At 67.8% G+C, this 113,871-nt stretch carries 110 protein-coding genes and 1 tRNA gene (1 of these 111 only partly in view); 68 read left to right on the forward strand and 43 right to left on the reverse strand.

All coding sequences use genetic code 11. The annotated features are described in order from the left end of the window. The 6 genes from OXS27_RS15955 to OXS27_RS15980 all read right to left on the reverse strand — a co-directional run. Positions 1–547, reverse strand: a 547-nt coding sequence (locus tag OXS27_RS15955; RefSeq protein WP_267357376.1) for a glutathione S-transferase N-terminal domain-containing protein, incomplete at its 3' end; no start/stop codon positions are given. Between the two features lie 17 nt (positions 548–564). After that, a complete protein-coding gene (actP, locus tag OXS27_RS15960) occupies positions 565–2,088 on the reverse strand; it encodes a cation/acetate symporter ActP (RefSeq protein WP_243919338.1) in 1,524 nt (507 codons plus the stop codon). A 15-nt stretch (positions 2,089–2,103) separates the two neighbouring features. Beyond that, positions 2,104–2,370, reverse strand: coding sequence for a DUF485 domain-containing protein (locus OXS27_RS15965; protein WP_267357380.1), 267 nt, complete (start codon positions 2,368–2,370; stop codon positions 2,104–2,106). A gap of 283 nt (positions 2,371–2,653) precedes the next feature. Continuing rightward, positions 2,654–3,562, reverse strand: a complete 909-nt coding sequence (locus tag OXS27_RS15970; RefSeq protein WP_267357382.1) for an amino acid ABC transporter substrate-binding protein — start codon at positions 3,560–3,562, stop codon at positions 2,654–2,656. A 212-nt stretch (positions 3,563–3,774) separates the two neighbouring features. Next, positions 3,775–5,352, reverse strand: a complete 1,578-nt coding sequence (locus tag OXS27_RS15975; RefSeq protein ID WP_267357384.1) for an ABC transporter substrate-binding protein — start codon at positions 5,350–5,352, stop codon at positions 3,775–3,777. Positions 5,353–5,447: 95 nt separating this feature from the next. Then, positions 5,448–8,096, reverse strand: a complete 2,649-nt coding sequence (locus tag OXS27_RS15980; RefSeq protein WP_267357386.1) for a glucosidase — start codon at positions 8,094–8,096, stop codon at positions 5,448–5,450. A gap of 591 nt (positions 8,097–8,687) precedes the next feature. Here OXS27_RS15980 and OXS27_RS15985 point away from each other — a divergent pair. The 3 genes from OXS27_RS15985 (at position 8,688) to OXS27_RS15995 (ending at position 11,905) form a co-directional block, all read left to right on the forward strand. Then, positions 8,688–10,310 carry a Na+/H+ antiporter gene (locus tag OXS27_RS15985; protein WP_267357388.1) on the forward strand — a complete coding sequence of 541 codons (1,623 nt, stop codon included), beginning with the start codon at positions 8,688–8,690 and terminating at the stop codon, positions 10,308–10,310. Between the two features lie 109 nt (positions 10,311–10,419). After that, positions 10,420–10,980 (forward strand): HAD domain-containing protein, encoded by a 561-nt coding sequence (locus OXS27_RS15990; protein WP_267357390.1) that lies wholly within the window; start codon positions 10,420–10,422, stop codon positions 10,978–10,980. A 187-nt stretch (positions 10,981–11,167) separates the two neighbouring features. Beyond that, positions 11,168–11,905: a hypothetical protein gene (locus tag OXS27_RS15995; protein ID WP_267357392.1), complete on the forward strand. Its 738-nt coding sequence runs from the start codon at positions 11,168–11,170 to the stop codon at positions 11,903–11,905. A gap of 273 nt (positions 11,906–12,178) precedes the next feature. Here OXS27_RS15995 and OXS27_RS16000 read toward each other — a convergent pair. After that, positions 12,179–12,255: transfer RNA gene (locus OXS27_RS16000), tRNA-Met, on the reverse strand. Positions 12,256–12,498: 243 nt separating this feature from the next. On the opposite strand from OXS27_RS16000, the gene OXS27_RS16005 reads away from it, so the two are divergent. The 8 genes from OXS27_RS16005 (at position 12,499) to guaA (ending at position 19,326) form a co-directional block, all read left to right on the forward strand. After that, the gene (locus OXS27_RS16005; RefSeq protein ID WP_267357394.1) at positions 12,499–12,933 is read left to right on the forward strand and encodes a CHRD domain-containing protein; all 435 of its coding nucleotides are present in this window, start codon (positions 12,499–12,501) and stop codon (positions 12,931–12,933) included. Between the two features lie 88 nt (positions 12,934–13,021). Then, positions 13,022–13,360: a hypothetical protein gene (locus OXS27_RS16010; protein WP_243926679.1), complete on the forward strand. Its 339-nt coding sequence runs from the start codon at positions 13,022–13,024 to the stop codon at positions 13,358–13,360. A gap of 125 nt (positions 13,361–13,485) precedes the next feature. Beyond that, positions 13,486–14,391: an aldo/keto reductase gene (locus OXS27_RS16015; protein WP_267357396.1), complete on the forward strand. Its 906-nt coding sequence runs from the start codon at positions 13,486–13,488 to the stop codon at positions 14,389–14,391. After that, positions 14,381–15,124 carry an NADPH-dependent F420 reductase gene (locus OXS27_RS16020; RefSeq protein ID WP_267357398.1) on the forward strand — a complete coding sequence of 248 codons (744 nt, stop codon included), beginning with the start codon at positions 14,381–14,383 and terminating at the stop codon, positions 15,122–15,124. The genes OXS27_RS16015 and OXS27_RS16020 overlap by 11 nt, the downstream gene beginning before the upstream one ends. Positions 15,125–15,166: 42 nt before the next feature. Continuing rightward, positions 15,167–16,534 carry an MFS transporter gene (locus OXS27_RS16025; RefSeq protein WP_267357400.1) on the forward strand — a complete coding sequence of 456 codons (1,368 nt, stop codon included), beginning with the start codon at positions 15,167–15,169 and terminating at the stop codon, positions 16,532–16,534. 326 nt (positions 16,535–16,860) lie between these two features. Further along, positions 16,861–17,256: a hypothetical protein gene (locus OXS27_RS16030; protein ID WP_243926673.1), complete on the forward strand. Its 396-nt coding sequence runs from the start codon at positions 16,861–16,863 to the stop codon at positions 17,254–17,256. Continuing rightward, the gene (locus OXS27_RS16035) at positions 17,253–17,672 is read left to right on the forward strand and encodes a hypothetical protein (RefSeq protein ID WP_243926671.1); all 420 of its coding nucleotides are present in this window, start codon (positions 17,253–17,255) and stop codon (positions 17,670–17,672) included. The genes OXS27_RS16030 and OXS27_RS16035 overlap by 4 nt, the downstream gene beginning before the upstream one ends. 97 nt (positions 17,673–17,769) lie before the next feature. Then, complete coding sequence (guaA, locus tag OXS27_RS16040) at positions 17,770–19,326, forward strand: glutamine-hydrolyzing GMP synthase (protein WP_267357404.1); 1,557 nt, start codon at positions 17,770–17,772, stop codon at positions 19,324–19,326. Between the two features lie 4 nt (positions 19,327–19,330). Here guaA and OXS27_RS16045 read toward each other — a convergent pair whose 3' ends face one another. Next, positions 19,331–20,023 carry an SGNH/GDSL hydrolase family protein gene (locus tag OXS27_RS16045; RefSeq protein ID WP_267357406.1) on the reverse strand — a complete coding sequence of 231 codons (693 nt, stop codon included), beginning with the start codon at positions 20,021–20,023 and terminating at the stop codon, positions 19,331–19,333. Next, positions 20,020–20,517 (reverse strand): tRNA (N6-threonylcarbamoyladenosine(37)-N6)-methyltransferase TrmO, encoded by a 498-nt coding sequence (gene tsaA / locus OXS27_RS16050; RefSeq protein ID WP_267357408.1) that lies wholly within the window; start codon positions 20,515–20,517, stop codon positions 20,020–20,022. The genes OXS27_RS16045 and tsaA overlap by 4 nt, the downstream gene beginning before the upstream one ends. 176 nt (positions 20,518–20,693) lie before the next feature. Here tsaA and OXS27_RS16055 point away from each other — a divergent pair, with 176 nt between their 5' ends. The 25 genes from OXS27_RS16055 to dprA all read left to right on the forward strand — a co-directional run bounded on the left by OXS27_RS16055 (position 20,694) and on the right by dprA (position 44,705). After that, positions 20,694–22,187: an AMP nucleosidase gene (locus OXS27_RS16055; RefSeq protein WP_267357410.1), complete on the forward strand. Its 1,494-nt coding sequence runs from the start codon at positions 20,694–20,696 to the stop codon at positions 22,185–22,187. Positions 22,188–22,344: 157 nt separating this feature from the next. Then, complete coding sequence (locus OXS27_RS16060) at positions 22,345–22,755, forward strand: hypothetical protein (RefSeq protein ID WP_267357411.1); 411 nt, start codon at positions 22,345–22,347, stop codon at positions 22,753–22,755. Positions 22,756–23,102: 347 nt separating this feature from the next. Continuing rightward, positions 23,103–24,404 (forward strand): SLC13 family permease, encoded by a 1,302-nt coding sequence (locus OXS27_RS16065; protein WP_243926657.1) that lies wholly within the window; start codon positions 23,103–23,105, stop codon positions 24,402–24,404. A 129-nt stretch (positions 24,405–24,533) separates the two neighbouring features. Then, complete coding sequence (sdhC, locus tag OXS27_RS16070; protein ID WP_243926656.1) at positions 24,534–24,935, forward strand: succinate dehydrogenase, cytochrome b556 subunit; 402 nt, start codon at positions 24,534–24,536, stop codon at positions 24,933–24,935. A 10-nt stretch (positions 24,936–24,945) separates the two neighbouring features. Then, positions 24,946–25,365 (forward strand): succinate dehydrogenase, hydrophobic membrane anchor protein, encoded by a 420-nt coding sequence (gene sdhD / locus OXS27_RS16075; RefSeq protein WP_243926654.1) that lies wholly within the window; start codon positions 24,946–24,948, stop codon positions 25,363–25,365. A gap of 32 nt (positions 25,366–25,397) precedes the next feature. Continuing rightward, entirely contained in the window at positions 25,398–27,215 is a 1,818-nt protein-coding gene (sdhA, locus tag OXS27_RS16080) for a succinate dehydrogenase flavoprotein subunit (RefSeq protein ID WP_243926652.1), read from the forward strand. A 91-nt stretch (positions 27,216–27,306) separates the two neighbouring features. Further along, entirely contained in the window at positions 27,307–27,549 is a 243-nt protein-coding gene (locus OXS27_RS16085; RefSeq protein ID WP_243926650.1) for a DUF433 domain-containing protein, read from the forward strand. Further along, on the forward strand, positions 27,546–27,920 hold the full coding sequence (locus OXS27_RS16090; RefSeq protein ID WP_267357417.1) for a DUF5615 family PIN-like protein: 375 nt from the start codon (positions 27,546–27,548) through the stop codon (positions 27,918–27,920). The genes OXS27_RS16085 and OXS27_RS16090 overlap by 4 nt, the downstream gene beginning before the upstream one ends. Positions 27,921–27,944: 24 nt before the next feature. Beyond that, entirely contained in the window at positions 27,945–28,769 is an 825-nt protein-coding gene (locus tag OXS27_RS16095) for a succinate dehydrogenase iron-sulfur subunit (RefSeq protein WP_267357419.1), read from the forward strand. A gap of 255 nt (positions 28,770–29,024) precedes the next feature. Further along, a complete protein-coding gene (locus OXS27_RS16100) occupies positions 29,025–29,609 on the forward strand; it encodes an AprI/Inh family metalloprotease inhibitor (protein WP_243926644.1) in 585 nt (194 codons plus the stop codon). Positions 29,610–29,696: 87 nt separating this feature from the next. After that, entirely contained in the window at positions 29,697–31,610 is a 1,914-nt protein-coding gene (locus OXS27_RS16105; RefSeq protein WP_267357421.1) for an ABC transporter ATP-binding protein, read from the forward strand. Between the two features lie 78 nt (positions 31,611–31,688). Next, positions 31,689–32,990, forward strand: coding sequence for an MATE family efflux transporter (locus OXS27_RS16110; protein ID WP_267357423.1), 1,302 nt, complete (start codon positions 31,689–31,691; stop codon positions 32,988–32,990). Between the two features lie 543 nt (positions 32,991–33,533). Next, complete coding sequence (petA, locus tag OXS27_RS16115) at positions 33,534–34,127, forward strand: ubiquinol-cytochrome c reductase iron-sulfur subunit (protein ID WP_267357425.1); 594 nt, start codon at positions 33,534–33,536, stop codon at positions 34,125–34,127. A gap of 13 nt (positions 34,128–34,140) precedes the next feature. Continuing rightward, positions 34,141–35,427 carry a cytochrome b N-terminal domain-containing protein gene (locus OXS27_RS16120; protein WP_243926638.1) on the forward strand — a complete coding sequence of 429 codons (1,287 nt, stop codon included), beginning with the start codon at positions 34,141–34,143 and terminating at the stop codon, positions 35,425–35,427. A 24-nt stretch (positions 35,428–35,451) separates the two neighbouring features. Next, positions 35,452–36,357, forward strand: a complete 906-nt coding sequence (locus tag OXS27_RS16125; RefSeq protein WP_243926636.1) for a cytochrome c1 — start codon at positions 35,452–35,454, stop codon at positions 36,355–36,357. A gap of 300 nt (positions 36,358–36,657) precedes the next feature. Continuing rightward, positions 36,658–37,533, forward strand: a complete 876-nt coding sequence (locus OXS27_RS16130; RefSeq protein ID WP_267357427.1) for an S-methyl-5'-thioadenosine phosphorylase — start codon at positions 36,658–36,660, stop codon at positions 37,531–37,533. Between the two features lie 84 nt (positions 37,534–37,617). After that, the gene (hisB, locus tag OXS27_RS16135) at positions 37,618–38,205 is read left to right on the forward strand and encodes an imidazoleglycerol-phosphate dehydratase HisB (RefSeq protein ID WP_091713594.1); all 588 of its coding nucleotides are present in this window, start codon (positions 37,618–37,620) and stop codon (positions 38,203–38,205) included. A 69-nt stretch (positions 38,206–38,274) separates the two neighbouring features. Further along, positions 38,275–38,760 (forward strand): DUF2628 domain-containing protein, encoded by a 486-nt coding sequence (locus tag OXS27_RS16140; RefSeq protein WP_267357430.1) that lies wholly within the window; start codon positions 38,275–38,277, stop codon positions 38,758–38,760. 19 nt (positions 38,761–38,779) lie between these two features. Continuing rightward, positions 38,780–39,439, forward strand: coding sequence for an imidazole glycerol phosphate synthase subunit HisH (gene hisH / locus OXS27_RS16145; protein ID WP_267357432.1), 660 nt, complete (start codon positions 38,780–38,782; stop codon positions 39,437–39,439). Between the two features lie 37 nt (positions 39,440–39,476). After that, positions 39,477–40,220 (forward strand): 1-(5-phosphoribosyl)-5-[(5-phosphoribosylamino)methylideneamino]imidazole-4-carboxamide isomerase, encoded by a 744-nt coding sequence (gene hisA, locus OXS27_RS16150; RefSeq protein WP_243926628.1) that lies wholly within the window; start codon positions 39,477–39,479, stop codon positions 40,218–40,220. A gap of 40 nt (positions 40,221–40,260) precedes the next feature. Then, positions 40,261–40,740, forward strand: a complete 480-nt coding sequence (locus OXS27_RS16155; protein ID WP_267357434.1) for a DUF29 domain-containing protein — start codon at positions 40,261–40,263, stop codon at positions 40,738–40,740. Positions 40,741–40,750: 10 nt separating this feature from the next. Beyond that, positions 40,751–41,554 carry an imidazole glycerol phosphate synthase subunit HisF gene (gene hisF, locus OXS27_RS16160; RefSeq protein ID WP_267357436.1) on the forward strand — a complete coding sequence of 268 codons (804 nt, stop codon included), beginning with the start codon at positions 40,751–40,753 and terminating at the stop codon, positions 41,552–41,554. Continuing rightward, positions 41,551–42,855 (forward strand): dihydroorotase, encoded by a 1,305-nt coding sequence (locus OXS27_RS16165; RefSeq protein ID WP_243926622.1) that lies wholly within the window; start codon positions 41,551–41,553, stop codon positions 42,853–42,855. The genes hisF and OXS27_RS16165 overlap by 4 nt, the downstream gene beginning before the upstream one ends. Further along, on the forward strand, positions 42,855–43,457 hold the full coding sequence (gene plsY / locus OXS27_RS16170; protein WP_267357438.1) for a glycerol-3-phosphate 1-O-acyltransferase PlsY: 603 nt from the start codon (positions 42,855–42,857) through the stop codon (positions 43,455–43,457). Before OXS27_RS16165 ends, plsY begins: the two co-directional genes overlap by 1 nt. A 36-nt stretch (positions 43,458–43,493) precedes the next feature. Then, positions 43,494–44,705 (forward strand): DNA-processing protein DprA, encoded by a 1,212-nt coding sequence (gene dprA / locus OXS27_RS16175; protein ID WP_267357440.1) that lies wholly within the window; start codon positions 43,494–43,496, stop codon positions 44,703–44,705. Here the strand turns inward: dprA and ruvX are convergent. Both ruvX and OXS27_RS16185 read right to left on the reverse strand, forming a co-directional pair. After that, entirely contained in the window at positions 44,695–45,207 is a 513-nt protein-coding gene (gene ruvX / locus OXS27_RS16180; protein ID WP_267357442.1) for a Holliday junction resolvase RuvX, read from the reverse strand. The genes dprA and ruvX overlap by 11 nt on opposite strands. Further along, positions 45,204–45,794, reverse strand: a complete 591-nt coding sequence (locus tag OXS27_RS16185; RefSeq protein WP_346732986.1) for an SMI1/KNR4 family protein — start codon at positions 45,792–45,794, stop codon at positions 45,204–45,206. The genes ruvX and OXS27_RS16185 overlap by 4 nt, the downstream gene beginning before the upstream one ends. Positions 45,795–45,876: 82 nt before the next feature. Between OXS27_RS16185 and OXS27_RS16190 the strand changes: the two genes are divergently transcribed. The 5 genes from OXS27_RS16190 (at position 45,877) to gatB (ending at position 50,045) form a co-directional block, all read left to right on the forward strand. After that, complete coding sequence (locus OXS27_RS16190) at positions 45,877–46,086, forward strand: hypothetical protein (RefSeq protein ID WP_267357444.1); 210 nt, start codon at positions 45,877–45,879, stop codon at positions 46,084–46,086. Positions 46,087–46,224: 138 nt separating this feature from the next. Then, entirely contained in the window at positions 46,225–46,512 is a 288-nt protein-coding gene (gene gatC, locus OXS27_RS16195; protein ID WP_243926610.1) for an Asp-tRNA(Asn)/Glu-tRNA(Gln) amidotransferase subunit GatC, read from the forward strand. Positions 46,513–46,584: 72 nt separating this feature from the next. Next, positions 46,585–48,063: an Asp-tRNA(Asn)/Glu-tRNA(Gln) amidotransferase subunit GatA gene (gene gatA / locus OXS27_RS16200; RefSeq protein ID WP_267357446.1), complete on the forward strand. Its 1,479-nt coding sequence runs from the start codon at positions 46,585–46,587 to the stop codon at positions 48,061–48,063. Beyond that, positions 48,060–48,359 carry a hypothetical protein gene (locus tag OXS27_RS16205; RefSeq protein ID WP_243926875.1) on the forward strand — a complete coding sequence of 100 codons (300 nt, stop codon included), beginning with the start codon at positions 48,060–48,062 and terminating at the stop codon, positions 48,357–48,359. The genes gatA and OXS27_RS16205 overlap by 4 nt, the downstream gene beginning before the upstream one ends. Positions 48,360–48,572: 213 nt before the next feature. After that, positions 48,573–50,045: an Asp-tRNA(Asn)/Glu-tRNA(Gln) amidotransferase subunit GatB gene (gatB, locus tag OXS27_RS16210; protein WP_243926606.1), complete on the forward strand. Its 1,473-nt coding sequence runs from the start codon at positions 48,573–48,575 to the stop codon at positions 50,043–50,045. 1,056 nt (positions 50,046–51,101) lie between these two features. Here the strand turns inward: gatB and OXS27_RS16215 are convergent. The 4 genes from OXS27_RS16215 to OXS27_RS16230 form a co-directional block, all read right to left on the reverse strand. Further along, positions 51,102–52,148, reverse strand: coding sequence for an HlyD family secretion protein (locus tag OXS27_RS16215; RefSeq protein WP_243926604.1), 1,047 nt, complete (start codon positions 52,146–52,148; stop codon positions 51,102–51,104). Next, a complete protein-coding gene (locus OXS27_RS16220; protein WP_267357449.1) occupies positions 52,148–52,342 on the reverse strand; it encodes a DUF1656 domain-containing protein in 195 nt (64 codons plus the stop codon). Before OXS27_RS16220 ends, OXS27_RS16215 begins: the two co-directional genes overlap by 1 nt. Positions 52,343–52,354: 12 nt before the next feature. Continuing rightward, positions 52,355–54,406, reverse strand: coding sequence for an FUSC family protein (locus OXS27_RS16225; protein ID WP_267357451.1), 2,052 nt, complete (start codon positions 54,404–54,406; stop codon positions 52,355–52,357). A gap of 189 nt (positions 54,407–54,595) precedes the next feature. Beyond that, positions 54,596–54,895 (reverse strand): hypothetical protein, encoded by a 300-nt coding sequence (locus OXS27_RS16230; RefSeq protein WP_267357453.1) that lies wholly within the window; start codon positions 54,893–54,895, stop codon positions 54,596–54,598. Between the two features lie 248 nt (positions 54,896–55,143). Here OXS27_RS16230 and OXS27_RS16235 point away from each other — a divergent pair, with 248 nt between their 5' ends. Then, entirely contained in the window at positions 55,144–55,779 is a 636-nt protein-coding gene (locus tag OXS27_RS16235) for a glutathione S-transferase N-terminal domain-containing protein (RefSeq protein WP_243926596.1), read from the forward strand. 16 nt (positions 55,780–55,795) lie between these two features. Here OXS27_RS16235 and OXS27_RS16240 read toward each other — a convergent pair whose 3' ends face one another. Further along, a complete protein-coding gene (locus OXS27_RS16240) occupies positions 55,796–56,260 on the reverse strand; it encodes a DUF2147 domain-containing protein (protein ID WP_267357455.1) in 465 nt (154 codons plus the stop codon). Positions 56,261–56,527: 267 nt separating this feature from the next. On the opposite strand from OXS27_RS16240, the gene ndk reads away from it, so the two are divergent. Continuing rightward, entirely contained in the window at positions 56,528–56,950 is a 423-nt protein-coding gene (ndk, locus tag OXS27_RS16245) for a nucleoside-diphosphate kinase (RefSeq protein WP_267357457.1), read from the forward strand. A 167-nt stretch (positions 56,951–57,117) separates the two neighbouring features. Further along, positions 57,118–57,483 (forward strand): hypothetical protein, encoded by a 366-nt coding sequence (locus OXS27_RS16250; protein WP_243926590.1) that lies wholly within the window; start codon positions 57,118–57,120, stop codon positions 57,481–57,483. Positions 57,484–57,543: 60 nt separating this feature from the next. Here OXS27_RS16250 and purN read toward each other — a convergent pair whose 3' ends face one another. Together purN and purM are read right to left on the reverse strand one after the other, a co-directional pair. After that, positions 57,544–58,194, reverse strand: coding sequence for a phosphoribosylglycinamide formyltransferase (gene purN, locus OXS27_RS16255; RefSeq protein WP_267357460.1), 651 nt, complete (start codon positions 58,192–58,194; stop codon positions 57,544–57,546). Further along, the gene (gene purM, locus OXS27_RS16260; protein WP_267357462.1) at positions 58,194–59,273 is read right to left on the reverse strand and encodes a phosphoribosylformylglycinamidine cyclo-ligase; all 1,080 of its coding nucleotides are present in this window, start codon (positions 59,271–59,273) and stop codon (positions 58,194–58,196) included. Before purM ends, purN begins: the two co-directional genes overlap by 1 nt. A 142-nt stretch (positions 59,274–59,415) precedes the next feature. Between purM and OXS27_RS16265 the strand changes: the two genes are divergently transcribed. The 4 genes from OXS27_RS16265 (at position 59,416) to OXS27_RS16280 (ending at position 67,922) form a co-directional block, all read left to right on the forward strand. Beyond that, positions 59,416–60,126, forward strand: coding sequence for a hypothetical protein (locus OXS27_RS16265; RefSeq protein WP_243926584.1), 711 nt, complete (start codon positions 59,416–59,418; stop codon positions 60,124–60,126). Positions 60,127–60,230: 104 nt separating this feature from the next. Further along, a complete protein-coding gene (locus OXS27_RS16270; RefSeq protein WP_267357464.1) occupies positions 60,231–62,807 on the forward strand; it encodes an RNA degradosome polyphosphate kinase in 2,577 nt (858 codons plus the stop codon). Positions 62,808–63,142: 335 nt separating this feature from the next. After that, entirely contained in the window at positions 63,143–64,633 is a 1,491-nt protein-coding gene (gene ppx / locus OXS27_RS16275) for an exopolyphosphatase (RefSeq protein ID WP_267357466.1), read from the forward strand. 808 nt (positions 64,634–65,441) lie between these two features. Next, positions 65,442–67,922: a methyl-accepting chemotaxis protein gene (locus OXS27_RS16280; protein WP_267357468.1), complete on the forward strand. Its 2,481-nt coding sequence runs from the start codon at positions 65,442–65,444 to the stop codon at positions 67,920–67,922. Positions 67,923–67,932: 10 nt separating this feature from the next. On the opposite strand, the gene OXS27_RS16285 is transcribed toward OXS27_RS16280, so the two are convergent. Both OXS27_RS16285 and OXS27_RS16290 read right to left on the reverse strand, forming a co-directional pair. After that, on the reverse strand, positions 67,933–69,378 hold the full coding sequence (locus OXS27_RS16285) for an acetamidase/formamidase family protein (protein WP_267357470.1): 1,446 nt from the start codon (positions 69,376–69,378) through the stop codon (positions 67,933–67,935). Positions 69,379–69,460: 82 nt separating this feature from the next. Beyond that, positions 69,461–71,788 carry an NADP-dependent malic enzyme gene (locus OXS27_RS16290; protein WP_276592331.1) on the reverse strand — a complete coding sequence of 776 codons (2,328 nt, stop codon included), beginning with the start codon at positions 71,786–71,788 and terminating at the stop codon, positions 69,461–69,463. A 78-nt stretch (positions 71,789–71,866) separates the two neighbouring features. Between OXS27_RS16290 and OXS27_RS16295 the strand changes: the two genes are divergently transcribed. Further along, on the forward strand, positions 71,867–72,496 hold the full coding sequence (locus tag OXS27_RS16295; RefSeq protein WP_276592337.1) for a CatB-related O-acetyltransferase: 630 nt from the start codon (positions 71,867–71,869) through the stop codon (positions 72,494–72,496). A gap of 44 nt (positions 72,497–72,540) precedes the next feature. Continuing rightward, positions 72,541–72,795, forward strand: coding sequence for a DUF3297 family protein (locus tag OXS27_RS16300; protein WP_243926575.1), 255 nt, complete (start codon positions 72,541–72,543; stop codon positions 72,793–72,795). Positions 72,796–72,808: 13 nt separating this feature from the next. On the opposite strand, the gene OXS27_RS16305 is transcribed toward OXS27_RS16300, so the two are convergent. Beyond that, positions 72,809–73,171, reverse strand: coding sequence for a hypothetical protein (locus tag OXS27_RS16305; RefSeq protein ID WP_267357473.1), 363 nt, complete (start codon positions 73,169–73,171; stop codon positions 72,809–72,811). A gap of 1,064 nt (positions 73,172–74,235) precedes the next feature. On the opposite strand from OXS27_RS16305, the gene OXS27_RS16310 reads away from it, so the two are divergent. Beyond that, positions 74,236–74,532: a hypothetical protein gene (locus OXS27_RS16310; RefSeq protein WP_267357475.1), complete on the forward strand. Its 297-nt coding sequence runs from the start codon at positions 74,236–74,238 to the stop codon at positions 74,530–74,532. A gap of 390 nt (positions 74,533–74,922) precedes the next feature. Here the strand turns inward: OXS27_RS16310 and OXS27_RS16315 are convergent, their stop codons facing one another. From OXS27_RS16315 to aspS, 3 genes are read right to left on the reverse strand one after another with little or no spacing between them, the layout of a single operon-like run. Then, complete coding sequence (locus tag OXS27_RS16315; protein WP_267357477.1) at positions 74,923–75,999, reverse strand: acyltransferase; 1,077 nt, start codon at positions 75,997–75,999, stop codon at positions 74,923–74,925. Beyond that, positions 75,996–76,868: a glycosyltransferase family 2 protein gene (locus tag OXS27_RS16320; protein ID WP_267357479.1), complete on the reverse strand. Its 873-nt coding sequence runs from the start codon at positions 76,866–76,868 to the stop codon at positions 75,996–75,998. Before OXS27_RS16320 ends, OXS27_RS16315 begins: the two co-directional genes overlap by 4 nt. A 12-nt stretch (positions 76,869–76,880) precedes the next feature. Continuing rightward, positions 76,881–78,737, reverse strand: coding sequence for an aspartate--tRNA ligase (gene aspS, locus OXS27_RS16325; RefSeq protein WP_267357481.1), 1,857 nt, complete (start codon positions 78,735–78,737; stop codon positions 76,881–76,883). A 144-nt stretch (positions 78,738–78,881) separates the two neighbouring features. Between aspS and OXS27_RS16330 the strand changes: the two genes are divergently transcribed. The 6 genes from OXS27_RS16330 (at position 78,882) to xoxJ (ending at position 85,038) form a co-directional block, all read left to right on the forward strand. Then, entirely contained in the window at positions 78,882–79,301 is a 420-nt protein-coding gene (locus tag OXS27_RS16330) for a hypothetical protein (protein WP_243926870.1), read from the forward strand. Positions 79,302–79,376: 75 nt separating this feature from the next. Further along, positions 79,377–80,549, forward strand: a complete 1,173-nt coding sequence (gene rnd / locus OXS27_RS16335) for a ribonuclease D (RefSeq protein ID WP_243926564.1) — start codon at positions 79,377–79,379, stop codon at positions 80,547–80,549. A 110-nt stretch (positions 80,550–80,659) separates the two neighbouring features. After that, positions 80,660–80,947, forward strand: coding sequence for a hypothetical protein (locus OXS27_RS16340; protein ID WP_243926562.1), 288 nt, complete (start codon positions 80,660–80,662; stop codon positions 80,945–80,947). Between the two features lie 696 nt (positions 80,948–81,643). Next, positions 81,644–83,449, forward strand: coding sequence for a lanthanide-dependent methanol dehydrogenase XoxF1 (gene xoxF1, locus OXS27_RS16345; protein WP_243926561.1), 1,806 nt, complete (start codon positions 81,644–81,646; stop codon positions 83,447–83,449). A 132-nt stretch (positions 83,450–83,581) separates the two neighbouring features. After that, the gene (locus OXS27_RS16350; RefSeq protein ID WP_243926559.1) at positions 83,582–84,196 is read left to right on the forward strand and encodes a c-type cytochrome, methanol metabolism-related; all 615 of its coding nucleotides are present in this window, start codon (positions 83,582–83,584) and stop codon (positions 84,194–84,196) included. Next, positions 84,196–85,038, forward strand: a complete 843-nt coding sequence (gene xoxJ, locus OXS27_RS16355) for a rare earth element methanol dehydrogenase accessory protein XoxJ (protein ID WP_267357485.1) — start codon at positions 84,196–84,198, stop codon at positions 85,036–85,038. Before OXS27_RS16350 ends, xoxJ begins: the two co-directional genes overlap by 1 nt. A gap of 6 nt (positions 85,039–85,044) precedes the next feature. Here the strand turns inward: xoxJ and folK are convergent, their stop codons facing one another. From folK to OXS27_RS16435, 16 genes are all read right to left on the reverse strand, one after another. Further along, the gene (gene folK / locus OXS27_RS16360) at positions 85,045–85,515 is read right to left on the reverse strand and encodes a 2-amino-4-hydroxy-6-hydroxymethyldihydropteridine diphosphokinase (protein ID WP_267357488.1); all 471 of its coding nucleotides are present in this window, start codon (positions 85,513–85,515) and stop codon (positions 85,045–85,047) included. Beyond that, entirely contained in the window at positions 85,512–85,889 is a 378-nt protein-coding gene (folB, locus tag OXS27_RS16365) for a dihydroneopterin aldolase (protein ID WP_267357490.1), read from the reverse strand. Before folB ends, folK begins: the two co-directional genes overlap by 4 nt. 2 nt (positions 85,890–85,891) lie before the next feature. After that, positions 85,892–86,728 (reverse strand): dihydropteroate synthase, encoded by an 837-nt coding sequence (gene folP, locus OXS27_RS16370; RefSeq protein WP_267357620.1) that lies wholly within the window; start codon positions 86,726–86,728, stop codon positions 85,892–85,894. 81 nt (positions 86,729–86,809) lie between these two features. Continuing rightward, on the reverse strand, positions 86,810–87,172 hold the full coding sequence (locus tag OXS27_RS16375; RefSeq protein ID WP_243926552.1) for a hypothetical protein: 363 nt from the start codon (positions 87,170–87,172) through the stop codon (positions 86,810–86,812). Continuing rightward, positions 87,153–87,809: a hypothetical protein gene (locus tag OXS27_RS16380; RefSeq protein ID WP_267357622.1), complete on the reverse strand. Its 657-nt coding sequence runs from the start codon at positions 87,807–87,809 to the stop codon at positions 87,153–87,155. The genes OXS27_RS16375 and OXS27_RS16380 overlap by 20 nt, the downstream gene beginning before the upstream one ends. Positions 87,810–87,859: 50 nt before the next feature. Next, positions 87,860–89,005 carry a pyrroloquinoline quinone biosynthesis protein PqqE gene (gene pqqE / locus OXS27_RS16385; RefSeq protein ID WP_243926548.1) on the reverse strand — a complete coding sequence of 382 codons (1,146 nt, stop codon included), beginning with the start codon at positions 89,003–89,005 and terminating at the stop codon, positions 87,860–87,862. After that, positions 89,002–90,087: a pyrroloquinoline-quinone synthase PqqC gene (gene pqqC / locus OXS27_RS16390; RefSeq protein ID WP_267357493.1), complete on the reverse strand. Its 1,086-nt coding sequence runs from the start codon at positions 90,085–90,087 to the stop codon at positions 89,002–89,004. The genes pqqE and pqqC overlap by 4 nt, the downstream gene beginning before the upstream one ends. A 312-nt stretch (positions 90,088–90,399) precedes the next feature. Further along, the gene (gene pqqB / locus OXS27_RS16395) at positions 90,400–91,299 is read right to left on the reverse strand and encodes a pyrroloquinoline quinone biosynthesis protein PqqB (protein ID WP_267357495.1); all 900 of its coding nucleotides are present in this window, start codon (positions 91,297–91,299) and stop codon (positions 90,400–90,402) included. A gap of 33 nt (positions 91,300–91,332) precedes the next feature. Next, complete coding sequence (gene pqqA / locus OXS27_RS16400) at positions 91,333–91,422, reverse strand: pyrroloquinoline quinone precursor peptide PqqA (protein WP_012317526.1); 90 nt, start codon at positions 91,420–91,422, stop codon at positions 91,333–91,335. Positions 91,423–91,646: 224 nt separating this feature from the next. Beyond that, positions 91,647–92,351, reverse strand: a complete 705-nt coding sequence (locus OXS27_RS16405; protein WP_243926542.1) for a response regulator transcription factor — start codon at positions 92,349–92,351, stop codon at positions 91,647–91,649. Continuing rightward, positions 92,348–93,982, reverse strand: a complete 1,635-nt coding sequence (locus OXS27_RS16410) for an ATP-binding protein (RefSeq protein WP_267357519.1) — start codon at positions 93,980–93,982, stop codon at positions 92,348–92,350. The genes OXS27_RS16405 and OXS27_RS16410 overlap by 4 nt, the downstream gene beginning before the upstream one ends. 60 nt (positions 93,983–94,042) lie before the next feature. Continuing rightward, on the reverse strand, positions 94,043–94,249 hold the full coding sequence (locus tag OXS27_RS16415) for a hypothetical protein (protein WP_267357521.1): 207 nt from the start codon (positions 94,247–94,249) through the stop codon (positions 94,043–94,045). 84 nt (positions 94,250–94,333) lie between these two features. Beyond that, positions 94,334–95,128 (reverse strand): formylmethanofuran dehydrogenase subunit C, encoded by a 795-nt coding sequence (locus OXS27_RS16420; RefSeq protein WP_243926536.1) that lies wholly within the window; start codon positions 95,126–95,128, stop codon positions 94,334–94,336. 3 nt (positions 95,129–95,131) lie between these two features. Then, complete coding sequence (gene fhcD / locus OXS27_RS16425) at positions 95,132–96,079, reverse strand: formylmethanofuran--tetrahydromethanopterin N-formyltransferase (protein ID WP_267357523.1); 948 nt, start codon at positions 96,077–96,079, stop codon at positions 95,132–95,134. A gap of 27 nt (positions 96,080–96,106) precedes the next feature. Beyond that, positions 96,107–97,753: a formylmethanofuran dehydrogenase subunit A gene (locus tag OXS27_RS16430; RefSeq protein WP_267357525.1), complete on the reverse strand. Its 1,647-nt coding sequence runs from the start codon at positions 97,751–97,753 to the stop codon at positions 96,107–96,109. Further along, positions 97,747–98,817: a formyltransferase gene (locus OXS27_RS16435; RefSeq protein WP_267357527.1), complete on the reverse strand. Its 1,071-nt coding sequence runs from the start codon at positions 98,815–98,817 to the stop codon at positions 97,747–97,749. Before OXS27_RS16435 ends, OXS27_RS16430 begins: the two co-directional genes overlap by 7 nt. A 494-nt stretch (positions 98,818–99,311) precedes the next feature. Here OXS27_RS16435 and OXS27_RS16440 point away from each other — a divergent pair, with 494 nt between their 5' ends. The 7 genes from OXS27_RS16440 to fae all read left to right on the forward strand — a co-directional run bounded on the left by OXS27_RS16440 (position 99,312) and on the right by fae (position 106,111). Continuing rightward, positions 99,312–100,289, forward strand: coding sequence for a beta-ribofuranosylaminobenzene 5'-phosphate synthase family protein (locus OXS27_RS16440; RefSeq protein ID WP_267357529.1), 978 nt, complete (start codon positions 99,312–99,314; stop codon positions 100,287–100,289). Between the two features lie 86 nt (positions 100,290–100,375). Continuing rightward, complete coding sequence (locus OXS27_RS16445) at positions 100,376–101,269, forward strand: NAD(P)-dependent methylenetetrahydromethanopterin dehydrogenase (protein WP_243926526.1); 894 nt, start codon at positions 100,376–100,378, stop codon at positions 101,267–101,269. 35 nt (positions 101,270–101,304) lie between these two features. After that, positions 101,305–102,435 carry an ATP-grasp domain-containing protein gene (locus OXS27_RS16450; RefSeq protein ID WP_267357531.1) on the forward strand — a complete coding sequence of 377 codons (1,131 nt, stop codon included), beginning with the start codon at positions 101,305–101,307 and terminating at the stop codon, positions 102,433–102,435. A gap of 18 nt (positions 102,436–102,453) precedes the next feature. Further along, a complete protein-coding gene (mch, locus tag OXS27_RS16455; protein WP_267357533.1) occupies positions 102,454–103,428 on the forward strand; it encodes a methenyltetrahydromethanopterin cyclohydrolase in 975 nt (324 codons plus the stop codon). 191 nt (positions 103,429–103,619) lie between these two features. Then, a complete protein-coding gene (locus OXS27_RS16460; protein ID WP_267357535.1) occupies positions 103,620–104,528 on the forward strand; it encodes a RimK family alpha-L-glutamate ligase in 909 nt (302 codons plus the stop codon). Continuing rightward, positions 104,525–105,361, forward strand: a complete 837-nt coding sequence (locus tag OXS27_RS16465; protein WP_267357536.1) for a triphosphoribosyl-dephospho-CoA synthase — start codon at positions 104,525–104,527, stop codon at positions 105,359–105,361. The genes OXS27_RS16460 and OXS27_RS16465 overlap by 4 nt, the downstream gene beginning before the upstream one ends. Before the next feature lie 237 nt (positions 105,362–105,598). Beyond that, on the forward strand, positions 105,599–106,111 hold the full coding sequence (gene fae / locus OXS27_RS16470) for a 5,6,7,8-tetrahydromethanopterin hydro-lyase (protein WP_091713492.1): 513 nt from the start codon (positions 105,599–105,601) through the stop codon (positions 106,109–106,111). Between the two features lie 1,112 nt (positions 106,112–107,223). Here the strand turns inward: fae and OXS27_RS16475 are convergent. From OXS27_RS16475 to groES, 3 genes are all read right to left on the reverse strand, one after another. Further along, positions 107,224–107,646 carry a S1C family serine protease gene (locus OXS27_RS16475; RefSeq protein WP_267357538.1) on the reverse strand — a complete coding sequence of 141 codons (423 nt, stop codon included), beginning with the start codon at positions 107,644–107,646 and terminating at the stop codon, positions 107,224–107,226. A 503-nt stretch (positions 107,647–108,149) separates the two neighbouring features. Continuing rightward, positions 108,150–109,793, reverse strand: a complete 1,644-nt coding sequence (groL, locus tag OXS27_RS16480) for a chaperonin GroEL (RefSeq protein ID WP_267357540.1) — start codon at positions 109,791–109,793, stop codon at positions 108,150–108,152. A 71-nt stretch (positions 109,794–109,864) separates the two neighbouring features. Next, on the reverse strand, positions 109,865–110,155 hold the full coding sequence (groES, locus tag OXS27_RS16485; protein ID WP_007567860.1) for a co-chaperone GroES: 291 nt from the start codon (positions 110,153–110,155) through the stop codon (positions 109,865–109,867). 198 nt (positions 110,156–110,353) lie between these two features. Between groES and OXS27_RS16490 the strand changes: the two genes are divergently transcribed. From OXS27_RS16490 to fabF, 4 genes are all read left to right on the forward strand, one after another. After that, the gene (locus OXS27_RS16490; RefSeq protein ID WP_243917212.1) at positions 110,354–111,340 is read left to right on the forward strand and encodes a CorA family divalent cation transporter; all 987 of its coding nucleotides are present in this window, start codon (positions 110,354–110,356) and stop codon (positions 111,338–111,340) included. Positions 111,341–111,544: 204 nt separating this feature from the next. Next, on the forward strand, positions 111,545–113,005 hold the full coding sequence (locus OXS27_RS16495) for a methyl-accepting chemotaxis protein (protein WP_267357546.1): 1,461 nt from the start codon (positions 111,545–111,547) through the stop codon (positions 113,003–113,005). Between the two features lie 246 nt (positions 113,006–113,251). Next, positions 113,252–113,677 carry a MarR family transcriptional regulator gene (locus tag OXS27_RS16500; protein WP_243917208.1) on the forward strand — a complete coding sequence of 142 codons (426 nt, stop codon included), beginning with the start codon at positions 113,252–113,254 and terminating at the stop codon, positions 113,675–113,677. A gap of 75 nt (positions 113,678–113,752) precedes the next feature. Further along, a protein-coding gene (gene fabF / locus OXS27_RS16505) for a beta-ketoacyl-ACP synthase II (RefSeq protein ID WP_267357549.1) crosses the window boundary here: on the forward strand, positions 113,753–113,871 show its 5' portion. It continues 1,150 nt past the right edge of the window; 119 of the gene's 1,269 nt are visible here — the first part of the coding sequence; the start codon lies at positions 113,753–113,755; its stop codon lies beyond the right edge, outside the window.

Raw genomic sequence — 113,871 nt, forward strand, 5'->3', positions numbered from 1 at the left:
CTAGGTTCGGATAGAGATCCCGCCAGGGCAATTCGGCGAAGCGCACCGACAGATAGCCGACCGCCGTGCCGGCCGCGATGTCGCCGAGGCCGAAGCGGTCACCCACCGCCCATTCGCGATCGCCGACAAGGCGCGCGATCTCGGCCAGGCCGCCCTCGATCTTGCGGCGTTGGCGCGCCAACCAGGAGGCACTCGCGTGCTCGCCGCGTTGGCGCTCGAAGAAGGTGAGCACCAAGGCATCGCAGATACCGTCGCACAGAACCTCGAGCTTGCGCGCCGCGAGCGACCCGAGGACATCGTCGGGCAGCATCGGCGTCCCGGGGTGCATGAGTTCGAGGTATTGCAGGATGTAGCTCGACTCGTAGACGCTGCCGCCATCGGGCAGCAGCAACACGGGCAGCTTCTCCAGCGGATTGTGGAGCGGCAGACTTGTCGTGGAATCCCACGGCACCTCGGTCAGCAGTTCGAAGGGCAGTCCCTTTTCGGCGAGAGCGATGCGTACCTTGCGGGCGTAGGGACTCGGGGTCGCGCTGATCAGCTTGAACATCGTCGAGTCCCTAAAAACTATTCGGCCGGCACAGTTTCGAAACGCGCGCGATCGGTGGCGCCCTGACGGCTGCGGTCGAGGCGCGAGACGAGCCAGCAGGTTGCGAAGGCCAGCGGCAAGGTCACGAGGGCCGGTGGATCGAGCGGAAAGAGCGGGGCGGCGTGCCCCAGGACCTTCACCCAAACCGCCGGTCCGAGCACCGTGAGGACCAGCGCACTCACCAAGCCGGCTGTCCCGCCAGCGACGGCGCCGAGCGTGGTCAGGCCGCGCCAGTACAGCGCGAGAATCAGAACCGGGAAGGTCGACGAGCAGGCGACCGCGAAGGCGAGGCTGACCATGTAGGCGACGTTCTGGCCCTTGAAGGCGATGCCCAGGCCGATCGCCACGAGGCCCAGGACCAAAGTTGCGATGCGCGAGACCTGTACCTCCCGGCGCTCGTCGACGCGCCCACGCCGGAACACGCTGGCGTACAGATCGTGGCTGACCGCGCTGGCTCCGGCGAGCGTCAGCCCGGCCACGACCGCCAGGATGGTGGCGAAGGCCACAGCCGAGACGAAGCCCATCATGGCGTCCCCTCCTACGGCGTGGCTGAGGTGAATCGCCGCCATGTTGCCGCCGCCCCGCAGCATCCCGGCCGCATCGACATAGGCCGGATTGCCGGCGGTCAGCGCCACGGCACCGAAGCCGAGCAGAAAGATCAGGGCGAAGAAGGCGTTCATGAAGGTTGCCGCCCAGAACACCGAAAGGCGCGCGGCGCGGGCATCCGGCACGGTGAAGAAGCGCATGAGGATGTGCGGCAGACCCGCCGTGCCCAGCATCAGTGCGAGACCCAGGGAGAAGGCCGAAAGCGGATCCTTGGCCGGAAACTGCGGCGCGAGGATCGCCGCGCCTTTCGGATGAACGGCGGCAGCCCGCGCCAAAAGGGCATTGAGGTCGAAGCCGAAGCGGGCGAGCAGCAGGCCGGCGATGGTAAAGCCGGCGATCAGAAGCAGCACTGCCTTGACGATCTGCACCCAGGTCGTCGCCACCATGCCGCCAAACATGACATAGCAGACCATCAGCACGCCGACGACGAACTCGGCGTAGAGATAATCGAGGCCGAACAGCAGCTGGATCAGCTGACCGGCGCCGACCATCTGGGCGATGAGGTAGAACGCCACCACAACGAGGGAGGCGCAGGCCGCGAACACACGGATCGGACGCTCGGCGAGGCGGGTGCAGACCACGTCGGTGAAGGTGAAGCGTCCAAGCCGCCGCAGCTTCTCAGCCAGCAGGAACACCACGATCGGCATGCCGGTGGTGTAGCCCACCGCGTAGATCAGGCCGTCGAAGCCGTTGGCGACGACGAGGCCTGTCAGACCCAGGAAGGCGCCGGCCGACATGAAGTCGCCCGCGATGGCAAGGCCGTTCTGAAAACCGGTGATGCGTCCGCCCGCGGCGTAAAAATCCTGCGCCGAGTGGGTGCGCCGCGCGGCCCACCACGTGATCCAAAGGGTGAGCGCCACGAAGACAAGGAAGAGGCCGATCGCCACGAGGTTCATTCCGCGCGTCCCGATTCAGGAGCGGGCGCGGAAGACCCGCGCCTCGGCACGGTTCGCGACTACGACGTAGAGGCCGGTGAGGACGACCCCGAGGCCGATCACGCCAAGTCCCAGGACGAAGGCGGCGTTGACGCTGCCACCCGGGACGAGAGGCGCGGCGCTCCAGGCCGGCGCGAAGGCGCAGAGCCCGATGAAGCCGAAGAACGCAACGGCGAGCAGACCCATTAGGAAGAGCCCGAGACCGAGCGGCTCGGTAGCGGAGGCAGAGGATTCAGGGCTCACAGCAGGTCTCGGTTCATTCATCGCCCCGAGTGGTTCGCACGGCCCATGCCAGTCCTGATTCTCGAGCTCTGCGGTTCGACGCACGCCTGATCCGGAGGGACGGCTCATCAAAACGGCCAAGCTGCCGCCATCGGACCGGCAAGGGCGGGGATAACGCGACCTACGCCGCAGTCGCCCCGCATCGATGGTCGGCACCGGTGACCACAGGTGATCGGTTGGATGGCCGCTTGACGGTGGCCCCAGCGGCTTGCTCGGATGGCAGCGCTTTGTTTCGTCAGGCTTTTCAGTACATCGCCGGGTCCGGGCTATCGCTCGGATGCATCATGGTCTTAATCATGGACGCGTTTATCGGGAAGTTGAGATTGATCCCGCGCGGCGGGATCGGCTTGGTGAACCACTTGTCGTAGAGCGCCTTGCCCTCCGGGCTGACGTACAGCTTGGCGGTGGCGACATCCGCTACCTTCTTGAACGCCGGATCGTCCTTGCGCACCATGATCCCGTAGGGCTCCGGACGGGAGAGAGCGTCCGACGAGATCCGATAGGCGTCCGGCTCCTTCGAAGATGCAATCAGCGAGGCGAGTAGGACGTCGTCCATGACGTAGGCAGCCGCGCGACCGTTCTCGACCATCAACCACGCCTCGCCGTGGTCCTTGGCCTGCAGAACCGTCATCCCGAGGCTTCTGGCGGTGTTGATCTCAAGGGTCTGTACGATGTTCGTCGAGCCCGGGATCGACACGACAGTCTTGCCTTTCAGATCGTCGATCTTGTCGATCTGCGCCGAATTCTTCGAGGCGAACCGCGTCGCGGTGAGGAAGTGGGTGTTCGTGAACCAGACTTGCTTCTGCCGGTCCACGTTATTCGTGGTCGAGCCGCACTCGAGGTCGATCGTGCCGTTGGCCATCAGCGGGATCCGCGTGGAGGCAGTCACGGGAACCAGCTTGACCGCCAGTTTCGGAAGCTTGAGTTCGGCTTTGACCGCGTCCGTGATCGCGTAACAGATGTCCATCGCGAACCCGATCGGCTTCTGATCACCGTCGAGATAAGAAAAGGGGATCGACGCATCCCGATAGCCGATGGCGATCTCACCGCTCTCCTTCACCTTCTTCAGCGTACCGGTGAATTCTTCGGCCACGGCGGCGTTTGGACCGAGGAGCAGGATCGTCGACAGGATCAGCCAGGACTTGCGCAACATGACGGTCCTCCAGCGGCACAGGGAGCCACGCTTCCGGGCGGTTCGGGAGCGGACATCGTGTCCGCGCCGATGCGGCCCGGCAACGGGTGCGCAACCCACGGCAATTTCCGCGCCGGTCCCGACATTGAGCTTCGGAAGACAAATCCCGCCGATGACGAACCAGCTCAGGCTCGCTCTACGGATATGCTTGTTCCGCCGCGGTGATGTCCGAATCAAATCCGCCGGATATTGGTGAAGAGCGGCAGACCAACCTGCATCCCGTCGAGGTCGGCCCGGTAGGCCGTCGGCTGGAGGTAGGAACCCAGCGGCAGGAACGGGACGTCCTCGAAAGCCTGGATCTGCATCTTCCGCGCGATGTCGAGCCGCTGGGCTTGGTCTGCCGTGTCGATCCAGGCTTGACGCTGCTGCTCAAGCTGCGCGTCGGTCGGCCAGCCGTTCCAGCCCTTCAGCCCGGTACCGCGCAGCAGCAGGTGGCCCGCCGGGTTCAGCATGTCGTAGCCGCCCCAGAACGAGCCAAACACGTTCCAGCCGCCCGCGTCGATCGGCTGCTGGCGCGTGGCGCGCTGCACCACGGTGCCCCAATCGGTGGCGACCTCGTCGACGTTCAGGCCGAGCTGTCGCATCATCGCGACGCCGACGCTGCAGATCGCGTTGATACGCGGGACGTCCGTCGCCGACAGGAACACGACGCGTTCGCCCTTGTAGCCGGCTGCGGCGATGTCGCGCTTGAGTTGGGCGATATCGTGCGTCCCGTTCAGGGCCTCCATGCCGGCATCGTTGGCCATGGGCAGGCCGGCGGGTCCGAAAACCCCGACCCGGGTATCCACGGCGGCGTTGTCACCGGCGACAGCCTGCATGAACTCGGCCTGATTGACGGCGCGGAGCACGGCGCGGCGGATCGCCGGGTTGTCGAAGGGCGGATAGAGGAAATTGAAGCGCAGGACGCCGATCAGCCCCTTATCCTCCACGACCTGCAACTTGATCGCCCTGTTCGTGCGCAGGCTCGGCACGAGATCCATCAGCGGTTGCTCGACCCAATCGACCTCGCCAGCCTGCAAGGCGGCGATCTGCGTGCCCGGGTCCGGATTGGTCAGCCACTCGACGCGGTCGAAATGGGCGATGCGGGGGCCGGCGCAAAAACTCGGCGGTCCGTCGGTCCGGGGTACATAGCCCTCGAAGCGGCGGTACACATTGCGCGCGCCCGACACGCGCTCGTCGGCGACGAAGCGAAAAGGGCCCGAGCCGACCATCTCGGTCAGCCGGGTGGTGGGCGGTGTCGCGGCCAGCCGCTCCGGCATGATGGCCGCCATAAGGTTCGTTGGCTTGGCGAGGGCGTTCGGCAGGAGCGGGAACGCGCGCTTAAGGCGAAACTCGACCACCGTGTCGGAGGGCGCCGAGAGTTCGTCGGTGGCCGCCATCAGTGCCTGGCCGAAGGGATCGGTGCTCGCCCATCGCTTGAGGCTGGCGACGACATCCCGTCCGAGAACGGGGGTGCGATCGTGGAACCTCAACCCGTCGCGGAGGGTCAGGCGCACGCGCCGGCCACCGTCCTCGACGCTCTCGCCCCCGACCATCTGCGGCCGGGGCACACCGGCGGCGTCAAGAGCATAGAGGGTGTCGAACACCATCATTACGTGGTTGCGGGTGACGAAAGCGCTGACCAACGGATCGAGCAAGGCGAGGTCGGCGTAGGGGACGAACTTGAGCGTCGTGGCGGCCTGCGCACGCACGAGGCTTGGTGCGGCGATAAGGGAGGCAGTCACGCCAGCAAGTACATCGCGTCGCCTCATCGAGCGTCTCCAACCGCTTGGATGGCGTCCATCGTGCAGGTGGCATGCCAGAGGGCGCGACGGCGAACTCGGCGATCGCCGGATCAACACCGTGCCTATGGATGCACCTTGGCCCGATTGTGCAGAAGGTTGAGGATCAAAGCCGTCCAGCCTGTCTGATGAGAGGCGCCGAGTCCGCGACCGGTGTCGCCGTCGAAGAATTCGTGGAACAGGAGCGCCTCCTCAGCCCCTGGGGCCGTCGGGATCGGCGCGCGGTCGCCGCGGTACGGCCGGCCGCCGGACTCGTCCTTGCTGAAGAGGGCAATCAGCCGATCCTGGAGCGCGTCAGCGATCGCAGCCAGTGTACGCGTCTCACCCGAGCCGGTCGGAAATTCCACGCGGAAGTCGTCACCGTAATAGGTGTGGAAGCGGCGCAAGGCCTCGATGATCAGGTAGTTCATCGGCATCCACACGGGCCCGCGCCAGTTGGAGTTGCCCCCGAACATGTTCGATGTGGAGTCGGCCGGATCGTAGCGAACCGTGAAAGAGGCGCCGAACTCGTTCAGGGAATAGGGCTGGTCGCGATGCGCCTTTGACAGCGAGCGGATGCCGAACGGCGAGAGGAACTCCGCCTCGTCGAGCATCCGCCGCAGCAACGCCTTCATTCGATGACCGCGCAGCAGCGACAATAACTTGCGGTCTTTGACCCCGCCCTCGTCCCATCGCGAGACGAGGCGGGCGAGATGCGGGCGGTTCTCCAGCAGCCAGTTCAAACGTCGCGCGAAATCCGGCAGGCGCTGAAGCACGGAGGGCTCGATCACCTCGACGGCGAAGAGTGGCACCAGCCCGACCATGGAGCGGACCCGCAGCGGGAGCAGCCCCGCGCCGGGGATATCGACCTCGTCATAGTAGAATTCGTCGTCTTCGTCCCAGAGCCCGAACCCCTCGCCGCCCATGTCGGTCATGGCTTCGGCGATGAGGAGGAAGTGCTCGAAGAACTTCGAGGCGGTGCTCTCGTACACGTCGTTGTGGAGCGCGAGTTCGAGGGCGATCCGCATCATGTTGAGGGCATACAGCGCCATCCAGGCGGTGCCGTCGGCCTGATGCACCATGCCGAAGCCCGGCGGCGGCCGAGACCGGTCGAACACGCCGACATTGTCGAGGCCGAGGAAGCCGCCCTGGAAGACGTTGCGGCCACCCGCATCCTTGCGGTTCACCCACCATGTGAAATTGATCAGCAGCTTGTGAAAGACGCCTTCGAGGAAGGCGAGATCACCGCGGCCGCCGCGGCGGCTGCGGTCGATCTCGAACACCCGATAGGTCGCCCAGGCATGGACCGGCGGGTTGGTGTCGGAGAACTCCCATTCATAGGCCGGGAGCTGGCCGTTGGGGTGCATGTACCATTCGCGCGTCAGCAGCAGGAGCTGCTTCTTGGCGAAGTCCGGATCGAGCAACGCCAGCGGCAGGCAGTGGAAGGCGAGATCCCACGCCGCGAACCACGGATATTCCCACTTGTCCGGCATGGAGAGCACGTCGGAGGCCGCGAAGTGCCGCCAGTGGATGTTACGTCCGCCGTCGCGCTCCCGGGGCGGCACCGGCTGCAGCGGATCGCCCTTGAGCCAGACCTGCACGTCGTAGGCGTAGAGCTGTTTCGACCAGATCAGCCCCGCGGCGGCCTGCCGGAAGATCGCGCGGGCATCCGGATCAGCGATCCCATCCTGAAGGTCGGCGTAGAAGGCATCGGCCTCGGCGACGCGCAGGTCGCGCACGCCACTGTCGAGATCGAGCGGGCGCGTCCGCGTCCCCGCCGAGAGCCGCAGGCGGATTCGCGTCGTTTCGCCCGGCTCCAGGCGGCTCGCGTAGTGGAGGCCGAGCTTGGTGCCGGTGTCGTGCCGGATCGCGGAGGCGTCGCCGTCAACGATCGCCGCGTGGAGACCGTCCTTAAACGGGCCTTCGGCGTCCGGCTGCCCGGCGTGGCACTGCAGGTTCGTCTCGTTCTCGCAGAACAGCACCTCCGGTTGCCCCTCGAAGGCCAGCCGATAGCGGCCGAGGCGGGGATGCTCGCAGGCGATGCCGCCCTCGGGATGGCACTCAATCCGCGGGCGCGGGCCATTCTCACGCCACGACCATGTGTTGCGGAACCAGAGCTGCGGCACGAGGTGGAGATCGGCGGCCTCCGAGCCGCGGTTCGTCGCGGAAACGACGACGTGGATGTCGTCGACATCCGCCTTGGCGTATTCGACCGTTACGTCGAAGAAGCGATTGGTCTCGAAGATCCCCGTGTCATCGATCTCGAATTCCGGGACCTCGCGGCTGCGTTGCAAGCCTTCGCGCGCGAGATCGTCGTACGGATAGGCCGCCTGCGGATAGCGGTAGAGGAACTTGAGGTAGGCGTGGCTCGGGACAGCGTCGAGGTAGTGGTAGTGCTCCTTGACGTCCTCGCCGTGATTGCCCTGTTCGTTGGTCAGGCCGAAGAGGCGCTCCTTCAGGATACGATCGCGGCCGTTCCAGAGGCCCAGGGCGAAGCAGAGCAGGCCGCGTTCGTCGCAGATACCGGCAAGCCCATCCTCGCCCCATCGATAGGCGCGCGAGCGCGCATCCTCGTGGGTCAGCGAGCGCCACGCATTGCCGTCGCGGCTGTAATCCTCGCGCACGGTGCCCCATTGCCGCTCGCTGAGATACGGCCCCCAGAGCGACCAGGGCCGCTCGCCGCGCGCCTGCTCGGCGATCCGGCGGCGCTCCGCCCAATCGATCGCGTCGCTCACGCCCGCCCCTTTCGCGGGTAAGCCGCAGAGGCAGGACGATGAACAGGGCTTGGCCGAACGACGATGTGATGCAGTTGATCGTAGATCATGGACGTCCAAGCCGACAGCGATCCGGTGACGCCGCAATGCATCATCGAAGCCAAGCGTCGCGGATGGGATACCGGGAGCGAGATGTGCGGTGCGGCCCGGATGGTGTGCATCTCGGACGGCGTCCATCGACGTGCGGCCGGCCGGGGCAGCCGGCAGGTCGTCGCGGCCCGGACGATCGCCTTGCTGGACGCCGCCGTCGCGACCCTGCAGCCGATGTGCGATCAGCCGCGTCCCGCTCGAGCCGCTCCGGCTCAGCCGTGTCGCGGGTGGTGCCGTCGCCTCGGGTAAGGACCGATGGGATGCGTCACCGCTCCTGAGAACCGATACAGGTTGCCGAGTGTCGCAGCATCTTTGGTGGCTTGCGGGCAGCGCGCCCCGGCGATGGACACCCTGCGCCGGGCCTCGGCGGCTGGCATAGATCGGCCCCAATGGCGCATCGCGGCGTGCGGCGCGGTGCCGGTGGGACCCGCTTCGTTGATACGGCCCAAGCGAAAGAGAGAGATGGAAAGCGTAACCGTCGTTCTGGCCTTGCTGCTGTCCGTTCTGGTGAGTGGTGCCCTCGGTCGCCTGCTGCCTCTGCCGCTCCCCTTGATTCAGATCGTCATCGGCGTCGCGCTCGCCCTCGGACCGTTGCCCAGCACGTCGCTGGATCCGGAGATCTTCTTCCTCGTCTTCCTGCCACCGCTCCTGTTCCTCGACGGATGGCGCATCCCGAAACGCGACCTGTTCCGTGACGGCAAGGCCGTGCTGGCGCTCGCGCTCGGTCTCGTCGTCCTGACGGTGCTCGGCATCGGAACACTGATCCACGGCATGATCCCCGGTATCCCGCTGGCCGTGGCGTTCGCCCTGGCCGCGGTCCTGTCGCCGACCGATCCGATCGCCGTCTCTTCGGTCGCGGCGCAGGCACCCGTACCGCGGCGGCTGATGCACATCCTCGAGGGCGAGGCGCTCCTGAACGACGCCACCGGCCTCGTCTGCCTGCGCTTCGCCATCGCCGCCGCGCTCACCGGGACCTTCTCACTCCCCGAGGCCGCGACAACCTTCGTCTGGCTGGCTCTCGGAGGCGTCGGCATCGGTGCCTTGACGACCTTCGTGCTGATGGGGGCCCAGGACCTCCTGCGGCGGCGCACGGGCGAGGATCCGGGCCTGCAGATCCTGTTCAGCCTGCTCACGCCGTTCGGTGCCTATCTCGCGGCCGAGCACGTGCATGCCTCCGGCATCCTGGCCGCCGTCGCCGCGGGCATCGCCATGACGTATGTCGAGATCCAGGGACGCAGCCTGGGCACCACCCGCGTCCGCCGGACCGCCGTATGGGACACCGTCGCGCTCGCGGCCAACGGCGCCATCTTCGTCCTGCTGGGCGAGCAGTTGCCGGAGGTGTTCGGCCATGCCGTGAAGCAGGCCGACGTGCAGGGGGCGGGCCGGCTGGTCGCCTGGATTCTGACCATCACCGCGGGCCTTATGACGATCCGGTTCGTCTGGGTCTGGATCTCTCTCCAGTTCATGCTCGCGAAGGCGCGCCGGCGTGGCGACAAGCGCGAAGGACCGACCTGGCGCCTCGTGGCCGCCACCACCTTGGCCGGCGTGAAGGGGGCCATCACCCTGGCGGGCATCCTGACGCTGCCGCTGACCCTCAAGGATGGCACCCCGTTCCCCGCCCGGGACCTCGCGATCCTGCTGGCGATGGGCGTGATTCTGACCTCCCTCGTCCTGGCGAGCACGGTTCTGCCGCCGCTGCTCCGCGGGCTTCGTCTCCCGCCCGAGCCCAGCCACGATGCCGAGGAGGATGCGGCCCGCGCCGCTGCGCGCGACGATGCGGTGAAGGCCATCGAGGCGCTGCAGCATCGCCTCGTGGAAGAGCAGGAGGATGCATCGATCGCCGTCGAGGCCGGCGCCAGAGCCATGGACCGGTACGAGGGTGTCGAAGCGCCGACCTCGGAGCGGCGGAAGGATCTCAGCCGCGCCCGGCAGCTAGCGAACACCGAGAAGCGTTTGCGCCTCGCCGGCATCGAGGCCGAGCGCCAGGCGCTCTACCGCCTGCGACGCTCGCAAGTCATCGATGACCTGCTCCTGCGTCGCCTCGTCCGAGAGATCGATCTGATCGAAGCGCGGCTCGTGATCTAGGTCCCGATCGACAGAATCCGGACGCACCCCCGAAGCTGGACGATCCGGGGAGCGCGTTGTAGGCGCTCACAACGGCAGCCGATTGGCTGCGCGGAACGGGAACAGCCCCTTGAGTGAGCAAAGCGGGGTTGGACCACTGACGATCTATCTCGATATCGACGGTGTCGTGACGACGGTCGGCTATCAGCGGCAAGCCGGCAAGGACAGGCTCGATCCGGCACAGGTGGCCCGCGTCGCCGCCCTTGTGCGGGATTTCGACGCCAAGGTGGTCGTCTCGTCGACCTGGCGTGTCGACGATTGCCGTCCCACCCTGGTCGAAGCCGGCCTGCCCGAGCGCTGCTTTCACCCCGACTGGCGGACCGCCATCCTGCCGACGAGCCGCGACCCGGAGACGGGGGGCATGCGGCCAGCCGAGCAAGCCGGGCGCGGCGACGAGATCGCCGAGCACGCGACCCGAAATCGGATAATGCACTACCTCGTCCTCGACGACGTCGAGGTCGGAGCGGCGCATGCGGAATGGCACGTTCGCCCGGAGGCCGAGATCGGCCTGTGCGAAACGGACGTAATCCTGGCCCGGAGGCTGCTGACCGCGATGGTCGAGGCGCAGCGCGGGACCGATAATACTTGTGCCGGCTCTTCGGCTGCGGATTTACGATCCGGTAGGGATTGAACTTTCCGAGCACACCGGTCATTCCATGACAGTGGAGTGACACGCGCGTCACGCTACTCCCGACATCGACAGGGTCACCTGGACCCGCGCCGGACCCGCCCGTCCGGCTCCTCCTCGACGCCGCCTCTGTGCGGCAGCCGGGGACGCGTCGCGTCGGATCGTTGAGCGGCAGGAAGGAGTGGCTGCGATGTTCGGGTTCAAGACTCAGGAAACGACGTCCAGTCCCTCGCTGTCGGCGCTGGGCATCATCGAACGTTCCGCTGCGCAGGCCCATGCCACACTGATCGCCATGGGGTGGTCCGAGATCGGTTTTGGGTATCACGGCTCGGTTCATGCACATCCGGATCATCCGGACGTTGTCGTGCGCTTCGCACGCAAGGCCGACGGGTTCGGTGATTACGCCGCGCTGCTCCGCAGGGGGTTTGCGGGCTCGAACGGACCGCATGCACCGCGCGTCCATGACATGCATATCAGCCGCTGCGGTGCGTTGATGACGGTGGGCAAGCGCCTGAGCGAGCCAGCTCGGGATGTCTGGTGGCTGGCCTACGCCCATGCCGTCATCGCGGACCACCCGGGCAGCGCGATGGATGACGGGGTTCGCGACCGGTTCAAGGTCGAATGGCCGGCGCACGAACCCAGGATCGATCATGCCAGCCATGACGGTATCCGAGAGCGGTTCAGGGCCACTTGGCCGGGATACGAGGCCTATGTCGCGGCCCTCCGGAGTGTGTCACCGCAGGGGCTCGATCCGAACATCGGCAATGTCCTGATGTGCCTCGACGGCAACCCCGTGGTGAACGATCCGCTGTGCGATGACGGACATGGTCTGTGGCGCTCGCCACTCGCCCGCGTGATGGGGCGTATCGTCGAAGGCCTGCGTCGCTGGGTGGGCGATGCTCTGGGTCGCGCACCCATCCCCGCCTGATCGTAGGGCCGGGCGCGTTGAGCGAAGTCCCGGACCTAGAGAACGGTACAGTTGCGTTGCAGCAGGTCGAAGGCAGTTGCGGGCGATGCGCCCTCGCGCTGCCGACGCGCACAAACCCGCGATGTACTGACCGCGACACACGCGTCAGAGGCTGCATGCCCACCTGCGCCGAACCAATATGATTGGATAGATCGACCGATCCTGATCCAGCAACCCAATGGCTTTTCAGCTCACCGGTCGCATCACGTATTCGGTCTAAGCTGTTGAAACTGATGGTAGCGAGGGACGGATTTGAACCGCCGACACAAGGATTATGATTCCTCTGCTCTAACCAACTGAGCTACCCCGCCACGCGCCGAAACCGCGCTGCGCACGGTCGACGTGGGCGGTATAGGGAGGGCCGGCGCATGGTGTCAACGGTCTCACGCGGGCAAATCGCGCGAGCGCGCGGGGCGATGGTTCGCGCTGCGGACATGAGACCAAACGAAACCACCGTCCCGCCCCGCAAGCGGTCGGGCACTGTGCCGGCCGACGCGTCGCGCTAGGATGTAAATCGGGCTCGCTGAGACCCGACTCAACACTTGGAGCGTTCGATGACGCGTCACGCCTGCCGATATCTCGCTGTTGTGCTGGCCTTGGCTGCGGCGCCTGCCGCCCAGGCGGCCGGGGAGGGAGCCACCTACCGGGCGACCCTGGACGCAGCCGGCGAGGTGCCGCCCACCCAGTCGAAGGGGACTGGCGAGCTCACCGCCACGTTCGATCCGGCCACCAAACGCCTGAGCTGGAACGGGAGCTACAGCAACCTCACCGGTCCTGTGACGGCAGCCCATTTCCACGGGCCAGCCAAGCCAGGGGAAAATGCCGGGGTCCAGGTGCCCGCGACGGTCGCGGCCAGCCCGTTCACCGGCGAGGCGACCCTGGACGATGCCAAGGCTGCGGATCTCGAAGCCGGCCGCGTCTATTTCAACATCCACACGGCGGCGAATCCGAAGGGTGAGATCCGCGGACAGGTTCTGCGCGCACGCTGATGGCACGGGCACGCTGACGGCCCGGAAGCGCCATCTCGACGCGTGGCGGCAGTGCCGGTAGGCCGATATCTCCCTGCCGGAGGTGTTGATGAAGCAGACCGAAGCCATCATCGCTTGGACGCCCGCCCGTTGGTCCGAGCTCAAGCCTGAGACGGCCGGGCAGGTTGTCGTCCTGCCCGCGCCCGACGAGGCCGGGGTGGCGAAGCGCTACGTCATGCGCGCGGGCGCCAGTTCGTCCGCGCTGGCCGGACTCTCGGAAGAGGCGCGCATCGCCCGGCTGTTCATTGATTTCCAGACGCTCGTCGTACGCGACGGCATCGATCCGCAGGTCGCCCACCGCGCCTTCCTGGCGATCGACGAATACCGGTTCCGCATCGCGCCCGATACCGAGGGCGCCGAATTCGAGGACCCGCCCGAGGAGGATTAGTCGGGCGCATACCCAGCGCTGGCCGACCTCGGACATCCGATCGCGCAAGCGTGAGAATAAGGAATACAAAATCTCACGCAGTGCCCTATCTCGAAGGGGCGTCCCGACCTCTCCGGATATCGGCCATGCCCCTCTCCCGCCGCGCCGTCATCGCCGCCGCGGCCCTCGCGCCGCTCGCCCGCCGCGCGGCCTTCGCGGCCGAGCCACTGATCCGCCGGCCCATCCCGTCGAGCGGCGAGATGCTGCCGGCGATCGGCATCGGCACCTCCCGCCGGTATGAGGTGGAGCCAACCGCCGACAGGATCGCGCCCCTCAAGGAGGCGGTCCAGGCCTTCGTGTCCCTTGGCGGGACCGTGATCGACACCGCACCGAGCTATGGCACCGCGGAGGACGTGCTCGGCGCGATCCTGGCAGAGACCGGCCTGCGCCAGAAGGTCTTCCTCGCCAGCAAGGTCGACACGACCGGCCGAGACGAGACCCTCAAGGAGTTCGAGCGGTCGTTGAAGCGGTTGAAGGTCGAGACGCTGGACCTCGTCGCGGTCCACAATCTGATCGACGTGACCGAGAATCTTGCTGTGCTGCGCGACCTGAAGGCCGCGGAGCGGATCCGCTACGTCGGCATCACGGTCTGGCGCGACAACCAGCTCGACGCCCTCGAAGCCGTGATGAAACGCGAGGCGCTCGATTTCATCCAGGTAAACTACGCCATCGACAACCGCGCCGCCGCCGAGCGGGTGATCCCGCTGGCGGCCGAGCGCGGCATGGCGGTGATGACCAACGTGCCCTTCGGCCGCGACCGCCTGTTCAAGGCGGTCCAGGGCAGGGAGCTACCGCCCGTGGCGACGGATCTCGGCTGCACGAGCTGGCCGCAGGTCTTCCTCAAATACGTGCTCGGCAACCCGGCCGTGACTTGTCCGATCCCCGGCATGGCGAAGGCCGCCTATGTCGAGGACAACCTCGCCGCCGCCCGCGGGAAACTCCCCGATGCGGCCCAGCGCAAGCAGATGGAGACCTTCATCGATGCGGTCTGATCGTTTCACCCGCCGTACGGCGCTTGCCCTGGCGGCCGGACTATCCCTGGCGGCCGCGGTTCCCGCCCTCGCGCAGGACGGGACCAAGAAAATCCGGATCGGCGTGATCGGGGCCGGCAACATTGGCGGCACGATCGGAAGCCTCTGGGTCAAGGATGGCCATGAAGTGATGTTCGCCTCACGCCATCCCGAAACGCTCGCTCCCCTGGTGTCGGAGCTGGGTCCGATGGCGAAGGCCGGCACCCCGGAGGAGGCGATCAAGTTCGGCGAGGCCGTGTTCATCGCCGTGCCGTACAAGGCCTACCCGGATCTCGCGAAGGAGATCGGTCCTGCGCTCAACGGCAAGATCGTGCTCGACGCCGGCAATGCCACGCAGAAGCGGGACGGCGCACTGTACGACGAGGTCCAGGCCGGCGGCATCGGGGCGACGTCGGCCAAGTATTTTCCCGGCGCGAAGCTGGTGCGCGCGTTCAATGCGGCCAACTACAAGGTCTTCGCCAAGGAGGGCGCCGATGGCGGCAAGGGCCGCGCCGGCGGCCGCATGGCGATCCCGATCGCAGGGGACGATCAGCAAGCCCTGAAGGTCGCGGCAAGTCTCGTTCGCGATGCCGGCTTCGACCCGGTCGTGGTCGGCCCGCTCAAGGATGCCGACAAGTTCGCGATGGGATCGCCCGGCTTCGGTCACGACGTCACCGCACCGGAACTGCGTGAGAAGCTCGGGCTCACTCAGTGAACCGATGCGGGTATGCAGCCATCGTCCCGGCGGGGCGCGCTCATGCCTGATCCGGTTCTCCACCGCGGTCCGCTGGCGCGGTTGATCGACGTGAAGCCCGGCGAAGGCCGGGCGCTCGCCTGGGCGTGGGCCTATATCTTCTCGATCCTGGCCGCCTACTACGTGCTGCGCCCGATCCGCGACCAGATGGGCGTGGCGGGCGGCATCGAGAATCTACCCTGGCTGTTCACCGCGACCCTGGTGGGCATGCTCTGCCTGAACCTGCCCTTCGCCTATCTGGTGAAGCGGATGCCGCGGGCGCGGTTCGTGCCGATCACCTACCGGTTCTTCGCGGCCAATATCCTCGCCTTCGCGCTGGTCCTGTACCTCGCCCCGCCGGACTGGAATATCTGGATCGGCCGCGTCTTCTTCGTCTGGCTGTCGATCTTCAATCTCTTCGTCGTCTCGATCTTCTGGGCGACGATCGTCGACGTCTTCTCGAACGAGCAGGGCCGGCGCCTGTTCGGCTTCATCGCGGCCGGCGCGACACTCGGCGCCATCGCGGGCTCGGCCACCACGGCGATCCTCGCCAAGAACGTCTCGACCTGGGGCCTGATGCTCTGCGCCGTGGTGCTGCTCGAAGTCGCCGTGTTCTGCATGCGCGGCTTGGCGGCCCTGTCGAGCCAGCTCCACGAGGTGCCGGGCAGCAGCACGATTCAGAAGGGCGACCACGATCGAACGATCGGCGGCAGCGTGCTGGCGGGCGTGACCCGGACCTTCGCGTCCCCCTACCTTCTCAACATCTCGCTGTTCCTGCTGCTGTTCTCGGTGACCTCGACCTTCCTGTATTTCGAGCAGGCCGGCATCGCGAAGCGCAGCTTCCCGGATCGCGGCGCGCAGACGGCTTTCTTCGCGAGCGTCGATCTCGCGGTGAACGTCCTGACGCTCGGCGTGCAGCTCTTCCTCACCGGCCGGATCGTGAACCGGCTCGGCGTTGCGCTGACGCTCGCCATCCTGCCGGCCTTCAGTATCCTCGGCTTCGCAGCGCTGGCGATCTGGCCGACGATCGGCGTCATCGTCGCTTTTCAGGTGCTTCGGCGGGCGGGAAACTACGCCATCGCCCGGCCAATCCGGGAAGTGCTGTTCACGGTCGTTCCGCGAGAGGATCGCTATAAGGCCAAGAGCTTCATCGACACGGTGGTCTATCGCCTCGGCGATCAGATCGGCGCGTGGTCCTTCACGGGCATCCAGGGGCTGGGACTCGGCAGCACCGGGATCGCCGGGGCGGCGATCCCGCTCTCCGCCGCGTGGCTCCTGAACAGCCTCTGGCTTGGGCACGCGCAGGATCGGCGCCGGACCGCCCGTGAGACGGAGAGCGGCGAGACGGTCGAGCCTTCGGCGCCAATGGCGCGTGCGGCTCCGTCCGCATGAGCAGCTTCGCGAAAGCGGCCGCCGGTTTTGCGATCAAACCCTGCGATCAATCAAGGACTTAGCAGGGGGTCCGCAACCTACCGGTGCTGCATCCAGTCCCAGGCCAGGTAGGCCGGGACGGGGAGCATGATGGCGAAGAAAATCCAGTCGAACATCTGAGGCATCGGGCAGTCCTTCGTTTGGTCCGCCCCTGGTTCTACCGGCGCCGGCGACCGAAGTTCCGGCTGCGGCAGACCCGTTGGGGCCATCTCGGAGCCGCGGCTTCGTTAAGCGCTGGTTTACCTTACGGGGCGACGTATCACGCTGGGTTCGGCCGGGAGGGACGCATGGCCAGTCTTGCTGCGCCGGCACCGACGCGGTCGTACGGGCTGGGTCGTCACATCCTGGTCGTGCTCGGACTGCTCATGCTGGCGCCGGCCCCCGCGATCGCGCAGGAGCCGCTCTTCCTCCGCATCCGTCCCATCGCGGACGCCGAGGCCGCACGCGCGGCCCGGGAGGCCTTGTGGCTGCGCCGGCAGGCGCATGCCCGAGCGGTGATCGAATCGGTTTGCACGGGATGCCTCGCCGCCTGGAAGCCCACGGGCGAGCCGGCCCCCGTCGCGCCGGCCGCGCCACCCGTGGGGGCGGTGGCGAACCTCACTGTCCGAATAGGGGTTGAAACCGACCCCGGCCCCGTTGCATCCGACGACCCCGATCCACCGATCCCCGAGAGGCAACCATGACGCAATCGCACCCGACAAGCGGCGCCGAGCCCGAAGTCGATTGTCCCGTGAGCCTCGAAGTCCTGGGCTCCGTGTACCGTGCCGACGATTTCGACCTGCCGCTGATCCTCGAGCAGATCGAGCCCCTGAAGCGCGCCCAGCTCGCCACCTACCTTTACGGCAAGAGCCACATGCACAAGCTCGGCTTGAAGGTGGCCCGCTCCTGCGACCGGGACGACCTGATTCGCGTCGCCGGCGAGATCGGCTCGGTCATTCACGGCCAGGCGCATCTGAAGCCGTCCAAGCCGGCACCGGTCGCTGCACCCGAGCTCCGCGCCAAGACCATGCCGGGCCAGAAGAAGGTCAGCCTTGCGGGCGCGCCGGCGAAGCCTGCAATCAGCCTGGGCGGCTCGGCCAAGGTCCGCAACTTCGACTGAAAGCGCGACAGGGCTGGCGCGTGCCTTGCGCGGCGATCCCCAGCCCGCATGGGGGGTGCGCGTTGCGCGCGCCCCGGGCTTCGGATAATCGCCCGCGATGAACACCGACCACGACAAGATCCTGATCGTCGATTTCGGCTCCCAGGTGACGCAGCTCATCGCCCGCCGGGTGCGGGAGGAGGGCGTGTATTGCGAGATCGTGCCCTTCACGAAGGCCGAGGCCGCGTTCCGCGAGCAGAAGCCGAAGGGCGTGATCCTCTCCGGCGGCCCCGAATCGGTGACCGTCGAGGCTTCGCCCCGGGCGCCGCAGTCGGTGTTCGATTCGGGCGTGCCGGTCTTCGGCATCTGCTACGGCCAGCAGACGATGGCGGCCCAGCTCGGTGGCGCGGTCGAGGGTGGGCATCACGCGGAGTTCGGCCGGGCCGAGGTCGAGATCCTGGCGGATTGCCCCCTGTTCAAGGGCGTCTGGCACAAGGGCGAGACCTACCCGGTCTGGATGAGCCATGGCGACCGGGTCACCAAGCTGCCGGACGGCTTCACCACCGTGGCGATTTCCAAGAACGCCCCGTTCGCGGCGGTGGCGGACGCGGCGCGCAACTACTACGCGGTGCAGTTCCACCCGGAGGTGGCGCACACGCCCCACGGCGCCCTGCTGATCCGCAACTTCGTGCGCGACATTGCGGGCTGCTCGGGCGACTGGACCATGGGCGCCTACCGCGAGGAGGCGATCGCCAAGATCCGCGAACAGGTCGGCACCGAAAAGGTGATCTGCGGCCTCTCGGGCGGCGTCGATTCCGCCGTCGCGGCGGTGCTGATTCACGAGGCGATCGGCGATCAGCTCACCTGCGTGTTCGTCGATCACGGACTGCTGCGCCTGGGCGAGGCCGAGCAGGTCGTGGCTTTGTTCCGCGACCACTACAACATCCCGTTGGTCCACGTTGAGGCGTCGGGGATGTTCCTCTCGGCGCTCGAAGGCGTCTCCGATCCGGAGGTGAAGCGGAAGACCATCGGTCGGCTGTTCATCGACGTGTTCGAAGCCGAATCGAAGAAGATCGGCGGCGCGAAGTTCCTGGCGCAGGGTACGCTCTATCCGGACGTGATCGAGAGCGTGTCGTTCACCGGCGGCCCCTCGGTGACGATCAAGAGCCACCACAATGTCGGCGGCCTGCCCGAGCGCATGGACATGAAGCTCGTCGAGCCGTTGCGCGAGCTGTTCAAGGACGAGGTCCGGGTGCTCGGCAAGGAACTCGGCCTGCCCGAAGCCTTCGTCGGTCGCCATCCGTTCCCCGGCCCGGGTCTGGCGATCCGCTGCCCCGGCACGATCACCGGCGAGAAGCTGGAGGCCCTGCGCAAGGCCGATGCGATCTACCTCGACGAGATCCGGCAGGCCGGGCTCTACGACACGATCTGGCAAGCCTTCGCGGTGATCCTGCCGGTGAAGACCGTGGGCGTGATGGGCGACGGCCGCACCTACGATCATGTCTGCGCGCTGCGGGCCGTCACGTCGGTAGACGGCATGACGGCCGATTTCTACCCCTTCGATATGGCGTTCCTCGGCCGGGTCGCGACCCGCATCATCAACGAGGTGAAGGGCATCAACCGGGTGACCTACGACATCACCTCGAAGCCCCCCGGCACCATCGAGTGGGAATAGGCGTTCACGGTCCGCACAGGACCGGTTCAAGCGCCTTCAGCGCGGGCCGGTAAGCGGCGAGGTGAAGACCGTCGCGCATGGCGCCGGGCTTGGCGAAGCCTGTCTCGCCATCGCGCAGATCCGCGAACGGATCTGCGAAGGCGCAGCCGATCCGCCCGCAGAGGACGTGCAGCCGCTGCGAGTAATCCGCGACCGCGGCGGCATCGACGAGCGTACCGAGTTCGCGTCCGAGCGGGGGGAGGGCGGTGACAACCACCCGCGGCGCGAGGCTCTGCAGGCGCCGTACGATGATCTCCGCAGCGGCCTCGAACCGCGCGGCCGGCTCGGCAGTGCGCGGCTTGTTCTTCGCGAGGATGTCGTTAGTCCCGATCGTCAGCACGGCGGTCCAAGGGTGTCGGGCGAAGGTCAGCTGCTTCAGGTGATCCGCGTAAGCCGCTGCCGTTGATCCGCTCACGCCGCCATTGACCAGCGGCAATCCGCAGACCTGCTGGCCACCCGGCTGCAGCTCGACCTGCGAATCGCCTCCATAGAAGACGAAGTCCGGCGGCGCCTCGTCGAGGCTCACCTGAATGGCGATGAGGCGCATCACCGCGTAGGCACGCGCATCGGCAGCCGGCCTGTGCAGACGCCAGCCCACAAGCCCGCCGAGAACGAGCAACCCGATACCCGCGACGATCAGGAAAGCGAGACGCCTCACCGCTCAGCACCGGCACGGCCGACCTGCGCATTCGGACGGGAATCCGTCGATGCGTAGTAGGGCTTGATGTCGAGGAGCGGCGTACCGTCGATGCAGTCAAGCCCGCGCACCCGCAGCACGTCGCCCTCCCGGCCGAGCAGGTCCACAACCGACAAGGCAATCGGGTTCGGCCGCGCCGGTGAGCGCAGCGAGAAGGTGCCGCGCGGGCCATCAGCGTGGCGCGGCTGCTGGACCACGAGGCCGCGGGTCGCCCGGTCCATCCAGTAGAGCAGGATCAGGTGCGTGCAGCCTGTAATGGTGCGCAGACCCGGAACGTAGGGCGCATCGATCTCCACCGTGCAGAGCGCCTCGGTCTGCAGACCGTTCTTCGGGCACTCGGAACGCGTCCGCCAGGGAGTGCGCAACCGGCCGATGAAGTGAAGGCCTGCATCGAAATCTGCGGGCAGATTTGCCATCTCCTCGCCGGGACGGATCCCGAACTCGTCCGCTTTCATGCGACCTCGCTCTGCCTCAGCGGGCTTCTCGGCCAAGCACCCGGCGCCCGCAACCCCACATCTCGCAACCCCACGTCTGGCGGTGTAGAGCCGGCCCTACAGCGCCCCCCGCTGAAGTGGGCAGCGGTTCGGCGCAAGTGAGCGCATCAAAACAAGACCTTAGACCCGGAGGCGACATGATCGAGCGGGAATTGCGGCCGATGCAGGCCGTGGCGGATGCCGGAACTGCGATCGATCGCTTGGTCGAGCTCTACGACGGGGCCGTCGGCGCTTTGCGCCAGGCCCTGGAGCGCTACCTCGCCGGGCGCCCGCCCCCGGACGCCACCGAGCGCCTCGCCTTCCGCTACCCCGAATTGCGGATCAGCTACCGTCCGGACGGTCCACTGCCGCGGGTGCGGCGCGCCACCGCGAAGCTCCAGGCCGCCGGCACCTACGCGACCACGGTCACGCACCCCGCCTTCTTCCGCCACTACCTGACCCGCCAGCTGGAACCGCTGATCGCCGATTACGGGATCACCCTCGAAGTGGGTCTGAGCGCGCAGGAAATACCCTATCCCTACGTGCTGGAGGCCGGGCTCGACGCGCGCGGACGCGCCGTCGACGGCGCGGACCTTGCCACCTACTTCCCGGTGCCGCTGCTGTCGCTGGTGGGCGACGAGATTGCCGATGGCATCTTCGACCGCGCCGCGGGTGAGCCGCTACCGCTTGCCCTGTTCGATGCGGTGCGGGTCGATTACTCGCTGCGTCGCCTCGTCCACTACACGGGCTGCGACTGGCGCGAGGTCCAGCCCTGGATCCTGCTGACCAACTATCACCGTTACGTCGATCAGTTCGTCCGCCACGGGCTGGACCGGTTGGCCTCGGGTGCGGAAGGGTTCGAACGTCTGGTCCTGCCGGGCGGAATTTCTGTCTCGCGCGCCGAGGCCGCGCAAGCCGACCCGGCGGCGGTGATCGCGGCCTCACCCTGGCACCGGCACCAGATGCCGGCCTATCACCTCGTCACCCGGGGCGAAGACGGGACGCATCAGGGTACGACCCTGGTCAATATCGGCGTCGGTCCCTCGAACGCGAAGACGATCACCGATCACCTCGCGGTGCTGCGCCCGGATTGCTGGCTGATGGTCGGCCATTGCGGCGGCCTGCGGCAATCGCAGACCATCGGGGATTATGTGCTGGCGCACGCGTATCTCCGTCGCGACCGGATCCTCGACGAGCTTGTGCCCCCGGACGTGCCGATCCCCGCGCTCGCCGAGGTGCAGGTCGCGCTCCAGAACGCCGCCGCCGCCGTGACGGGCGAGCAGGCCGAAGCCCTCAAACGGCGCCTGCGCACCGGCACGGTCGTCACTTACGACGACCGCAATTGGGAATTGCGGTTCAGCCAGGAGCGGCGGCGGATAAACCAGTCCCGGGCGGTGGCGGTCGACATGGAGAGCGGCACCGTCGCCGCCCAGGGCTTCCGCCTGCGCGTGCCCTACGGAGCGTTGCTCTGCGTGTCGGACAAGCCGCTCCACGGCGAGATCAAGCTGCCGGGCGCCGCCAACGCGTTCTACGATCGGGCAGTCTCCGAGCATCTCAAGGTCGGGCTCGCCGCGCTCGACGCCCTGCGTGCCGATCGGCACGGGCTGCACTCGCGCAAGCTGCGGAGCTTCGACGAACCGCCGTTCCGTTGAACGACCGGTCCGATTCGTGCAGCCACGCTCTCGAGAGACCATGCTGTCGGCCCAGTGCAGCGACGGAACGACACGCGCGCTCGATACCGAAGCTTGGATACGCGCGGGTTCAGCGCTGTAGGACAATCAACGATCACATGAAACGTTGGGTTGTTCGATGAAGTATCTGGCATTGGTATCGACCGCATTGCTTGCGGCCGCGGCTTTCAACCCGGTCGGCGCGGATGCACGCGGCTTTGGCGGCGGAGGATTTCACGGCGGCGGCTTCGGCGGCGGATTTCATGGCGGTGGGTTCCATGGCGGCGGTGCAGGCTTCGGCGGCGCCCGCGCGGGCGGGCTCGGCGGCGGCTTCCGCGGCACAGGCCTGGGCGGGACCGGCGCAACCGCCGGGGGCGGTCTTCGGACCGGGGGATTCGGCAATTTCGGCCGCGTCGGCGCGCTCGGGACCCGCGGAGTCATCGGAAACCGGGGGGCATCGGAACCCCCGGACTGGCTGGGCGGGGCTTTGCGGGCCGTCACCCTGGCCGCGGCTACGGACGTGGTCTCGGGTATGGCCTCGCGGGCGTAGGGCTCGGCCTCGGCGTTGGATACGGACTCGGTGGCTTCGGCGACGACAGCTGCAACACCGAGTATGGCTACGGCGCCTACGATCCGGCCTCTTGCGGCACGTACGGCTACTGAACCCCTCGCAATCGCACGTCCGGACTCGAATTCGGGAGGCCCGGCCGGTGTACGGCCGGGCCTCCGCGTGTCGAAATCCCTCGGCGCGCGTCGGATCGCCATCGGCACCATGTCGGTCTCGAAGCGCGGGCCTTCGCGGTTGAAGAAGGCTCCGTCCATCACTGCCGAATTGCGAACCTTTCCAAACCGGACAGGATGTTCGCATTGTCGGGGGTGTGAAGAGGGGAGGATCGCGTGAGCGGGGTTGCAGCTGTGCCGGCGACCGCCGCTCTGCTCGTGCTGTGCATGAGCCTGTGGGCGACTGCGCTGTTGCCCGAGGTGGTGACGGCGCTCGCCTTCTTCGGACTGGCGATGCTCTTCCGCCTGGGCAGCGCCACCACGGTCTTTTCCGGCTTCTCGGCTTCGGCCTTCTGGCTCGTCCTGTCCGGCATGGTGGTTGGACAGGCCATGACGCGTACCGGCTTGGGCAGCCGTGTGGCCCGCGCGCTGGCGCTTCGCCTCTCCGGCTCCTACCCGCAGTTGATCGCCGGACTGGTCGGTCTCAGCTTCCTGATCGCCTTCGTCATGCCGTCGAATCTCGGGCGGATCGCGCTGATGATTCCGGTGACACTGGCGCTCTGCGACGCATTCGGACTCGTCCAGGGTCGCCCAGGGCGGACCGGGGCGGTTCTGGCCGTGGGCGTCGCCACGCCGATTCTCTCCGCCGCGATCCTGCCCGCCAACGTACCGAACCTCGTGATGGCCGGATCGGCCGAACATCTGCTCGGTGTCCACTTCTCCTACCTGTCGTATTTCCTGCTGCACGCGCCCGTCCTGGCCGGGGTCAAGGGCGTCATCCTGGTGCTGTTGGTCGTGCGGCTGTTCCCGGATCGGCTGGCGCACGGTGCCCCGGCCTTGCCGGCCCTGCCGCCGATCTCCGCCGGCGAGCGGCGCCTCGCCGCGATCCTCGCCTGCACGCTCGCGCTGTGGATGACCGACAGCCTGCATGGGCTCGCCCCGGCCTGGGTCGGCCTCGCCGCCGCCGTCGTCTGCCTGCTGCCGCGGGTCGGCGTTCTTCCATCCGAGAGCTTCCAGCAGATCAATCTGCGGATCTGCTTCTACATCGCGGCCCTGCTGGGGCTCGTCGCCCTCGTCAACGAAACCGGGCTCGGCGAACGCCTCGGGCACCTCGTGTTGTCGGTGGCGCCGCTCGAGCCCGGCGCCCCAGTCCAGAACTTCGCCGTGCTGACGGGCCTCGGCACGGGCCTGACGCTGCTTCTCACCGCCAACGGCGCACCGGCGCTCTACACCGCGCTGGCGCGCGACATGACGGCCGCTAGCGGAATGTCACCCTACGCGGTCGTCTCGCTACAGGTCATCGGCTACTCGACGGTCTTCTTCCCGTACCAAGCGCCGCCGATCGTGTTCGCCAGCGAACTCGGCGGCGTCCGGCTCCGGGATGCGACGCGACTCACCCTGAGCTTCGGCGTGGTTGGGCTCATCGTGGCTGCCCCCCTCGATTATGCATGGTGGCTGCTGCTCGGCATGCTGAAGTGACAGAAACCGATTTGTGTTGCCCGCGTGGGCACATTGCGTCGCACCATGATGGATTGCGGCTTGCCCGCGCAGGCACTAGCGCTACCAGATTAGAGACGGTCCAGTTCGCAGCTGCGAGGCTTCATCCCGATGGCACCCACCGCACGCCCGACAGTGGCACAGCCGCTTTCGCCGCATCTCCAGATCTATCGCTGGACCTGGACCATGGCGATGTCGGTGTTTCACCGCATCACCGGAACGGCGCTCTACGGAGGGACTGCACTCGTTGCCATCTGGCTGCTGGCGCTGGCTTCCGGACCGATCGCCTATTCTTATGTCGCCGGGTTTTTCGGCTCCGTGATCGGGCGCCTGATCCTGTTCGTCTACACATGGATCCTGATGCACCACATGCTCGGCGGCCTGCGCCATTTCGCCTGGGACTTCGGGATCGGCTTCGATCGGGAGAAGCGGCTGGCGATGTCCCGTCTGACCCTGATCGGGTCGGTGGCGCTCACGCTCGTCATCTGGGCGGTCGCCCTTCTGGTCCGCTGAGGAGGTCGTCATGGCCAAGGAAAAGATCCGCCAGGACACGAGCGTCTCGATCCGCACCCCGCGGGCCCGCGTCCGGGGCCTGGGCGTCGCCCATCACGGTGTCAGCCATTGGTGGTTGCAGCGCGTCACCGCGCTGACCAACACGGTGCTGATGCTGGCGTTCGTGGTCATCATCGCGAACATGGCCGGCCGCGATTACGCGGGCGCAGTCCATATCGTCGCAAACCCCTTCGTCGCGATCATCCTCATCCTGGCACTCCTGTCGGTGACGCTCCACATGCGCATTGGCATGCAGGTGGTCATCGAGGATTACGTTCACGCGCAGGCGACCAAGATCGCCGCGGTGCTCGCCAACAACGTCTACGCGGTCCTCGTGGCCGTCGCCTGCCTCTACGCGGTCCTGCGCATCGGCTTCGGACAGCCGGCCTGAACCCCGCCATCACGACATTCGAGGAGCCGAACATGGCCGCCAATGGCACCAACGGCAGCGGGCCTGCCTACACCATCCACGATCACGCCTTCGACGTGGTGATCGTCGGCGCGGGCGGCGCGGGCCTGCGGGCGACCGTCGGCTGCTCGGAGGCCGGCCTGCGCACCGCCTGCATCACCAAGGTGTTCCCGACCCGCTCGCACACCGTGGCGGCGCAGGGCGGCATCTCGGCCTCGCTCGGCAATATGGGCCCGGATGACTGGCGCTGGCACATGTACGACACCGTGAAGGGGTCGGACTGGCTCGGCGATCAGGACGCCATCGAATACTTGGTTCGGAACGCACCTGCGGCCGTTTACGAGCTTGAGCACTGGGGCGTGCCGTTCTCCCGAACGGAAGAAGGAAAAATCTACCAGCGCCCGTTCGGAGGCATGACCACCGATTACGGCAAGGGCACCGCCCAGCGCACCTGCGCGGCGGCCGATCGGACCGGTCACGCCATGCTGCACACCCTCTACGGGCAGGCGGTGAAGAACCAGACCGACTTCTTCATCGAGTATTTCGCCCTCGACCTGATCATGGACGACGAGGGCCGCTGCCGCGGCGTCATCGCCCTCGACCAGGCCACCGGCGAGATCCACCGCTTCCGCGCCCAGACGACCATCCTGGCGACCGGCGGCTACGGCCGCGCCTATTTCTCGGCGACCTCCGCGCATACCTGCACGGGCGACGGCAATGCCATGGTTCTGCGTGCGGGCCTGCCGCTGCAGGACATGGAGTTCGTGCAGTTCCACCCGACCGGCATCTACGGCGCGGGCTGCCTGATCACCGAGGGCTCGCGCGGCGAGGGCGGCTACCTGACCAATTCCGAGGGCGAGCGCTTCATGGAGCGCTATGCACCGTCGGCCAAGGATCTCGCGTCGCGCGACGTGGTCTCGCGCTCGATGACCATGGAGATCCGAGACGGCCGCGGCGTCGGCAAGAACAAGGACCACATCTACCTGCACCTCGATCACCTGGATCCGAAGATCCTGCACGAGCGCCTGCCGGGTATCTCGGAATCGGCAAAGATCTTCGCCGGTGTCGATGTCACCAAAGAGCCGATCCCGGTCATCCCCACCGTGCACTACAACATGGGCGGCATTCCCACGAACTATCACGGCGAGGTGCTGACGCTGCGCGACGGCAACCCCGACACGGTGGTTCCCGGTTTGATGGCGATCGGCGAGGCGGCCTGCGTGTCGGTGCACGGCGCCAACCGCCTCGGCTCGAACTCGCTGATCGACCTCGTGGTGTTCGGCCGGGCAGCCGGCAAGCGCTGCGCCGAGATCGTCGAGCCGAACGGGCGGGCGATGGAATTGCCGAAGGGCGCCACCGACAAGGCGCTCGAGCGCCTCGACCGTTTCCGCCACGCCAATGGCTCGACGCCGACCGCGGATCTGCGCGCCGAGATGCAGAAGACCATGCAGAACAACTGCGCTGTGTTCCGCACCGGTGAGGTTCTGGAGGAGGGCAAGGGCCTGATCCACAAGGTCTGGAACGCCGCCGCCGACGTGAGAATCACCGACCGGTCGCTGGTCTGGAACACCGACCTCCTGGAGACCCTGGAGTTCGACAACCTGATCGGCCAGGCGGTGGTGACGATGGAATCGGCTGCCAACCGAACCGAGTCCCGCGGTGCCCATGCCCGCGAGGACTTCCCGGATCGCGACGATAAGGACTGGATGAAGCACACCCTGTCCTGGCTCGACGAGAGCCGGCATCAGGTAAACATCGATTATCGCCCGGTTCACACCTACACGATGTCTAACGAGATTCAGTATATCGAGCCGAAGGCCCGCGTGTACTAAATTGACTGTCCGTGCCGTGGGTGCCGAAAACCGGCATTCACGCCGTTTTCGGACCGTTCACCGGTCGAATCGAGGTGTGAGGAGTGTTGTTGTGCCGCATACCTACCAGGGATTTCCCCGGATCTCGGTTGATACCGCGGTGATGGGTGGCAAGCCGTGCATCCGCGGCATGCGAGTGACGGTCGGGATGATCCTGGGTGAACTCGGTGGCGGAACGACGATCGACGAACTCCTAGCTGGCTATCCCTACTTGGAGCGAGAGGACATTCTCGAAGCCCTTCGCTTCGGCGCGTCACTCGCAGGCTTCCGGGAAGTTGGCCTGGTCGCCGCATGAAACTCGTCGTCGATATGAATCTGTCGATCGCCTGGGTCGGTGGGCTGGAAAGCCAAGGATTATCTGTCGCCCACTGGAGCACGATTGGGCGTCGGGATGCGACCGACGAGGCGATCATGGATTGGGCACGCGCCAATAGCGCGATCGTGCTCACGCGAGACCTCGATTTTGGCGTCGCCCTGACGCGACAGGGGTTGATCGCCCCGAGCGTGATTCAGCTTCGGTGCGGACGCATCGAGCTTGAGCGCCACCTCACTGTCGTAGCACGCGTCCTGACGGATCACCGCGGCTCCCTAGAAGCCGGCGCGATCGTCACGATCGAAGATGAGCGCGTTCGCGTGCGAATCCTCGATCCCGACTTTCCTACCTGACCGATACTGCCGGACATCGACCCAATGGCCCAGTTCAACCTTCCGAAGAACTCCCAGATCACGCAGGGCAAGTCCTGGCCGGCCCCTCCGGGCGCCCGGAGCCTGCAGACGTTCAAGATCTATCGCTGGAACCCGGATGACGGGGCCAATCCGCGCATCGACACCTATCAGGTCGATCGCGAGGATTGCGGCCCGATGGTCCTCGACGCACTCCTGTGGATCAAGAACAAGGTCGATTCGACCCTGGTCTTCCGCCGGTCCTGCCGCGAGGGCATCTGCGGCTCCTGCGCGATGAACATCGAGGGCCAGAACGCGCTCGCCTGCACGATGGGCATCGACGAGTGCAAGAGCCCCGACAATGCCCTGCCGGTCATAACCCGCAAGGACAAGGATGGGGCGATCCGCATCTATCCGCTGCCCCACATGCCGGTGCTGAAGGACCTCGTGCCGGACCTCACCAATTTCTACGCCCAGCACGCGGCGATCGAGCCGTGGCTACAGACTGAAACCCCGGCTCCCGAGAAGGAGTGGCGCCAGACCCCCGAGGACCGCTCGCGCCTCGACGGCCTCTACGAGTGCATCCTGTGCGCGTGCTGCAGCACGTCCTGCCCGAGCTACTGGTGGAACGGCGACAAGTTCCTCGGCCCAGCGGCTCTGCTCCAGGCCTATCGCTGGCTGATCGACTCACGCGACGAGAATACCGGTGACCGGCTCGACAACCTGCACGACCCGTTCCGGCTCTATCGCTGCCACACGATCATGAACTGCGCCAATACTTGCCCGAAGAGTCTGAATCCCGCGAAGGCGATTGCCGAGATCAAGAAAATGATGATCGAGCGCGCTCTCTGATTAGACGGCGCGATATTCGCCGAAGTGAATTCCGTCTCGGCGCCAAAGAGCGCGTCAACGCAGGAACTCAGAGCCGGTCGCGATCGGGACCGGCCCTGAATTTGCGGCCTGAGCGCCACACTTCCTTGAAAAGGCGCGCCACCCGCGACGGACTCACCGGGCATCGCCAGGGCCGCCTTGCCGTCAGCGCATTTGCCGCCGAGTCAGGAGGGACGCGCGAAAGCGTGCCTGTTCAAGCCTGACCCAAGTGGATCGATGCTGCGCCCGAGCCTGTCGACGTTCGCCGTTCTCTGCCTGGCCGCCAGCCTTGGTGCCTGCGCGTCCAGCCGGCTCGACGCGCCGCGCACCCGGGCGCCCCAGGCCGGCCTCGAAGCCGTCCAGGCCGTTCCGTCGGGGACGGTGACGGCAGCGCCGCTTGCCCCGCCGCCGGGCGTGGCGGCAAGCCCCGACGCGTCGCCCCCTCCCGGCCCGCAAGCGGCCCTGTCGCCCGCGGCGCCAACAGTGATCGCCGAGCCGGTCACCCCGCCGGCACCGCCGCCGCCCGTGGTCGCCACCGGGCGCGCCGCCGTGGTCGGGAGCTGGGACGCCCGGGACGCGACCGGGGCGAACTGCAAGGTCACGCTCTCCAGCGCCCCCGCGCTCGATCTCTACAAGGCGTCGGCCTCGGCCTGCCCGAACAAGGATCTCGCCAAGGTCTCGGCCTGGGATTTCCGAGACGGCGAGGTCTATCTCTATCAGCCCGGCGGTACCGTGGCGGCACGCCTGCGCCAGGGCGGGGGCGGAGGCGGCCTGGAAGGCGCGCTGACCAAGTCGGGGGCCGCCCTCGCGCTGAACCGCTAAGGCGCTTGGCGCGACCTCCGCGCGCGGTTGGCGCGGCGCGCCCCGCGCTTACATGAGGGGCTCCCGTAGCGTCACGCCCCAGGCAGCATGTTCCTCGATTGGCTCGAGCGCCGCGTCGATCCGTTCGCGCCCTTCGACGAATCCCAGATGCCACCGCGTACGGTGCTCGGGTTCGCGTGGTTCTACCTGCGCCCGATCCGCGCTGCGCTGGCGGCCCTGTTCGTCATCGCAGTGCTCGCCGGCACGGTCGAGGCCTCGCTCTACCTCGTCATGCGGTGGTTCATCGACCTGCTCGGCACGGCCGATCGCGCCACCGTGCTGTCGGATCACGCCACCGGCCTCGGCTTGGCGGTGCTGCTGATCGCGGTGATCAGGCCGGTCTCGATCTGGGCGCACGAGGTGCTGTCCAACCAGCTGATCGTGCCGCAATCGACCAGCCAGATCCGTTGGCGGGCGCATCTCTACACCCTCGGTCACGCGCTGTCGTATTTCCAGGGCGACTTCTCAGGGCGCCTCGCGAACCGCGTCGTGCAGGTCGGGCCGGCGGTACGCGAACTCGCGGTCGTGTTCATCGACACGCTGCTCTACGTGGCGATCTATGCCGTGACGGCGGTCGGCCTGTTCGGCTCGATCTCCCCATGGCTCGCCCTACCGGTCCTGGTCTGGATCGGCGTCTACGCATGGCTGACCGCATGGTTCGTGCCCCGAGCTCGGGCTCGCTCGCACAAGACCGCAGATACGCGCTCGACGCTGATCGGCCGCATCGTCGACAGCTACACCAACATCCTGACCGTGAAGCTCTTCGCCCGGGACCGGGAGGAGCGGGCCACCGTGCGCGACGCCGTGGACGTCCATACCGAGGCGTACCTGCACCAGTTCCGGCTGGTGACGCTCACCACCAGTCTGCTGGGTATCCTCAACAGCGCACTGCTGATCGCCACGGGCGCTGCCTGCATCGTCCTGTGGCGCGGCGGCGGCATGACGACCGGCGAGGCGTCGGCGGGGCTCGCTCTGGTGCTCCGGCTCATCGCGATGTCGGGCTGGGTGATGCAGACCGTGCGCGGCGTGTTCGAGAATGTCGGCGTGGTCCAGGAGAGCATGCAGACCATGGCGCGGCCCCACGCGCTGGTCGATGCGCCGGACGCGCGGGAACTCGTCGTCACCGGCGGCGAGGTCCGGTTCGAGACGGTCGGCTTTCACTACGGCCGCGGCGACGCAACCGTGATCGAGGACTTCTCGCTCACGATTCGCCCCGGCGAAAAGGTCGGCCTCGTCGGCGTCAGCGGCGCGGGAAAATCGACACTCGCGAGCCTGCTGCTGCGCCTCTACGACGTCGAGAGCGGTCGCATCCGCGTCGATGGGCAGGACATCGCCACGGTGACGCAGCAATCCCTGCGCGAGGCGATCGCGATGGTCAGCCAGGACACGTCGCTGCTGCACCGCTCGATCCGCGACAACATTGCCTACGGCCGGCCGGACGCCTCCGATGAGGAGATCGCGCGGGCCGCGCAGCTGGCCCATGCCGATGGTTTCATCGCCGATCTCGTCGACCACAAAGGGCGGCGTGGCTACGACGCCCAGGTCGGCGAACGCGGCGTGAAAGTCTCGGGCGGCCAGCGTCAGCGGATCGCCATCGCGCGGGTGATCCTCAAGGACGCGCCGATCCTGATCCTGGACGAGGCGACCTCGGCTCTCGACAGCCAGGTCGAGGCAGCGATTCAGGAATCCCTCGACACGCTGATGGCCGGCAAGACCGTGCTGGCGATCGCCCATCGGCTCTCGACCATCGCGGCTCTCGACCGGCTTGTCGTGATCGAGCGCGGGCGAATCGTCGAGGAGGGGACGCATGCGGAACTCGTCGCCCGCGGAGGCGTCTATGCCGGCCTGTGGTCGCGGCAATCGGGCGGCTTCCTGGCCGACCAGTCGACGCTGGGGGCACCCGATGCAGAGCATCCGCCGGACCGACGCGCGCGACAGGTTTCCGACGCGTTACGCGGATAGAATCTCACCCTGAAGGTCGTTGGCTGCCACGCGAAGACAGCCGATCCGTCCAAATCCCGCACACACCGAGAGTTTTTCATGTCGGCACTCGACCTCGCGGATCTTCCCGCGCAGGAAGGGGCCCCGTCACACCGCCCTTGGCTCCGTGAACTGCGCGCGACACTCGCGCTGTCCGGGCCGCTCGTGCTCACCAATCTCGCCCAGCACGGCCTGATCATGGCCGATGTGGTCATGCTCGGCCGCCTCGGCTCCGAGGCGCTGGCGGCGGCGACCCTGGCGCACGGACTCTACTTCATCCTGTTCATCGGCGGCCTCGGTCTGACCGGGACGGTTGCGCCGCTGATCGCGGCGGCGCTCGGGCACGACTCAGGGGCGACCGACGCCGCGCGCCGGACCCTGCGGGCGGGCTTCTGGGCTGCCACCCTGGTGGCGGTGCCCCTCATGGCGATCCTCTGGCACACCGGCGCGCTCCTCGCCGCGATCGGCGAACCGCTGCCCCTGGCCGAGGCCGCCGGTGCCTACATGCGCGTCCTGCAATGGGCGATGTGGCCAGCCCTTCTGTTCATGGCCCTGCGGGGAGCGCTCGCTGCCTTGGAACGGCCGGGCTGGGCGCTCGCCGCGAGCCTCGCGGCGCTCCCGGTGAACGTCGCCCTCGAACTCTGGCTCGCCTTTCCGACGGGCTTCGCCCTCGGCATGACGGGCATCGGCGCCGCCACGCTGTGCTCGGCCGTGTTCAGCCTCACCCTTCTGGTCGTCGTGGTGCTGTGTGATCCGCGTCTCCGGCGCTACCGGCTGCTCCAGGGGTTCTGGCGCTTCGACGGCGCGCGGCTCGCTGCCGTGTTCCGCCTCGGCCTGCCGATGGCGGCCACCGGCCTCGCCGAGGCGGGATTGTTCGAGGCTGCCGCCCTCGGCATGGGCCTGTTCGGGGCCAGCCAGCTCGCAGCCCACGCCGTGGCGATCCAGATCGCGGCCGTCTGCTTCATGGTGCCGAACGGTGTCGCGCAAGCCGCGACCGTCCGCGTCGGTCTGGCCTTCGGGCGACGGGACGGAAGCGGCGTGCGCCGGTCCGGCGCGGTTGCCCTCGGGCTCGCCTTCGCCTTCATGGCCCTCTGCGCGCTCACGCAGCTCGCCGCCCCGGACCGACTCACCGGCCTGTTCCTCGACCTCGCTGACCCAGCCAACGCCGGGGTCCTACCGATCGCCGTGGCCTTCATCGGCTTCGCGGCCCTCTTCGCGGTTGCGGACGGCATCCAGTCGGTGGCGCTTGGGATGCTGCGCGGCCTGCAGGACGCCACCGTTCCGATGTGGATCGCGATCGGCGGCTATTGGGGACTCGGTGTACCGCTGGGCGCCGCCCTGGCCTGGGGCGCGGGTCTTTAAGGCTACGGCATCTGGCTCGGATTCTGCGCGGGCCTGTTCGCGGTGGCGAGCCTGCTGGTCCTGCGGTGGCGACGCCTCACCGCCGCCTGCTGATTCGGGAATCGATCCAAGCGTCGTCTTGAGTGACCGGTCATATCCCCGTCGGTCGCGACGCGATGCAAACCGAGGTTGAGCATCCCCGTCAGATATCGCCTGGCTTGAGACAGTTCGCGTCGCCCGGGATGGCGGAGGGAACGCCACAACCGGCGCATGCGCGTGAAAACCCAATCCGGCGGACTTCGGACGCCGGATGTGATCAGTGCTGCGGCGCCTGGATCGACCGCGGAGTGCCGCCGACGCGAGCCGAGGGAGGCCCCTCCGGGCAATCGGCACGATATCTGGACAGAGACGTCCGATCCGTATCGCTGCGCCGCAAACCGTCGCTTGACTCGGGAGCGGCAGACGGTCTCATTGCCCCGATTAGAACGATAATGCTTTGATCCTGGCTAGAGCCGGGAGACCAGGGCAGGGCGCCTGCGGCCCTCACGCCGACGCACGGAGTTCATGAACTTGGCGAACACATCAGCCGCCGCGCCCGTGGCCCACGGGCAGGATACGCACGGGCCGGAGGGTAGTAGCCGGCGCGACTTCCTATTCCTGGCAACGGGCGCCGCGCTCGCCGTCGGGGCCGGGTCCGTGGTCTGGCCGCTGATCTCGTCCATGGCGCCCGACGCCGACACGATCGCGGCCGGCGCACCGATCGAGGTCGACCTGACGCCGATCCAAGACGGGCAGATCGTCAACGTCTTCTGGCGCGGCAAGCTGATCTTCGTGCGCAAGCTGACCGCGAAGGAATTGACCGACATGAAGGCGGTCCCCCTCTCGGCAATGATCGATCCGGCCGCCTTCACGACCCGTGTCAAGAATGGGCACGACCAGTGGTTGGTGGTGTACGGCAATTGCACGCATCTCGGCTGCGTGCCGATCGGCCACCAGGGTAATTTTGAGGGCTGGGCTTGCCCCTGCCACGGTTCGCAGTTCGACGCGGTGGGTCGCGTGCGCCATGGACCGGCGCCGATCAACCTGCCCATCCCGCCCTACGCCTTCCAGACGGATGCCAAGATCCGGATCGGCGAAGGCGGCAAGGAAGCGGCCTGAGGAGGACGGAAGCATGAGCGGTACGGCCAGCACCTACGTCCCCAAGAGCCGCGTAGCCAAATGGTTCGAGGCGCGCCTGCCCATCGCCGGGCTGGTGCACTCGTCCTTCATCGCCTACCCGGTTCCGCGGAACCTCAATTACTTCTGGACCTTCGGCGCGATTCTCGCCGCCTTCCTCGGCATCCAGATCATCACCGGCGTCTGGCTGGCGATGCACTACGAGCCTTCCGCGACGGGCGCTTTCAACTCCGTCGAGAAGATCATGCGCGACGTGAACTACGGCTGGCTGCTGCGCTACGCGCACGCCAACGGCGCGTCGATGTTCTTCGTGGCGGTCTACGTCCACATGTTCCGGGCGCTCTATTACGGGTCGTACAAGGCCCCCCGCGAGGTGCTCTACATCCTCGGCGTCGTCATCTACCTGCTGATGATGGCCACGGCCTTCCTCGGCTACACGCTGCCATGGGGCCAGATGAGCTTCTGGGGCGCCACCGTCATCACCAACATCCTGGCGGCGATCCCGGTGGTCGGCGACACGATCCAGACCCTGCTCTGGGGCGGCTACTCGGTCGGAAACCCGACGGTGAACCGCTTCTTCTCGCTGCATTATCTCCTGCCCTGGATGATCGCGGGCGTCGTCGTGCTCCACGTCTGGGCGCTGCACGTCACGGGTCAGAACAACCCGGCCGGGATCCCGATCAAGTCGGGCAAGGACACGGTGCCGTTCACCCCCTACGCGACGGTCAAGGATGTGTTCGCGACCTGCGTGTTCATGATCCTGTTCGCGTGGTTCCTGTTCTTCCAGCCGAACTTCCTCGGCCACGCGGACAACTACATCCCGGCGAACCCCGCCGTGACGCCCGCGCACATCGTGCCGGAATGGTACTTCCTGCCGTTCTACGCGATCCTGCGCGCGGTCCCGAGCAAGCTCGGCGGCGTCATCCTGATGTTCTCGGCGGTGCTCATTCTGGCCTTCGCGCCGTGGCTCGACACGTCGCGGATCCGGTCGTGCAACTACCGGCCGATCTACCGCCAGTTCTTCTGGGTGTTCATCGGAACGACCCTTCTGCTCGGCTGGCTCGGCTCGCAGCCTCCCGAGGGTGGCTACGTGATCGCGTCGCAGGTCTGCACGGCCTACTACTTCGCCCACTTCCTGATCGTCATGCCGCTCTGCGGCCTGTTCGAGACACCGAAGAAACTACCCGGCTCGATCCTCGAGAGCGTGACCGGACCGGGCAAGCAGGTCAGCGGATCCGGCATGCCAGCGGGCGCCGCCGCCGCTCCGACCACCAAGGGCTGACGGGCTGACGACAGGACCATGAACATGACCCGCGTCCTCCCGATGACCGCCGCGGCCGCCCTTGCGGCCTTCCTGATCGGCACCGTGCCGTCCTCCGCCGAGGAAGGCCATGGTGGCCCGATCCCGGCCCGCGTAAAATGGAGCTTCGCCGGCACGTTCGGCCGCTTCGACGCCGCGCAGCTGCAGCGCGGCTTCCAGGTCTACAAGGAAGTCTGCTCGGCCTGCCATTCGATGAAGTTGGTCTCCTTCCGCAACCTCGCGCAGGAGGGCGGACCCGACTTCACCGCCGGCCAGGTCAAGGCACTCGCCGCGACCTATCAGGTCAAGGACGGGCCGAACGATGCGGGCGACATGTTCGAACGCCCCGGTCGCCCGGCCGACACGTTCCCGCCACCCTTCCCGAACGATCAGGCCGCGGCGGCGGCGAACGGCGGCAAGGCGCCTCCGGACTTTTCGGTGATCGCCAAGGCGCGGACCTTCTCCCGCGGCTCGCTCTACTTCCTCACCGACTGGCTGCCCCTGATCGGCTACTCGGAGCAGGGCCCCGACTACATCCATGCGCTGCTCAACGGCTACGAAGAGGCGCCGAAGGACTTCACGGTTCCGGATGGCGGCCACTACAACAAGTACTATCCCGGCCACATCATCGCGATGCCGCCGCCGATCTCCGACGGGCAGGTCACCTACCCGAAGGACGACAAGGGCCAACCCGTGGCGCCCGAGACCGTCGATCAGTACGGCAAGGACGTCGCGGCCTTCCTGATGTGGTCGGCCGAGCCCCACATGATGGACCGCAAGGCCCTGGGCTTCCGGGTGATCCTGTTCCTGATCATCCTGTCGGGGCTGCTCTACTACGTGAAGAAGAAGATCTGGGCCGATGTCGGCGGTGAGGTCCACGGCCTCCAGCCGGAGCTGCACAAGGCCTATTGAGCCGACGCACCAGATCGATGATGCCGGTGGGCCTCCCTCGTGGGGGCCCATCTTTTTTTTGGCTGGCTGTCCATGCTACCGCTCGGCTGTCGCGGCGTACGCCCGCTTTCGAGACCGCCTGCCTTGTCCGTTACCTCATCCTGAGGTGACCGCGTCAGCGGGCCTCGAAGGAGGGCTGCAGGGATCGCTGCGGCTTTCGGAGATCTCCTTCGAGGCCTCCGCTTCGCTCCGGCACCTCAGGATGAGGTGTTGGATGGGACAGGCGGGCCATCTGCGCCGCCCGATGACAGGATTCCCGGCATGACGGCAGCGGTACTCGGGGTTATGGGCGGCTCCGGCGTCTACGACCTGCCTGGGCTCGAAGATGTCCGCGAGGAACGTGTAGCCTCCCCCTGGGGCGAGCCTTCGGATGCGCTGCGCATCGGGCGGATCGGCGACACCAAGATCGTGTTCCTGGCCCGGCACGGCCGCGGCCATCGCTTCTCGCCCGCCGGCATCAACTACCGCGCCAACATCGACGCGATGAAGCGCGCCGGGGTCACCGATCTCGTGTCGCTCTCCGCCTGCGGCTCGTTCCGCGAGGAGCTGCCGCCGGGCCTGTTCGTGCTGGTCGATCAATTCGTCGATCGCACTCATGGCCGGGCCAACTCGTTCTTCGGCGACGGCTGCGTCGCCCACGTCTCGCTGGCCCATCCGATCGGGCCCGGCCTCCAGGCTCGCATCGCGTCAGCCGCGAAGGCCGAAAAGATCGCGGTCCATCGCGGCGGGACCTACGTCTGCATGGACGGGCCGCAATTCTCCTCGCTCGCCGAATCCCGGGCCTACAAGGCGCAGGGCTTCGACGTGATCGGCATGACCAACATGCCCGAGGCCAAGCTCGCCCGCGAGGCCGAGATCACCTACGCGACCATCGCCATGGTGACCGATTTCGATTGCTGGCACCCCGGCCACGACGCGGTGGACGTGGCCGCCGTGGTGGCGGTGGCGCGCGCCAACGCCGACAAGGCAGCGCGGCTCGTCGCGCGGCTGGCGCGCGATTTCCCGGCTGAACGCGAGCCCTGTCCGGCAGGTTCGCACCGGGCGCTCGACGGGGCGATCATGACGGCGCCGGCCGTCCGCGACCCCGCGCTGCTCGCCAAACTCGACGCCGTCGCGGGGCGGGTGCTGAACGGATAGGCAGCGGCCCTTTCCCTTTCGGCGGGACTCCCTCTAGAAGGCGCGGGCGGCAACGGCCGCCCTCGACGCGAAATCCGAAGACAAATGCGTAGCGCCACCATCACCCGGAAGACCGCGGAGACCGATATCGCGGTCACCGTCGCCCTCGACGGGACCGGCCGATCGACGATCGCCACCGGGATCGGCTTTCTCGACCACATGCTCGATCTGCTGGCGCGGCACGCCCTGTTCGACCTCGACGTGAAGGTGGATGGCGACCTGCACATCGACCAGCACCATTCCGCCGAGGATTGCGGCATCGCGCTCGGTCAGGCCTTTGCGAAGGCGCTCGGGGACAAGCGTGGGGTGACGCGCTATGCCGACATCCACCTGCCCATGGACGAGGCGCTGACCCGCGTCTGCGTCGATATTTCCGGGCGCCCGTTCCTGGTGTTCCGCACGACATTCCGCGTCGAGAAAATCGGGCAGTTCGACACCGAGCTGGTGCGCGAGTGGTTCCAGGCCTTCGCGATGAATGCCGGCCTGACCCTTCACGTCGAGACGCTGTACGGCGACAACGCCCACCACATCGCGGAGAGCTGCTTCAAGGGGCTGGCTCGAGCCTTGCGGAAGGCCGTGGCGATCGATCCGCGGGAGGAGGGGCGCGTTCCCTCCACGAAGGGCTCCCTGTAGAGCATCTTGTCGTCGCGCTCCTCGACCGCCTCGTTGGCGGTTTGAGAGCGCCGTTGTCGGAGTCCCGCGATGCGGATGCGCAGCTACACGCTCCACCTGCCCCCCGATGCGCGCCCTGGCGAGGCGATCGGCCTCGATCGGGCCGTCTTGGTGCCGGAAGGCTTTTCGTGGTCGGCGTTTGCGTTCACGGTGTTGTGGTTCCTCTACCACCGGCTGTGGATCGCGGCGCTGATCGTGCTGATCGGCCTGATCGCGCTCGCCGGCGGGGGGATCCTGCTCGGGCTGCCGTCCGGCGCCGGCCTGATCGTCACGCTGCTTTTCGGATGGCTGGTCGGGCTGGAAGCGTCGAGCCTGCGTCGCTGGACCCTCACCCGTCGGGGTTGGCCGGCGCGCGATGCCGTGATCGCCGGTACGTCCGAAGAGGCCGAAGCGCGCGCGCTCAATCGCTGGCTGGGCGCGAACCCGGCGGCGGCACGCGCCCCCTTCCCGAGCGGGCCGAGCCGCCGGGGCGAACCGGTGATCGGCCTGTTCCCTGCTCAGGAGGGCGCCCGGTGATGGGGCGGACGACACGCGCATGAGTACCGAGACGGTCGCGATCATCGATTACGGATCGGGCAACCTCCACTCCGCCGCCAAGGCCTTCGAGCGTGCCGCCCGCGAGTCCGGGCATGCTGCGCGGATCTGCCTGACGGCGGACCCGGAGGTTGTGGCCGCCGCCGATCGCGTCGTGCTGCCCGGCGTGGGCGCCTACGCGGATTGCCGCCGCGGGCTCGACGCCGTGCCCGGCATGGTCGAGGCGATGACCCAGGTGGCTCACCGGGACGCGCGGCCGTTCCTCGGCATCTGTGTCGGGATGCAGCTCCTGGCGACCCGCGGGCTGGAATATACCACGACGCCGGGTCTCGGCTGGATCCCCGGCGATGTCGGCCCGATCAAGCCGTCGGATCCGACATTGAAAGTCCCCCACATGGGCTGGAACACCCTGCGGCCGGCCCGCCATCACGCGCTGCTTGCCGGCATTCCCATCGGCGAGGACGGCCTGCACGCCTATTTCGTGCACAGCTACGCGCTGTCACCCGAAAGTCCCGACGACGTGGTCGCCCGCGCTGATTACGGCGGACCCATCACCGCCCTGGTCGCCCGGGGCAACGTCGCCGGCACGCAATTCCACCCGGAGAAGAGCCAGCGGCTGGGCCTCGCGCTCATCGCGAATTTCTTGAACTGGCGGCCCTGACGGCGGCTCCGCCCCGGCAACAAGGACAGATATTCCCGTGATCCTCTACCCAGCGATCGACCTCAAGGAGGGACGCTGCGTCCGCCTCATCCAGGGCGACATGGCCCAGGCCAAGGTGTTCGGCGACGATCCGGCCGCGCAGGCCGCGATCTTCGAGGGGCAGGGCTTTCCCTGGCTGCACGTGGTCGATCTCGACGGGGCCTTCGCGGGCGCCCCGCGCAACGCCGCGGCGGTCGACGCGATCCTGCAGCGCGTGACGATCCCGGTACAGCTCGGCGGCGGCATCCGCGAGATGAAGACCCTGGAAGGCTGGCTCGCCAAGGGCGTGTCGCGGGTGATCATCGGCACTGCGGCGGTGCGCGATCCTGAATTCGTCCGCGAGGCTGCCCGCCAGCACCCGGGGAAAATCGCGGTCGGTATCGATGCCAAGGACGGGCGCGTCGCCGTCGAGGGCTGGGCGCAGACCTCCAGCATGACCGCCGAAGACCTCGGCCGACGCTTCGAGGACGCGGGCGTCGCGGCACTCATCTATACCGACATCGCCCGGGACGGGATCCTGAAGGGCCTCAACGTCGAGATGACACTGGCGCTGGCGCAGGCCGTGCGCATCCCGGTGATCGCCTCGGGCGGCCTTGCGTCGATCGACGACGTGCATCGCCTGCTCCAGCCGGATTGCGCGCTGATCGCCGGTGCCATCACGGGGCGGGCGCTCTACGACGGGCGGATCGATCCGCAGGCGGCTCTGGCAGCGATCGCTGGAGCGCGCGGCCCGGCTTCGTGATAGAGGAAGCGCAGCGAGGGCGCCGAGACCGGAGGCTTCGATGACTGCATTGAAGACTCGGCCCGCGCCGGCCGGAACGGCCTACGCGGACGATTTCTACACCTGGACCCAGGAGCAGGGTGCGCGTTTGCGGGCCGGGGACGTCTCAGGGCTCGACCGCGAAAATCTTGCCGAGGAGATCGAGAGCTTGGGCAGGAGCCAGTATGACAGTCTGGTCAGCCTCTGGCGCGTCGTCTTGCTGCACATGCTCAAGTTCGATTACCAGCCGGAACGCCGAAGCCGCAGCTGGACGGTCTCGATTCGGACGCATCGAAACAGAGCGGCCGATGTGCTTGAGGACAATCCCGGGCTCAAGAGCCGTCTGGTCCAGGCCTTCGAGCGCGCTTACCGAGATGCGCGGGAAGAGGCGGCCGCCGAGACGGGCTTGCCTTTGAGGCTGTTCCCAAAGGAATGTCCTTACTCGCGAGAAGAGTTGCTGACGCGACCCTTCTCAGCCGATCCAGAAGACACTTCGGACTGAAGAGCCGCCCTTGCTCAAGACTCGCATCATCCCCTGCCTCGACGTGAAGGACGGGCGCGTCGTGAAGGGCGTGCGCTTCGAGGGCCTGCGCGATGCCGGCGACCCCGTCGAGGCCGCCAAGGTCTACGACGCGGCCGGCGCCGACGAGCTGTGCTTCCTCGACATCACCGCGAGCCGCGAAGCCCGCGGCACGCTGCTCGACATCGTCAGCCGGACCGCCGAGGCCTGCTTCATGCCGCTCACCGTCGGCGGCGGCGTCCGCACGGTCGAGGATGTCCGGGCCCTGCTGCTCGCCGGGGCCGACAAGGTCGCGATCAACACCGCGGCCGTGAAGGATCCGGACCTCGTCGCCCGAGCGGCGGAAAAATTCGGCGCCCAGTGCATCGTGGTGGCGATCGACGCCAAGCGCGTCTCGCCGCCCGGCGCGCCCGCTTCCTGGGACATCTTCACCCATGGCGGCCGCGACCCGACGGGGATCGATGCCGTCGCCTTCGCCCGATTGGTCGCCGGCAAGGGCGCGGGTGAATTGCTGGTCACCTCCATGGACAAGGACGGGACACGCTCCGGCTACGATCTCGCCCTCACGCGGGCGATCAGCGACTCGGTCTCTGTGCCGGTCATTGCCTCCGGTGGCGTCGGCGACCTCGACGATCTCGTGGCCGGCGTGGCCGAGGGCGGGGCGAGCGCAGTGCTGGCGGCCTCCATCTTCCATTTCGGACAGGCGAGCGTCGCCGAGGCCAAGGCCCATATGGCGGCGGCCGGCCTTGCCATGCGCCTCGATGGTCCGGCCTCATCCGCGAGGACGCCCCTGTGAGCAGCTACCTTCTGGCGAACGCCAAACTCCTCGACCCGGCGACGGGACGAGAGACACCGGGTGCGGTCTTGGTGCGGGACGGCCGGATCGCCGACATCGTCAGCGGCGCAGCCCCGGGCACGCCGGAGGGTACGAGAAGAATCGATTGCGTCGGCCGCGTCCTGACACCCGGCCTGATCGACATGCGCGCCTTCGTGGGCGAACCCGGGGCCGAGCATCGTGAGACCCTGGCCTCGGCGAGCGCCGCCGCCGCCGCGGGGGGCGTGACCACCCTGGTCTGCATGCCGGACACCAACCCGGTGATCGACGGGCCGGCCATCGTCGATTTCGTGCTGCGGCGGGCCCGCGACACGGCGAGCGTCAACGTCCTGCCGGCCGCCGCGATCACCAAGGGGCTCGCCGGCCGGGAGATGACCGAGTTCGGCCTACTCAAGGAGGCCGGCGCGGTGGCGTTCACGGACGGGCTGCGCGCTGTCGCCAACGCCCAGGTGATGCGGCGCGCCCTGACCTACGCCCGGGACTTCGACGCTCTGGTGATGCAGCATGTCGAGGATGCGGATCTCGTCGCCGAAGGCGTGATGAACGAGGGCGAACTCGCCTCCCGCCTCGGCCTGATGGGCATCCCCCGCGAGGCCGAGACCGTGATGCTGGAGCGCGACATCCGCCTCGTGCGGCTGACCGGCGCCCGCTACCACGCCGCCATGATCTCGTGTGCCGATTCGGTGGAGATCGTCCGTCGGGCCAAGCAGGACGGTCTGCCGGTGACCTGCGGCGTGTCGGTGAACAATCTCGTGCTGAACGAGAACGACATCGGCCATTACCGCACCTTCTGCCGGCTTTCGCCGCCGCTGCGCGACGAGGCCGACCGGCACGCGATCGTCCAGGCTTTGGGCGAGGGCGTGATCGACGTGGTCGTGTCCGATCACAACCCGCAGGACGTGGAGACCAAGCGCCTGCCTTTCGCGGAGGCAGCGGACGGCGCCCTCGGGATCGAAACCCTGCTGGGTGCGGCCCTAAGGCTCGTCCACACCGGTGACCTCGATCTGGCCAAGCTCGTCGCCGCGCTGACGGTGAATCCGGCCCGGATCCTCGGGCGCGAAGCCGGCCGCCTCGCGATCGGTGCGCCGGCCGATCTCGTGCTGATCGACCCCGATCTGCCCTATGTTCTCGACAAACGGCGGTTGAAGTCACGTTCGAAGAACTCGCCGTTCGACGAGGCGCGCCTCCAGGGCGCTGCGGTGCTGACGCTGGTTGGCGGCGCGATCGTCCACGCAGCCGATGACCTGGCAGCAGCGGCCTGATGTTTCCCGACCCGACAGACCCCCTCGTCCTCTTCGGTCTCGTCCTGGGATACGCCCTGGGCTCGATTCCGTTCGGCCTCATCTTCACGCGGCTGGCCGGGCTCGGCGACGTGCGGGCGATCGGCTCCGGCAATATCGGCGCCACCAACGTGCTGAGGACGGGCCGCAAAGGCCTCGCCGCCGCGACCCTGCTGGGCGACGCCCTCAAGGGGACGGTATCGGTCCTAGTCGCCCTGCATTTCGGCTTGGGACCGGCCCTGGCGGCTGGTCTTGGGGCGTTCCTGGGACATCTCTTTCCCGTCTGGCTCGGCTTCAAGGGCGGCAAGGGCGTCGCCGTCTTCATCGGCGTGCTCCTCGCCTTCTCCCCGCCAGCCCTCGGAATCTTCGCGTTGATCTGGCTCGGTCTCGCCTTCGCGCTGAAGTATTCGTCGCTTGCGGCGCTCGTCGCCTCGGCCGCGACGCCCCTGGCATTGTGGGCGCTCGGCGCGCCGGCGCAAGCTGTGCTGTTCCTGCTGCTGGGCGTGCTGCTATGGTGGAAGCACGCGCCCAACATCCGCCGGCTGGCCTCCGGCACCGAGGGGCGCATCGGCCAGAAGGGCTGAGCGCACGCACGGGATGCGCGGTCCTTGGGGGATCGCATGCAGCTCACCGATGCCCAGCGTCTCGATTGGCTGCGCCTGATCCGCACCGAGGGCGTCGGGCCGCGCACCTTCCGCACCCTGATCAACCGCTTCGGCGGAGCGGCCGCCGCCCTCGAGGCGATGCCCGATCTCGGCCGGCGGCAGGGCAAGCGGCTGGAGCCGCCGACCCGGGCGCAGGCCGAGGATGAGATCGCGGCTTTGGCACGCCTCGGCGGCAGGCTGATCGCCACCGGCGAGGCGGATTTTCCGCGCCTTCTTCAGCAGGCCGATGCGGCGCCGCCACTCCTCGCGCTCCGCGGCGCCGCGATCCTGAACCGTCCGGCGGTGGCCCTGGTCGGCTCGCGCAATGCCTCGACGGCCGGGCTCGCATTCACGGAGCGGCTGGCCCGGGGCCTCGGCGAGGCCGGCCTGACGGTGGTCTCGGGCCTCGCCCGGGGTATCGACGCGCGGGCCCACAAGGCGAGCCTCTCGACCGGCACCGTCGCGGTGATGGCCGGCGGGCAGGACAAGATCTACCCGGCCAACCACGCCGCCCTGGTCGACGCGATCCTGGGGGAGGGTGGGGCGGTGCTCGCCGAGATGCCGATGGGCTGGGTGCCGCGCGGGCGCGACTTCCCGCGGCGCAACCGCATCATCTCGGGCCTGTCGTACGGCACCGTGGTGGTCGAGGCGGCCCGCCGCTCCGGCTCGCTGATCACCGCGCGCTACGCGCTGGAGCAGAACCGCGAGGTCTTCGCGGTTCCCGGCTCGCCGCTGGATCCGCGGGCAGAGGGCACCAACGATCTGATCCGCCAGGGAGCAGCGCTCGTCTCCGAGGTGTCGCATGTCCTCGACGTGCTCGGCCCGATCATCGAGCACGGCCCGGATGCGGACGCCGCCCCAGCGCGCGACCGGCCGGATCTCCGTGAGCAGCCGGACTTCTGGGACGAAATCGACCTCGACGGGTCGATCCCGCAGGATTTTTTCGCTGCGGACCTAGGCAAACCGCCGGAGAGAGCCGAGTCGGACGACATGGACGAGGAGCCCGGGCCGGCCGACGAGCGCGCCCGCATCGTCGCGTTGCTCGGACCGAGCCCCGTCGGCACCGACGAGTTGGCGCGCAGCGCCGGCATCGAGATTCGGGTGGTGCAGACCGTCCTGCTGGAGCTGGAACTCGACGGGCGGATCGAGCGCCACGGCAGCGGCGCGGTCTCGCTGCTCAGCCGCTGAACGGGTCCGCGTCGGCCGCCGCATCGGCGTCGACGTCGGCGAGATGGCGCATCACGTCGAGGCAGCCCTGGAGGATGTAGGCGGCGGCGAGCTTATCCACGAGTTCGCCGCGCCGGGCCCGGGACGCGTCCGCCTCGATCAGCGCCCGGGTCACCACCGCGGTCGAGAGGCGCTCGTCGAAGAACACGTGGGGCAGGGGCAGGATCGGCGCGAGGTTGCGCACGAACGCACGGGTCGATTGCACCCGCGGGCCTTCGCTGCCGTCCATGTTGAGCGGCAGGCCGACCACGAGGCCGCCGACCGCGTGCTGGCGGCACAGGGCCGCGAGGCGCTGCGCGTCCGGCGTGAACTTCACCCGGCGGATCGTCTCCAGCGGCGTCGCGATCTGGCGGCCGAGATCGGACAGCGCGAGGCCGATCGTCTTGGTACCGAGATCGATGCCGATCAGCCGCGCCCCGCCGCGTGAGGCCGTTGCGAAAGCGCGGATCGCGTCGTGGTTCATGGGTCCGCCTGTGTGCTGCGTGCCAGCGTGGCCTCCGCAAAGCCCTCGAATCGCGCGGGCAACGGCTCGAAGCCTGGCCCGAGCACTAGGGCGGCGGCGGGCGCGGTGACCCGCGTGAAGAAGTCGTCCAGGCTCTCGCCGCCGAACCGGATCGTCTCGAGATCGGGGGCGAGCAGCCAGATATCGTATTCCGGGCCGCTTCCGGACACGTCCCAGAACAGAAGCCCGCCATCCTCGCCGCGGCCGAAGAAGCAGGCCCGTTCGACGATGGCCGGATCGCCGCCCTCGACATCGAACCGGTGCGATTCGACCCCGTCCTCCAGCATCCCGATCGTGGTCCCGACGCTGTGGGCGATGATGCCGGCCTGCGTGATCAGATCGCTGGCCTCGTAGGGGCCCGGAACCGCGATCCTGAACTGGTCCCCCGCGAGGCCGACGCCGCATGTCCGGCAGAAGCTGCGGTAGGAGGCCGGCAGGGCGAAGCCGAGTTCCGCCGCTGCACGGTCGAGCTCCGTCTCACCCGGCGTGAAGCCCGGGGACAGGCTGGTGAAGATCCGCTCCCACATCGATCCCGGTCTCTCATCCACAGGCTTGCCGCTCTCCGTAGATCGCCCCGGATGCACGCGAGGCGGTTCACGGTTAGGTAGGTAAACACTTCGTTAAACCATCATGCGGGTTCCTGCCGTGTCGACACTTGGCCAGCCCACCCGTTTTGCGCCTTTCCGTTCGCCGCTGGCGATGCCGCGTCGGCATCGCCTGATGCTGCTGCTGGCTTTCGAGATCTTGGTCTTGGGCTTTGCCCAGGCCATGGTCCAGCCGGTTCGGCAGACCGGAATCACCATCGAGATGTCGGTTACGCCGCATCACGTGGTGACCTGACCCGGGGCATGCCCACCCGATCTCGAAGGCGGTCGGACGCCTAGCTTTCCACACCGCGCGTTGCGGCGCGTCGAACGCCGATGCTATAGCCCGGCCGATCGCGGGAGGCTGCTCCCGGACTGGGACGAACGGGACGGCATGTCGGTCGACGAGAAGACGGTTCGGCGGATCGCGCATCTGGCGCGCATCGCGGTCACCGACGACGAGGTCGGGCCGCTGCAGGGTGAGCTGAACGCGATCCTGGCCTTCGTGGAGCAACTCGGAACCGTCGACGTGTCCGGCGTCGAGCCCATGACCTCCGTGACGCCGATGGCGATGAAGAAGCGCGCGGACGTGGTCACCGAGGGTGGCCGCGCCGCCGACGTGGTCGCCAACGCGCCCGAGACCGAGGACAATTACTTCCTGGTCCCGAAGGTGGTCGAGTAGGCTGATCTCGGCGCGAACCGAGCGGACCGGATTTCTGAGGGGCGTGCCGCGGCGCGCGGGGACGGGAACAGCGTGAATCCGAACGAACTCACCCTGGCCGAGGCGCGCGACGCCCTCAAGGCGAAGCGGCTCTCGGCCCGCGAGCTGACGCAGGCGCATCTCGACGCCATGGGCAAGGCCCGCGCGCTGAACGCCTATCTCCTGGAGACGCCGGACCGCGCCCTGGCGATGGCCGATGCGTCGGACCAGAAGCTCGCCACCGGCGAGGCCCGGCCGCTGGAGGGCATCCCGCTCGGCATCAAGGACCTGTTCTGCACCGACGGCGTGACCACGACGGCGGGCTCCAAGATCCTGCAGACCTTCGAGCCGCATTACGAATCGGCGGTCTCGGCCAATCTCTGGCGCGACGGCGCCGTGATGCTCGGCAAGCTGAACCTCGACGAATTCGCCATGGGCTCGTCCAACGAGACCAGCGCCTACGGCAACGTCGTCTCGCCCTGGCGGCGCACGGGCTCGGACGCGCAGATCGTGCCCGGCGGCTCCTCGGGCGGCTCGGCCGCCGCGGTCGCGGCGCGGCTCTGCCTCGGCGCCACCGCCACCGACACCGGCGGTTCGATCCGCCAGCCCGCGGCCTTCACCGGCACGGTCGGGATCAAGCCGACCTATGGGCGATGCTCGCGCTGGGGCACGGTGGCGTTTGCCTCCTCGCTGGATCAGGCCGGCCCGATCGCCCGGACGGTGCGCGACTGCGCGATCCTGCTCGGCTCGATGGCCGGCGCGGATGCCCGGGACACGACCTGTGCAGACCTCGCGGTGCCCGACTTCGAGGCGGCGGTCACCCGCGGCGTGAAGGGCCTGACCATCGGCATCCCCAAGGAGTACCGGGTCGACGGCATGCCGGCCGAGATCCAGAAGCTCTGGGACGAGGGCGCGGCGTGGCTGAAGGCCGCCGGCGCGACCATCAAGGAAATCTCGCTGCCGCACACGTCCTATGCGCTGCCGGCCTACTACATCGTGGCGCCGGCCGAGGCCTCCTCGAACCTCGCCCGCTACGACGGTGTCCGCTACGGCCTGCGGGTCCCCGGCAAGGACATCGCCGGGATGTACGAGAACACCCGCGCCGCCGGCTTCGGCCGCGAGGTGAAGCGCCGGATCATGATCGGCACCTACGTGCTCTCGGCCGGCTACTACGACGCCTATTACGTCCGCGCCCAGAAGATCCGCACGCTGATCAAGCGGGACTTCGAGCAGGCTTACGCCGACGGCGTCGATGCCATCCTCACGCCGGCGACGCCATCGGCCGCTTTCGGTATCGGCGAAAAGGCCTCGGCGGACCCTGTGGAGATGTACCTCAACGACGTGTTCACCGTGACGGTGAACATGGCCGGGCTCCCGGGCATCGCGGTGCCGGCGGGTCTCGACGGGCAGGGGCTGCCGCTGGGTCTCCAGTTGATTGGGCGGCCCTTCGATGAGGAGACGCTATTCGCCGTCGCCCAGGTGATCGAGGATTCCGCCGGCCGCACCGCTCTGCCGGAGCCCTGGTGGGCATGACCGTCCCGTATTACCCCTGGACGGTCTGGATCTGGGCCGGCTTCGATCCGGCGCTGATCGTGGTCGCGGTCTATCTCGGATGGACCGCCAGCCAGTTCGGCAAGGTGTTCATCGCGGCGATCGCGGCGCTCGGATTCTCGGTCCTGTTCTCCTACGCGGTGAGCGCGGCCGGGATCCCATGGCCAGCGCCGGTGACCCATGACGGGCCGACCTTCTTCCCGGTCCGGGCAGGGGCGGCTTTGCTCTGGGCGATCCTCGGCTACGGGGCTCGCCGGGCTGTCGGACGGCGCGCTTGATCTTTTCGCGCCGCGGCCCGTAAGTGACCGCACGACATCGGACCCCCTTCGCGACCTCATCCTGAGGTGCCGGAGCGCAGCGGAGGCCTCGAAGGAGCCCTTCAGCCAGCCGCGCGATCCCTGGAGCCCTCCTTCGAGGCTGCTGTGCAGCACCTCAGGATGAGGTCGCGGGTGGGAGGAACCCGCCACGCACCTCTCTCGGCCCGGACGACCATGAACGCATCCGTCGACCCCAAGAAGCTGATCAAGGGCGGCCTCCACGATTGGGAGGTGATCGTCGGCATGGAGGTCCATGCCCAGGTCTCCAGCCGGGCGAAGCTGTTCTCCGGCGCCTCAACCGAGTTCGGGGCCGAGCCGAATGACCACGTCTCGCTGGTCGATGCCGCGATGCCCGGCATGCTGCCGGTGATCAATGCCGAATGCATCGCCCAGGCGGTGCGCACCGGCCTCGGCCTCAAGGCCCAGATCAACCTGCGCTCGGTGTTCGACAGGAAGAACTACTTCTACCCGGATCTGCCGCAGGGCTACCAGATCTCGCAGTACAAGGATCCGATTGTCGGCGAGGGCGAGGTGCTGGTCGACATGGCCGACGGTTCGTCGATCACGGTCGGCATCGAGCGCCTGCACCTGGAGCAGGACGCCGGCAAGTCGCTGCACGATCAGGACCCGACCCGCAGCTTCGTCGATCTCAACCGCTCGGGCGTGGCGCTGATGGAGATCGTCTCCCGGCCGGACCTGCGCTCGTCCGAGGAGGCGAAGGCCTACGTCACCAAGCTACGCACGATCTTGCGCTATCTCGGCACCTGCGACGGCGACATGGAAAAGGGCTCGCTCCGCGCCGACGTGAACGTCTCGGTGCGCCTTCCCGGCGAGCCTTTGGGCACCCGCTGCGAGATCAAGAACGTCAACTCGATCCGCTTCATCGGGCAGGCGATCGAGACCGAGGCGCGCCGCCAGATCGCGATCCTGGAGGATGGCGGCAAGATCGATCAGGAAACGCGCCTGTTCGATCCCGGCAAGGGCGAGACGCGCTCGATGCGCTCCAAGGAGGAGGCGCACGATTACCGCTACTTCCCCGATCCGGACCTGCTGCCGCTCGAATTCGATCAGGCCTTCGTCGACGGCCTGGCGGAAGGATTGCCCGAGCTGCCGGACGCCAAGAAGGCGCGGTTCGTGGCCGATTACGGCCTCTCGCCCTACGATGCCGGCGTGCTGGTCGCCGAGCGGGCGTCGGCCGACTACTACGAGGCGGTCGCCAAGGGCCGAGACGGCAAGGCCGCAGCCAACTGGGTCATCAACGAGCTGTTCGGCCGCCTCAACAAGGAGGGCCTGTCGATCGAGGCGAGCCCGGTCTCGGCCGCGCAGCTCGGGGCGATCGTCGACCTGATCGGCGAGGACGTGATCTCGGGCAAGATCGCCAAGGATCTGTTCGAGATCGTCTGGACCGAGGGCGGCGATCCGCGCGCTTTGGTCGAGAGCCGCGGCATGAAGCAGGTGACCGATACCGGCGCCATCGAGGCGGCGATCGACCAGATCATCGCGGCCAATCCCGACAAGGTCGCCCAGGCCAAGGAAAAGCCGACGCTGCTCGGCTGGTTCGTCGGACAGACCATGAAGGCCACCGGCGGCAAGGCGAACCCGGCCGCGGTGAACGCGCTGCTGAAGGCCAAGCTCGGGATCGCGTGAGCGGGTCGCAGCGAGCGACCATCTCATCCATAACCTCATCCCCGGCCAGGTGCACGCGCGGCTCAGGAGAAGGGGGCAGGTGGGCTTGTGGAGCGCGTGGATTGGCCAGCGTATCCGCCGGCAACGCTGCACGCGCGTAAGACCGCCTTCGATGAACGAGGCGCGGGTCCCCTCTCCCGAGCGGGAGAGGGACAGGGTGAGGGATGAGAACTGCCCGAAAGAGGCACATCCCGTTGGCGCATTAATGACGCGCCCTATCCTGAAAATTCTCGACCCTCACCCCAGCCCTCTCCCACACGGGAGAGGGAGCGGGTCGCACCTGTGGAGCGCGTCGGCTTCCGTAAATTGAGCGGCCGGCAATGGTCCGGGCGGGAGCCCTTCTCGCCCTCCGCCACGACAAATTCCCGCCGCGGCGCTGCCGGGCAGGTAAGGGTATTCCGATTTTCTGGAGAAACCGCGGCGGCGCGGCTCAAGTTGGGGCTTTTCGCGTATTCGAAGGCGTGCCGTATCGGCCGCTTCTGCGCCCCTGGAGCCGCTTCCGTCCGGTTGTTCAACTGGTGCCGCTGGGCCCGGGCCGAATCTGTCCCGAAACCGTCTATGCGGCGTTCCGCTGCGGTGGAGTCATCCCTGTCTCCTCCAGTTTCAGCCAATCGCAACCGTTGCGAAACCTGATCTCCTCAAGGTTTCCGGCCGATCCGTGCCTGCATTCGCAAAGCACACAGAGAGACTGCGCCCGTCATAGCGGTCGGTCAACTGCAAATTTGCCGCTAGAAAGCTTTTTCCCGACAGCCGGCACCATGCGGCGATGCATCATGAGGCCGCGCAATCACTTAGATCGATCCTACGGCAGCGCAGAAACTTCAATGGCGCCCCAACCAATCGGCGGCTTCTGAATGGGACGCAGCAAGCAAGGCGGCGCCCCGGTCGCTCGACGCTATAGGCCTTCCGGCGGCTTGCCGGTCAGCGACGCCACTCAGACGGTCAGGTCGACGCCCCGCATTCTTGCTTCTGCGGGGACGCGCAGCGAACGGAAATCAAGTCACATCCAACGTGTCGTCAGCGCCGGTCGGCCTCGACGGTGGGCGTCTGCGTCAGGGCAGAGACGCGCTCCCGCAGATCCATGAACCACGTTGGCGCCGGTGCGCGGCCGCCATTGACCACGACGGTCGCGGTCATGCCGGCGATCAGCGGGATCTCCGATGGAACGTGATCGATGCGGATGCGGACGGGGACGCGCTGCGCCAGACGCACCCAGGTGTAGACCGGGTTCACGTCCGGCAGGCCCTGCGTGCTGGAAGCGGCATTCGCCGTCGAGATGCCGAGGGTGATGCTGGCCACCGTGCCGCTGAGGCGCGGGTCGAAGCCCATCAGCTTGACGTCGGCCCGGTCGCCGACATGGATGTTGGGCATCTTCGTTTCTTCAAAGTAGCCATCGATCCAGTACGAATCGGTGTCGACCACGTTGATGTTCGACGTCCCGGTCCGGGCGTAGTCGCCGACACGCATCAGCAGGTTGGTGACGCGGCCGTTGACGGTGGATTTCACCTGCGTGCGTTCCAGGTTGATCTTGGCCTGACGCAGCTGCGCCTGCGCGCTCTCCAGGGCGGCCTCGGCGATCTTGGCCTGACCGGCAAATTGCTGCTTCTCCTCGACCGAGGTCGAGACCGTGGTGAGCGCCTGCCGCCGGGCCGACTGGGCGTTCTTGACCTGAAGATCGGCCTCGCGGTTCTTCACCTCGGCATCGGCCGAGGTCACGTTGACCTCGAAATCGACCGGATCGATCACGTAGAGCACGTCGCCCTTGTGTACGTTCTGGTTGTCATGGACGCGCACATCCACGATCTGCCCGGCGACCTGCGGGGCGATGTTGGCGACCTGCACCCGCACCGTCCCATCGCGCGTCCAGGGTGCCGCGACGTAGAATTCCCAGACATAGGCGGCCGCCACGAAGGCGACGAGCAGGATCACGCCGGTGGCGGCCAAGCGGAACACCTTGGCAGCCCGGCCCCGGCGCGGGACAATCGGCAAAAGATCGTTGTGATCCGTCGCACCCGCGCGGGCTGCGGGCTTGGGATCGTCCTCGTCGGCGGTCGTTTCAGGCATCAGATCAACGCGATGAGCAGGGCGAGGACACAGACGTAGATGCCGGCCTCGGCGAGCGGGGCGTTGGCAACATAGCGACTGAAGCGAATGCGGGCGAAAACCCAGCGCAGCAGCAGGAGAATGACGAAGGCCGCCAGGGCGTAGGCGACGAACGAGGAGATCAGCACCTCACCGATGTGAATGTCTTCATACATGTGCGAGCGCGATCAACCTGGCCGCTTGAGGGGCGACACGGCTCCGACGCCGAGGCGCCGAAGGAACTTGCGGTGTCGGGCGATGGTTCGCGCGGCGGTGAGAAGATCGCTGGCGGCCCGCGCCGTCGTGAGGCGCACCCGCCGATCCTGCCGCGAGGCCGCGCGGATCAGATCGCCAGCGGAGGCTTCCAACGCGCGGTCGTCCGCGGTGGCCAGCCCGTCCCGGGCGTGCAGGATCGCGTCGCGCATAGGCGTTGTCGGCCAGAGCCGGCGCAGCTCGGCATGGCCACGGGCGGCCGCCGCCTCCAGCCGGGCCAGGGCGAAGGCGTGTGAAAGGCTCACCTGCCGCACGGCGCCGCTCCCCGAGCTGTAGCCGGCGAACTGGAACAGGCGGTCGGCGTTCAGGCTGGTCCGCGTCGTGGCATCGCCGCCCTCACCGAGGAGGGCGTTCGCCAGCGCGCGGTGGGCGGAGTCGAGCGCGAAGACGCGCTTCTGCGCCGGCGTCACCGGAATGAGGAGGCGAACGACGATCGACAGGATGGTTGCGGCGACCACGACCAGGAACGCGTTCAGCAGGAAGGTCTCCGCGTCATAGGTCTGCGGGTTTGCGGGTCCGAGCAGGACCGGGAAGAACACGATCACGATAAAGCCGATGCCGAAGGTCTTCGGGTTCAGCGACAGGAAGCAGCCGAGGAAGATCACCGGCGCCATCACCATGGCGAGCATCGGGAAACCCTGGACGCCGTTGAGGAAGACGAAGCGCGCGATGCCCGCGAAGGTCGCCGCGAGAACCATCCCGATCACGACGCCGGTGGCGAACTTTTTCGGGTCCGGCGTCACAGAAGACAGGGACGCGGTCGCCGCCACTTGCACGAGCGCGAAAGAGGCCTGCGGCAGGCCGAGCGCCACGAAGGTTGCGGCGGTGGCGGCGAAGCCCAAGGCGACCCGGAAGGCGCCGCGCAGGGCGACGGGAAAATCCCGGTGCGTCGGCAGGCTGGCATCGCGCAGAGGCTCATGGCCATCCGCCACGGCCCCTAGGCCGTCCTGCGCGAAGGTCGCCGCGCAGACGAAATCCAGGGCGCGCTGAAGCACCACCACCTCGTCGAGGGGTCTTTGACCGTCCCGGACGGACTCATCCACGAGGTCGCGCAGGCGCTCGTCATCCCGGTCGAGGCTGGCGGGATCGGGCGCATCGGCGACCCGGCGGCAGATATCCAGCGCCTCGGCCACCGCCGGGCTTGGGTTCCGCAGATTCGCGGCGGCCGCCGCCACGGTTCGAATCGAGGCCGCCATCACGTACAGCGCGGCGATGCAGCTGCGCGCGCCGGCGGCGCGGAAGGGGCCGTCGTCGAGTTCCCCCGCGATGGCGCTGGCATCGGCGCGCATCGGCGCGATCGTACGGATCAGCGCGGCGGTGCGCGCGGCACCGAGATCGCCATCGGCCAGGGATTCCCGGGCGTAGGCGCGCGTCCCGTCCCAGGCCTTGCGGAGCTGCGGCAGCAGGGCCCGCCATGTGCTCGGGGAGGCGAGGGCGTCGTTGATGAAGGTGATCGCAACGATACCGAGGACGATCACGGCGACGCGCGAGACTGCGGCATCGAAAGTCCCCTGAGGATCGTCGATCTGTCCCAGCGCGATGATCGCGACCGTGTAGCCCGACAGCATCGCCCCATAGGCGCGGGTGTCCTGGAGGTACTGCGCCACGAACACGCACAGGCCGAGCCAGACCGTGACGCTGGTAAACAGCAGGACCCGGTCCTGCCCGAACAGCGCGACGACGACGATCGACACCACGGCACCGATCAGCGTGCCGAGCAGGCGGTAAACGGCCTTGGAGATGGCCTGCCCGCGCTTCGGCTGGGCGAGGATCGCCACGCAGGTGGCGGCCGAGGAGGCGCTGTCGAGCTGGAGCCAGAAGGCCGCCGCCAGCGCCAGCATCATGGCGATCCAGATGCGCAACGCGAAGGCCCAGGCCGCGGGCTTGGGCACCCAGGCGTCGAGAAACGCGATCACCCGATCACTCAGCGAGGCCGGACCCGCACCGGTGGCCGACGATTCAGCCATGCCGGGCGCAGCCCGGCACAGCCCCACGGTTTCGATTCGACAGAGCCGCGCGCACCGATCCGGCCTCCGCTTCGCCGGAAACAGTGCGTGGCATCCGCCGGGGCAGGCCTTCGTGCGTCACGATTGGTACCCCGGTGGTCCGCAGCTCCGGCGTTAGGAACGAATGAGACGCGTCGCGGTTCGCGCGCCTCAGGCCTTGTCGCCGCCCTTCAGGCGCTTGTTGCACTTGCTCCAGTACTGCGGCCACTTCGGACCCTGCGCGGCCTTCTGCGCGTCGGTGAGCGCGCGCCACTCTGAGCCACAGGTCTTCTGGCGGGTGCGCGCGGCGGTCTGGCCGGGCGTCAGCTCCTTTGCGGCCGGGGCGCCCGGCGCGGTGGCCGGCGCCTCGGCGGCGGCCGGAGGTTTTGCGGGTGAATCCTTCGCCAGCACCGGCTGCCCGGCGAGCAGCGGCACGGCGAGCCCCACGATCGTTACGAATCGCCTGATCATCGACTGGTTCCCCCACGGCGCCATCGCGACGCCCCGGTTGCCTATCTCGCTGCGCCCGCGCTGGGTCGGCAAGGGTCAACCGGACGCTGCCAACAGGCAGTGCATCACAGCGCGCGATCTTGAACCGCCAGCGGCTCCTGCCGTTGAGACCTTGAGCGCGGCGGGGAAATCGTCTTCATTGCCGGGATTGTCCGAACCCGGCAGGGGGGCGCCGCGCCGCGGCGATACGGTCGAGGAGCAGGCAGAGCATGGCAGCGGTTTCCGGGCGGCCGATCGACGTCCATACCTGGAGCACGCCGAACGGTTGGAAGATTCCGATCATGCTGGAGGAGTGCGGGCTCCCCTACAGGATCGTCCCGGTCGACATCGCCAAGAACGAACAGTTCGCCCCGGACTTCCTGGCGCTCTCGCCCAACAACAAGATTCCGGCGATCGTCGATCCTGACGGACCGGGCGGCACACCGATCTCGGTGTTCGAATCGGGCGCCATTCTGCAGTATCTCGGGCGCAAGACCGGTCAGCTCTATCCCACGGACGAGCGCGCCCGCGTGCTCGTGGACGAATGGCTGTTCTGGCAGGTCGCAGGCTTCGGGCCGATGCTCGGCCAGACCCATCACTTCAAGATCTACGCGCCCGAGAAAGTGCCGTACGCGATCGAACGCTTCACCGCCGAGGCGAAGCGCCTGTACGGCGTGCTGGAGCGCCGCCTCGAGGGTCGGGCCTATCTGGCCGACGATTACTCGATCGCCGACATCGCGACGTTCACCTGGGCCAAGCTCAATTTCAAGCAGGGTGTCGCGATCGAAACCCTGCCGAACGTAGCGCGCTGGCTGGAGAGCGTGCTGGCGAGGCCGGCGGTCCAGCGCGGCCTCGCGGCAATTTGACGAACCGGTCGAGCCGTCAGTTCTTGTTGGCGGCCTGCTGGTTGACGTCCGGCACCCGCGTCCAGGTCTGGGAGCCGCACAGGATCTTGAGCATGCAGCCCGAGACGCTGAGCTCAACCTCGCTCTCCCGCTCGAGGCTGACCGTGTAGATCTTGCCCTCCTCGATATTGTAGATCTCGCCGGAGAATTTCTCCTCGTCTGGCTTCAACCCGTCGATCAGTTGCAGGCCCATGACCGGGCGGCTGCGCTTCTTCGGATCGGGGTTCTTGAGGTCGGTGCGCGGCGTACCGGACTCGGTGGTCGGCAGCTTGAGCCACACGACCTTGCCGCAGACCAGCTTCTGGCCCGGGCCGCACCGGTCGATCCGGATCTTGGCGCGGCCATCGCCGGTCAGCCACGTGCCGGAGGGATCCTTGCCTGTGTCTGCGGTGGCGGCCGAGAGGCCGGTGAGGAGCAGGGCGGCGCTGAGAGCGATGCGCATGGTTCGTCTCCGTGAAGGGGGCGTCGCGGGCGCCCGGGGGAAGGACGAAGTCGATGGAGCGGGAGTGAGCCGTCGCAATCAGGCGAATTTTCGGCGGTGTTGCGGCGGAGCCACGGCCACGCTGGCGTTTCCGGATCGCCCGGCGCCGCTTGAGACCCCGTACTGCCACCGCTATAAGCCCGGCGCCGAAGCGAAATTTTCGCTCCCGCGGCGCGGCCGGTATCACGACGCGCCGTACGCCTTTTCCACAGACGGACCGGACGCATCATGGCCACCGAGCGCACCTTCTCGATCCTCAAGCCCGACGCCACGCGGCGGAACCTCACGGGCGCCGTCAACGCGGTGATCGAGGAGGCCGGCCTGCGCATCGTCGGCCAGCGCCGCATCCGCATGACCCAGGCCCAGGCCGAGAAGTTCTACGAGGTGCACAAGGAGCGCCCGTTCTTCGGCGAGCTCGTCAGCTTCATGACCTCAGGCCCGGTGGTGGTCCAGGTTCTGGAAGGCGAGAACGCCGTGGCGAAGTACCGTGAGGTCATGGGCGCGACGAACCCGGCCCAGGCCGCCGATGGCACGATCCGCAAGAAATTCGCGGAGTCGGTCGGCGAGAACACCGTCCACGGTTCGGACAGCGCCGAGAACGCCAAGCTCGAGATCGCGCAGTTCTTCCAGGATTCCGACATCGTCGGCTGACCCTCAAGGCGGTGGCGGGCCGGGCACACCGGGCCGCCATCGTTCCCCCGCGCGCTTCGGGGTGTGGTGAATGCCGCCCTGTGTGTCCGGCCCGCCATTGACGGACGGGAGCGTGGAGGCGTCCAACGGCCGAGCTTCATCACCCTCAGCCCTGGACTTTGACCACCATGACGATGCGCCGCCTGCCCCTGCTGATCGCGACCGGTCTCATCGCCCTCGGCGCGACCGCCGCCCTCGCGGGCGGATCCTCGGCCCCGTTCCAGCAATACGAGCCGGATCCCGCGCTCAAGACCGCCACCAAGGCGAACCTCGAAGGGCGCGTGCGCCACGCCTGTACGATCGTCCAGGCTCGCCTGACCAGTGCTCCCGAGGCATCGTTGGAGCGTCCCTGCGGCTGCTACGCCCGGCAGACCCTGCGCAGCCTCGACGCGTCCGAGATCGAAGCCTACCGGGCGACCGGCTATTTCAACGACACTGCGCGCGCCAAGGCGCTCTCGGCGCTGGACAGTTGCAAGCTGCAGCGCCCGGTCTGACGATCACCGGGGCGCTGCCCCGGACTTCGCCGAAGGGACTTGTCCCTTCGGGATCCCCCGTTAGACGCTGAACAGGACGCCCTCCGGGGCCTCCTCGGCGATGATCACGCGATCCCCCTCCAGGTGGGCCCGCCCGCCCGCCACCAGGGCGAGCACCGCCGGATAAAGCCGCCGCTCCTGCACGATCACGCGGTCGGCGAGGCTGTCGGGATCGTCGTCCTGTCGGACCGGGATCGCGGCCTGGGCCAGGATCGGACCGGCATCGAGTTCCGGCACCACGAAATGGACGGTGCAGCCGTGCAGGCGCACGCCCGCATCGAGCGCCTGACGGTGTGTGTGCGTGCCCTTGAACAGGGGCAGCAGCGACGGATGGATGTTGATCATCCGCCCCGCCCAGCTGGCCACGAAGCCCGGCGTCAGGATCCGCATGAAGCCCGCGAGGCAGACCAGCTCGACGGACGCGGCCCGGAGTTCGGCGTCGAGCACGGCATCGAAGCTGGCGCGATCCGGAAAGGCCGTGTGGTTGATGATCCGCGTCGGGATGCCGGCCTCGGCGGCCCGGGCGAGGCCCGCCGCATCGGGCCGGTTCGACAGGACCAGGACGATCTCGGCCGGATAGGCCGGGTCCCGCGCCGCTTCGAGGAGCGCCACCATGTTCGAGCCGCGCCCCGAGATCAGGACGGCGACCCGCGTCTTCCCCGTGGCCGCCATCAGAGGGCGAGGCGCCCGCTGAAGGTCACGGCCTCGGGTCCCCGCGGCGTGATGCGGCCGAGGCGCACCGGAGTCTCGCCGGCCCGGGTCAGGGCCTCGTCGACATCGTCCACTGCGTCGGCGGCGGCGATCACCACCATGCCGATCCCGCAATTGAACGTGCGCAGCATCTCGGCTTCGGCGACGCCGCCCTCCCGGGCGAGCCAGCCGAACACCGGCGGCGGGGTCACGGCGTCGAGGTCGACGCTGATGCCGACATCGTCCGGCAGGACCCGGGGCAGGTTGTCGGGGAAGCCGCCGCCGGTGATGTGCGCGAGCGCCCGGATGCCGTCGGTGGCGCCGAGCGCCGCCAGCAGGGGCTTCACGTAGATCCGGGTCGGCGTCAGCAGCGCCTCCCCGAGGCTCTGGTCCGGCGCGAAGGGCGCCGGCGCGTCCCAGCGGAGACCGGTCTTGGCGACGATCCGGCGGACCAGCGAGAAGCCATTGGAATGCACCCCGGAGGAGGGCAGGCCGAGCACCACGTCGCCGGGGCGGATGCCCGGACGCGGAAGCAGGCTGCCCCGCTCGGCGGCGCCGACCGAGAACCCCGCGAGGTCGTAATCCGAACCGTCATAGAGGCCCGGCATCTCCGCGGTCTCGCCGCCGATCAACGCGCACCCGGCCTGACGGCACCCCTCGGCGATACCGCGCACGATGTCGGCGCCGACGCCCGGCACCAGTTTACCGGTGGCGTAATAGTCGAGGAAGAACAGCGGCTCCGCGCCCTGGACGATGATGTCGTTGACACACATCGCCACGAGGTCGATGCCGATCGTGGCGTGCCGCCCGGTCTCGATCGCGATCTTGACCTTGGTGCCGACGCCATCGTTGGCCGCCACCAGGATCGGATCGCGGAAACCGGCGGCCTTCAGATCGAACAGGCCGCCGAAGCCGCCGATCTCGGCATCGGCCCCGGGGCGCCGGGTCGAGCGCACCAGCGGCTTGATCGTCTCGACCATGGCGTTGCCGGCGTCGATATCGACGCCCGCCGCCGCATAGGTCAGCCCCGTCGTCGGCTCTTTGCCGTCCCTGGCCGTCATGCCCGCGCCACCTCGGTGATTGATCGGCCCGCTCTAGCGGCTAACCGCGCGTTGCGCGAGTCGGCGCCTGGCCGCCCGACCATCGCTCCGCTTGGACGAACGGCCCTTGACCTGCGCGGGTGCGGGGTGATCCTGAGTGGGCATGCCTGAGAACGTACCACCGCGGCAGCTCGCCTTCGACCTGCCGCTCGATCCGCGCTACGGCCGCGAGGATTTCCTCGTGGGTCCGGCCAACGAGGCCGCCTACGCACTGATCGAGGCCTGGCCCGACTGGCCCGACAGCGTGCTGGTGCTGACCGGCCCATCCGGCAGCGGTAAGAGCCACCTGGCGGCAATCTGGGCCGAGCGCGCCCACGCCTGGACCGTTCAGGCCGCCGACATCAATGCGGATGCGGTCCAGCACCTCGTGTCCAACGGGGCGCTCGTGATCGAGGATGTCGACCGGGCGCCGGACCGGGACGAGGCGGCGCTGTTCCACCTCCTGAACCGCGCCCGTGAACGCGGATGCCCGCTGCTGCTGACCAGCGGCACCGGGATCGATGCGCTCAATCTCGCTACGCCCGACCTGCGCTCGCGCCTGCGCCTCGCGCCGGGGATCGCGATTCGGGAGCCGGACGACGCCCTGCTGCGGGCCGTGCTGGTGAAACTGTTCGTCGATCGCCAACTCGTGGTCGATCTGAGCGTTATCGATTCGCTGGCCCTGAGGATCGACCGGTCCCTCGGGCGTGCCCGTGATGTCGTCGCCGAACTCGACCGGGATGCCTTGGGCCGCCAGCGGCGGATCAGCCGCCCGCTCGCCCTCGCCGTTCTGCGGCGGATGGGCTTCGACGATGAGTCCGATCCGGACGGCTGATCTTGGAATCCCGGGTTCGTCACGAAACTGTCGTGAAGGCTCGGGGTGGACGTTGTAGAACGCGCGCCGCCGCGCAAAGCCGTGATGAGGGACAGGGAACAGGAATGGATTCGACGCAGAAGCCCACGGAACGCGAAGCCGCCGACGAGGCCGCGGAACCCCGTCGGCATTCCGCGTCCCATCCGACCACCCGTCGCGCCCCGGCCGTCCAGCGAACGCCGGCAGGCGCCACCGCCGCGCCGGCTGTCGCCTCTGCACCGGCCGCGCAGCCCGAACCGACCGCGCAAGCCAAGCCCGTCGCGCAGCCTAAAACCGCCGCGCAACCGAAGCCGGCCACGACACGGCCCCGGACAACGACTGCAACCCAAGCCGCAACCGCCGCGCCGCGGCCGGCAGCCGGGCCGCAGAACACTTCGCCGGCGGTCAATGCTCCGACGGCCTCGGCCGCCGCGATCGCGGATACGACCGACGAATGGCCGGCCGTCGTCGCTCAGCCCGAGGAGCCCCAGGCGGACGCGGCGCGCGAGTCGGTGCTCGAAGCCGGGCGCGGGCTGCGGCATTCGCCGGAGCGGTTCGTGAACCGTGAATTGTCCTGGCTGCAATTCAATCGTCGCGTGCTGGAAGAGGCCTCGAACCCCAATCATCCGTTGCTGGAGCGCCTGCGCTTCCTGTCGATCTCGGCGAACAACCTCGACGAGTTCTTCATGGTCCGCGTGGCGGGCCTGATCGATCAGGTACGCGCCGGCCTCACGGTCCCGTCCCAGGACGGCCTATCGCCCTCCGAGCAGCTGGTGCGGATCGGCACGGAAACCGCGCGGCTGGGCGCGGACCAGCAGGCGCGCTGGCGCGAGCTGCGCGAAGAGCTCCACGCCTCGGACATCGACATCGTGGAGCCTGCCGCGCTGACCGCCGAGCAGACGAAGTGGCTTGAAGATTATTTCCTGACCCACGTCTTCCCGGTGCTGACGCCGCTGGCGATCGACCCGGCTCACCCGTTCCCGTTCATCCCGAATCTCGGCACCACGATCGCGCTGACGCTGGTGCGGCCGAAGGACGGGCGGACCCTGCGCGCCCTGATCCGCCTGCCGGGCGTCATCGACCGATTCGTGCGTCTGCCGGTGAGCGACAGCGAGACCACGGCACGCCTGATCCCGATCGAGCAGGTGATCGGGATGTTCACCGGCCGCCTGTTCCCCGGCTACCTCGTGAAGAGCTGCGGCGCCTTCCGGGTGGTGCGCGATTCCGATCTCGAGATCGAGGAGGAGGCGGAGGATCTCGTTCTCCACTTCGAGACCGCGTTGAAACAGCGCCGCCGCGGCGTGGTCATCCGCCTCGAAGTCGAGGCCGGGATGGCGGAGGATCTGCGCGGCTTCGTGGTGGACGAACTCGAGATCGCCCCCGATGCGGTGTTCCTCGTCGAGGGCATGCTGGCCCTCAACGAACTCAGCCAAGTGGTCGGGATCGACCGGCCGGACCTGAAGTTCAAGCCCTACAACCCGCGCTTCCCGGAGCGCATCCGCGAGAGCGGCGGCGACGTGTTCGCGGCGATCCGACAGAAGGATTTCATCGTCCACCACCCCTACGAGTCCTTCGATTCGGTGGTGCAGTTCCTGGCCCAGGCGGCCCGCGACCCGAACGTGGTGGCGATCAAGCAGACGCTGTACCGCACCTCGTCGAACTCGCCGATCGTGGCGGCGCTGGCCGAGGCGGCCGAGCTCGGCAAGTCGGTGACCGCGCTGGTCGAGCTGAAGGCCCGCTTCGACGAGGAGGCGAATATCCGCTGGGCGCGCAATCTTGAAAAGGCAGGCGCGCAGGTGGTGTTCGGCTTCGTCGAGCTGAAGACCCACGCCAAGCTGTCGCTGGTGGTCCGGCGCGAGGGCGACAAGCTCGTCACCTACTGCCATGTCGGCACCGGCAACTATCACCCGATCACGGCGCGCATCTACACGGACCTGTCGTTCTTCACGGCGGATCCGGCGATCGCCCGGGACGTGTCGCGGATCTTCAACTTCATCACCGGCTACGCGGAGCCCGCCGAGCTGGAGCGCATGGCGGTCTCGCCGCTAACGGCGAAGAAGAAGCTTCTGGAGCACATCGAGGCCGAGGTCGCCCACGCGAAGGCCGGCCGCCCGGCGGCGATCTGGATCAAGTGCAACTCCCTGGTCGATGCCCAGATCATCGACGCGCTCTACGACGCCTCGGAGGCGGGCGTGCAGATCGACTGCGTGGTGCGCGGCATCTGCTGCCTGCGGCCCGGCATCCCGGGCCTGTCGGAGACGATCCGGGTGAAGTCGATCGTCGGGCGCTTCCTGGAGCACGGGCGCATCTACGCCTTCGGCAACGGCGTCGGGCTGCCGCATCCGAAGGCGACGGTCTACATCTCGTCGGCCGACCTGATGAGCCGGAACCTCGACCGGCGCGTCGAGGCGCTGCTGCCGATCATGAATCCGACGGTGCATCAGCAGGTCCTTGACCAGATCATGCTGGCGAACCTCTTGGACAACCGTCAGAGCTGGCGGCTGCTCGCCTCCGGCGGGTGCGAGCGGATCCAGCCGGCGGATGGCGAGGAACCCTTCAACGCCCATAAGTACTTCATGACGAATCCGAGTCTCTCGGGACGCGGCAAGGCGTCGAAGAAGTCGAGCCCCCGTGCGTTGAGCCGGCGGGCGCAGCGCGCCTAGACGTCCGCCGCATGCGCCGGAAGCTCGACAGGTTTCGCACGGACGCCCTGCGCTTCTGCGTGAGGAACTTGCGGACGATCGAAGATTTGCGCAAAGGACGTACCCGCCCGTCGACGCAAGGCCATGTGGTTTCCCCGCCGCCGACATGGTTTCCCGACCGGCCACCGGGCCGTGACATCATGGGTCCGGAGCCGACATCGGTCGCAGCGCGACCGGCCACGGCCCCGGATCGCACCGGCGGTGCGTCCAGCGAGCCCGCCGCGCTCACTCAAGGACATGGACGTTTGGGCAGCTCTCGCGCCAATCTCATCCTCGCGCATACGACGGAGCGGTCCGTGGTCGACGCGCATGCCCCGGTGGCCATCATCGACATTGGGTCGAACTCGGTCCGGCTCGTTGCCTATGACGGCCTGACCCGGGCGCCGACTCCGCTCTACAACGAGAAGGTCCTGTGCGGCCTCGGGCGCAACGTCCTGACCACGGGCCGGCTGAATGACGAAGCGGTCGCCCGGGCGCTCGCCGCGCTGGCCCGGTTCCGGGTGCTGTGCGAGACCATGCGGGTGTCGCGGGTCTTCGTGCTGGCGACCGCGGCGGCCCGCGACGCGGAGAACGGCCCGGATTTCCTGCGCGCCGCTGAGACGGCCTGCGGCCAGGAGATCCAGCTCCTGTCCGGCCGGCGCGAGGCGGAACTCTCTGCGATGGGCGTCATCTCCGGCTTCCATGCCCCCGACGGGGTGGTGGGCGATATGGGCGGCGGCTCGCTCGAACTCGTGGATGTCCGCGGCACCGTGGTCGGGCAGGGGGTGACCATGCCGCTCGGCGGCCTCGCCCTCCAGGATCTCTCCGGCGGCTCGGTGAAGAAGGCCGCGAAGATCGCGCGCGAGCACATGCGGAAGGCGGTGCCGCAGCTCGAAACCCTGCGCGGTCGGACCTTCTACGCGGTCGGCGGCACGTGGCGGGCGCTGGCACGGCTGCACATGGCCGCCCGCGGCTACCCGGTCCACGTGATGCACGGCTACACCGTGGAGCCGACCGACGAATTGACCTTCCTGCAGCTCGTCGAGCAGACCGACGTCGCCCTGCTGCAGGATGTCGACGCGATCTCCGAGGCGCGGCGCCCACTCCTCGCCTACGGCGCGGTGGTGCTGGAGGAGATCATCCGGGTCGGCCGCCCACGGGAGGTCGCGATCTCGGCTTCCGGCGTCCGCGAGGGCCTGCTGTTCGAACAGCTCGACCGCGACGCCCGGCTGATCGATCCGCTCCTGGCCTCGGCGGCAGAGTTCAACACCCTGCGCTCCCGCGCGCCCCAGCACGGCGAGGAGCTGATCGCCTGGACCGACCGGTTCGTGGCGACCCTCGGCGGCCCCGAGACCGCGGACGAGCGCCGCCTGAGGCACGCAGCCTGCCTGCTCTCGGATGTCGGCTGGCGCGCCCATCCCGATTACCGCGACCAGCAGAGCATCGCGGCGATCCAGAACGCCGCCTTTGTGGGCGTCGACCACCCGGGCCGGGCCTATCTCGCGCTGGCGGTCTCGCTCCGGCACACCGGGCTCGCGCCGGAGAAGGCCAATCCGATCCTGCGCGCCGTGGCCGGGCCACGCCTGTTCGAGCGGGCCCGCCTGCTCGGGGCGTTGTTGCGGGTCGCGTTCCCAATCTCCGCCGGAATGGACGGAGCCCTCGGCCAGGCGCCGCTGACCGTCGAGGACGGGCGGGCCATACTGCGCCTGCCGCGGGACTGGGCAGCCCTGAACGGCGACCGCCTGCTGAACCGTGTCCGCGGCCTCGGGCGCGTCACCGGCCTCGAAGGACGGGTCGAGATCGGGTAGCGGCGCCGTTGGAACGGAGCGTCACCGCACCCTCCCGCTCGGCGCGAGGGCCGAGGGATGCTGGGGTCCCGGCCCGCGCATGCCGTGCGATGACACCGTCAGGCCGCCCAGCTCGTGGACGGTCAAGCAGGTTTCGCAAAGCTGCTCTGCCGGCTTCGCAACGAATTCTGCGGCCGACCTGGGGCCTACGCGGACGAAACGTCGGGCTGGGCCCGCGCTACACGACGCAAGACCGAGAAGCTCTGCTATTCCCCGTTCCTGAAGTGCCGGAGGGTAGCGGAGACCTCGAAGGCGCCTTCCTTCGAGGCCCGCTGACACGGTCACTTCATGACGCGGGTGATGTGGGTGGGATCGCCCGACGACCGCAATTGCAGCTCTCTGTCTTGGACCAAGTGGCCAACCTCTGGAAATCTGCCCGGAGCTGCGGTCGATGCTATGTCTCGATCGGTCGGTAGGACTCGATCCCGAACACCGCCGGTCTGCTTTCGGATCTGACGCCCCCGAGAATGATCGCGGACCATGGCGGCGCACCGCGACCGATCACGCTCATTTCGCAATGCTGTGATCAAATTAGAACAACCCCGAATAATTAGGACCTATTGTGTCCTCACATCGCTCGACGAACATAATTTTGCATTGCCGCCAAGTCGCGTCGATTCCTCTACCCTAAAATATATATTACAAGATCATTATACAAACACATACCGATCTTTCGTAGTGAGGATTTTTGGTCTTACAGTGCCACAGAGACTTGCACTGTTTGACGGAAAAAATGATGCGCTGGTTGGGTCGTTTCTCGATAGGCGTGATGCTGGGCCTGCTTCTGGGCACTACGGCCCTCATGCTGCTGAGCTACACCGCGAGCAGCCTGATCGATGCGCGCGGTCAGATGTTCAGGGCGGAGAGGGCCGTCACCCTGGCGCATGCGAGCCGCCGCCTGCTCCAGACGCTGCAAACCGTCCGCCTCGGACGCGGCTTGGCGGTCGCACTGAATGCCGAGGAACCGGCGGGCGGCGACACCCTGTCGTTCGTTGCGGCCAATCGCCGGGCCGTGATCGAGGACGTGCGGCGCCTGCACGACCTGCAAGGTCACGCAGACATGGCCGGGTTCGCCGCGCTGCTCAGCCGGATCGAAACGCAGCATCAGGCCGTCGCCGCGCTCTGGCCGCGGGTGGATGCGTCCCTCAAGCTGCCCAAGGGGCAGCGCGACATGGCGCTGCGATCCGACATCAAGACGGCAGTCGCGGCGCTGCTGGACGCGCTGACGGAGGCGACGAACGCCGTCGATGCGGAATTCGTGCGCACCGATCCGACCCTGCAGCAGGACCTCGCGCTCAAGGGTGCCGCCTGGGCGATGCGCTTGGCCAGCGGCGATCTCGCGTTCCGGATGCAAACTTCGGTGGCGGCCGGGACACCCTGGTCCCTGACCGACACCGTGGCCGCCGCGGAGGAACGTGCCCGGGTGCAGGTCGCCTGGGCAAAGACCCGCGAAGCGGCGTCCGGCGCGGCCGAGACCGTCCGGGCCGCATTCGAGCGGGTCCGAACGGCCTACGGGGATGGCGAGCCGGCCGCGTCCCGGTCCCTGTTCGAGGCCCTCAGTCAGCAACGGATGCCGGGCATCACCTTGCAGGACCTACGGCAGCGCAACACCGTCGAAGTGACGGCGATCGCCGACCTCGCCCGCGCGGCCCTCGACGATCTGGTCACGCGCGCCGAGACCCTGGCTGGCGAAGCGAGGGCCAGCCTCATCCGCAACGCCGCCGCTATGCTGAGCGCGATCCTGCTGGCCGGCTTTGGTTTCGTGGTGCTCATCGGCGGCGTCCTGCGCCCCCTCCTGCGGATCTCGGCGACGATGCAGGCGCTCGCCGAGGGGGATATCGCGGTCCTGATTCCGGTCGATGGGTATCGGAACGAGTTCGGTCCGGTCGTGCGGGCCGTGCAGGTGTTCAAGGAGAACCTGATCCGCACCCGGCAGATCGAATCCGAGGCGGACGAGGCGCGCCGCGTCGCCGAGGAGCAGCGCCGCACCGGAATGCGCCAGATGGCCGATGGGTTCGAATCCGCAGTCGGCGGCATCGTCCAGCAGGTCTCGGTGGCCGCCGCCGGGCTGCGCGACATCGCGGGCCGCATGACCGAGACGGCCGAGGAGACGGCGGCGCAATCCACACGCGTGGCGGCTGCCGCCGAGGAGGCGTCCACGAACGTCAACACGGTGGCAGCCGCAGCCGAAGAGCTGGGCTCGTCGGTGCGGGAGATTGGGCGGCAAGTCCAGGGCTCGGCCGAAATCGCCAAGGCGGCCGCGGCCGAGGCGGATAAGACCGGGGCACTGGTCCGAACGCTGAGCGCTGCCGTGGCCAAGATCGGCGACGTAGTCGGTCTAATCTCGTCGATCGCGGGCCAGACCAACCTGCTGGCGCTTAACGCCACGATCGAGGCGGCGCGCGCCGGCGAGGCGGGCCGCGGCTTCGCGGTCGTCGCCGCGGAAGTGAAGGCGCTCGCCGAGCAGACCGCCAAGGCCACGGAGGAGATCGCGAGCCAGATCGCCCAGGTGCAGGACGTGACGAACCAAGCGGTCGGTGCGGTCGGGACGATCACGGCGCGCATTCGGGAGGTCGACGGCGTGGCGGCCTCGATCGCAGCCGCGGTGGAGGAGCAGGGCGCAGCGACCCAGGAGATCGTGCGCAACGTGGGTCAGGCGGCCCAGGGCACCAGTGAGGTGACCGGCAACATCCTCGGCGTCGCCGGCGCCGCCGAGAAGACCGGGACGGCAGCGGTCGAGGTGTTCAAGGCCACAGCAGAACTGTCGGGACAGGCCGAACGGCTCGCCGGCGAGATCGGCCGCTTCCTGACCAACGTGCGCGGCAGCTACGCGCTGTCGGCCCGGCAGGTGATGCTGGTGCAAGACAGCTTCGCCGAGGTCCGGCCGATCGCCGACACGGCAGCCGACCTGTTCTACGGCCGCCTGTTCGAGACCGCCCCGCAGGTGCGCACGCTCTTCCCGAGCGATATGGCCGAGCAGAAGAAGAAGCTGATGGCGATGCTCGCCCTGGCGGTGGCCAACCTCGACAAGCCGGAGGCGCTCGCCGCGGCCGTCGGCGAGCTCGGCGCACGGCACGCGGGCTACGGCGCGAAGGCCGACCATTACGGACCGGTCGGCGCTGCCCTGCTCTGGACGCTGGAGCAGGGGCTCGGCGCGGACTTCACCGCAGAGGTCCGGGACGCCTGGGGCGCGGCCTACGCGGTCGTCGCCGGCCTCATGCGCCCGGCCGCGGCGGAGCGCGCCGCCTGAGGGGTGGAGCTCAGGCGAGCCGATCCGGGAAGATCGCCTTCTTGACCACCGCGTGGACGCCCCAGTTGCCGTCCACGACCTGCGTGATCCCGAAATCGACTGCCACCGACATCAGCGAGATCGCCTCGTCCTCGGTCAGCCCCTTCGCGTGCATTAGGAACTGGCGCATCTTGCGGAACGCGTCGCGCATGGCGAGGTCGATCGACGACTTCTCGAAAACCGCCGCCTGGGCATCCGGACCGAGGTCGCGCAGATAGTTCGGGTAGCTGAATCCGGACAGGACCCAGTCGTCCTTCGTCTCGATCATCGGGAAGTCGAGGGCTTCTAGCGGCGAGCCCGGCAGGTCCGCCTTCTTGTGCAGGATGAACTGGAAGGTGCCGGTGAGCGAGCACTCGATCGCGGTCCCGCACAATTCGGAATCGCCCTGGCTGGCATGGGGATCGCCCACCGAGAACAGCGCCCCCGGCACGGCGACGGGGAAGTAGAGGGTTGCGCCCTTGCCAATCCGCCAATTGTCGATGTTGCCGCCGGTATAGCTCGGCGGGATCGTGTTGACCCGGTCGGCCTCGGCGGGCGCCACGCCCAGGGTGCCGAAATGCGGGCGGATCGGCACGCGGATCCCCTTCAGCACGTCGAAGGTCTTCTGCGTCTTGGCATGGTCGACCGGCAAGCCGGGATAGTCGATGGTCGGGTGCGCGACCCCGAACGGGTCGGTGACGCCGGGCCAGCGGAAGCTGTAGACCGCCCGCGCCCAGTCGCGCGCGCCGGTGGCATCCACCTCGTAGATGGTTACCACTTCCCGGGGTTTGTCGCCGGTGATCAGATCCTTGTAGTGGAAGCCCCACCACGCGGCCGCGTTGCTGCCGAAGGCGAGCCCCTTGTATTTCGGGTTGGCGCTGGGGCGAGGCGCCACATCGAGGATGCGGACCTCCAGCACATCGCCGGGCTCCGCGCCACGGATCGCCACCGGGCCGGTGCAGATATGCACGCCGAGACCGCCGCCGGGGCCGATCTTGGCGTCCATCGCGCCCGCGCCGCGGGGCGAAACCGCCATCTTGTCCTTGGTCCAGAGGTAGACGCTCTCGGCGCCCGGATCACCCTGGATCATCCGTTCGGCATCGTCGCTCGCCTGATGGGTGAGCGTCTCGATCGTGACGAAGTCACCTGAGCCGATCTCGACCTGCGGCTTGAGGCTGCGGCTGAAGAAGCCCCAATGCACCGTCTCGGCGTTGGCGGGCAGATGGTAATGGCCAGTCGCGGCGAACTTGGCGCCCGAGGCCTGCGCCAAAGCCGGGCTCACCAGCGAGGGGCCTCCGGCCGCGAAGGCCGCCGCCGCAGCGCCCGTCGCCGCAAAGCCGCTCTTCAGGAAGGCGCGCCGCTCCGGCTCCAGGTCGCGTTTGAACCGACGCCGATGTTCCTCGAAGGCGTGGCAGTTCGGGTCGTCGCCCAGGCACATGATGTCCGCTTCCGGTGGTGTCGTTTCCCCGGAAGCGGTCAAGCAATTCGACGGCCACGCTCGCGGCCATCGCGAGGGGTGCTTACTCGGAGATCATCCCGACCCCGGCCTCCTCGGGCTTGGGCGGCGCCTCGTCCGATTGCGCCTCGACCACCGCGGCGGCCGTGACGTTGACGATGCCGCGGGCGGTCACCGAGGGCGTGAGGATGTGGGCGGGCTTGGCCGGTCCGATCAGCAGGGGGCCGACCGGCAGGGCGTCCGCCATCACTTTCGCGAACTGGAACGCGATGTTGGCCGCATCGAGGTTCGGGAAGATCAGGACATTCGCCGCACCCTTCAGGCGCGAGCCCGGCAGCACCCGGTCCCGGACCATCTCGGAGAGCGCCGAATCCGCCTGCATCTCACCATCGACGATCAGGTCCGGATCGCGCGTCTGCAAGAGCGCGAGGGCGTCACGCATCTTCATGGCGGAGGCCGAGTCCGACTGGCCGAAATCCGAGTGGCTGAGCAGCGCGATCTTCGGCGTCAGCCCGAACCGGCTCACGTGGTTGGCGCAGGCCTGCGCCACGTCGGCGATCTCCTCGGCGGTCGGGTCTGCGCGGACATGGGTATCGGCCAGGAAGTAGGCGCCCGTATGGGTGACCACCAAGCTCATGGCGGCGCATTGCTTCACGCCGGGCGCGAGCCCGATCACGTCGCGGATGATGCGCAACCGCGTCTCGAACCGGCCCTCCAGACCGCAGATCAACGCGTCCGCCTCACCGCGGCGGACCGCAATGGCGCCGATCACCGTGTTGTTGGTGCGCACTAGGGTGCGGGCGGCGTCCGGGGTGATACCGCGCCGGCCGGCGACATCGAGGTAAGTCTGCACGTAGGCGCGGTAGCGGGGATCGTCCTCGGGGTCGATCAGCTCGAAGTCGCGGCCGTGCTCGATCGACAGGCCGAACCGCTTCAGGCGGGTCTCCACCACCCGCGGCCGGCCGACCAGGATCGGGAACGCGACCTTGTCCTCGACGATCGCCTGAACGGCGCGGAGCACGCGCTCGTCCTCGCCCTCGGCGTAGATCACCCGCTTGGGCTCGGCCTTCGCCTTGGAGAACAGCGGCTTCATGATCAGGCCGGACCGGTGGACGAACCGATCGAGGCTGTCGGTATAGGCGTCGAGATCCGCGAGCGGCCGGCCGGCCACACCCGAATCCATCGCCGCCTTGGCGACCGCGGGGGCGATGCGCAGGATCAAACGCGGGTCGAACGGGCTCGGGATCAGGGATTTCGGCCCGAACGGCCGCGCCTCGCCGCCATAAGCCCGGGCGACCACGTCGGAAGTTGTCTCGTGCGCGAGACCGGCGATCGCCTTCACGGCCGCCTTCTTCATCTCCTCGTTGATCTTGTGGGCGCCGACATCCAGCGCGCCGCGGAAGATGTAGGGGAAGCACAGGACGTTGTTGACCTGGTTCGGGAAATCCGACCGGCCGGTGCAGATCATCGCGTCCGGCCGCTCCTTCTCGGCGAGCTCCGGCATGATCTCGGGATAAGGGTTGGCCAGCGCCATGATGAGCGGCTTCTCGGCCATCTCCCGGAGATATTCCGGCTTCAGGACGCCGCCGGCCGATAGGCCGATGAACACATCCGCCCCCGGGATTACCTCGGCCAGGGTCCGCTTCTCGGTCTCCTGCGCGAAGACGTCCTTCCAGCGGTCCATCAGCTCCGGGCGGCCCTTGTAGACCACGCCCTTGATGTCGGTGATCGTGATGTTCTCACGGGTCGCGCCGAGCGACACGAGCAGGTTGAGGCAGGCCAAAGCCGCGGCGCCCGCCCCCGACGTGACGATCCGGACGTCGGACAGCGTCTTGCCGGCGAGTTCCAGCCCGTTGAGGACGGCGGCCGCCACGATGATCGCGGTGCCGTGCTGGTCGTCGTGGAAGACCGGGATGTTCATCCGGGCCCGGCACTGCTCCTCGACCTCGAAGCATTCCGGCGCCTTGATGTCCTCCAGGTTGATGCCGCCGAAGGTCGGCTCGAGTGCGCAGACCACGTCGACGAGCTTGGACACGTCCTTCTGGTCGACTTCGATGTCGAACACGTCGATGCCGGCGAATTTCTTGAACAGGACCGCCTTGCCCTCCATCACGGGCTTGGAGGCCAGCGGTCCGATGTCGCCGAGACCGAGCACGGCCGTGCCGTTGGTGAGTACCGCCACGAGGTTCTGGCGAATCGTGAGGTCGGCGGCCTGCTGCGGGTCGTCGTGGATCGCCATGCAGGCGGCCGCGACGCCGGGCGAGTAGGCCAGCGCGAGGTCGCGCTGGTTGCCCAGTGGCTTCGTCGCCTGGATCTCGAGCTTCCCGGGCTTGGGCAGGCGGTGGTAGACGAGCGCCCCGGCCTTGAGGTCCTCGGACATGTTATCGGCCATCGCCCACGCTCCCGCTCACCTTTTTCACCCGGGACGACGCGGTCGCGCATCGCGCGGGCTCGCGTCTTGACCGGTCTGTTGCACCGGCTCCGCAGGGGGCGCAACCCGCACAACGAGACCCGGCTCCACCTCGCCAAGCTGGCGAGGACCTACGGCTTCTCCATAGGCGCCTACTCGTATGGGCGTCCAAAGGTCCGCTTTCCGGAAAGTGGTCGGCGGCTGACGATCGGCCGCTATTGTTCCATTGCCGACAAGGTTGAGATCCTGCTCGGCGGCGACCATCGGCTCGACTGGGCGTCCACGTATCCGTTCGCCGCGATGCGCGGGCTGTTCCCGGATGCGCGGGCGCCGGAGGATTTTCACGCCTCCCGGGGCGACGTGGTGATCGGCCATGATGTCTGGCTGGGCTCGGGCTGCATCATCCTGTCAGGCGTCACCATCGGGCCCGGCGCCGTGGTGGCGGCCCGCACCGTGGTGACCCGTGATGTGCCTGCCTACGCGGTGGTGGCGGGTAATCCGGCGCGGGTGGTGCGGCATCGGTTCGACGCGGCGACCGTGGAGGCCCTGCTGGCGGCGGCGTGGTGGGACCTGCCGCACGCGGCGGTGACGCGGCTGGTGCCGCTGCTGCAGAGCGGCGACGTGGCCGCACTCCTGGCAACCCTCGGGGCGGAAGCCGGCAGCGTTGCGGCGGGGCGGGGGATTGCGTAATCCGCGATCCTCTTCGCCGCTCACGCCGAACCTGGAGTCCGCTCATGTCCGATCCCGCGCTGCCCGACCGTCTCTCGGTCAACCCGGACAGTCCGTATTACGACGCGGCCCTGCTGGAGCGTGGCATCGGCATCCGGTTCAAGGGCGTCGAGAAGACCAATGTCGAGGAGTACTGCGTCAGCGAAGGCTGGGTGCGCCTCTCGGCCGGCAAGACCCTCGACCGCGCCGGCAACCCGATGACGGTGAAGCTGAAGGGCCCGGTGGAGCCTTACCTACGTGATGCGGCGGACACAGAATGAAACTCTGCCGGGCTCATCGCTCCAGAGGGAATGGGGTGGGTTCCCAGTAAGGCTCCAGCACCGTCCCGCGGACGTTGGCGGCCTCCCAATCGTGGAGGATCTTGGCCAGCGCCGGGCGGTCGCCGGCCATGAGGGGCTCCGCCACGGCGGCGAGCTGGGTCTGCCAGCGATGCGCGCGCGAACTGGGCGGGAACGACCTGCCTGCGTGCCACGCATGTCGTTCGTGCCAGATCGCTCGCGCGGCTTCGAGGTTGCCGGCCGCGATATGGACGATCATGCGATCCTCGTGCGGCTCGTCGTGGACCCAATGCGGCCGCGGCGGCAGTGTCGCGTAGCTTTCTGGCGTCCCATAGAGCGCCAGCTTAGGAAGCGCCACTGAGTCCAAGGTCGCGATGGCCTCCGGTACCATCGCGGGGTCGGACCAGAGCCAGAACTTCTCCGCTGATGTTGGGGATCTACTCAAATATTCGAAGTATGTACCAATAGGAATAGCCCCGGGCAAACCCGCAAAGTATAGCGCCGTCATAAAAAAACTTCGGCAAGCAACAATTTGGATCAGAAGTCCGCTCGATAAATATGCCAAGCGCAATATGATGAACAGGATCTCTAACTGCGAAACGACTCCCGATCTGCACTAGATACGGATGCTTGGTCTTCAAAGCTTCGAAGATCGGTCGAACTTGACGAGCGCCGGTCATATCATGGGCTCGATCTGGATTAGAATATAACGCAGGGCGCCTGGATATCGTCTTTGCACAACGGTGGCAATATCGACTGACCGTGGTCCTCTAAGGTACGCATTCCTGGTCTTGTGATCATAGACACAGACAGTTGATGGCTGCGAGCGCTCAAGCACGTCAAGCCGGATCGATCCTCGCGCGCCATATTTCGCATCCGAGCCGGTCGTAGCATCGAAAGATGTCTCGGCAACGAAATTCAGGTCTTTCCGGGCATTTATGACGCCCGCAATGCCAGCATGCACTTTGTTGCCGAAATCCTCCCCACCGAAGTGATTACCAGACGCTTTGACACCTGCAGCGACCGCGTCCGCTATAGCCTGCACCTCCCTGTTACGAGGGCACAACTGGTCCAACTCAGTCTGCCCTACTGCCCCAACCCACATGGCTCGATCGTTATAAGCATTCCCCGGGATATACTGCTTGCGGGGGCAGCGAAGATAGCCTTTCGATCGGTGGTGTTCCGCCCAGACAGAGCCGAGAAGAGCGATCCGGCTGCCTCGAGTGTCCTCGCAAATCGCCGTGCCAGTTCGTCTGACGGGCGCGGCCGACCCCGGGCCAGTTGGACGAAGGCTTCCGGTTCCGCTCCATCCGAAGTGAGGTTACTTCGAGCCAGGATCTCGTTGCTGTCACCATCACGGATCGTCTGCGTGAGACCTGAGGTCTCGAAGACCGTTCGTGTCCCATCCTGTCCGGTGACCGTGTGCTGCTCGTCCCAGTCCGTATGCGGTTTGGCGCGAATCCGGATCGAGAGAACCCGCGATCCATCTTCGAGGACAGCGTCTTCCGTTTGCGATTGAGCCTGGGATCCGCCGCCGGTGCCCTCCGGAAGCCAGCGACCGCCATCGGACTGGCCGGTCGGCGCGCGCGGTTGGTCAGGTCGGTACTTGCGGCTCAAAACGTGCTCAAGCCGTATCAGCTTGACGCCGATGGCGAGGCCAGCGAGCTCGATGCGAAGGGCCGCGACTTCCTGAGCGTGACGATCATTGGTCAGTCGTGACATCCGCCCCACCCCCGCCTGGACAAAAAACCTATCTCGCGAGCTGACTTTTGTCAAGATTTTCCTATTCAGAGGGCGGGAGCTCTCCCGCCGCAGCTTCAGTTGTGCCAGCCGCATAATCCCGCAGCGCCGCTGCGATCATCACGTCGAGTTGGCCCAACCGCTTCGGCGTGGCGACTACGAGGCTCGTGACGACCTCGGGATGGCTTCGCCGCTGCCGCGGCCGACGTGCATGGTTGGATAGGCGGAGGGTTGCGTTATGGCCCGGACGCGCGAGGTAAAGGGTGTCGCCGCGCTCGTTCCGGGCGACGATCGTGAAGCCCCGGGCCTCCAGCAGCCTTGCCGCTACCGCCAAGGCTGCCGGAGGCGGGAGCAGCCTGTCGAAATCCTTCACGGCCCCGCCGTCTCGATCGTGCCGAGGCGTCGCCGCCCGAGCGCCCGGGCCTTGAGCGCCAGGGCCGGCCGCTCCATCCCGTACCAGGACAGCGCCGCCACCGGCAGCGTCGCCGCGAGGGCGGGGGCCAGCAGCGCGGGTCCCGAGATCTCCGGCCAGAGCGCGTGCAGGGTCTGCTGGATCGGCCAGCCGTAGAGATAGACCCCGTAGGACAGGTCCGCCGGTGGATCGAACACGCCCCGCGCCAGGGGACCGAGGGCCAGCCAGACCACGCCGTAGGCTTCCGCCAGGAACAGCAGGGCCGGATAGGCCGGCGTTCGGGCTAGGACGCAGGCCCCGAAGGCGAGGCAGGCGAGGGCGGCGCCGGAGATCCGCAGGCGCTCGCGCCAGAGATAGAGGCACGCGCCAGCCGCGAAGATCAGGGGCAGGCGCAGGGCGGTCTCAGTACCCTTGGGCAAGTCGGAGCCCCGCAGGCCGCCCACGATGGCCAGCGCCAGTGCGAGCCCCGCGACGATCACCAGGGCCGACCAACGCCGCCGGAGCAGACCGCACAGGGCGGCGGCGAGAACGCCGAGATAGCACAGAACCTCGTATTTCAGCGTCCAGACCGTGCCGAGCGGCGCCCGGTACGGGTTGTGCTCGAACACGCCGGGGAGGGCGGCATTGCTCTTGAAGGTCGTCAGCGTCCCGCGGATGAACGCCCACAGGCTCGGCTCGCGAAGATACTCGGAGACGGGCAGGCGGGTCATCGCCGCGCCGAGGCCCAGCGACACGATCAGGGTCGCGGCGACCAGTCCGGGCAGGATCCGTAAGCTTCGGGCCAGCGCATAGTCCCGGATCCCGCGCCGGTCGCAGCTCATGGTCACGAGGAAGCCCGATACGGCGAAGAAGCCGTTCACCGCGTGCTCGCCCAAGGTGTAGCCGGTGAGACGGGCCAGGGGCTCGTCCCCGGGGGCGCCGGTCGCGACGCTGAAGGCGTGGGACACGACCACGGCGACCGCCAGCGCCAGCCGCAGGCCGGTGAAGCCATTGCGCCCGGCATCGAGCGCTTCGGCGATGGTCCGCGCGCTCATCCGGACAGGCCTTCGCGTGCCAGGGCGGTGCGGCCGCGCAGGAAGGCGAGGGCGCCCGCCGCCGAGCCGCCATACCGCTCCAGCCCGCTCCGGCGCAGAATCAGGGCGGAGAGCAGCGCCTTCGGCAGGTTGGTCAGCAGGATCCCGAGGCTCGGATCGGGCAAGCCGTATCTGCGGCTGACATAGGCCCGCGACCAAGCCTGATGCCAGCGTGTGCGGAACACGCGGCCCCGCTCGGGCGCCGAGGAACGGCCGCGGCCGTGCAGCGCCTCGGCAGCGTGGACGTGGATGAGGGCGCGACCGGCCTCGGCGACGCGCCGGCACAGGTCGTCGTCCTCGTAGAACAGGAAGATGCGCTCGTCGAAGCCGCCGAGGTCCAGGAAGAGGCGGCGCGGCATCAGCAGACAGGCCCCGGACAGGAACGGCGCGCAGGCATCGCCCTGCGGCAGCGCGCGCCGGCCGCCCGGATTGGTCAGATAGGGCGCGAGCAGCGAGCGCGCCTGGAAGAAGAAGCGCCCGTCGGGCTCGACCAGCCGCGGTGCCAGCAGGCCGGCATCCGGCCAGGCCCGGGCGGCCGCCAACAGGGCATCGACGGCGCCGGGACGCAGGATCACGTCCGGGTTAACGATCAGGATGTGCTCCGCCGTCACGGCGGCCCGGACGCCCCGGTTGTTGGCGCGGCCGTAACCCTCGTTGCGGGCGTTGCGGATCACCTGCGCACCGGCTTCCTCCGCGACGGCAGCCGAGGCATCCCGGCTGGCATTGTCGACCACGATCGCCGGCACATGCTGCCCGGCGAGCGCGGCAAGGCAGGCGGGCAGCACCTCGGCGCTGTCGTGCGCAACCACGATGGCGACGAGGCGCGGCACCGCGCGGCCGGACTAGGCCTTCTTCTCAGGCAGGTTGAGCCGGATATGCAGCTCACGGAGTTGCTTGGGCGTTGCCTCGGCGGGCGCGCCCATCATCAGATCCTCGGCGCGCTGGTTCATCGGGAACAGCACCACCTCGCGGATGTTCGGCTCATCGCACAGGAGCATGACGATGCGGTCGACACCCGGCGCGATGCCACCGTGCGGCGGGGCGCCCATGCGGAGCGCGTTCAGCATGCCGCCGAACTTCTCCTCAAGCACCTCGCGGCCGTAACCCGCGATGGCAAACGCCTTCTCCATCACGTCGGAACGGTGGTTCCGGATCGCGCCGGACGACAGCTCGATCCCGTTGCAGACGATGTCGTACTGGAACGCCTTGATGCCGAGGATTTTTTTTGTGACTTCGCCGTCGGGCAGGCCAAGATACTGCTCTGCCTTAAGTTTATCGAGATCAAGTTGTAAAAAATCTTCGCGATCGATGTTCGGCATGGAGAACGGATTGTGCGAGAAGTCGATCCGCTTCTCCTCCTCGCTCCACTCGTACATCGGGAAGTCGGTGATCCAGCAGAAGGCGTACTGGTCCTTGTCACACAGGCCCAGCTCGTCGCCGATGCGGATGCGCGCCTTGCCGGCGAGCCCGGCCGCCTTGCCCTCGACGCCGGCGGAGAAGAACACCGCATCGCCCGCCTTGGCCCCGGCCCGCTCGGCGATCTTCGCCTGCACCTCGGCCGGGATGAACTTGGCGATCGGCCCCTTGCCGGTGAGCTGCCCGTTCTCCTCCTCAAACACGACGTAGCCGAGCCCCGGCGCCCCCTCGGAGCGCGCCCAGTCGTTCAGCCTGTCGAAGAACGAGCGCGACTGCGCGGCCGCTCCTGTCGCCGGGATCGCCCGGACCACACCGCCGCCGGCGATCACACCCTTGAACGCCTTGAAGGCCACGTCCTCGCGGGCAAACAGGTCCGTCACGTCGGCGATGATCAGCGGATTGCGCAAATCCGGCTTATCGACACCGTATTTCAGCATCGAATCCGCGTAGGTGATCCGCGGGAATTCCTGCGTGACGCGCCTGCCCTGGGCGAATTCGTCGAATACCCCGCGCAGAACCGGCTCCACCGCCTGGAACACGTCCTCCTGGGTGACGAAGCTCATCTCGATATCGAGCTGGTAGAACTCGCCCGGCGAGCGGTCGGCCCGGGCATCCTCGTCGCGGAAGCAGGGCGCGATCTGGAAGTAGCGGTCGAAGCCCGCGATCATCGTCAGCTGCTTGAACTGCTGCGGCGCCTGCGGCAGCGCGTAGAACTTGCCGGGATGGACTCGCGACGGCACGAGATAGTCGCGGGCGCCCTCCGGGCTCGACGCCGTGAGAATGGGTGTCTGAAACTCGAAGAAGCCGCCGTCGCGCATCCGGCGGCGGAGCGAGTCGATGATCGCCCCGCGCTTCATGATGTTCGCGTGGAGCTTCTCCCGGCGCAGGTCGAGGAAGCGGTAGCGCAGCCGCGTCTCTTCCGGGTATTCCAGATCGCCGAAGACCGGCAGCGGCAGCTCGCCCGCCGGGCCTAGCACCTCCAGGTCGTCGATATAGACTTCCACGACGCCGGTCGGCAGCTCGGGGTTTTCTGTGCCGGCCGGGCGGGTCCGCACGCGGCCATCGATCCGCACGACCCATTCCGAGCGCACGTCATCAGCCGCTTTGAAGGCCGGGGAATCCGAATCGATCACGCACTGCGTCAGCCCGTAATGATCGCGCAGATCGATGAAGAGCACACCGCCATGGTCGCGAATGCGGTGGCACCAGCCTGAAAGCCGGACGGCCTGCCCGACATCGGACGGGCGGAGCGCCCCGCAGGTGTGGGAACGGTAACGATGCATGACGGGCTTCTTCTGTGGGAAGGCCGGCACCATTCACGCGAGCCCCCCCAAGTCAAGCGCGGTCCGCACCGGAGGCCTCGGGAAACGGCTTCGGCGGTCCCCGCCGGACTACCGGACGGGCCCAGCAATCCCCATATCATGTCCATGATCGAAAACGCTTTTCTTCCATCCGGGGGCGGCCGAGCTACCCCTGTCGATGCGCGTCCGAGCGCGTGGCGGACGCTGCCGCTCGATGGGCATTTCGACCTCGTCTACGAGGACGCGTCCGGTGCCTGGAGCAACCGCTCCCTCGCCGCGCGCGAACTCAAGCTCGGACCCGGCCGGACCCTCCTCGGCGGCATAGACGCCCGTCGGGGCGGCTATCGCGGTTTCCGGGTCGACCGGATCCGTCGCCTCGTGGATGGCGCCACCGGCGAACGCATCGAGACCGGTATCCTCGACCGGCTGCTCGGGCGCGCCGAGGCGCAGCGCCGGGCCGATACCCTTCGGATCAAGCGACAGGGACAAGCGCGCCGGAGGGCCGCCTCGCAACCCCTGAAGGTTTCCTCAACATGGGGTTCATGACGGGAATACGGGAAAAACAGGGACGCGGTGCGGGTTTCCCTCCCCACCGCCGCGTCGGTTGCGTATAGCCGGTTCATGGATCTGATTTCTTCGACCGGCACCCTGCGGGACATCTGTACGCGTCTGGCCGCGCAACCCTTCGTGACGGTCGACACGGAGTTCATGCGCGAGACGACCTACTACCCCAAGCTCTGCCTGATCCAGATGGCGGCCCCGGACGGCACTGCCGTCCTGGTCGATCCCCTGGCGCCGGGAATCGATCTGCAGCCGTTCATTGACTTGATGGCGGATACGCGGACCGTGAAGGTCTTCCATTCCGCCCGCCAGGACCTCGAGATCGTCTGGATGATGGGCGGGATCCTACCGCATCCGTTCTTCGACACGCAGGTCGCCGCCATGGTGTGCGGCTACGGCGATTCCGTCTCGTACGAGCAGCTGGTCAACGATGTCGCCAAGGCCAAGATCGACAAGTCGTCCCGCTTCACCGACTGGTCCCGGCGGCCCCTGTCCGAGGCGCAGCTGACCTACGCCCTGTCGGACGTCACCCACCTCGTCACGGTCTACGAAGTCCTGGTCGCCGAGCTGCTGCGCACCGACCGTGGCGCATGGCTCGACGAGGAGATGGCGGTCCTGACCTCGCCCGACACGTACCGGGCCGATCCCTCCCAGGCGTGGCGGCGGCTCTCCGGCCGCATGCGCAAGCCACGCGAAATCGCCGTGCTCATGGAAGTCGCGGCGTGGCGCGAGAGCGAGGCGCAGACACGCAACGTCCCACGCGGGCGGGTGCTCAAGGATGAGGCGGTGATCGACATCGCTTCCGCGGCGCCCCGAAGCGTCGAAGCCTTGGGCCGCCTGCGCACGATCCCGGCCGGCTTCGAGCGGTCGCGCACGGGCACCGACATCCTTGCGGCGGTGGAGCGTGGGCTGTCGCGAGACACGGCCGACATCCGTATGCCGGAGCGGCTGCGCCGGGGCGGTGGCAACGGCGCCATCGTCGAACTCTTGAAGGTGCTGCTGAAGGCCGTCTGCGAAGCCGAAGGCGTTGCGCCGAAGATCATCGGCACCGTCGATGATCTCGAAGCGATCGCCGACGACGATCGCGCGAACGTGCCCGCCCTCGAAGGCTGGCGGCGCACGCTGTTCGGCGAGAAGGCGCTCGCGCTGAAGCAGGGCCGGCTGGCGCTCTCCGTCGAGGCCGGCCGGATCGTGGTGCGGGATCTCGAACCGGCATCGCCCGCCGTGGACTGAGTGCCCGCTGACGGGCGTGGAATAACCGAACCATGAAGGCGTGACTTGGCCGGTGGGTGGGATTAAATGGCAATCCGGTTGCCGTTCCTTCCCGCCCGTGCGTCCCGCGTATGTTCGAGCCGAACGAAGTCCTCAAGACGCTGACCGGCCGCGGTCTCGTTACGGCGGAGGGATGCGGTTCGGTGCGGGTCCGCTACCGCGTGATCGTCGAGCGACGGGAGGTCGGCGTCGTTGCCCACGGCACGCTTCACGGCAGCCACACCAATCTAAAGCCAATCTGGCTCGAACCGGACGCGCAGCTTCGGCTTGCGAACGGGCGGCGTCTCGACATCTCGATGACCGACCTCGTTGGTGACACCGCCGAGTTCGAGAGCACCGGCCAAATCGGAACGCTCTGACCGGCCACATCGCCTCGACTCGCTGATGTCCCTGAGGCCGGATACCCGACGCCGTTCGAGCGTAGCTGGCCGGGACGATTCGGCAATTTGTCGCGCCCAACACTTCTTATGTGAAATGGGTCCCGCTCTTTAAAGCATGCGGCGACTGGGCGCACAGGTGTTCAGACCCCTCAATAGCCGGCTTAGACGAGAGAGATCTGATACCGCATCGCCGTCTTTGACGGACGCGGTGCCGTGAAGTCGGCTGGCTATCCGACCACTATCAGCGCAACCGGTGCATGAGTACGCACAGCAACGCTTTCCCGGATGCAAGTCCTGCATAGGGTGCTGTCACAACGCCGTGAGATCGCCAGCGCCGAACAATAAACTGATTGTGCAGCGCACCATTTCCTAAGCCGGATCGATGACGATCAACGGCCTTCTGTAACCTCTGAATAAGCCTTCATCCTGTGTCCACATCGGTGGAACTGCGAGTTGACGGCGCTCAAAAATCTCTTAAGGTCCGGGCAAGCCTCGGTTTCGAGGGGACCGCCTCAGGGATGGTGGTTCCTGGCTAAGGGATCTGAAGATCTCTTGAAGTCGATGAAGCCCGCTACCGAGGCGTCCATCCCTGTCGCAAATAGTCAGGTCGGAGTCCGCGCGACACCGCACTCTTGGTGTGTCGCGAGTATTCTCAAAGACTTGTCGGAGGAACCCATGAGAGCAGTGCATCTCCTTGCGCTCGGCGCGGGCGTTGCGGCGGTTGCCGCGCCGGCGCTGGCCAACGAAAGCGTTCTGAAGAGCATCGCCAACCCGGCGGAGCAGGCACTTCAGACGGTCGATTACGCCAACACCCGTTATTCGAAGCTCGACCAGATCAACGCGTCGAACGTGAAGAACCTTCAGGTTGCCTGGACCTTCTCGACCGGCGTTCTGCGTGGCCACGAGGGCTCGCCGCTCGTCGTCGGCAACATGATGTACGTGCACACGCCGTTCCCGAACATCGTGTACGCGCTCGATCTCGACCACGAAGCGAAGATCGTCTGGAAGTACGAGCCCAAGCAAGATCCGTCCGTGATCCCGGTCATGTGCTGTGACACGGTCAACCGTGGCCTGGCCTACGCCGACGGCACGATCCTTCTGCACCAGGCTGACACCACCCTCGTGTCGCTCGACGCCAAGACCGGCAAGGTCAATTGGTCGGTCGTGAACGGCGACCCCAAGAAGGGCGAGACCAACACCGCGACGGTTCTGCCGGTCAAGGACAAGGTCATCGTCGGCATCTCGGGCGGCGAGTTCGGCGTGCAGTGCCACGTCACCGCCTACGACCTGAAGACCGGCAAGAAGGTGTGGCGCGGCTACTCCGAGGGCCCGGACGATCAGATGCTGATCGATCCGGAGAAGACCACCTCGCTCGGCAAGCCGGTCGGCAAGGATTCCTCGCTGAAGACCTGGGAAGGCGATCAGTGGAAGACCGGCGGCGGCTGCACCTGGGGCTGGTTCTCCTACGATCCGAAGCTCGACCTGATGTACTACGGCTCGGGCAACCCCTCGACCTGGAACCCCAAGCAGCGTCCGGGCGACAACAAGTGGTCGATGACCATCTGGGCGCGTAACCCGGATACTGGCGTCGCCAAGTGGGTCTACCAGATGACTCCCCACGACGAGTGGGATTACGACGGCATCAACGAGATGATCCTCACGGATCAGAAGGTTGACGGCAAGGAGCAGCCGCTCCTGACGCACTTCGACCGTAACGGCTTCGGCTACACGCTGAACCGCGCGGACGGCAGCCTCCTGGTCGCCGAGAAGTTCGATCCGGCCGTCAACTGGGCGACCAAGGTCGACATGGACAAGGGGTCCAAGAACTACGGCCGTCCGCTGGTCGTGTCGAAGTACTCGACCGAGCAGAACGGTGAGGACACCAACTCCAAGGGCATCTGCCCGGCGGCGCTTGGTACCAAGGATCAGCAGCCTGCGGCCTACTCGCCGAAGACCCAGCTGTTCTACGTGCCCACCAACCACGTCTGCATGGACTACGAGCCGTTCCGGGTCACCTACACCCCGGGCCAGCCCTACGTCGGTGCGACCCTCTCGATGTACCCGGCCCCGAACTCGCATGGCGGCATGGGCAACTTCATCGCTTGGGACGGCGTCAACGGCAAGATCAAGTGGTCCGACGCCGAGCAGTTCTCGGTGTGGTCCGGTGCTCTGGCCACCGCTGGCGACGTGGTGTTCTACGGAACGCTTGAGGGTTACCTGAAGGCGGTCGACGACAAGACCGGCAAGGAGCTGTTTAAGTTCAAGACCCCGTCGGGCATCATCGGCAACGTGATGACCTACCAGCACAAGGGCAAGCAGTACGTCGGCGTCCTGTCGGGCGTCGGTGGCTGGGCCGGCATCGGCCTCGCGGCCGGTCTGACCGACCCGAACGCCGGCCTCGGCGCGGTGGGTGGTTACGCGGCTCTGTCGCAGTACACCAACCTGGGCGGCCAGCTGACCGTCTTCGCCCTGCCGAACTAATCGGCCGCAGGGTACAAGGTAAGATCGGTGCCGGCGCGGGCTTCCGCGCCGGCACTCTTTTGATTAGATTTGCGTGTAAGAGGCGGTCGCTCGTTCGAAGACGAAAAGCCTCGGAACTGGGAGACAGATGCGTTGCTCAACCTCAGCAAGATCGTAACGCGGCCGGTTATCGCCGCCCTCGCCCTAGCGACCGTTTCCGCGGTTGCCGTACATGCTGAGGATGCCAAGCCCGCTGCCGACCCCAAGCTCGCCAATTCGCTGAACGCGAACGACAAGAGCGCCGAGCAGGACCCCAAGCTGCTTGCGGCGGATGCCGCCGTGAAGGTCGATGACGGCAAGTACACCGATGCCGACGGTCACCCGACCTTCCACGTGACCCAGGACGGCAAGAAGCTCGACTGGTACACCTACTCGGGCTACCGCCGCTACCACGCCGAGTGCCACGTCTGCCACGGCCCGGACGGCATGGGTTCCACCTACGCGCCGGCCCTGAAGGACTCGCTGAAGCACCTCTCGTACGAGGAGTTCATCGGCATCCTGGTGGGTGGCAAGCAGGACGTGAGCGCGTCCGAGCAGAAGGTCATGCCGGCGTTCGGCGACAACAAGAACGTCATGTGCTACTCGGACGATCTCTACGTCTACTTGAAGGCGCGCGCTGCCGGAGCGGTCGGCCGTATTCGCCCCTCCGAACACGAAGACAAGCCCGAGACCGCCAGGACGGCCGAGAAGGAGTGCATGGGCGGTTGATGTCGCCTTTTGCCCGGATCGCTCTCTGCGCCCTGTCGTTGACGACGGCGCAGGGAGCACTCGCCCAGCATCTGCCGGATACGGTGACTACGGACGTTCTGCGCGTCTGCGGCGATCCGGGCAACATGCCGTTCTCCGAACGCAAGGATGACGGCTTCGAGAACAAGATCGCGGCGATCATCGCCGACGAACTGAAGGTCAAGATCCGCTATTACTGGCTGACGCAGGGCCCCGGTTTCGTGCGCAACACGCTCGGGACCGGCCTTTGCGATCTCATCATGGGTACGGCCTTCGGCGGCGACCTCGTCCAGACGACCAATCCCTATTACCGTTCTGCCTACACGTTGGTGACACGGGCCGGCGAGTTCGACGGCGTCACCGGCCTCGACGATGCGCGCCTGAAGGGGAAGAGCATCGGCGTGATCGCGGGCACGCCGCCGGTGAACCGGATGGGCGATCTCGGGCTGGTCTCGAATATGAAGGCCTACGCCCCCTATCAGCTCGACCCGGCGCGCAAGCATCAGACTGTGGCGGCCGAGATCGTCGCGGCACTCGCTGCCAAGGAGATCGACGCCGCGGTGCTGTGGGGCCCCGCAGCGGGTTGGCTCGCCAAGCAGTCCGGCACGGCGATGAACGTCGTGCCCTTGCTCAAAGAACCGGAACGGCCGCCGATGGCCTATCGGATCGCCATGGGCGTGCGGATCGGCGAGAACGATTGGAAGCGCACGCTGAACGGTGTATTGCGCAAGCGTAAGGCCGATATCGACGCCGTTCTTCGCGATTACAACGTTCCGCTGCTCGACGAGGAAGAGAACAAGCTGGCCCAGCCCGCCGAGCGTTGAGTGGGTTCAGACCCGCTCGATCCCGCTCCGGTCGAGCTTTTCCAGCGCATCCTCCACCCGCTCGCCGCCGATGATGAGATTCGGTGCGATCTCGGCCAGCGGCACCAGAACGAAGGCACGTTCGCGCACGTAGCGATGCGGCAGGACGAGGCGGGCATCATCCACGGCAGCGCCTTCGTAAGCCAGGACGTCGATGTCGATGACCCGCGGCCCCCAGCGCTCCTCGCGCACGCGCCCGAGATCGTGCTCGATCGACAGGCAGGCATCCAGCAGGCCGTGCGGATCCAGATCGGTGTCAACCGCCACCGCGCCGTTGAGAAACCAGGGCTGATCGGTATTGCCCCACGGCGGCGTTCGGTAATCGGCTGAGCGCGCCACGACACGAATGCCAGGCGTCGCCGCGAGGCCCGCCACGGCCCTGTCGAGCATCGCGGCCATGTCGCCGATGTTGCTGCCGATGCCGAGATACGCCTTCATGCGTGGGCTCCACGGCGCCGCAGTATCTCAATGCTGACGCCCTCCAGAATCGCTGGGACCGGTGCGCTCGGCTTGTCGATCCGCACCGCGATCGTCGCTACGCGTTCAAATCGATTGAGAATCGTCGCCGCGATCGTCTCGGCCAGCGCCTCGATCAGATTGAAGCGGCGCTCCGTGGCGATCTCAACGGCGATCTGCGTGAGGTCGGCATAGCTCACCGTCCCGGCCACATCGTCGGTGCGTCCTGCCTCGGCGAGATCCAGCTGCGCCTCGAGCGAGATATAGAAGCGCTGGCCGAGCACCGCCTCCTCGGGCAGCAGCCCGTGCCGGCCGAACACGGCGATCCGCGTCACCCGGATGAGGTCGCCCGCCATCGTCACTGGATCTCCGGCCGCATCACGGCATCGACCACCCGCATGGCGTCGACATGGGCCGCCACGTCATGCACCCGCACGATGTCGGCGCCGAGCGTTGCCGCGACGGAATGGGCGGCAAGCGACCCAGTGAGGCGATCGGCCGGACGGCTCTCGCGGTCGTGCAGCCGGCCGAGCAGCGATTTGCGCGAGACCCCGACGAGAACCGGGAAGCCCAGGGCCCGGATCTCCGGCAGACGGCGCAGCGCTTCGAGATGCTGCATCCAGGTCTTGCCGAACCCGACCCCGGGGTCGAGCACGATGTTGGCATCGTCGATGCCGGCGCGATGCGCGATGCCGAGCGAGCGCTCGAAGAAGGCCAGCATGTCGGCGACGATGTCGATATCCGGTTCGATCGTCGCGCGGTTGTGCATGATGATGACCGGCGCTCCATGGGCGGCCGCGACCGTGGCGATATCGGGTTCGCGCTGCAGGCCCCAGACGTCGTTGACGATCCGCGCGCCGGCTTCCAGGGCGACGCGGGCCGTCGACGCCTTGTAGGTGTCGATCGAAATCGGAACGGCCAGCCGCGGCGCCACTGCGCGGATTACCGGCAGGACGCGGGCCTGCTCCTCCTCGGCCGGCACCGGGACATGGCCGGGACGGGTCGATTCACCGCCGATGTCGAGGATCGCGGCCCCCTCCGCAACCAGCCGCTCCGCCTGGGCCACTGCCGCATCCTCTCCGGTGAACAAACCGCCATCGGAGAAGGAGTCGGGCGTGACATTGAGGATGCCCATCACCAGCGTGCGCCCGCCGAGATTGGGGAGCAGGTCGGACAGGCCGGGGGAGGGGGTCACGGTGCGGGTCCCGTTCACGTGCGCGCTTCGGGGCCCGGTGTGCGTCAATCGCGAGGCCGGCGCAACGCCGGCCTCACCTGCCTACCCGTGGTAGCAGCGGATCTCGGCCTCGGCCTGGGCACGCCGGAGTTCTGCAACCTTGTCGTCGAAGATCTTGGTCGACTTGAACTCGTTGGCGCGGTTGCCGATGCCTTGCCGCATCGACAGGACGGTACTTGCCTGCACGTACTTGTCGTAGGGCAGGATCGCGGCGAGCTGGTCGAGCGAGCAGGAGCATTTCTGCAGGCTGTCCCGAGTCTGGCCGTTGGCCGCCATACAGCCGAACACATAATCGACCCGCGCATCGGTCGGGTAATCATTCTCTTCCGCCGCCCAGCCGGCCAGCCCCGATAGGGTCAGGGCGAGGACGGCCAGCGCGCCGCGTTCAGCCAGCCTTCTGATCATAGTTCAGCTTCTCCTCCAGCAACTCGCCACCGTCCTGGTTCTTCGAGGACGCCTCGATCGAGACGATCTCGCCGGGGACCGACGGGGCCGTGACGAAGGTATAGGTCATGTCGTCCATGCCGCGCATGCGCTGCGCCAACGCGTCGCCCGCGAAAGGCTTGGTCACGACCTGCCAGGCATCGATGTCCTTGCCACCGAAATTGACCTTCGTGGGCGTGACGACGGCCTTCTCGCGCAAACCCTTGCGGATCGCGAGCTTCAGGTAGCGCGGGTTGGCCTCAAGCACCTTGGCCAGACCCTTCAGGTGGTTCTCCAAGAAGAGCGACACGACCGGGTTGCCCGCCATATCCTCGAACGGGCCGGCCGGCACGCGGTTCAAGCCGGAGAACATCGTGACGCTGATGTCCCGGGCGTCCGGGCTCTTCCCGGGCTCGATCGTCAGGACCAGCGTGTCCTGCAACGGCGCGCCGAACGGCCCACCCGCAATGCCGGAGCGGCGCAGGTAATCGTAGGTGATCTTGGCTCCCGGCGCCGTGTTCTTCATCTGCGGCTGATCGAACAGCAGATCGGACGCTGAGGGCGGGGCCGCGGCGTTGGCCTGGGTCACGGCGGCAGGCTTCGGTGCGTCTTCGGCCACGGCAGGCAGCGCGGCCAGCACCAGCACGAGGGCGGTCGTGGCAACAACTCTCACGAGTGAACTTCCTCCTTGAACGGCGATCGGACGTTGCTGCCGATCGTCCGATAGACATAATCGGGCGGGTTCTCGGCCGCTTCCTCGACGGCGAGCGCCCGCACCTTGGCGTGAAGCGGGGAGAGCGAGCACGCCGGGTCGGTGGCGGCGGCGTCCCCGGCCAAAGCCAGAGCCTGACAGCGGCAACCGCCCCAATCCTTCTCGCGCCGGTCGCAGGAGCGGCAGGGCTCCTTCATCCAGTCGGTGCCGCGATAGGCCGTGAAGGCCGGCGAGTCGCGCCAGATCTCCCCCAGCGAATGATCGCCGACGTGCCAGAACTCCAGGCCGGGAATCGTCTCGGCGGCGTGGCAGGGAAGGACCTTGCCCTGCGGCGTGACGTTCATGAGCTTGCGGCCCCAGCCACCCGCACAGGCCTTCGGGTATTTGGCGTAATAATCCGGCACCACGAGATCGATGACGAGCTGGCCCTTCAGCCGCTCCCGAGCGGCCTCGACGATCCGGATCGACTCGTCCACCTGCGCCTTGTTGGGCATCAGCGCGGCGCGGTTGACGTAGGCCCAGCCGTAATACTGCGTGTGGGCCACTTCGAGCCGCTTGGCGCCCATCGTCACGGCCAGATCGATGAAGCCCGGCACCTCGTGGATGTTGCCGCGGTGGATCACCGAATTCAGCGTCAACGGCAGCCCGAGTTCCACCACCTTGGCGGCGAACTCGAACTTCTGGGGCTGCGCATTCTTCAGGCCGCCGATCCGCTCGGCGTTCTGTGCGTCGACGCCCTGGACCGAGAGCTGCACGTGGTCGAGTCCGACATCGTAGAGCGCTTGGAGCTTGCCCAGCGCCCCACCGACGCCCGACGTGATCAGGTTCGAGTAGAGGCCGAGATCCGCGCAGGTCTTGGTGATCTCGACGATATCGTTGCGCGCCGTCGGCTCGCCGCCGGAGAGATGGACATGGAGCACGCCGAGGCCCGCAGCCTCGGTGAGGACACGCTGCCACGTCGCCGTGTCGAGCTCTCCGGAGCGGCGGTCGAGCTCGAGCGGGTTGGAGCAGTACGGGCAACGCAGCGGGCAGCGATGGGTCAGCTCGGCGAGCAGACCCACCGGGGCCGGTGCCTCGGGGCGATTCGGCGTGACGGCGTTCATCGCTCCAAGACCCGTTTCTCGGCCAGCCCGTCGAGCATCACTAGGATGTCGGCCTCGATGGCGCGCGGGTCGGCCGCATAGGTCTGGCCCAATTCGTCCGCGATCGCCGCCACGCTGCGGTTGCCGTCGACGAGCTTCAGAACCGCCACGGCATTGTCGTCGAGATCGAAGGTGCGCTCGGGGGCCAGGAGGACCCATTTGCCCCGGGTCTCGTCATTGCGCAGCCGGACACCGCGGGGAAGCCGCGGACGATCTTCGGCCGCCATCTTGCGGCCCGCACCGGCGGCCTGAACCTGCGGCTGCTCGTCGACGAGGCCTTCGCCCGGGCGCCACGCATCCGGCGGGATCATGCCGGGGGCGACGTAGGCGAAGTACAGGGCGTCGAGCTGGGTCCAGAGGACGTTGCACTTGAAGGTGAGCGCGGCCATGGCCTGACGCTGCAACTCCGGCGTGGTCGCGTGCCGCGTTACATAATCCAGAGCAAAATCGGCATCCCGCGGCGCCTGGGTTAGGCGCTTGTCGAAATAGGCCAGCGTGTCCTTGGTGATGAAGTCGTAGTTCTTCAGCATCCCGGCGACACGCTCGGAGATGATGGTCGGCGAGAACATCTCGGTCAGCGACGAGGCGATCGCCTCCAGCAGGCTCTTTTCCGAGACGAAATGGACGTACGCCTCGACCGAGAATTTTGTCGCCGAGAGGATCCCGCGGGTCGAGAGCACGTAATCCCGGTCGAAGCCGACGCCCTCGGCGAGCTTGAGCCAGCGCTCGATCCCGCCGTCACCCTCGTGATCGCCATCGTGATCGACGATACGCTGGCGCCAGATCCGCCGCAGCGACGCATCGGTCATCCGCGCGAGGACGGCGGCGTCCTTCACCGGGATCATGGCTTGGTAGTAGTAGCGATTCAGCGCCCAAGCCCGGACCTGATCCTTCGACAGCTTTCCGTCATGGAGCAGGCGGTGGAACGGGTGCAGGATGTGGTAGCGGCGCGCACCGATGTCGCGGAGCGCGGCCTCCAATTCCTCGGGGCTGAGGAGACGCTGGCTCTCGGCGGTATCGGGGGTCGGAAAAATTGCGTTCATGGCGTGTCCGGCGTCCGTTCTCGGGTCGCGTTTCCTGTGTCGTCCCGCCCTCGGCACACGGGGCGTGTTCCTGAACTCAAGGACGATATAGTGCCGGCAATCGGTCGGCCCAACCGTCAACGTCTGCCGAGATATTCTGTCGCGTCGTTCGACCTCCGGCCCACGTTTCCCGATTCACACCCGCATCCTGAGATGCCGGAGCGAAGCGCAGATTTCGAGCGAGACCTTTAGCCCGCCGCGCGATCCCTGGCGTTATCCTTCGACGCGGCTTCGCCGCACGTCAGGATGACGGCGTACGTTGGACGCGTCTGGCTACAGCGACAGGCTCAGCCCGTCATGCGCCACCGTCCACCCGGCCGCCTCGACATCCCCGCGCTCCGGGGATCCCTCGACCAGAACCGGATTGGTGTTGTTGATGTGCACAAAGATGCGCTGCCCGATCTCGGTCGCTGCAAGCGCATCGATCGAACCGTTCGCGCCGCGCATCGGCACGTGCCCCATGCGCCAGCCGGTCTTCGTCCCGACGCCGGCCCGGATCATGTCGTCGTCGTGCAGGACGGTGCCGTCGAACAGCAGCGCATCCACACCGGCGATGCGCGCCCGCAACCCGTCCGTCACCCGCGCGCAGCCGGGAATGTAGGCAAGGCGCCGGCCGCCGGCCTCTATCAAGGCGCCGACCGTCGTCTCGGTCTCGGCGCCGATCTCCATAGTCTCGTCCTCCAGCCAGAGCGGCACCTTGCCGGGGACGGCGAAGAGCGTGACCGACAGGCCGGGCAGGGGCTCGAACCGCGTGTCCATGCCGACGGCCTCACGGGCTACGACGCCGTCAGCCATCACGTCGAAGACGCGATTGGCGTTCACCGAGTCGAGAATCCCGCCTGTTGCATAGAGCGTGTAGGGCTGGCCTTCGCGCAGCGTCAGCAGGCCCGCGACATGATCGACGTCACCGTTGGTCAGAAGCACGGCGCAAATCGGCGAGTGACGCAGGCCCTCGCGCGGATGCATCGCTCGATTGTCGAAGAGTTGTTGCCGGATATCCGGCGAGGCGTTGATCAGCAGCCAATCCGACCCGTCCGCGGACACCGCAATGCTCGACTGGGTCCGGGGCCGCACCCGGTCCGGTTCGGACCGCGCCAGCGTGCAGATGGGGCAGCGGCAATTCCACTGGGGAAGGCCGCCGCCGGCCGCGGAACCGAGGATCACGACGCGCATGGTGCGGCTCCCGAGATCCCCGGCCCGTAAAACTCAGTTGAATGTGTCGATCTCGGCCGACTCGTAGCTCGTCACTTCCATGCCGACGCAGATCTCGGACACGATCGGGGCAGCCCACTTCATGGTGTTTCTCCTTGGCGGTATCCTCACCGAGCGTCACACGGATCCTAAGAAGACCCTAAGACACTGATGGCGCTCTCGTTTTTAGGCGCGGGACCGGTATCAACGATTCAGGGGCACGCTTCAAGCACTAACTTGCCGGATCCTCCCAAATTTTTCGTGAGACACTTCCTAAAGTTCCGGAAACCCACGGGAAACGTCGGCCGGTAGGACTTAAGTACAGTTGGTCATTGTCGAAAGTCCGGTCCGCGCAGCTCCAGCATAAAACCCTTGCCGCGCACGGTCGTCAGGGCCGGGCCGCCGAAGCGGACGAAATCGGCCATCTTCGAGCGCAGGTACCCGATGTAGACATCGACCACGTTGAGCGAGAGGCCGCCCTGGCTGGCCCAGAGCCGGTCGAAGATGTCCGCGCGGGAGACGGGCTTGCCGATGCTCTCCATCAGCATGGCGAGCAGATCGGCTTCGCGCGGGGTCAGGCGGGCAGTCGCCTCGCCGCAGCTCGCCTGGCGGGTATCGAGGTCGAGACTCAGCCGGCCCGCCGTGATCCTTGAGCGGGGCGCCTCGGCCTGCTCGCGCCGCATCAGGTGCGTGCGCAGGCGCGCGACCAGCTCGTCGAACTCGAACGGCTTGACGATGTAGTCGTCGGCTCCGAGCGCCAGACCCTCGGCCCGGTCCCGGATCTCGTCGCGGGCGGACAGGAACAGGATGGCGCCGGCGAACCCGCCTTCCCGCAGGGACCGGCAGACATCGTGGCCGGACCCATCCGGCAGGCCGATATCGAGGAGGACGGCCCCGGGCGCGGGATCGTGCGCCGCCTTGAGCGCCTCGTCGACGCAAGCCGCCGTGCCGACCTCGAAACCCTCGGCCTCCAGGCCCCGGGCCAGGAGGCCGCGGATGTCGATATCGTCCTCGACGATCAGGATCCGCGTCATGCGGCCGGCTCCCTCACCTGTGCGGCGCCGGCCGCGTCCCCGGCCGTGCCCAACCCCCATGCCGGATCGAGCGCCGGGATGTCCAGGCTGACGCGGGCGCCGCGCCCGTCCGGACCGGCGCCCACCCGGATGGTCCCGCCATGCTGCTCGACGATCCAGCGCGCGAGGGCGAGACCGATGCCGAAGCCGGTCTCGTCAGGCCCCGCGCCCGCGCCGCGCTTGAAGCGCTCGAACAGGTCGGTCTCGGAGGTGCCAAATCCCGGGCCGTCATCCGTCACGGTGATCCGCCCGATCGGGCCCGGACCGGCGGCCAGCGCGACCTCGACCCGGGTGAGCCCGGCGGCGTGGCGCAGGGCGTTATCGACGAGGCTCTCCACCGTCTGCCGGATCCACTCGCGATCCGCGAGGCTCTCGACGTCCCGGGTCCCCGGATCGAGGGACAGCGCGACCCGCCGCCGAGCGGCCTCGGAGGTCATGTTATCCACCGCCTCCGACAGGACCAGGGCGAGCCCGAGGGGCCGCTTGTCGAACGCGATCTCGCCGGTCTCCGATCGGGCAACGCGCAGCAGATCCTCGACCCGCAGCTTCAGGCGCTGCGCGCGCTTCTTGATCGTCGCGAAGACCGGCCCGGGATCGGCGCCGCGGGTGGCCCCCCGCAGGGCGAGATCGCACTCGCCCAGGATCACGGTGAGCGGGGTGCGCAGTTCGTGGCTGACATCGGCGAAGAAGCGCCGCCGGGACTGGTCGACGGATTCAAGACGGACATTGGCCGCGCGCAGATCCGCGGTCCGGGCCGCGACCGTGTCCTCCAGCGCCGCCCGATCGGCCACGACCCGCGATTCCCGCCTGGCGAGGCGGGCGGCCATGCGGTTGACGTTGGACATCAGGAGCCCGAGCTCGTCGCGGGTCGCGACGGAAAGCCGGGTGTCCAGGGCACCGTGGCCGATCGCGCTCGCGGCCCGGCGAACCTCTTCGATCCGCGCCAGGGTCGGCCGGGTCACGCCGCGGTAGAGGATCGCCAGCAGCACGAGGGCCGCCGTCACCGCCGCCGCGGCGGCGAGGCGCAGCCGCTCCGAGAGCGCCCGGGCCTGCTCGGAGCCGAGCGCCATGCTGCGCCGCTCCGCCTCGATCAGGAAAGAGAGCGGCTGGCCCGTCATCGCGCCGAACCCATTGAGCGCACCCTTGATCGCGTCCTGCCGCCGCTCGGGCTCGGTCTGGCGAGCGATCAGAGTCACCTGCCGGTCGAGGACGGCGCGGGCAGCACGCAGCGCAGCCATCGGGCGGGTCCGCGCGGCGTATTGCATCCGGTCGGCCGGGTCGTCGCTCGGTGGAAAACTCTTGGCCAGGGCCTCGTCGACCGTCCGCAGGGCGCGGTCGGCGTTGTCGCGGGCGATCGCCATCGCCTCGGGCTGGCCGTCGGGATTACCCACGGTCTCGACAGCGGCGAGGCCGAACTGCGTGAGGCGGCCCGACAGTTCGGCCAACAATTCCAGGCGCCGCTGCGCTTCGAGCGTCCGGTCGACGGTCCGCTCGGCCGCGCCGATCGCTGCCAGCAGCGCCGCAGCAGCCAGGATCACCACGATGGCCGTGCCGCCCAGGAGCAGCGCGAAGCGGGTCTTCAGCGAGCGCATGGGGCCGCCCTCAGAACAGGGCTCAGCATCGCACCGCCCCGCCGAAGAACCAAGGCGTGCTCACAGATCCTTCTGCACGCTGCCCTTAGCGGCGCAGCGCCAGCGCTCGACGTGCCATTCGGGATGCGAGGCCTGCCACGTCGCCAGCGCGCTCTGGGAGTTGCGCAGGCACACGAACGGGCTCGACTTCTCGAACGACATCTCGATCCGGTCCTCGCGGCAGGTCGAGGGCTGGGCGGCGAGGCAGATCGACAGCAGCAGCAGCATGGGCGTTGTCCCGGGCTGCCGGCCTCGGGCGGGCCGGCTTGGACGGGAGGATAGGACGCCTTCACGCCCCTTGCCCAGGCGGCGTCAGGCCGCGACCCAGATCTCGCCCTTCGCGATGGTAGCGAGATCACCCGAATAGCGGCGGAGCGGCTTGTCGAGCAGGGCAGCATGCTCCGGGCTGAGGCCGCGCAGGGCCGTCGCCAGCAGGCGCAGGAACACGAGATCGTGCGCGCCGGTCTCCACGAAGGTCTCGGCCATCCGCCCGTGCGCGCCGAGGACGAGGGTTCCGCGGCGCATGCCGAGCCCCGGCTGGTCGCCGACCGCGAGGGCCGCCAGGGTGCCGGCGATCATGCGGGAGCCCGCGAAGGCACCAGCAGCCCCAGCCACGATCGTCCCCCGCCGCATCCGGTCGCCGAGATGCGCGCCGGCGGTCCCGCGGATGATCAGCGTCGCCCCGTCAAGCCCCGTCTTGGCGGCATAGACCGCGCCGCCCGCGTAGTCGCCGGCATCGCCCTCGATGGTGATCGTGCCGCCGGTCGCACCGGAAGCCGCGTAGGGACCGGCGTTTCCGGTGACTGTCAGGCTGCCGCCCGCCATGCCGGCACCGAGGCGCTGGCCGACATCGCCGGTCACCCGGATCGTGCCGGCGGACAGGGACGCCCCAACCCGATCCAGGCGCTCGTGACCGCCCTCGATGGTCAGGGTGTCGGCCCCGTCGAGGGACACGGAGAAGCACTCGCCGAGCCGTACACCCGTCCGGGTCGTACCGACCTCCAGGCGCTCGGCCTCGCCTTGGGACAGACCCGACAGCGCCAACGGGTTGATGTTCAGGAAGTCCAGCCGCTCGGGCGGGGCCGCGCGCAGGATGAGGGTGCTCACGGCTCAGCCCTCCGACTTGGCGTCGTCGCGCGCGAGCAGGTCGCGCAGATGATAGTGGTGGCGGCCGAGATTGCCGCCGTAATTGCCGGCCGTCACAGCGATCAGCCCGTGTTTTCCGCCGATCTCGGTCGCCGCGTGCAAGCCGGCGCGCATCGAGTCGGACACGCCCTGAGAGGTGAGGGCGTCGATCACGATCTCCAGCACCACGCCGCACTCCGCCGGGAGCGCCGAGCCAGCCCGGCCCTTGAGCGTCGGGCAGTAGGCGTCATTGGTGGAGGCCATCATGCCCTTGGTCCGTCCGCCGACCTTCGAACCAGAGCGGACGATGCCGCCCGGGAACGGCAGGATCGCACCCGGCACAGCCTTGGCAGCCTCCACAGCCACCTCGGCGACCTTCAGCGTCTCCGAATGGGTCCGCCCGAGGAACAGCAGGTTGCCACCGCCGACCGCACCGTCGACGGCCCGAACCGTATCCTCGCACAGAAACTCGCCGTCCATCACCGGGATGCGCCAGTAGCGCCGTGCTTTGCCGGAGGCGTCGGCCAGGCGCTTTGCGATCGCGAAGCCGTCACCGAAATAGCGGATCGCGCCGCCGAGCTTGATCTTGGTTGGCCCATCGACACCCGCGTAGCAGGCCGTGCCCGGGCAGGTGAGGATGCACTGGCCGACCCGCTTGATCAGCTGCTCCTTGAGACCGTTCGGCTCGAAGCCGAACAACAGGATGCGGACGCCCGGTCGCCCGTCCGGAGTTTCCTCCGGCGACAGCTCGGCGTCGATGCCGGCCTCGGCGCCGCAGCCGATCACCGAAGTGGCGAAGCCCGTCATCGTGGTCGCGGCGATCATCGCCCACTTGGCGGTGTCGTTCGTGACGACGATGGCGGTCCCGGCCACGTCGAACGCCTCCGCGAAGGTGTCGATCACCGGGATGCCGTTGAGGGAGAGGTCAGACATCGTAGTTCCCGCGGCTCGCCCCGCTCATCACGCCCGACATGGCACCGCCTCGAAATTCTCCGTGCCCTCACCGAACGCGGCATCTGGCACCGCGAAGCTGTCGAGGCCCTCGCCGAACCGCTCCGTGAGGTAAGTGTCGGCGCGTCTCGCCATGGCCTTGTCGGACTCGACGGTAAGCGACAGCGTGCGCCCGGCGCGCCACTCCACCACCTCACCGTCCTCGACGATCGGCACGCCGTCCTTGAGGACAAGCTTGGCGGCGGTAAACATCGCGGTGCGGTTCGAATCGTCCCGGTAGATTGCGACGTCCGCCCGAGCACCAGCCCGCAGGTGACCGCGATCCGCGAGGCCGAGTAGCTTGGCCGGTCCGGACCGCGTCAGCTGCGCAATCTCCGAGAGCGTGTATTCGCGCTCCAGCCCTGGAAGCCCCGAGCGCTCGCCAACGATCTTGGGCAGCGTCGCGATCTCGCGGTCGCGCTCGGACTTGTCCATCAGCAGGTGGATGATGCGCGGGTACTGGGTGAACGGGCCGCCGTTCGGGTGATCCGTGGTCAGGATCGTCCGCTCGGGATCGGTCGAGAGCAGCATGATCTCCAGGCCGATCGCCCACTGCAGCGAGCTGGTCGGGCCGCGGGGCCGGTACAGGAACGGCACCACGCCGCCGCCCTCGGCATCGCCCGCGTTCAACACCCACTTCTTCGGATTGGCGCCCTTCCGCCCCGCGAACTGGCGCAGGATGTCGAGGGAGACCGTAACGGTCTGGCCGAACACCACCTGCCCGATGTCGAGGGTCGCGTTCGGATTGTCGGAGATCGCCTGCGCGATCCGCTCGGCGGCCGAGCGGAAGCCGCCGGTGCCGGGATTGGCCGGATCGACCGCGCCATAGGCGTAGAACTGGGCATGGGCGAAGTGGATGCGCCGCCCCTCCGCGGCGTCGAGCGTCGCCATGAAGCTGTCGTCGGCGCCCGGCAGGCCGAGGTTGTTGCAGTGGACGTGCAGCGGGTGCGGGACGCCGATCTCCTCGACCGCATCGAGGAGCGAGCCCATGATCTGCCGCGTCGAGAGGCCGTAGCAGGGGATCTCGTCGTCGAGCGACAGGCGGAGCGCACCGTCCTTGAAGGCAGAGGCGCCGCCCGCGTTGATGCATTTCACGCCGAGGCCGCGCGACTGCGCCACCGACAAGGTCACGAGGTCGCGCACCGCGTTGCCGCCCTGGCGTTCGCGCAGCAGCTGCAGAAGCTGGTCGTCGTTGCCCATCACGGTCAGGGCCCCGCGGTCGAGCAGCGGGATGTCGGCGAGTTCGAGCTGCGTGGCCAGCGCGTGGGTCGGCGGCATCGCGGGCTCGACCGCGGTGGTGTAGCCCATCCGTGCATAGGTGGAGCCGATCCAGGCCGCAGCGCCACCGGCATGCGCGAAAGGATGACCCTCGGGCGCCGCCTCGCTCACGTATAGGTCGGGCAGGAGAAGCCGGGAGGTGATCACGTTGCCGCCGGCGATGTGCGAATGCACCTCGACGCCGCCGGCCATCACCACGCAGCCCGCCGCGTCAATGACGTGGTCGGCCTCGCGGCCCGGCGGGTCGATGACCTGGCCGTCTTCGATCCAGACATCCCCGACGGAATCGCGGGACGCGGTCGGATCGACGACGCGCCCGCCCCGAATCACGCTCAGCATGCGGGTTCACTCCTCGACGCGGGCTGGCCGGTTGTCAGGCGCCCCGTGAGGGCGCCGAGGATCGACGCGGCCGACGGCAGATCCGTGGGCGCCGAGGCCGGCCAGTAGGTCAGCGCGGCACGCGGCTCGTTCCAGAGGACGCCGCCATGATCGCGGCCGGGCTGGCCGACCGCGATGACGATTTCGGCGGTTTTCGCAGCGCCGTCTGCGACGAGGGCCACGGACGGGACCGTCGACAGCCAATCGGGGAACGCCACCGGCACGGAGGCGAGCCAGAGCACCGCATCGACCTCGCCGGCGGCGACCTGCCGGGCGGCGTCGAAGCGCCAGGGGTCGTGCTCGGGCACGCGGCGGCCGAAGCCGCTGCGCGGCGCCTGACCGGTCAGCCAGGCCGCGACCGGCACCACGGCGCGGTCCTGCCCGATACCGCCGGTGGCGAGGGTGAAGCAGCGTGTCGTCTCGCTCAGCTCCATGGCGAGGCCCTGGAGCATCTCGATGCCGGCCTCGCCGAGCTCGGCGGGATCGTAGAGGAGGACGCCATATTGAGCGGATGCGAGCCGGGCAGCGATCTGCCCCGGGAGGGCATCACCAGCGAGGTGGCCGCGGGCAAAGGCACGCAGCACGCCGACGGCCTCGGTCAGGCCGCCCGCGGCGGGCCAAGCCAGCGACGCGGTGGCGTTCGCGCCCACGGCCAGGAGCGCGCGATCCGATCCCGCAGCGCGACCGCGGGTCGGCTTCGTGTCGATCAGGCGCTTCATCAGCAGCGTTTGCCAGGGCGCGGCACCCACCACCAGCACCATATCGGCGCGCCCGACGGCTTCGGCCGGCGTCGATGTCAGGGCCCCGACCCGGCTCAGCGCGCCGAGTTCGGCATAGGTCCCGATCGACCCGGCGGTGTCGACGGAGGCACCAATGCGCCCCGCAAGATCATAGGCCGCACGGATCGCGGCGACGTCGGCGCTCAGGCCGGCGATCACCGGCGCTCGCGCCTTGGCGAGGAGGGACGCGGCCGCCTCGATGGCGGTGCCCGCGTCCGTCGCGCCACCCTTCACCCAGGCTGCCATGCTCCCTCTCGCAACGTTTTTGCTTGGCTTCGGAGCGGGCGACGGCCGTAAGACCGGACGAAGCGGGCACACCCCAAAGCAGGGGGCCCACAGAGTCGGAATGGCGCGCCTGCCCGGCAAGTTCCGGGCAGACGGCAAACTCGGCACGCCGTCGCGAGGCCTAGGTTTGCATTCATCCGCCCACCGCGGCAAGGGGGTATGGCGGGGTTACGGACGGGGATCTGGGCTGAAACGGTCGGTTTTCGCCCCTCCGCGTCATGGCCGGGGACAGGTTTCCGGGTGCGTTCCAGGACGGCGCCGGCACGCCGAAGCGAATGGTTCGGCCGATCCTGGGCCTTCTCATCCTGGATCTTCCGCCACCAGCAGCATCCGCCGCCCAGGCTCTCGCCGCAAACCGTAAGCGACGATCCGAACACTGATCGGCCGGCACCGTTGCCCTACCCCAGGCCGCGTGTGAAAAGCGCGCCGCACCGGCGGCATGCGAGGGACTGGCAGTGGGCGACGCCCCCGAGGGGAACGAAAACACCGCAGATGGCGCTGTGCGGGTCGAAGCACCCGCGCGGCTGCATTTCGGATTCCTCGACCTGCATGGCGGGCTCGGCCGGCGATTCGGTAGCATCGGCCTCGCCATCGACGAGCCCTCGCTGGCGCTGACCGCACGGCGCTCGCTGCACCCCTCGGTCACGGGACCGGAAGCGGATCGCGTGCGCGGCTACGTCCGGTCCGCCGCGGCGCATCTCGGGGGCGGCGAGGATGTCGCCATCGCGGTGGAACGCGCGATCCCGGCCCATGCCGGTTTCGGGTCCGGCACACAGCTCGGTTTGGCAGTGGCCGCCGCAATGGCGCGCCTGAGCGGGGCGCCGTTCGCCGCAGATTCGTTCGCCGCCACGCTCGATCGCGGCAACCGATCCGGTGTCGGCCTCTGCGCCTTCACGGAGGGCGGCCTGATCGTCGATGGCGGGCGCGGATCGGACGGGGGACCCCCGCCGATCATCGCGCGCCTGCCGTATCCCGAAGCTTGGCGGGTCGTCCTGATCATCGATCCTGAGATGGCCGGCGTTCACGGCGTGCGCGAAGCCGAAGCGTTTCGCGATCTGCCGCGCTTCCCAGAGGCGCAAGCCGCGGAGATCTGCCGGATCACGCTGATGCAGGTTCTGCCCGCCGTCGCCCTCTCGGAGCCCGAGGGTTTCGGTGCCGGGATCACCCGGATCCAGGACCTGATCGGCGATCATTTCGCGCCCCATCAGGGCGGCCGATACGCCAGCGCGTCGGTGGCGCAGGTGCTGGCGAACGTCGCCGCGCAGGGCATACCGGGCTACGGCCAGTCCTCCTGGGGACCGACCGGATTCGTGCTCATGCCCTCATACGCCGATGCCTGCGCCCTCGTGGCCGATCTCGACCGCGGAGGCCCCCTCCGGTTCGTGATCGCCCACGGCCGAAACAGTGGCGCTTCGGTAACCGGTCCGGCCTGAGCCGACGCTCACGGGCTTGACCCGGAACGCCGCTCCGGGTTTGGACGATGGCAAAACGCATCGGTCGCACACCGCACGGGGAATCCATGGCCCGCTCGATCCTTCATATGCTGACGCCACTCCGGCACATGAGCCCGTTCGACGTGAACATGGCTGTGGATGCCGGCTACGAGACGGTGGTGACCTACACCGAGGTCAGCCTCGCCGACGTGGTCTCGCTGACCCAGGATTCGATTTTCTCGCGGTCTCCGGCCGACGGGACGCGGACGGGCATCTTCATCGGCGGCAAGAACGCCGAGGACGCCCTCGACATGGTCGACCGGGCCAAGAAGGCGTTCGTGCCGCCCTTCGTGAATCACGTCTTCGCCGATCCGGCAGGCTCGTTCACGACAGGCGCCGCGATGGTGGCGCAGGTCTCCCGGGCGCTCCGGCAGAAGTTCAACACGGACCTCCAGGGCAAGCGCATCGTGATCTTCGGCGGGGCCGGTGTGGTGGCCTACGTGGCGGCGGTGATCGGCGCGCTCCAGGGCGCCACCACCGTGCTGGTCGGCCATGACGGCGAGGAGCGCGTCTCGAAGATCGCCTTCACTATGAAGTGGCGCTTCGGCATCGACGTTGGCGCCGTCGACGGGACGACGCCGGAGGATCGCCGCGTCGCCATCCGGGACGCCGACGTGATCCTGTCGGCCGGGCCCGCCGGCATCCCGATCCTGACGGCGCAGGATCTCGAATCGGCGCCGAAGCTCCTGGTGGCCTCGGACGTCAACGCCGTGCCGCCCGCCGGCATCGCGGGGATCGACGTGAATGCTGTGGACGTGCCCCTGCCCACCGGCAAGGGCGTCGGCATCGGTGCGCTGGCGGTCGGGAACGTGAAGTATCAGACGCAGCGCCGCCTGTTCGACCGGATGCTGGCGTCCGACACCCCACTCTGCCTCGACTTCCGCGACGCCTACACCCTCGCGGTCGAGATCGCCGGCTGACGCCATTCGGGCCCGATCTGCCGAGCCCGATCGGGATGGCGGACGCGATCCTGATCGCCGCCCAGGCCGGGCGAGCCCTCGCGGAAGCGGCGCGGCGCGCCGGCCTCCGGCCCTACGTGGCTGACCTGTTCGGCGATTGCGATACGCTGGCCGCCGCCGAGGCCTATCGTCCGCTCCCGGGCCGCTTCGGCACGACGCCCTCTGCGGCCGAGACGCTGGTGGCACTCGACGACCTCGCGGCGGCGGCCGGAGGCTCGATTGGTCTGGTCCTCGGCAGTGGCTTCGAGGACGCACCCGGTTTGGTGGCCGAACTCGCGCACCGGCACCGGCTGCTGGGAGCCTCCGCCGACACCATCGCGCGCCTCAAGGATCCGTCGGCCTTCACCGCCCTCTGTGCGCGCCTCGACGTGCCACACCCCGCAGTCTCGATGGATCCGCCGGACGATCCGTCCCGATGGGTGCTCAAGCGGATCGGCGGCAGCGGCGGCTCCCATATCCGGGCCGCGACGCGGTCGGGGGCACCGCCGGGCCATTATTATCAAATGCGCGTCCCGGGCCGGGCACATGCGCTCAACGTCCTCGCCGACGGCCGCACGATCCGGATCCTGGCAGTGACCGAGCAATGGTGCGCTCCGACCCCGATCCGGCCCTATCGCTATGCCGGAGCCTTGGTTCGCGGCGCCACCGAGCCGCCGGTACTGCCCGCGGGACTCGTCGCCGCGATTGCGGACGCCACCGCACGGATCGTTGCCGCGACCGATCTGCGGGGCCTCGCCAGTGCCGACATCCTGGTCGACGGCTCCGACTGGTGGATGATGGAGATCAACCCGCGCCCCGGCGCGACGCTGGATATCCTCGACCGGCGCGCGGTGCCGCTGCTCCAAGCCCACATCGCCGCCTGCCTGGGCGCGATGCCGGAACTCGGTGCGCCTCCGGTGGGTGCGGCGGCCGCGCAGATCTGTTACGCCGACCGGGAGCTTGCGCCTGTGCCGGACCACGATTGGCCGGACTGCGTGCGTGACCGCCCGCGCCCCGGCACGGTGGTCCGCCGCGACGCGCCGCTCTGCACGGTGCTGGCCGAAGGCGCGGACCGGGCGGAGGCGCTCGACCTGTTGGAATCGCGAACGGCCCGCCTGCGGGCGGCCCTCGCAGCGCAGAAAACATAAGTTCGAGGAAGCCCCGTGATGAGTGCCAGCCAATCCTATCCCAGCATCAACGCACTCTCAGGTCCGCTGGTCGAGCGGCTCGTGGCTGAGGCCGCGACCCTGCGGCTCTCCGTGTCGCAGGCCGCGGGCGGCGCCCGGATGATTGATGCCGGGGCGCAGGCGCTGGGCTCGATCGAGGCCGGGCGGCGCATCGCGGAGATCTGCCTGGGCGGCCTCGGCACCGTCACCATCGCGCCGAGCGGTCCGATCGCGTCCTGGCCCTATTCAGTGACGGTTCACGCCGCCGATCCGGTGCTCGCCTGCCTGGGCAGCCAGTATGCAGGCTGGAGCCTCGCGGACGAGACCGGCGATTCCGGCTTCTTCGCCCTCGGTTCGGGTCCGGGCCGCGCGGTCGCGGTCGTCGAGGATCTGTACCAGGAGCTGGGCTACCGCGACTCGGCGACCAGCACCGCCCTGGTGCTCGAAGCCGCCGGCGGCCCGCCCGACAGCGTCGTGGCCAAGGTGGCCGAGGCCACCGGCCTGCGACCCGAGAACCTGACCTTCATCTTCGCGCCGACCCAGAGCCTCGCCGGCTCGACCCAGGTGGTGGCCCGCGTGCTGGAGGTCGCCCTGCACAAGGCCCACACGGTGGGTTTCGACCTGCACGCCATCGTGGACGGGATCGGCTCGGCCCCGCTGTCGCCGCCTCATCCCGACTTCATCAAGGCGATGGGCCGGACCAACGACGCGATCATCTATGGCGGCCGGGTCCAGCTCTTCGTCGACGCCGACGATGCCGACGCCAAGCAACTTGCCGAGCAATTGCCCTCCACCACGTCGAGCGATCACGGCGCGCCCTTCGCCGAGATCTTTTCCCGGGTGAACGGCGATTTCTACAAGATCGACGGGGCGCTGTTCTCTCCGGCGGAAGCGATCGTGACGTCGGTGCGCTCGGGTGCCACCTACCGCGGCGGTCGCCTGGAGCCGACGCTTGTGGAGGCGTCCTTCGCCTGAGGGCCTCTCTGGGGGTTGAACCCCTCAGGACGAAAGCACTTCTCCCTCCCCCTTGGGGGAGGCGAGAAGGCCGCCGCCGTCGGTGTGCGAGGACGCGAGTCCGGGACGCGCAGGGTTCCGCTCCACGCCGGCGAACAACCTCTTCCCAGGGTCGCCATAAGAGGCGAGCCCTGCCAATCGTCAGGCCCCCTATGCGTATCGGGCTCGCCGCCGATAACGGCAATTGGCACAAGAACCGCCTGCTGACGGCCATGCGGATGCAGGGCGTCGAGCCGGTGCTGTTCTCCCTGGCCGACGTGGCCGTGGTCACCGGCGGCGGCGAGCCCCTGCGTGTCCCGGGCTTCCTCGATGCCCTGCCGGACGGGGTCCTGATGCGCACCATCGCGGGCGGCACGTTCGAGGCCACCACGATGCGCCTCGGGGTGCTGCACGCCCTGGTGGCGGCAGGCGTCACCGTGTGGAACAGCCCGACCGCCACCGAGCGGTCGGTCGACAAGGCCGCCACCTCGCTGCTCATCGCCCGGGCCGGCCTGGCGACGCCGGCAACCTGGGTTTTCTCCAAGCGCGAGGCCGCCGCCGCCCTGGTGGCGATCGAGGCCCGGCCCGGCGCACCCCTCGTGCTCAAGCCGCTATTCGGCTCGCAGGGGGAGGGGCTCGTCCTGATCGAGCGGCCGGAGGATCTGCCCGACGAGGAGGCCGTGGCCCGGGTCTACTACCTGCAGCGCTACGTCCCGCGGCGCGACGGGCTCTGGCGCGACTACCGGGTGTTCGTCTGCGACGGGCGGGCGATCGCCGGCATGATCCGCGAGGGCGACGGCTGGATCACCAACGTCCACAGGGGCGGCCGTCCGCTGCCATGGGCGATGCCGCGCGCCGCCGCGGACCTCGCCGAGGCGGCCGCCGCCGCGGTCGGCGTCGATTATTCCGGCGTCGATCTGGTCGAGGACGGGGAGGGCGGCTTCTCCATCCTGGAGGTCAATTCCATGCCGGCCTGGTCGGGACTCCAGACGGTGTGCGAGACCGATATCGCCGCAGCGGTTGTCCGCGGCTTCCTCGCCGCCGTCCGGGGCGCGAGCCGGCCGCGGCTCGTGGTGGCATGAGCGGCACGCTCGACCCGGCGCTGATCGGCACGCTGTACAAGGCGGCCTGCCTGGCGGAGCTCGACGCCCTCAAGCCCGGCAACGTCCATGCCTTCGCGGCCGGTCACCGCATGGTGGTGGCGGATTTCGTCACCAGCGCCGAAGTCTCGGCGCCGCCCCTGTCGCGGCCCGGCGCCGGGATCGGCGAACGGGTCCACGGCGGAGTCGCCGCCACGACGGCGGCGGTGGGCCAGAACACCAATCTCGGTATCCTGCTCCTCTGCGCGCCGCTCGCCGCCGCGGCCGAGCGCGGGACGAGCATCGCGGACCTGCTCGACACCCTCGACCGTTCGGACGCGGAGGCGGTCTTCGCGGCGATCCGCCTCGCCAATCCCGGCGGCCTCGGCCGGGCGGAACGGCACGATGTCGCCGCGGACGCGCCCGCCTCGCTGCACGACGCGATGGCGGAGGCCGCCGACCGGGACCGCATCGCCCGTGCCTACGGAACCGGGTTCGCCGACGTGACGGCGATCGGCCTCCCGACCCTGGCCGAGGCCCGAGGGCTGGGGCTCGATCCGTCCTGGTGCACAACCGCCGTGCATCTCGCCTATCTCCGGTCGGTCCCCGACAGCCACGTCGCCCGAAAGCGCGGCCGCGCCGCCGCCGAGGATCTTCGCCGGGAGGTTGAGACAATCGTGGCCGGCCTCGATCTCGCCGCGCAGCCGGTCGAGCCGCTGCTGGCCCTCGACGCGTCGCTGAAGGCACGCGGCCTCAACCCGGGCACGAGCGCGGATTTCACGGTCGCGACCGTGTTCTGGGACGCGCTGGCGAGAGCGGGCGCCATGCTGGCCTGAGCCGTGCAAGTTCCCGTGTTTCCGAGGGCGAAGGCTAAAAAAATTCCTTCGCGGCAGGGCCTTGCTCGGGTTGTGAGCCGCAGGTGCCCGCTGTAGGGTCCGCCGCGCTGTCCGGCCCAACCGGCTCGACCCTTCCGGCTCGGCCGGTGGTCGGGCGCCGATAACAAGGATGGCTTCCCGGCCGCGGCACCGCCCCCGGCGCGCGGCTCTATTTCGGAATCCAGGGAGAGACACCGAATGGCGAAGATCACCAAGGTTCAGGTCGGCGAAGCGCTCGTCGGCGACGGCAACGAGGTCGCCCACATCGATCTCATCATCGGACCGCGCGGCTCGCCGGCCGAGACGGCTTTCTGCAACGGCCTCGTGAACAACAAGCACGGCTTCACCAGCCTGCTCGCGGTCATTGCGCCGAACCTGCCCTGCAAGCCGAACACCCTGATGTTCAACAAGGTCACCATCAACGACGCCCGTCAGGCCGTCCAGATGTTCGGCCCGGCCCAGCACGGCGTTGCCAAGGCCGTGCAGGACGCGGTGGCCGAGGGCATCATCCCGGCGGACGAGGCCGACGACCTGTTCATCCTGGTCGGCGTGTTCATCCACTGGGAGGCGGCCGACGACGCCAAGATCCAGAAGTACAACTACGAGGCGACCAAGCTGTCGATCCAGCGCGCCGTCAACGGCGAGCCGAAGGCTTCGACGGTCACCGAGCAGCGCAACTCGGCGCAGCACCCCTTCGCCGCCAACGCTTAGATCGGAGACGGTCCTGGGCAGAGTGAGCCTCCGCCCGCACCGCGGGGCCTGCTCCAGCGACTGGCTTCGATCTTCCTCGGCCGATAAGTAGGCCCCTGACGGGACGGCGAAAGCCGTCCCGTTTTTCGTTTGTCGTCCCCGGCGTGGCCGTCCGCTCCGTTCTCCAACCGGCCCCGCAGTGGACGATGCCATTGAGCCGCGGAGCTCCCCCGGATCGCGCGGCGCGTTCCAGTGCTTCCCTGCGAGGCCCGCTTCGCGAGCGCCTTTGACTGATAGGCTCGGGGGAAACACGCGAAGACTCCGCGCCTCATGGGGGGTGTCGCGACTGGCGGTGAGGGCTCACTCCGAACGCGGCGCATGCGAGCCCGGCAGGGCACACGTCATCGTCCCCACCCGCCACTGGCGCCGGGGGCATGGCCCAAGAAGCAACACGCGGGACGCGGGACGCCGCGGGGACCCAGGTGTCGGCCAAGTAACGCGCGGGATCCGATCCCCGCGGCGCCCGCGGCATCGATCGGGCATGGTCCCCGGCCGGTGCCGTCTTTCTCGTCGCGGTGTCTCCGACGTCCCGATCCTGCGACTCCCCGTTAGCGGTCTCGGGCGGGGTGCACGCACCCCCGGAACCCGCATCGGCGCCGTGGCCTTCCAGCCGTCCCCCGCCTCGTCGTGGGCGGGTCCGCAGGTCGCTCAGGGTCAGCCCAGACGCGGGTCGGCGCGGGGGGCATTTCCTCCCCCCGCCGGGCAAACTGCCGCCCGGTCTCACGCCCGCATCCGAGGCACGCCCCGTACCGGTCCGCCGCCCGGGGCGATGGCGGCTGAGAGCCACCGACGCGGGCACCGCCCCGTCCCCGGACCCGCACGGTCAGCCACCGGGCGGGCCCCCGAAGGACGCCCCGGGATCGCTCCCAGGCCGCCGCGGACAGGTGGCGGCTAATGAGCATAAAATAGGAACATTGTCAAGGGCGACGGACAATTGGCGGCCTCGGCGCCGTTCTTATCAACGGTGATCTGTCATCCGATTGCCTCTGGAGGACAGGGAGGACGTCGCCACCCTATCGACCGACGATACATGACCCGTGATCCGAGGTGGGACGTGTGCAACCTCCAACGCCTCAGTGGCAGACGACCTGAACCGTAAAGTCGCGCGCCTTCACGGCGATCGCTGCACCGTCCATCGGATCGGTCGTGCGCACGGTGATCGGCGGCTCGACGCCGTTCGCCTCCAGGAAATTCAGCGCGATCATGGATTTGATGGCGAAATTGACGTTCTGCGGGATGCCGCAGGAGGCAAACGCCACCTGCTTGGACTGGATCACCCCGATCTCGTTGCCGAACCGATTCAGCGCCGGGCCGCCACTGTTGTCCTGATGGACCGGCGCCGAGATCTGGATCTTGCGCGTGTCGTCGCCGGAGCCGGCCGTCGGCGCCACGTCGCCGAGCGGCTTGCCGAGGGTCCATGATCCAAAATCGAGGGACCTCGGATCGGCCGCCCCGCCCGCCGCCCCCTCCCGCGGTGACGGAGCGGGGCGCTGCATTGCAATGCGCGGCAGCACCGCCGACGCGACGACACTCAGGTGTCCTAGTCCCCTGGAAGAGCCCGCTTCGACGGCCTACGATCAGGAGCAGCCCGCCAACACACCATCACGATCGATCGGCCATGGACTTCGCCGCAGACCTAATGCCACGTTGCGAGACGACTGGATCGGCTGCGGCCGATTCGTTCTCCAGGAGGACCATAAATATTCAGACCATGCCGAACTCGATCAGTAGATACTGGAATTTGTTGATACAGGGACCAGCGACCCGGAGTACGACAGGATCTGCAATCTGATCTATCACAGCACGAACTTGGATATCCCGAGCAGCGGATTGCAGCGTCTTCGCCTTGAGCTGATCGATACAGTCCGCGCGAAGATCGAGCGCGAGTCCGGCGCGGGCATCCTGGCCGACCGACCGGTTCCGAGGTCGCGCACCGGCCAATAGAAAAGGGGCCGCCTCTCGGCGACCCCCTTCCTGCGTCTCGACGGGTGGCTTGGACTTAGAAGTCCATGCCGCCCATGCCGCCGCCGCCCGGCATCGCGGGGGCGCCGCTGTCCTTCTTCGGCGCGTCGGCGACCATCGCCTCGGTGGTCACCAGCAGGCCGGCCACCGAAGCGGCGTCCTGCAGGGCGGTGCGCACGACCTTGGCCGGGTCGACGATGCCGGCCTGGATCATGTCGACATACTCTTCGGTCTGGGCGTTGAAGCCGTAGGTCTCCGAGGAGGTGTTGTCGGTGATCTTGCCGACCACGATCGAGCCCTCGACGCCCGCGTTCTGAGCGATCTGGCGGATCGGGGCCTCAAGGGCCTTCAGCACGATCTTGATGCCGGCCTGGACGTCCGGAATGTCGGACTTCAGCTCGGCGACCGCCTTCTTGGCGCGCAGCAGCGCGGTGCCGCCACCGGGGACGATGCCTTCCTCGACCGCCGCGCGGGTGGCGTTGAGGGCGTCGTCGACGCGATCCTTCTTCTCCTTGACCTCGACTTCGGTCGCGCCGCCGACGCGGATCACCGCGACGCCGCCCGCGAGCTTGGCCAGACGCTCCTGCAGCTTCTCACGGTCGTAGTCCGAGGTGGTCTCCTCGATCTGCGCCTTGATCTGCGAGATACGACCCTCGATGTCGGACTTCTCGCCGACGCCGTCGATGATCGTGGTGTTCTCCTTCTCGATCCGCACGCGCTTGGCGCGGCCGAGCATGGGGAGCGTCACGTTCTCAAGCTTGATCCCGAGATCCTCGGCGATCATCTGGCCCTTGGTCAGGATCGCGATGTCTTCCAGCATCGCCTTGCGACGATCACCGAAGCCCGGCGCCTTGACGGCCGCGACCTTCAGGCCGCCGCGCAGCTTGTTGACCACGAGGGTGGCAAGAGCCTCGCCCTCGATGTCCTCGGCGATGATCAGGAGCGGCTTGCCGGTCTGGACCACGGCCTCGAGCACCGGCAGCATCGCCTGGAGCGACGAGAGCTTCTTCTCGTGGATGAGGATGTAGGGGTCTTCCAGCTCGGCGACCATCTTCTCCGCATTCGTGATGAAGTACGGGGAGAGGTAACCGCGATCGAACTGCATGCCCTCGACGACGTCGAGCTCAGTCTCGGCCGTCTTGGCCTCCTCGACCGTGATCACGCCCTCGTTGCCGACCTTCTGCATCGCGTGGGCGATCATCTGGCCGATCTCGGTGTCGCCGTTCGACGAGATGGTGCCGACCTGGGCGACCTCGTCGGAGGTCGAGACCTTCTTGGCGCGGGCGATAATGTCCTTCACGGCGGCGGCCGTGGCGAGGTCGATGCCGCGCTTCAGGTCCATCGGGTTGATCCCGGCGGCGACGTACTTGGCGCCCTCGCGGACGATGGCCTGGGCCAGCACGGTCGCGGTGGTGGTGCCGTCACCCGCGATGTCGTTGGTCTTCGAGGCCACTTCGCGCACCATCTGGGCGCCCATGTTCTCGAAGCGGTCGGAGAGCTCGATCTCCTTGGCGACCGTCACACCGTCCTTGGTGATGCGCGGGGCGCCGAAGCTCTTCTCGATCACGACGTTGCGGCCCTTCGGGCCGAGCGTCACCTTCACCGCATCCGCCAGGATATCGACGCCGCGCAGCATCTTATCGCGGGCGTCGGCGGAGAAACGTACGTCTTTCGCTGCCATTGTGTGCCTCTTCGCTAATGGTTGAACCCCAAGGCCTCAGACGGCCTCAAAGGGCGGGACAGGCGTTCCGATCAGAGGGCGACGACGCCCATGATGTCGGATTCCTTCATGATCAGGAGGTCCTGACCGTCGATCTTGACCTCGGTGCCGGACCACTTGCCGAACAGGACGCGGTCGCCGGCCTTGACGTCGAGCGCGTTGACGCGGCCCTGCTCGTCGCGGGCGCCGGGGCCGACGGCGACGATCTCGCCCTCTTGCGGCTTCTCCTTGGCGGTGTCCGGGATGATGATGCCGCCCTTGGTCTTCTCCTCGCTCTCGATGCGACGGACGACCACGCGGTCGTGCAGCGGACGGAACTTCATGAGCTGCCCTCTTGCTTCAGGTCCTGAGTTGGCGTTGATGCGGCCACCGGGACCGCCGCGAACTCGACTGTTAGCACTCTGTCTCGGCGAGTGCCAAAGACGGCCGCGAGATAGGCGCGGGGCTGTTCCGTGTCAAGTCTGTCGCACCCTTTCGCGTGGCGCGATGCCTGCCCCCCCGCCCATGGAAAATGCGCCGCGATGCTGAGCCTGCACGGCCCCGAAGGTCCGGTGGCGCCCGAGACCGCCCAACGGATCGCGCGCAACGCCGTGTGGATCGACCTGAACGATCCGACCTCCGAGGAGGCGGAAGCGGTCGAGGCCGCGACAGGGCTGCGCATCCCGTCCCGGGAGGCCCTGTCCGAGGTCGAGACGTCGAGCCGCCTGCGCCGGGTGAAAGGCGGCCTGTCGCTGTCGACGCCGATGATCACCTTCGAGCGCAGCGCATCGCAGCTGAAACCCCTGGGCTTCCTGCTGACGAAGGATCACCTCGTCACCGTCCGCTTCCACGAGCTGCGCGCCTTCGAATCCGCGGCCAAGCGAATCGTCGACGGGGACGGCAGCGCGACGCCGAGCGAGGTCTTCCTCGTGGTCCTGGAAGAGCTGGTGGACAGCTTGGCCGACTCGCTGGAGGACATGGCCTCGGAACTCGACAGCCTGTCCACCCGGATCTTCGATTTCGACGTGCGGGGCGCGGACCGTCGCCGGCTGGAGAGCCCGCCGCCCCGGCGCCGGGATCTGGCGTTGCGTCGGATCCTGCGCGGAATCAGCAACCGGGGCAAAGTGCTCGGCAAGATCCGGGCAAGTCTGCTCGGCCTAGAGCGGATCGTCCCGTTCGTGGCGGCGGCCTGCGACGCCCTCGGCCTCCCGGAGAACGGTCGGTTCGACACAATCGGCCGGGATATCGATTCTCTCGACGAATTCGAGACGCGGCTGGCCGAAAACGTTCAGTTCCTGCTCGACGCGGCTTTGGGCCTGATCAACATCGAGCAAAACAACGTCTTCCGCGTGCTGACCGTCGTGTCGGTGGTGGGCGTGCCCCCGACCCTGATCGCGTCCATCTACGGCATGAACTTCAAGACCATGCCCGAACTCGATTGGGCCTACGGCTATCCCTACGCCCTCGCGCTGATCCTCCTGAGTGCGCTCGCCCCGATCGTGTATTTTCGGATGCGAGGATGGTTTTGATACAACACCGAGATCTACCATTTTCGACAAGCAAAAATCGATGAATATCAATCATCAATAATTATCATCTGAACCGATCAATAGAAGCACAATATAATAGATTTGGTGTGCCTGCCGCCGTCGAATGCAGACGCTGGCGTGAAATTTAGCATTCGTTTAATCAACCTCTGTCTTTCTTCCCGACGCAGACGAGCGGGCTCAGACATGTTCAAGAGATCCACCTACAGCGAAGCGCAGGCCAAGATCGAAGCCCTCGATCGCTCGTTGGCCATCATCGAGTTTTCGCTGGATGGACACATCCTCCACGCCAACGAAAACTTCCTGCAGGCGATGAAGTACACCCTGGCTGAGCTCGTCAACAAACATCACCGCATTTTCGTCGATGACGTCGAGGCCAAGTCAGACGATTACGCTCAGTTCTGGACCAAGCTGAAGGGCGGCCAGTACGTGACCGGCGAGTTCCTCCGCCTGGCCAAAGGCGGGGAACGGATCTGGCTCGAGGCCACCTACAACCCGATCCTGGACGCCGCCGGAAAGCCCGTGAAGGTCGTAAAGTTCGCCTCCGACATCTCGGCGAAGAAGAACCAGATCAATCGGCTGATGTCGATGATCGACAACATGCCGGTCGCGGTGATGACCGTCGATCCGCGCAACAATTTCCAGTTCGACTACCTCAATCAGACGTCCCGGAAAACGCTCAAGCCGCTGGAGCAATATCTTCCGGTCAAGGTCGATGACATGATGGAGCACTCGTTCGACGTGTTCCACATGAATCCCAAGCATCAGCGCACGATGCTGTCGGATGCCAGCCACCTGCCGCATCGGACCAAGATAAAGGTCGGACCCGAGACGCTCGATCTGCAGGTCACGGCCGTCAACGACGAGCGGGGCAACTACATCGGGCCAATGGCGACTTGGTCCATCGTCACGGCACAGGTTCAGATGGCGTCCGAGGTCACGCGGGTGGTCGAGGCGGTCGGGTCGGCGATCCAGGAGATGCAGCAATCGGCCGAGGGCCTCACGCAGTCGGCGGATTCCGCCCGCCAGAAGGCGACCTCGGTGGCGGCGAACTCGGAGCAGATGAACAACGCCATCCAGGAAATCTCCGGCCAGGTCGGGCGCGTGTCCGAGCGGGCGCAGCAGATCGCCACGCAGGCCGAGACCACCGACGCGACGATGCGGCAACTGGCCGAGAACGCCCGCAAGGTCGACGCCGTGGTCGGCATGATCAAGTCGATCGCCGACCAGACCAACCTGCTGGCGCTCAACGCCACGATCGAGGCAGCCCGTGCCGGCACGGCCGGACGCGGCTTCGCGGTGGTGGCCAGCGAGGTCAAGGCGCTGGCCGAGCAGACCGCGAAGGCGACCGGGGAGATCACCCAGCAGGTCTCGGCGATCCAGAGCGCGACCGGCGAGGCGGTGAGCGCCATCGAGATGATCACCGCGGCGGTGGCGGAACTCTCCAACCTCACGCTGGCGATGGCGAGCGCCGTGGAGGAGCAGGCTGTCTCGACCCACGAGATGTCGGGCAATATCGGCGGCGTCTCGCAGGCGGCCAACGCGACCGGGCAGTTCGCCGAGGCGGTCCGCGGCATTGCCGGCAGCCTGGCCGATTATTCCTCCAGCCTCGCCGAGAGCGTGAACCGCTTCACGAAGGCGGGCTGATCCGGTCGGATCGCAGCCCAACCGCTGCGAACGCACACCCTCGCGGGTTCAGGATTTCAACCTCGCCGTTATTGCGGGTGGAGCGCAGCATTCCGATACAGCGCTCCGCCCGCCTCGCGGTGTCTTGAGCCACTTCGCTGCGCGCGTGATAACGGAGGGGTAAAGCCGATCGAACGGCACGACCGACATCCGCCGCTGCGCCTGGATCCGTCCTCGCGGTTCGGATGCGGGCTATCGGATTGCACCATGTCGTTGCCGGATGCGCTCTCGAACTGCCTCGTGCTCAACACGGTCGCGGCGGCCCGCACTTTGTTGCGGCGGGGCGATGCCGCCTTCAAGCCGTTCGGCGTCACCGTCCAGCAATTCTCGCTTCTGGCGGCGATCCGGTTCAATCCCGAGACGCCGGTGGCCGTGCTGGCACGCCGCATCCTGCTCGATCGAACCAGCCTGACGCGCAATCTGGATTTGCTGGAACAGAAACGCCTCGTCGAGCGTGTTGCGGACACCGATACCAGTGCACGTCTGTGTCGATTGACCCAGGACGGGAGCGTTCTGCTGGATCAACTCTTGGACGTTTGGCAACGCGCGCAGGCGGACATACTGGACGGGTTCGACGAGACGGAATCCGATACCTATCTGCGCATCGTCAAGCACTTCGCACGCGGGGAATGAGGCGCGGCCGGCGTTGCCCCACCACGAAGCTGTGTATATGCACAGCCGAGTCAGCGCGCTTCGCGGGGTTCCGTCGTGCAAGATCCGATCGTCATCACCGGCCTCGGGGCCGTCTCGCCGTTGGGCTCCGGCGTGGCGGCGACCTGGGAGCGGCTGAAAGCCGGGCAGAGCGGGATCCGGCGCAACACGCGATT

The organism is Methylobacterium sp. GC_Met_3 (assembly GCF_026540775.1).
Taxonomy (GTDB): Bacteria; Pseudomonadota; Alphaproteobacteria; order Rhizobiales; family Beijerinckiaceae; genus Methylobacterium.

Bases quoted from the DNA above. Each gene is read 5' to 3' on its own strand.
- actP (WP_243919338.1), bottom strand. From the start codon at position 2,088: ATGAACCTCGTGGCGATCGGCCTCTTCCTTGTCTTCGTGGCGCTCACC.
- OXS27_RS15970 (WP_267357382.1), bottom strand. From the start codon at position 3,562: ATGTTGCGCAAGTCCTGGCTGATCCTGTCGACGATCCTGCTCCTCGGT.
- OXS27_RS15975 (WP_267357384.1), bottom strand. From the start codon at position 5,352: ATGAGGCGACGCGATGTACTTGCTGGCGTGACTGCCTCCCTTATCGCC.
- OXS27_RS15985 (WP_267357388.1), top strand. From the start codon at position 8,688: ATGGAAAGCGTAACCGTCGTTCTGGCCTTGCTGCTGTCCGTTCTGGTG.
- OXS27_RS15995 (WP_267357392.1), top strand. From the start codon at position 11,168: ATGTTCGGGTTCAAGACTCAGGAAACGACGTCCAGTCCCTCGCTGTCG.
- OXS27_RS16005 (WP_267357394.1), top strand. From the start codon at position 12,499: ATGACGCGTCACGCCTGCCGATATCTCGCTGTTGTGCTGGCCTTGGCT.
- OXS27_RS16010 (WP_243926679.1), top strand. From the start codon at position 13,022: ATGAAGCAGACCGAAGCCATCATCGCTTGGACGCCCGCCCGTTGGTCC.
- OXS27_RS16015 (WP_267357396.1), top strand. From the start codon at position 13,486: ATGCCCCTCTCCCGCCGCGCCGTCATCGCCGCCGCGGCCCTCGCGCCG.
- OXS27_RS16020 (WP_267357398.1), top strand. From the start codon at position 14,381: ATGCGGTCTGATCGTTTCACCCGCCGTACGGCGCTTGCCCTGGCGGCC.
- OXS27_RS16025 (WP_267357400.1), top strand. From the start codon at position 15,167: ATGCCTGATCCGGTTCTCCACCGCGGTCCGCTGGCGCGGTTGATCGAC.
- OXS27_RS16030 (WP_243926673.1), top strand. From the start codon at position 16,861: ATGGCCAGTCTTGCTGCGCCGGCACCGACGCGGTCGTACGGGCTGGGT.
- OXS27_RS16035 (WP_243926671.1), top strand. From the start codon at position 17,253: ATGACGCAATCGCACCCGACAAGCGGCGCCGAGCCCGAAGTCGATTGT.
- guaA (WP_267357404.1), top strand. From the start codon at position 17,770: ATGAACACCGACCACGACAAGATCCTGATCGTCGATTTCGGCTCCCAG.
- tsaA (WP_267357408.1), bottom strand. From the start codon at position 20,517: ATGAAAGCGGACGAGTTCGGGATCCGTCCCGGCGAGGAGATGGCAAAT.
- OXS27_RS16055 (WP_267357410.1), top strand. From the start codon at position 20,694: ATGATCGAGCGGGAATTGCGGCCGATGCAGGCCGTGGCGGATGCCGGA.
- OXS27_RS16060 (WP_267357411.1), top strand. From the start codon at position 22,345: ATGAAGTATCTGGCATTGGTATCGACCGCATTGCTTGCGGCCGCGGCT.
- sdhC (WP_243926656.1), top strand. From the start codon at position 24,534: ATGGCACCCACCGCACGCCCGACAGTGGCACAGCCGCTTTCGCCGCAT.
- sdhD (WP_243926654.1), top strand. From the start codon at position 24,946: ATGGCCAAGGAAAAGATCCGCCAGGACACGAGCGTCTCGATCCGCACC.
- sdhA (WP_243926652.1), top strand. From the start codon at position 25,398: ATGGCCGCCAATGGCACCAACGGCAGCGGGCCTGCCTACACCATCCAC.
- OXS27_RS16090 (WP_267357417.1), top strand. From the start codon at position 27,546: ATGAAACTCGTCGTCGATATGAATCTGTCGATCGCCTGGGTCGGTGGG.
- OXS27_RS16095 (WP_267357419.1), top strand. From the start codon at position 27,945: ATGGCCCAGTTCAACCTTCCGAAGAACTCCCAGATCACGCAGGGCAAG.
- OXS27_RS16100 (WP_243926644.1), top strand. From the start codon at position 29,025: ATGCTGCGCCCGAGCCTGTCGACGTTCGCCGTTCTCTGCCTGGCCGCC.
- OXS27_RS16105 (WP_267357421.1), top strand. From the start codon at position 29,697: ATGTTCCTCGATTGGCTCGAGCGCCGCGTCGATCCGTTCGCGCCCTTC.
- OXS27_RS16110 (WP_267357423.1), top strand. From the start codon at position 31,689: ATGTCGGCACTCGACCTCGCGGATCTTCCCGCGCAGGAAGGGGCCCCG.
- petA (WP_267357425.1), top strand. From the start codon at position 33,534: ATGAACTTGGCGAACACATCAGCCGCCGCGCCCGTGGCCCACGGGCAG.
- OXS27_RS16120 (WP_243926638.1), top strand. From the start codon at position 34,141: ATGAGCGGTACGGCCAGCACCTACGTCCCCAAGAGCCGCGTAGCCAAA.
- OXS27_RS16125 (WP_243926636.1), top strand. From the start codon at position 35,452: ATGACCCGCGTCCTCCCGATGACCGCCGCGGCCGCCCTTGCGGCCTTC.
- OXS27_RS16130 (WP_267357427.1), top strand. From the start codon at position 36,658: ATGACGGCAGCGGTACTCGGGGTTATGGGCGGCTCCGGCGTCTACGAC.
- hisB (WP_091713594.1), top strand. From the start codon at position 37,618: ATGCGTAGCGCCACCATCACCCGGAAGACCGCGGAGACCGATATCGCG.
- OXS27_RS16140 (WP_267357430.1), top strand. From the start codon at position 38,275: ATGCGGATGCGCAGCTACACGCTCCACCTGCCCCCCGATGCGCGCCCT.
- hisH (WP_267357432.1), top strand. From the start codon at position 38,780: ATGAGTACCGAGACGGTCGCGATCATCGATTACGGATCGGGCAACCTC.
- OXS27_RS16155 (WP_267357434.1), top strand. From the start codon at position 40,261: ATGACTGCATTGAAGACTCGGCCCGCGCCGGCCGGAACGGCCTACGCG.
- plsY (WP_267357438.1), top strand. From the start codon at position 42,855: ATGTTTCCCGACCCGACAGACCCCCTCGTCCTCTTCGGTCTCGTCCTG.
- dprA (WP_267357440.1), top strand. From the start codon at position 43,494: ATGCAGCTCACCGATGCCCAGCGTCTCGATTGGCTGCGCCTGATCCGC.
- ruvX (WP_267357442.1), bottom strand. From the start codon at position 45,207: ATGAACCACGACGCGATCCGCGCTTTCGCAACGGCCTCACGCGGCGGG.
- OXS27_RS16190 (WP_267357444.1), top strand. From the start codon at position 45,877: ATGCGGGTTCCTGCCGTGTCGACACTTGGCCAGCCCACCCGTTTTGCG.
- gatC (WP_243926610.1), top strand. From the start codon at position 46,225: ATGTCGGTCGACGAGAAGACGGTTCGGCGGATCGCGCATCTGGCGCGC.
- OXS27_RS16205 (WP_243926875.1), top strand. From the start codon at position 48,060: ATGACCGTCCCGTATTACCCCTGGACGGTCTGGATCTGGGCCGGCTTC.
- gatB (WP_243926606.1), top strand. From the start codon at position 48,573: ATGAACGCATCCGTCGACCCCAAGAAGCTGATCAAGGGCGGCCTCCAC.
- OXS27_RS16215 (WP_243926604.1), bottom strand. From the start codon at position 52,148: ATGCCTGAAACGACCGCCGACGAGGACGATCCCAAGCCCGCAGCCCGC.
- OXS27_RS16220 (WP_267357449.1), bottom strand. From the start codon at position 52,342: ATGTATGAAGACATTCACATCGGTGAGGTGCTGATCTCCTCGTTCGTC.
- OXS27_RS16225 (WP_267357451.1), bottom strand. From the start codon at position 54,406: ATGGCTGAATCGTCGGCCACCGGTGCGGGTCCGGCCTCGCTGAGTGAT.
- OXS27_RS16230 (WP_267357453.1), bottom strand. From the start codon at position 54,895: ATGATCAGGCGATTCGTAACGATCGTGGGGCTCGCCGTGCCGCTGCTC.
- OXS27_RS16235 (WP_243926596.1), top strand. From the start codon at position 55,144: ATGGCAGCGGTTTCCGGGCGGCCGATCGACGTCCATACCTGGAGCACG.
- OXS27_RS16240 (WP_267357455.1), bottom strand. From the start codon at position 56,260: ATGCGCATCGCTCTCAGCGCCGCCCTGCTCCTCACCGGCCTCTCGGCC.
- ndk (WP_267357457.1), top strand. From the start codon at position 56,528: ATGGCCACCGAGCGCACCTTCTCGATCCTCAAGCCCGACGCCACGCGG.
- OXS27_RS16250 (WP_243926590.1), top strand. From the start codon at position 57,118: ATGACGATGCGCCGCCTGCCCCTGCTGATCGCGACCGGTCTCATCGCC.
- purN (WP_267357460.1), bottom strand. From the start codon at position 58,194: ATGGCGGCCACGGGGAAGACGCGGGTCGCCGTCCTGATCTCGGGGCGC.
- purM (WP_267357462.1), bottom strand. From the start codon at position 59,273: ATGACGGCCAGGGACGGCAAAGAGCCGACGACGGGGCTGACCTATGCG.
- OXS27_RS16265 (WP_243926584.1), top strand. From the start codon at position 59,416: ATGCCTGAGAACGTACCACCGCGGCAGCTCGCCTTCGACCTGCCGCTC.
- OXS27_RS16270 (WP_267357464.1), top strand. From the start codon at position 60,231: ATGGATTCGACGCAGAAGCCCACGGAACGCGAAGCCGCCGACGAGGCC.
- OXS27_RS16280 (WP_267357468.1), top strand. From the start codon at position 65,442: ATGCTGGGCCTGCTTCTGGGCACTACGGCCCTCATGCTGCTGAGCTAC.
- OXS27_RS16285 (WP_267357470.1), bottom strand. From the start codon at position 69,378: ATGTGCCTGGGCGACGACCCGAACTGCCACGCCTTCGAGGAACATCGG.
- OXS27_RS16290 (WP_276592331.1), bottom strand. From the start codon at position 71,788: ATGGCCGATAACATGTCCGAGGACCTCAAGGCCGGGGCGCTCGTCTAC.
- OXS27_RS16300 (WP_243926575.1), top strand. From the start codon at position 72,541: ATGTCCGATCCCGCGCTGCCCGACCGTCTCTCGGTCAACCCGGACAGT.
- OXS27_RS16315 (WP_267357477.1), bottom strand. From the start codon at position 75,999: ATGAGCGCGCGGACCATCGCCGAAGCGCTCGATGCCGGGCGCAATGGC.
- aspS (WP_267357481.1), bottom strand. From the start codon at position 78,737: ATGCATCGTTACCGTTCCCACACCTGCGGGGCGCTCCGCCCGTCCGAT.
- OXS27_RS16330 (WP_243926870.1), top strand. From the start codon at position 78,882: ATGATCGAAAACGCTTTTCTTCCATCCGGGGGCGGCCGAGCTACCCCT.
- rnd (WP_243926564.1), top strand. From the start codon at position 79,377: ATGGATCTGATTTCTTCGACCGGCACCCTGCGGGACATCTGTACGCGT.
- OXS27_RS16340 (WP_243926562.1), top strand. From the start codon at position 80,660: ATGTTCGAGCCGAACGAAGTCCTCAAGACGCTGACCGGCCGCGGTCTC.
- xoxF1 (WP_243926561.1), top strand. From the start codon at position 81,644: ATGAGAGCAGTGCATCTCCTTGCGCTCGGCGCGGGCGTTGCGGCGGTT.
- xoxJ (WP_267357485.1), top strand. From the start codon at position 84,196: ATGTCGCCTTTTGCCCGGATCGCTCTCTGCGCCCTGTCGTTGACGACG.
- folK (WP_267357488.1), bottom strand. From the start codon at position 85,515: ATGAAGGCGTATCTCGGCATCGGCAGCAACATCGGCGACATGGCCGCG.
- folB (WP_267357490.1), bottom strand. From the start codon at position 85,889: ATGGCGGGCGACCTCATCCGGGTGACGCGGATCGCCGTGTTCGGCCGG.
- OXS27_RS16375 (WP_243926552.1), bottom strand. From the start codon at position 87,172: ATGATCAGAAGGCTGGCTGAACGCGGCGCGCTGGCCGTCCTCGCCCTG.
- pqqE (WP_243926548.1), bottom strand. From the start codon at position 89,005: ATGAACGCCGTCACGCCGAATCGCCCCGAGGCACCGGCCCCGGTGGGT.
- pqqC (WP_267357493.1), bottom strand. From the start codon at position 90,087: ATGAACGCAATTTTTCCGACCCCCGATACCGCCGAGAGCCAGCGTCTC.
- pqqB (WP_267357495.1), bottom strand. From the start codon at position 91,299: ATGCGCGTCGTGATCCTCGGTTCCGCGGCCGGCGGCGGCCTTCCCCAG.
- pqqA (WP_012317526.1), bottom strand. From the start codon at position 91,422: ATGAAGTGGGCTGCCCCGATCGTGTCCGAGATCTGCGTCGGCATGGAA.
- OXS27_RS16405 (WP_243926542.1), bottom strand. From the start codon at position 92,351: ATGACGCGGATCCTGATCGTCGAGGACGATATCGACATCCGCGGCCTC.
- OXS27_RS16410 (WP_267357519.1), bottom strand. From the start codon at position 93,982: ATGCGCTCGCTGAAGACCCGCTTCGCGCTGCTCCTGGGCGGCACGGCC.
- OXS27_RS16415 (WP_267357521.1), bottom strand. From the start codon at position 94,249: ATGCTGCTGCTGCTGTCGATCTGCCTCGCCGCCCAGCCCTCGACCTGC.
- fhcD (WP_267357523.1), bottom strand. From the start codon at position 96,079: ATGTCTGACCTCTCCCTCAACGGCATCCCGGTGATCGACACCTTCGCG.
- OXS27_RS16430 (WP_267357525.1), bottom strand. From the start codon at position 97,753: ATGCTGAGCGTGATTCGGGGCGGGCGCGTCGTCGATCCGACCGCGTCC.
- OXS27_RS16435 (WP_267357527.1), bottom strand. From the start codon at position 98,817: ATGGCAGCCTGGGTGAAGGGTGGCGCGACGGACGCGGGCACCGCCATC.
- OXS27_RS16445 (WP_243926526.1), top strand. From the start codon at position 100,376: ATGGCCCGCTCGATCCTTCATATGCTGACGCCACTCCGGCACATGAGC.
- OXS27_RS16450 (WP_267357531.1), top strand. From the start codon at position 101,305: ATGGCGGACGCGATCCTGATCGCCGCCCAGGCCGGGCGAGCCCTCGCG.
- mch (WP_267357533.1), top strand. From the start codon at position 102,454: ATGAGTGCCAGCCAATCCTATCCCAGCATCAACGCACTCTCAGGTCCG.
- OXS27_RS16460 (WP_267357535.1), top strand. From the start codon at position 103,620: ATGCGTATCGGGCTCGCCGCCGATAACGGCAATTGGCACAAGAACCGC.
- OXS27_RS16465 (WP_267357536.1), top strand. From the start codon at position 104,525: ATGAGCGGCACGCTCGACCCGGCGCTGATCGGCACGCTGTACAAGGCG.
- fae (WP_091713492.1), top strand. From the start codon at position 105,599: ATGGCGAAGATCACCAAGGTTCAGGTCGGCGAAGCGCTCGTCGGCGAC.
- OXS27_RS16475 (WP_267357538.1), bottom strand. From the start codon at position 107,646: ATGCAGCGCCCCGCTCCGTCACCGCGGGAGGGGGCGGCGGGCGGGGCG.
- groL (WP_267357540.1), bottom strand. From the start codon at position 109,793: ATGGCAGCGAAAGACGTACGTTTCTCCGCCGACGCCCGCGATAAGATG.
- groES (WP_007567860.1), bottom strand. From the start codon at position 110,155: ATGAAGTTCCGTCCGCTGCACGACCGCGTGGTCGTCCGTCGCATCGAG.
- OXS27_RS16490 (WP_243917212.1), top strand. From the start codon at position 110,354: ATGCTGAGCCTGCACGGCCCCGAAGGTCCGGTGGCGCCCGAGACCGCC.
- OXS27_RS16495 (WP_267357546.1), top strand. From the start codon at position 111,545: ATGTTCAAGAGATCCACCTACAGCGAAGCGCAGGCCAAGATCGAAGCC.
- OXS27_RS16500 (WP_243917208.1), top strand. From the start codon at position 113,252: ATGTCGTTGCCGGATGCGCTCTCGAACTGCCTCGTGCTCAACACGGTC.